This window comes from Methylobacterium fujisawaense, assembly GCF_039619325.1.
Lineage (GTDB): Bacteria > Pseudomonadota > Alphaproteobacteria > Rhizobiales > Beijerinckiaceae > Methylobacterium > Methylobacterium fujisawaense.
This window is the reverse complement of the sequence record NZ_CP155000.1, coordinates 1,536,597-1,650,728: the sequence shown is the minus strand read 5'-3', so window position 1 is coordinate 1,650,728 and position 114,132 is coordinate 1,536,597. Positions and strand designations below refer to the sequence as shown.

Here is a 114,132-nt window from a genome sequence, read left to right as displayed (position 1 = left end):
CGAAAGCTTCGCGCGCTTCGCCAACACGGATTTCCGCGCCCGCCACGCGACCATCGATGCCGAACTCTTCATGCATCTCGTCATCGCGACGAGCACCGTGACGACGCTGTACATGGGTGTGACCGGCGTCATCGGGAACACCCTGACGATCGGCTCGCTCTACGCCTTCTTCGCCCTGCGCGGCGACTTCTTCGAACGGGTGAACCGGCTGACGGTCAACCTGATGCATCTCTCGGTGATGCGGGTTCATTTCCAGCGGCTGGACGATCTCGTCGGCCAGGAGGCGGAGCCGGGCGCGGACGATGTCTGCATCCACCGGAAAGTGCGCCGGACGGTGGCGCTCGAAGGCGTCCGCGTGCAATTCGGCCGGGCGGATGCCCCGCTTTTACGCGACGTCGACCTGACGATCGACGTCGGGGCTGGCGAGAGCATCGCGATCGTGGGTGCCTCCGGCTCGGGCAAATCGTCCCTGCTCAAGATCCTGGCGAGCCTCCACGAGCCGGCGGCGGGCCGTCTCAGTGTGGACGGAGCCGCGCTGCAGCAATTCGGGCGGCGGGAATTCCGGGCCAATCTCGGCGTCGTCTTCGCCGACGATGGCGTGTTCGCCGGGACCGTGGCCGACAATCTCGCCTTGTTCGACCCGTCCGTCACGCGGGCGCAGATGGAGCGGGCCCTCGATCAGGTCGGCCTGCGCGAGGCGGTCGAAGCTTTGCCCCAAGATTTCGCCACCCTGATCGCGGAGGAGAGCGGCCTGCTGTCGACCGGCCAGCGGCGGCGTCTGCTCATCGCCCGGGCCCTGTGCCGGCAGCCGCGCCTCCTGCTCCTCGACGAGGTGACCGCCAACCTCGACCCGGACACCGAGCGGTCGCTGATCGACAGTCTGCGGCGTGTGGAGGCCGCAAAGGTCTATGTCACCCACAGCCGGCAGGTCCTCGCCGGTGTCGATCGGGTGCTGCGGATCCGCGATGGGCGCCTCGTCACGGAGCGTCAGCTGGATCGATCCGCGACAGACGCAGCACCGGTTCCGGAGCCGGCTTGAGCTCCGTGTGGCTTCCCCGCAGCGGGGGGACGCCGGATCGGACCAGCGGCGATTCCGCAACCCGAGACGCGGCCCGCGGCAGCACCCGCGCCCGTTTGCCGACGGCGCCCGGATGGTCGACGTCGAGCAAGCCGGCGGCGGCTGCGAGCGCGAGCGACAGGGCGTCCCGCTCCGCCGCGACGGCCGCCGCGCCGGCCTCCGCGTCACCCAGCTCGGCCCGGAGATTCAGCGCGTCGAAGATCGTCCGAAAGCCGGCGACACGCTCGATCTCCATGCCCTTGACGGACTGACGCAGGGCAACCACCCGGGCGTAAAGCCGCGCCGCCTGCTCGGCGACGGTTTTGTGCCGGAGGAAGTCGACGCGCGCCGTGCTGAGCGTCGTGCGCTCGATATCCTGGACCTCATAGCCCCGCTGGCGCGCCGCCGCGGAAGCCTCCGCGACGCGCGGGAATGCGCCGGGCTCGTAGAGGGGGATCCGGGCGAGCAGGCGCGTCGTAGTGTCGGTGATCCGATCCAGGGCTGCGCTGTAGCCGAATTGAGAGATCCGCGAGACCTGCAGATTCACGCTCGGCAGCAGATCGGCAGTCACGGCGTCGGCCCGCGCCGCATCCGATTGAACGCCGAGACGCGCCGCGATCAGCCCTGGATTGTTGGTGCGGACGAGCGCCTCGTAGGCTTCCGGCGTGCGGGGCAGCGTGCCGGGCAGGCGCGGCGGGGCAACCCGCTCTGGATCCATCCCGGTGAGACGGACCACGGTCGCCCGGGACGCCGCGAGATCCGAGCGCGCCCGCTCGCGCTCAGCCTCCGCCGCCTGGAGCCGGGATCGGGCCAGCGCGGCATCGGTGCGCGTCGCGTCCCCGACCGCGAGCTGGCGCTCCGTGGCGTCGAGGATCCGGCCGATCGCTGCGCATTGGGCATCCCTGAATTCCAGGATCTGCGTGTCCCGCATGACCGATAGGACGGCGATCGATGCGTCGAGGAGCACCTGCTGACGCTTCCCCGCGACGAGGGCGCGTCCGGCATCCGTCTGTGCATCGACGGCACGGAGCGTGTTCAGTCGTCGAAACCCGTCGAAAAGCGGCAGGTCGGCCACGAGTCCGAGTTGGTAGGGCGCGGCGCGCGGCGTCACGTCGAGGCCCACGACCGTCGGAGCGATCTCGGGGCTGTAGCGGATCCGGCTGCTCAGCGGCGCGTCGGCCAGCACTGCGACGCTCGGCATGAAGGCGTCCTTCGCGCCCCGGAGCCGCGCCTCGGCACCCTCCTGCCGTGCAGTCTCCGCTCGGAGGGTAAAGCTTTCCACGAGCGCGGCCGCGGCTGAATCGAGCTTTTCACCACCGACAGCCGGTCGCGTCACAGGGATGACGAGAAGTCCGATCGTCATCGCAGCAGCCGCGACTCGGGATCTCCGAGCCGGCATCTACGTCCCCATCGCTTACGACACATTCGAAGCCACTGCGCATCGCGGAGTCGCCTGGGCCAGATCCGTTCGCGTCGCCTGCCCGCCACCAATGTTGTGGCAAAGAAAATATTAACTACAACTTAAAGGTGAGAAAATTGCAGAGGTTCAGGCTGGGGTTCCCCCTCGGATTTCCGGCGGCAGCGTACACGGCGAGCGAGCGGACGTCGAAGCGGCCGATGCCTGACATTTCCAATCCGGACCGACGCGCAGGCCCCGGAAGCGGTTACAACCTGTGTTTGGGTGCCATGCCCCGGCATGATGAAGCTTCCACCCGAAGCGCGGAGGGTTGCCCGTCCAATCGTGTCCCCCGGCAGGAAGCCGCCCCGAACGTACTGGTCGAGCTCGAATGGCCGGCTAACACGCATATCCAGGCGCATGCCACCGCTATCGCCGCCGGGGAGGTCGATGCATTCCTCGGCCGCGACCTTCTGGTCGATCGTCCCGGAGCGACGACCTTTGCCTTGAGCGTCGTGCCGGAGGGGAGCGGCCGCCTCGTCGCCAGAGGCCTGTGCCGCCGGACAAGGTGAGGGCAGAGACCCCGGTGCTGTCTGCCGGCAGCGGCGCCGCCGCGCATTGGCGAGATCACGTCGATCGGACTCTGGCCGCGGAGGCAGGCGAGTCACCCCGTGAGCTTCTGATCCTGATCCGGATCTTCGAGGCCCTGCGCAGGCGCGGACAACGCATCAGACGGATCTCCCGACACGGATCGATGACCGGCAGCAGGCAGCGCGTCAGGCTCCGCACGACCAGCGCGACGAGAAAAAACGTCAGGTGCCGGCGAGCATCCGGAAGCACCTTCATCACTTCGAGGGCCAAAATCTCGACGACTGGGCCCGCCACGCGGCTGGCTCCGGCGACGTGACACGGGCCTCGCGATCGACCGCCGGAAGGGAAAAAGATCCGTCCTATGACGGAGCGGGTGTCTGATAATGGACCTAAGGTACTATGTTGCCCTTTGCCACCGTGGCCCGATGCAAGATGCCTTGATCCGCAAGCTTGAGAGCTTCGAGGACCTCGCCGACGGCGATCGAGCTGCGCTGAGAGCCCTCGTTCCCCGCGTGCGCCAAGTGCCCGCACGTACGGACCTCATCGAGGAAGGCCATGTTCCCGAGCGGATCCATCTCATCCTCGACGGCTATGCCTGCCGTTACAAGGTCTTGCCGGACGGTCAGCGCCAGATCATGGCCTACCTGGTGCCGGGCGACTTCTGTGACCTGAACGTCTTCATCCTCGATCAGATGGACCATGCCATCGGCACGATCTCCCCTTGCCAAGTGGTCGAGATCTCCCGGAACGCCATCGAGGAAGTTACGGCACACTACCCTCAGGTGACCCGCGCGTTATGGTGGTGTGCCCTCGTGGACGAGGCGATCCTGCGCGAGTGGCTGGTCAACATCGGCAGCCGGCAGGCCCATCAGCGGATCGCACATCTGTTCTGCGAGCTGTTGTTGCGCTTGGAGGCCGTCGGGCGCGTCAGCGACAACAGTTACGCGTTCCCGTTCACACAGACCGACATCGCGGACACGATGGGCTTGTCGGACGTGCACGTGAGCCGCACGCTGAGGGAGTTGCGTCGACTCCAATTCATCACGCTGAAGCGCCGGGTCCTGACGATCTTGGACGTTGAGCAACTCAAGGCGTATTGCGGATTCAACCCAAATTATCTGCACCTCAGAAACAAGCGGTGGAGCGCCCGCCGGCAGGTGCCGTGGCTGAGCAGCGGCCACGGAGCGTAGCGGTTGCGGGCCGGGAGGGCGTCCGAACTCCTGGGCGCTCCAGCGGATCTCCGCCGACACCGGGCTCTGATCACGAAGGCATGCCGGCAGTCGCGAGAGGGCTTCGGGTGATCGTATCACGCATCTTGTCGCGCTGAAGGACCCGGCGAATGAAATAGGCTTTTCATCGCTTAATTCGGGCTCTGAGCCGACATACGCGCGCCAGCACCCTATACTGTCGAAGGCACGGCGCCTTTGATACGCGAATTTATACGTGGAATACGCATAGGGTTTGCAGCCTCAGAGCGTAACACCATCGCGAGGCGCTAGATGGACCTTCATCTACATTGACAGGAGCAGGATCGTCGAATCGACGATACTGGGTTGCGTCGGCGCAGAGATCGGCACCGCTCGACACGCCGGTTTCGCCGGGATCTGGCGAATCTGACAACCGAGTCCAAAAGCTGATTTACGGCTCTACGTCGAAGACTTGCGTAGAATCGGAACGCCGGCGCGGTTCATCCATGTTTCGCGGATGTCGCCAAAGGGCGTCCTGATCCGTCGTATCGCCCATGCTGCACATGGCGGCGCGGCGTAGGAGGATGGCGCTGCCGTCCGTGCATCACGGCTTTCGACGTTTCGGTCGCAGGTTTGGCGCCGGAGCACCCCGACACGCCGAAACGAAGGGCGACCAGGGCCATAGCTCGGCAGCTCCGGAGGGTACCCACCCCGTAGCGCCCCAAAAACGCGGCTCGGGTTCTGGTCCGACACCGTGCGCAGCGACATCGCGCGCAGGTACGGTGTGACCGGCGTCAAACGAAACGGCGTCGTCGCTCGATACGCCGTGAGACGCCGGATCGAACAAAATCATTCATTTGATAGATTTGTAAAAATTCTGAGACTAAAACAACAAGCGTAAATCACTCAATCTGGATCCCGAAGTTTTTAAATAGAACTTCGGAACATCTCGCCAGGCGCGGTCATTGAACAGGAGTACCCCGCTCGATTTTGGCATCTCGATGGCGGCCCAGCCGGCAGCCGAGGTGAGAAAGTTCTGTCGCGTAATCACGCCGTGACCTGATCGAGCTGACTGTCGGCACGATCAGCGGGGACATCCAGCCGGGAGCCGCGGCCCCGATCGAGGCGCGGTGCGCCGGGACGGAGACGACGCAGAGACAGGCTCACCGTCCTGCACGAGGCGGCAGGCATCGCAGCGCGTCGAACGCCTGCCCCCATCGGCGGCGCTCCGGTGCCGGAACCCTGAAACGCGCCGCGAACCGGAGACGTTCATGTCCCTCCTTGCCTGGATCATCCTCGGCCTGATCGCCGGCTTCATCGGCAGCAAGATCGTCAACAACACCGGCCAGGGTGTGCTCGTCGATATCTTGCTCGGCGTCATCGGTGCCGTGGTCGGCGGATTCCTGTTCGAGCAGTTCGGGCAACCCGGCGTTTCGGGCCTCAACCTCTACAGCCTGCTCGTCGCGGTCGTCGGGGCCGTGGTCGTGCTGTGGCTCTACCACGCCCTCGTGCGACGCGGCCGGATCGTCTGATCCGCTTCAGCCGCCCGTTCCCTCGCAAATCACAGATCCCGGAGAAACCACAATGGCTACCGTCACCGATACCACCCTCGCGGCGACCGGCCGCGCCATCCCGGACCGGCCCGTGCTCGACCGTGGCCCGCCTCAGGGCAGCGCCGTCACACCGTCCGAGGACATCCGCACGATGATGCTGCACTCGGTCTCGTGGGGGGCGGTCCTCGCCGGCGCCACGGTCGGGCTGATCGCCCAGGTCGTCCTGAACATGCTCGGCCTCGGCATCGGCCTGTCGACGGTGGATCCCCTCGGCGACGGCACCCCGGCGGCGAGCGCGATCGGCATCGGTGCGGGCCTCTGGTTCGTCGTCTCCGGCGTCCTCGCCGCGGTGGCGGGTGGCGCTCTGGCCGGCCGGCTTTCGGGCAAGCCGTCGGCCGCAACCGCCGGGTATCACGGCCTCCTCGCCTGGGCGGTCTCAACCCTCGTCGTGCTGTACATGCTCTCGTCGGCGGCGAGCGGCCTCGTCGGCGGCGCCCTCGGGACGGCTTCGACGGCCATCGGCGGGATGAGCAAAGCCGCGGGCGGATCCGTCTCGACCCTGGCGCAGGCGGCCGCCCCGTCGCTGACGAGGGTCACCGATCCGTTCTCGGAGATCGAAGCCGGCGTCCGCAGCAACACCGGCTCCGATCCGGCCGCGCTGAAGGACGCTGCGGTGACCGCGATGCGCGCCGCCGTCTCGGGTGACGGCGCCCAGCAGGCCGCCGCCCAGGAGAAGGCGGCCGTCGCCCTCGCCAAGGCACAGAACATCCCGGTCGAGCAGGCCCGGACCCAGGTCGGCCAATACACCCAGCAGTTCAAGGAAACCCTCGCTTCGGTCAAGGAGCAATCGAAGCAGATCGCCGACGCCGCGGCCCGCCGGGTGTCCCAGGGGGCGCTGTTCGGAGCCCTTGCCCTGATCTTCGGAGCGCTGGCCGCCTTCTTCGCCGGCCGCAGCGCGGCCGTCGATCGGACAGACGCCCGAGCGGCAGGTCAGCCGCTGACGCCGCGCCGCGCATGAGCACCGACGGTCGAGGCCAACCGCGCCTCGAACGGCCTTTCACGTCCCGGACCCAAGCCGAACCGGTAACGGCCCTGGGCGTCCCAGGTCAGACCTCTCCGGCACCGCCCGGCGGCGTGACCGAGCTCCATCTCGCCATCCTGCTCGCGACGGCCTCATGCAAGCCGCTCGGCGCGCGGACCGAGACGCCATCGACCCGTCCGCCACGGCACTCCAGCTGCGGATCCAACGCCCGCCAACCTTCCAAGGAGTCCACCATGAAGACCGTCTCCACACTGACCGGCGCAATCGCCGCACTGCTCCTCTCAGCCGGCCTCGCCGCGGCTGCCCCATGCTCGACCGGGACCACCACGAACAGCACGAGTCACCAAGCCGGCGATGCCTCGTCGAACGTCGATGGCGGCTCGACCGCGAATGTGACACCGGGCGCCAAGGCAGAATCCCCCGGCACGGTCGGCGCGATGAACAACGTGGGCTCGCAAGCGAAGCCCTCCACGAACCAGGCCAAGGCGCCGGAGGGCAAGGTGATCAAGCCCGGCGACGACGATTGCTGAGGACGGGACCACGGCACCCCGTTTTCGCCCGGGCGACGCAAGCGGAGGAGCGCGCGTCGCCCAGGTTCGCGAATTCCTGGGCTCAGCATATCCAGGGCCCCTGCGAGACCCTCGCCACCCCCAGCGCAGACACTGGGCGCGGGGAGGGGGGCCGGCTCTGGCCTCGCCGTCCGCACCCTCGTAGCGGTTTTGGGGGATACCGATGCCGCTGCACCGACGTGGCGCTGGCCAATCTCGACACCGGACCTGCTGGTCCCCGTCGACAAGCGGCCGGCTCGGATCGTGGCCGGCGCGACTGCCGTCATCCTGTCCGCGGAATCGCCAAGGCTAGGCGGCGGTGAGCGTCACCGGTTCAGATGATGGCGCACCCAGCGCGTGGCGTGGTCGAGGGTGGGGAAGGCGTCCACCCGCACGCCCTGGAGCGGTCCGAACCCCGCCTCCAGGAACCAATAGCCCGGATGCGCATGCTCGGGTGCATCGAGGCGCACCAGCACGCCAACCAGCAGGCCGTTGGCGATTATCAGCATGCCGTCGCGGTCAAGGCTGCCAGTGTCCACCGCGACCGGCTGAAGCTTTAGCACGAGCAGCGTCTCGACGTTGCCCCGCCTGGCCATTCCTATCCTCCTTCGGCGCGGCCGGGCCAGCTCAGGTCACGCCGCTCGCCCCAGCGCGTGTTGCGCAGGTGCAGGTAGTTTGGCGTGAAGTCGCAGAAGGCCTTGAGCCGCTCGACGTCGAGGATGGTCAGCACCCGCTGCTTGAGATGGATCAGGCCGAGGGCGCGCAGATCGCCCAATGTCCGGTTCACGTGCACGTCGGACAGGCCCATCGTCTCGGCAATCTCGGTCTGCGTGAGCGGGAACGCGTAGCTGTTGTCGGTGACCCGTCCCACCGCCTCCAGGCGCATCAGAAGTTCGCAGAAGAGGTGCGCGATGCGCGGAGCCGGAAGGCGCCCGCCGATATTGACGAGCCACTCGCGCAGGACGGCGCCGTCGACCAGCGAGCACCACCAGAAGGCGCGCGCGATGCTCGCGTGGTGCGTCGCGGTCTCATCGATCGCCTGGCGCGGGATGTCCACGACCTGGCACGTCGAGATCGTGCCGATGGCATGGTCCATCTCGTCGAGGATGAAGACGTTCAGGTCGCAGAAGTCGCCGGGCACGAGCAGCGCCATGATCTGGCGCTGGCCGTCCGGCAGGACCTTGTAGCGGCACGCGAAGCCGTCGAGGATAAGGAGGACGTTCTCGGGCTTGTCGCCCTCCTGAATCAGATCCTGGCGAGCCCCGACCTGCCGGACCTTGATCACCAAACCGTTCAGGGCCCAACGGGCCTGATCGGAGAGGGGCTCGAAACTCTCGAGCTTGCGTGTCAACGCATGCTGCATCGGACCGCCCTCCCAAGTGAGCGGACGGCGCGACCGTCGGGGCGCGGCCCATGGGAGGAACGCGTTGCCTGGTCTGAGTGATCCCCGGCGAAGATCAGACGTTCGACCCCGGACCTTTGCGCCCAAAGCGGCGAGCACCGGCCAGATCGAAAAGAAGCCCCGCGGCCCGGAGGGGGCTGCAGGGCCTGAGTGGGTTCGGGTCGGAAGAAGCCGTGCGGGCGATGAGGAAGCAAGGAACGCTCGCGGTGTTCGCTGCACTCACGTCACCGGGCAACAGCCAGATGCTTGTGCCAGGAATCGTGGAGACCCATTCGGTCAAAAAGCAGGATTGCGCGAGATTTTCCGATCTCAGCGCACTCTATTGGTGGTTTGATCCAAAAATAACAGCTCTTGGGATCGCGTTAGCGATGATCCGGCTGACGCCGATGACCGGGATCGGACCTTGCGTCCTCAACCCCACAAGGCGCTGAAGGTGCGTTCGAAATCCCCGATCAAGGTCCGGTTGCAGAAGCGGTGCAGGACGCGGCCGTCCGTCGTTCCCTCGCGCATCTCGATCGACTCGGTGTTCTGGTCGTAGGCGAAGGTCAGATGGCGGCCACCGAGGGTGGTCAACAGGATGGCTTTAGCGCCCCCCGCGTCCTGCATCATCTCGGTCGATCCCGGCGCGGCGCGCCACATGATCCCGCCGAGCAGCGCCAGGGTGACCGCCTTCATCTGCAGGTCCTCGGCTTCGGATTGCGCGATGACGCGCACCGCGTAGCGCCGCACAGCGTCGAGGTCAGTCGTCTCGGACCGGACCGGGGCGAATAGGGCCATCGGCTTATTCCCGTCTCGTCGTGATCTCGGTTGCACCGGTCGCGGTGGCGGAATAGCCGCCCCACCCCTCTGTCGACACGGGCGACGTGCCGCCCCAGCCCTCGGCCCCCCACGTCGCGAGGCGCTGCGTCGTGTCGACCGAGCCAAGGTCCTTCAGGATGCCCATGACGCGGTCACGCTGAGCGTCCGCGACCACGAGGTTCAGCATCGCCGCGCCCAACCTCAGCTGCGCGCAGCAGGCGTCCAGCGCCTCAGGAGGCACGCCACACGTCTCGAGCCGATCCCGGAGGGCCTGGCCCCCGCCGGTATCCGGCGCGTCCGCCTCGGCATGGTCGGCATCCGGATCGGGAGGATCGACCACGAGCCGGATCGCCTGCTCGGGGATGCCGGCCGCGACCAGCGTGGCTGTCGCGGCCTGTGCCTTTCTCCGGCTCTCATAGAGCGCGAAAATTCCCAGCCTCGCAGTCGCACCTTCCCGCGAGGGGAGGGGCTCCTCCGGCTGAGCGGCCGAATGGCCCTCGGACGCGATCTCCGTCCGCGCCGCGGCGATGAACGCGGCCTGCTGGTCCACGCTCAGCGCGAAACCGGCGCTCATCGTGGATCCCGCCATAGGGTCAGGATCCGACCACATCCGGTCGCCCGGCCCGTTGTCGAGGAAGTTCTGCTGCGCGCGTTCGAGCACCGCAGCCTCGACCGGATCGTCGTTCGCCTTCTCAGCCGCGGTCATGGATTGACGCTGCGCAGGGCAGGCTGCGGATACGCCGGATTCCCGCCCGGCACGCCCGTGCTGTTGGCCGATGACGGAGTGTCGGCTTTGCCGGATTCGGAGCCGGTGATCTGCTTGCGCGAGGCCGCTTGGCTTTGGCTGGCATAGTCCGGCGGTGCGGTCGCCCCCTGCCAGATCATCAGCCCCGCCAGGGACGTCAGCATCAGGCCGACACTGACGATCAGGACGTAGAGGGCGGGCCGACCGCGCTTGCCCTGGCGGCTGTCCTGTCCGGAAATATTGTCTGACACACGTGAACCTCGCTGGCTCGAATCTGTCGAGCCTGGGCGAACAACGTGCGATGTATGACCGAAGTTCTAGCCGTGTGACGTTTTGAGCCTGTTATTTCAAGTATTTACTGCATAAGATGTCAAATGATCATTATCGGGTATTCATTTGACCTCATACTGCGGAGAGGCCTCCGTCGTGATGGCCGGAACCTGAGGAACGAACCATGTCGCTCATGATGTCCGTCGCCCTGGCCGTGGCAGCCGCCGGGGGCGCCCTATCCCTGGTGACGGATTCCGGCGCTTCGGTCTCCGAGCAGGTCGCGGGTTCGAATCTCGCCTTCTTCGGAGGCATCAGCGCTGTGGCGCTTGGCGGATCGGCCGCGTTGGTCTCGATGGTGACCGGTTGACGCTCGCGCCGATGCCGCGCGCCGCGCCCCCGGTCTGCGTGACCGGCTTCGGTCGCCCGACACGCACAAGAGGGCCGCCCGCCCGTGTCTCGGGGAGCAGGCGCGGCGGTGCGGCCGCCGCGCCCGATGTCAGCCGTGCGGCTTGAACACGACCTTCGTGCAGTTGTCGGTCTTGTCCCGGAACGCTTTGTAGAGCGCCGGACCTTCCTCCAGATTGGTGGAACGGTGGCTGATGATGAAGGACGGATCGATATCCCCGTTCTGGATGTGCTCCAGCAGGGGCTTCATGTAGCGGACCATGTGGGTCTGACCCGTCTTGAGGGTGAGACCCTTGTTCATCAGGACGCCGAGCGCCACCGGTCCGACGGGACCGGCGAAGACACCCGGCATCGAGACGTTGCCGCCGGGACGGCACGCCAGGATCGCCTGATTGAGCGCGAAGGGCCGCTCCAGGCTCACCGTATGCTCCATTATGGCGGAGGACACTTTCTGGAGGGTCGTGTCCGCCCCGTGGGATTCCATCCCGACGGCCTCGATCACGGAATCGGGCCCCAGGCCGTGGGTCATCTCCATCAGCGTGTCCTGCACGTTCTGCTGGCCGAGGTCGATGGTCTCGGCACCGGCCTCACGGGCCAGCGCCAGCCGCTCGGGCACGCTGTCGATGGCGATGACGCGCTTGGCGCCGAGCAGGTAGCAGCACTTCACCGCGAGCACGCCGACCGGGCCGCAGCCCCAGATCGCGACCGTGTCCTCCGGGCCGATGTCGCAGTGTTCCGCGGCTTGGTAGGCCGTCGGGAAGATGTCGCTGAGGAACAGGACCTGCTCGTCGCTGAGGCCGTCCGGGACGACGATGGGGCCGACATCCGCGTAGGGCACGCGGAGATACTCGGCCTGGCCGCCCGCGAAGCCGCCGGTGATGTGCGAGAAGCCGAACAGGCCGGCGAGCGGATAGCCGTAGGTCTGCGCCTGGAGCTTGCCGTTCGGGTTTGTGCGCTCGCAGCAGCTCCAGTTGCCCCATTTGCACTGCCGGCACTCGCCGCAGCAGATCGTGAACGGCACGACGATGCGGTCGCCGACCTTCAGCTTCCGGTTGTCACGCCCGACCTCGATGACCTCGCCCATCGTCTCGTGGCCGAGAATGTCGCCGCATTCCATGGTCGGCATGAACCCGCCCATGAGGTGCAGATCCGAGCCGCAGATGGCGCAGGCGGTCACCTTGATGATGACGTCCCGCCCCTCCTCGATCTTCGGGTCGGGCACGGTCTCGCAGGTGATCGTGCCGCGGCTCTGCCAGGTGAGTGCCTTCATCGCAAATATCTCCATCGCCAAACAGCGGCGTTCTGAAATCAACCGCCATTTCACGTCGAATGATCCGGATAATTCCGCGTCTCATTCCGGCAAATTACGTTGCCGATTATTTATCCATAGGATCGGGATCGATCGCTGAACTCCGGTGTTGGCATATTGCAGCGCATCATCCCCCCGTGATCCGGCGCCATCACAACGGTCGCGCCGAGAATTTGCGCGCCGCGCGCCTTCCACTCGGAACAGACTCGCCCCGCGACACGGGCCGCGCCGCTTCCGATCGATCCCGCTGATCGTGGCGCACGTTCTCTCACCCATAAGGCTCACAGCATGACGCGACGCACCGACTCCCGCACATGGCTCGTTCCGGCGCTGCTTGGATCGGCCGCGGCCCTGGGCGCGTCCGCGCTCTACGCGGCGACGATGACACGCCGGGCGGAACGGGAGACGCCACCCGTCGGCTCGTTCCTGACCGTCGACGGTGTCCGCCTCCACTACCTGGAGCGCGGACAGGGCGAGCCGCTGGTGCTCATCCACGGCAACGGCACCCTGATCCAGGACTTCCTCGTCAGCGGCATCGTGGACGATCTCGCCACGCGCCACCGGGTCATCGTGTTCGATCGCCCCGGCTACGGCTACAGCGACCGGCCGCGCGGTTTCTGGACGCCCCGCGCCCACGCCACGCTCTTCCAGAAGGCGCTCCAACAGCTCGGCGTCACGCAGGCCGTCGTCCTCGGCCATTCCTGGGGCACGTTGGTCGCGGTCGCTCTCGCGCTTCAGGCACCGCGCCTCGTGCGCGGCCTCGTGCTGGCCTCGGGCTACTACTATCCGACGCTGCGCGCCGACGTGATCCTGGCGTCGCCGGTGGCGATCCCCGGCATCGGCGACCTGCTGCGCCACACGGTCTCGCCGCTCGCAGGACGCCTCATGATGCCGGCCATGATCAAGGGGCTGTTCGCCCCGGCCGCCATCCCCGAGCGCTTCGCGCGCAGCTTTCCGACGGCCATGATGCTGCGCCCGCTGCAATTGCGCGCCTCGGCGGAGGATGCCGCGATGATGACGCCCGTCACAGTCGAGCTGCAGGCGCATTACGGGGATCTGGACCTGCCCGTCGTGATCATCACCGGTGGGGACGACCAGATCGCCGATGTCGGCCGCCAGTCGCGGCGACTCCACCACGACGTGCCCGGCAGCGAGCTCGTGATCGTGCCCGGCATGGGCCACATGATCCATCATCTCGCACCCGAGCGTGTCGTCGCGGCCGTAGAGCGCGCGTCGGAGCGGATCCGTCCGGCGGCCTGAGGGAGCACGCAGCCATGCGGATCGAAACCTGCTTCCTGTTCGACCTCGACGGCACGCTCGTCGACAGCGTCTACCAGCACGTCCTCGCCTGGAATCAGGCGCTCGACGCGGAGGGGATCTCCCTCTCGGTCTGGCGCATCCACCGGAAGATCGGCATGAGCGGCGGCCTGTTCACGAACCAGCTCCTGCGGGAGACGGGGCGGGAGATCAGCGACGGGCATGTCGCCAAGCTGGGCCGGCTGCATGCGGAAGCCTACGGACGGCTCTCGGGGCAGATCCGGCCGCTCCCCGGGGCGAAGGCACTGCTCGATACCCTGACGGCGGCCGGGATCCCCTGGGCGATCGCCACGAGCGGCCGGATGGAGACGGCCCGGGTCAATCTCGACGCGCTGGGCGTCGATCCGGACCGGGTCCCGGTCGTGACGCGCGACATGGTCAAATACGCCAAGCCCGACCCGGACCTGTTCCTGGCGGCCGCCGACCGCCTGGGCAAGCCGATCGAGACGGCGGTGATCGTCGGCGATTCGATCTGGGACATGCTAGCCGCACGCCGCTGCCGGGGTCTCGGCGTCGGCCTGCTCTCGGGCGGCTACGGCACCGAGGAGCTTGAGCGGTCCGGGGCCGTACGCGTCTACGAGGATCCGGCCGATCTGCTGGACCATCTGGACGAGGTCGGCGGACGTCGCTGATCCGGGGCAGACATCTGGGTGGCAACCGGCTCCGGCGCCCCGGCGCGGGGGAATCAGGGGACGCGTTTTTGCGCCGTCCTCGCGTTGCGGACGAGACCGAGCACCCCCAGGACGCCGGCGCCCAGGCAGACCGCCAGGATCAGCGAGGGCCGGATGCCGCTGCGGACGGAGGCGCGCTCCAGAGCGACTTCGAGGCTGCCGGCGAGATTGGCCGCCAGCGGCACCGCCCTGGCGTCAAAGAACAGCTTCGCTTCCGAAGGCCCCTCGGACTTCTTGAGCATGTAATCCCTCGCGATGGTCAAACGAGCCTCCGTTAAAGAACACTATTTTCCGCGAACAATTTGATGCGACGACGTGTTGAAATGTAAACGCGTCCCGAGCGCCGGTGTTTCCCAAAGTTTTTCAGGCCAGGAGTTCTACCCTTGGACAAGCCCGTATTCAGGCCCTACCGCCTTCCCTCCGGCGGATGGGGCTCGGCGCGCTCGGTCGGCAACATCCTCCGGCAGGAAGGCGTGCTGGCGAGCGGGCCGATCGCGCTGACCCGCCACAACAAGGTCGACGGCTACCAGTGCAACAGCTGCGCCTGGGTGAAGCCCGCGAACCCGCTGCCGTTCGAGTTCTGCGAGAACGGCGTGAAGGCCATGGCCTGGGAACTCACCGCCCACCGCTGCACGCCCGACTTCTTCGCCAAGCACACGGTCACCGAGCTGCTGGACTGGGATGAGTACGAGCTCGAGCAGACCGGCCGCCTCACCCATCCGCTGCGCTACGATGCGGCGACCGACAGGTACGTGCCGGTCTCCTGGGGCCACGCCATCGAGGAGATCGCCCGCGAACTCCTGGCCGTGGAGGACCGGAAGACCGGCACCGTCTTCTACAGCTCGGGCCGCCTCTCGAACGAGGGCAGTTACCTCTACCAGCTCTTCGCCCGGCTCTACGGCAACAACAACCTACCGGACTCGTCCAACATGTGCCACGAGACGACCTCGGTGGCGCTGCCGGTCAGCATCGGCCAGGGCATCGGCACCGTCTCGCTGGACGATTTCGCCAAGTCCGACTGCATCCTGTTCTTCGGCCAGAACCCGGGGAGCAACTCGCCCCGCATGCTCCACCCGCTGCAGGAGGCCAGCCAGCGCGGCGTGCCGATCATCACCTACAACCCGCTGCGCGAGCGCGGGCTGGAGCGGTTCCTGAACCCGCAATCGCCCGCCGAGATGCTGAGCCGCACGGAGACCCGGATCAGCTCGCAGTACCATCAGGTCAAGGCGGGTGGCGACCTCGCGGCTTTGGCGGGAATCTGCAAGTCCGTGCTGGACGCGCACGACGCTTCGCTGGCGGCCGGCGGCCCGGCGATACTCGACGAGGCCTTCATCCGGGAGCACACCCACGGCTTTGAGACCTTCGCCGACTGGTTGCGCGGCCAGGACTGGGACGCGCTGGAGCGCCGCTCCGGACTGCACCGGGCCGACATGGAGGCGACCGCGAAGGTTTACGGCGCGGCGAAGGCGACCGTCGCGGTCTACGGGATGGGCCTGACCCAGCACCAGGCCGGGGTCGAGACCGTGCAGATGCTGGTCAACCTGCTGCTGATGCGCGGCAATATCGGCCGCAGCGGCTCTGGCATCTGCCCGGTGCGCGGCCATTCCAACGTGCAGGGCCAGCGCACGGTGGGCATCACCGAGAAGCCCGAGCTGTTCCCCCTGAACCGGCTCGGCGCGCAGTTCGGCTTCGAGCCGCCGCGGGAGGCCGGCTACAACACCGTGGAGGCCTGCGAGGCGATCCTCAGGGACGAGGTTCGGGCCTTCTTCATGCTGGGCGGCAACTTCGTCCGCGCCATTCCCGACCACGGCCAGATGGAGCCGGCCTGGCGGCGGCTGCGGCTGACCGTGAACGTGATCACCAAGCTCAACCGCAGCGCACTGCTGCCGGGCGCGGTCAGCTACATCCTGCCGGTGATCGGCCGCCTGGAGATCGACGAGACCACGAAGGGCCAGCAGGTTCTGTCCATGGAGGACACCTCGGCCTGCGTGCACGGCAACCGCGGCCTGCGGCGCCCGGCCTCGCCGCACCTGATCAGCGAGATCCGGCTGATCTGCGAACTGGCGCAGCGGGTGCTCGAGCCCAACCCGCGGGTCCGCTGGGAGGATTACCGGACCGACTACGCGGAGATCCGGAAGGAGATCGGCGAGACGCTGCCGGAGTCCTTCTGGGACTACGAGCGGCGCATGTGGGAGCCGGGCGGCTTCCAGCGCGACCTGCCGGCCAAGCGCCGGGACTGGCACACGGAGACGGGCCGGGCCAATTTCGTCACGCCGACCGGCCTCGACGAGGATGCCGACATGCCCGAGGTCGGGCACGATTCCCTGCGTCTGATGACCTTGCGCAGCAACGACCAGTTCAACACCACGGTCTACGGCTACGACGACCGCTTCCGGGGCATCAAGAACACCCGGAAAGTGGTGCTGATGAACCGCTCGGATATCGATCGCCTGGGCCTGAAGGTCGGCCAGGCGGTGACGCTGCGGACCGTGGCGGACGACGGCGTCGACCGGGCGCTCTCGGGCCTGCTGGTGGTGGCCTACGACATCCCGATCGGCTGCATCGGCGGCTATTACCCGGAATGCAACGTCCTGATGCCGATCTGGCACTATGCCATCGGCAGCAAAACGCCGGCCGCCAAGGGCATCCCCGTCACGATCAGGTCCGACGGCGACCGGGTGATCGCCCCCCTGCTGGAATACGCCGAAGGCTGAACGGACGCCGGGCCGGGTCTGAGCGCCGCTCCGGCGCAAGCCTCGAGGCCGGCGGCTCCGGTCATGACCCGCCTCCGGTCCGATTTTCTCGGTCAGCCGGTCAGAGGCCAGCCGTGCGGGTCGTCGCCGAGCGGCAGCCGCGTCGACCGGCAGAAACTGCGCGGTACCGATGATCAATCAACTCGCGAATCTGTCTTATGACAGAACACGAAACTGACATTGGTTTAGTCTCGCGAATATCATCAGCCGATTTGGTACAGGCTCTGGTGACTGGGAGAGCCGCGCGCTTCCGCCTGCAATGCCATGGTGGAACGATATGAGATCAGCGCCCGACCAGCATGCCCTGGGCATGCTCATCCGCAAGCTGGAGAGCATCGCCACCCTTTCCGACACCGAACGTCAGGCCATCCAGGGCCTGCCGGTGCGGATCCACCATCTCAACGCCCGGCAAGACATCGTACGCGATGGCGACCAGCCCACGCATTGCTGCCTCGTCCTCGAAGGATGGGCCTGCCGGTACAAGCTCTTCCGTCAGGGCAAGCGGCAGATCATGTCGTTCCACATTCCGGGCGACATCCCGGATCTGCAGAGCCTGCACGTCCGCACGATGGATCACAGCCTCGCCACTCTGACCAAGGCCATCGTTGCCTTCATCCCCCACGAGAACCTGCGGGAACTGACGGCGCGCCACCCCGGACTCGCGGCGGTCTTCTGGCGCGACACGCTGATCGATTCGGGCATCTTCCGCGAATGGCTCGTCAGCATGGGCCGCCGCTCGGCCTTCGAGCACGTCGCGCATCTGTTCTGCGAGCTGTACCTGAAGTTGCAGGCGGTGGGCCTGGCAGGCAATTTCCGCTGCCCGCTCCCGATGACCCAGACCGATCTCGCCGACGCACTCGGACTGACACCCGTGCACATCAACCGTGTGTTGAAGGAGATGCGCGGTCAGACCCTGATCACGCTCCGCAGCAACGCACTGGTGATCGAGGCATGGGACGAGCTTCTGCGGGTCTCCGAGTTCGACTCCACATACCTGCAGCTTGAGAATCGGGCGGTCGGATGAGGCCCCGTCCGCGCCGGTGCGGGCCGCCGCGAGGAGCCACGATCTTGAGGCCGGCACCCCGTCGCTGACGGTCTTCGCTCGCATGGTCCCGCACGCAGTTCAGGAGACCGCGCGGACCGCGCCGGAACTTCGGACGGCGACTCCGGGACCGGTGGATAGGTCCGCCCGGCCTGAATTCGCCGACCGTGGTGGCACCGCATCTCGGATCGCGCAGCCGTCGGCGCGCGTGGCCTGTCGCGACCAAGCCCGGATCCTTCAGGGGAGCCATTCCGTACCGCCGGCGCAAGACATACAAGGTCTGGTTCAGGATGGTCGTGCCGCGTTGATCCGATGGACCGCGCCAGCGAACTCAGTGTCCCATCCAGATGGCGGCACTCAGCACGATCCCGATAGCACCGATGAACCCGCTGAACCCCAGCACGATCCAGGCGTCCAGGCTGGGCGACCGTGCGGCGCGCCTGACCTTCGCGGACGCCGCCTCGGTCTCCCGCGCCAGCGCGATACGCTCATGCGAAGGTGCGGAGCCAGCCGCCTCGTCATCGGTCCCGAGCGACGACAGGCCCGGGTCGTAGACGGCGATCTTGTCCCCCGTGGCGCCGCTGTCGATATCGGCTTTCAGCATCGCCGTGGTCGGCCGGTCGGAGGCGCCCGGCTCCGACACGCGCAGGTTGCCGGGCGGCGGCGGGGTCTCGGATCGAAACAGCATGACACTCGCCTTTCGGACAACGGCTCTGTTTGCTTCATGGGCCACGCCCATGCGTGAGCTCCCATGACTTCACCGTATGCTGGTGCACGGAACTGAAGCTTTGACCGCGGCAGGCCAGGGCTGCTCCCGATCGTGTTGCTTGCAGGAACTGCCCCAGATCTTGATCTGACGTGCTCACTGGGGCTGGACCAGCGGTCCCCTTCGGCGGCAAACCGTCTAGCCGCCGCTGCCGCTGGATCCGCCGCTGCTGTTGGGCGCACCAACCTCGGGTCGGCTGGCGTTGCCGCCCGCGGCCGAACTGCTGCTGAACGCGTCTACGCCGGTCCCACCTGGAGATTCCGTGAAGTCGTCCGCGCCACCCGTGTTGTTGGGCTGATTTAAGATGATGGATCCCGTCGCCGCAGGCTCGCGATAAGACGATCCTTGCGCCAGAGCCGGTCCTGCCGCGGTCAAGGCCGCGATCGCGAGGAGCAGTCGCTTCATGGGAGATCCTATCGATTCAGGAACCGCCGGCAGCGGCCGCCCCCAGCCGAACGGCGGGCGGACAGATCCGGTCGAGGCGGCAGGGTAGACGAGTCCGCGGACTCCTTTGCCGGAGACTGCAGCGGGCCGACCGTGCGAATTCCCGCCCTTGATGAAGCTCTCCCATGCCGCAAGGTTCCGCGCCGCGGAGGCTTTTGATGCGGAGTGCTTTCGTTTTTCGATAAGTTCCCGCTCTGTATTGCCGGGTTCTATCAAAAGACAGATCAAAAAGACGATCCAATCCAATCTATGCTGAAGCATCGACCTAGGGCCGTGAATCATGTTGCATTGCCCAACCCCAGGAGGCCGCGACGTGACAACCATTCCTCAACTTGATCAGAACGAATTGAGCATCCTACAGCGCCTGATGACAGACTTGGTGACAAAACAACTCGGTCACGCGACCGCAGGCCATGTGGATATGATTGCTCGGTTGCAGCACCTGGAACAGGCCGCGTGGACAACGGGCGCCGATCGCCAGACCCTCCAGGTGATCACCTCCGGCCGACGACTGCTCGGAGACGCGGGCGACCTCACGCCGGATGCGCTGAAGGGTCGACCGGTGTGGAAGCGCCCGGCAGATCGTTCATACGCTCTCCGGCACGCCTGAACCGTCTGGGATCCGGTGGTCGGAAGCCCGCAGTATCGATCATTGCCTGTCCGCGCTTCGCCATCCGAGCGGCGCCGCCCCAGGGCGGGAGCGCGCGCGGGGGCGTTCAGACGCCGCAACGGGAGATCGGCAACGGACTGCGACAGTGAGCGTGAAAGCTGCCCGTTCCTCGCAGAGGTAGAGTCGGGCGACACGTCCGGCTGGTCGGCAAGACCTTCGTCACGAAGGGCGCGTGACCCGCTCTCTCACCTGACCAAAGCCGGCCCCCGGTGGGGTAGATGGCCCCGCAGCCGTGCGGCTGGGGGCCTGTCGTGCCGTGGTCCCGTCAGAGGCCGCGCAGGTCGTTACGGGCAGGAATGGCGCTGACCATCGTTGCCCAGATACGTGCCGCTTCGACGGTCGTACGACCGGAAACGCTGAACGCAGTAGCTGACCGCGTCGCCGGCAGGCGCCACCTCCGTCTCGATGGCACCGTAACCCTGCCCGTATCCGGCTGGGGCGTAGCCACCCCCGTAACCGCCGTAACCGGCAGGCGCGTAGTCCCCGCCATAATATCCGTCGTCGAATCCGCCGTAACCATAGCCCAATCCAGCTCCAGCTAGGCCGAGACCGACGCCCAGCCCCAGGCCGCCATAGCCATAGCCGCGTCGGCCGTAGCCCCGCCCGCCGAACCCTCGGTTGCCAGCGAAGCCTGTTCCGCGGATCCCACCGCCCCCGAAGCCCCCGCGTCCACCGAAGCCGCCACCCGCGAGAGCGCCGCCACCGAAGCGATTGCCGCCGAGCCCACCTCCGAAGCCGCGACCTGCTACGCCACCCCGGAAGCCGCCACCGCCGAACCCGCCCCCGTGGAACCCACCGCGTCCGAAGCCGCCGCCGTGGAATCCGCCCCCACCGAAGCCGCCGCGCGCATCGGCGCTCGCCGGAAGTATCACCAGCGTCCCGAGGACGACGGCGGCCGTCAGGAATGTCTGCTTCATCGTGCCCTGCCAATCGAAGATAAATATTTCTTCCGATCCGACAACGCGCCGGCGGGCAAATAGGTCATGCTACATTATGTCCATATTCAGGTAAGCAATATTAATACGGCAAGCCGAAACCATCTTTCGCACGTGGCCGGGCTCTCGCCGCACGGCGGATCCGTCTGCAGCGAATGTCATGTGACGGGCGCGTCGTCCGAATGCCTCAGGTCGCCCGCCCTGTCTCCACGACCTCGTCCGACGCGCGCACCAGAGGACGTTCCATCTGTCGAGGCTTGCGAGCCGAGGCCGGGAGGCGGGTGATGGCTATGCCCCCCCGGGGCGAAGCCGACCCTGAAACGGTGGGACTCAGAAGCAACCGGTTAATTACGATGCTGCTACTGACAAGCGTACTATCAAATGATGGAACGACGATAGTTCAAATCCGTCACACTGCGCAACAAGCAAGCTCATCGAACGTGCACTTGACCATGATTTGGACAATCTTCGATCTTTTCCTCAGATCTTCCGATAATAACGTGGTTTAAAGGTCAGATTTTTGGCTGCTTACACCCTCAGACGCAGGCCTGTCCCGCGTTTCATGCCGCAAGGCAACAAGACGACGAGGCGAGGATTGTCTCGATGCTACCCTCGCATCGATCGGTGAGGGACGGCATCGGATTATGCGCTCGCCGAGCGGATCCCGGATGCTGCCGCCCTTGGAAAGTCCGTTCGCCGATGCGCCTCGTCCTGGCCAACCTCACCATCCTGACCGCCAATGCGCCGTTGCCGGCGCTGGCATCGTCCTGTGCCGAGCGGATCGGTACCATCGAACGGCGTTTCGATCGCGCCGGTGCCGTCCAAGTGATCGGCCTGCAAGCAGGATTCACCCTTCGGACCGGATCAGCCGGGGGCATACAGGCTACCCGCCGCGATGCCCCGAACGATCCCGCCAAGGTCTCGACGGCCGAGGGCGTCGGGCACGCCAGCAGCCTCATCGTCCGTGACGCCGACGCGGATCGGCGCGGTGACAGGCGGTCCCGCGAGAACACCAGACGCGCCGTGAAGGGCGTGCTCGGTGCGCTGTCGTAGCCCGACCCGATTGCCGCAGGTTCAGCCACCCACGAGAGCCCCCAATGAGTCAGTCCCTTGGGACAGCCCTGACACGCCCGTCGGGGCTGGCCATCGACCGGCCGCGCGCGCTGGCGCGCCGGTTCGGCAACGCCGCCGGAAGCCGGGCCTACGACCTGTTCGTTCCGTCAGGATATGCAGGGACACCGCTTCCGCTGGTGGTGATGCTGCACGGTTGTTCGCAGACGTCGCGCGACTTCGCCATCGGTACGGGAATGGACGCTTTGGCGGAGGCGCAGGGCTTCCTCGTCGCCTATCCCGACCAGCCGCGGTCGGCCAACCTCGCCAAGAGCTGGAACTGGTTCCGGGATGAGGACCAGAGACGTGGCCGGGGCGAGCCGTCGATCATCGCCGGTCTGACGCGCGCGATCATGGCCGAGTTCTCCGTCGACCCGTCGCGGGTCTACGTCGCCGGCCTGTCCTCGGGCGGTGCGGCCGCCTCGGTGATGGCGATGATGTACCCGGACCTCTACGCGGCGGTCGGCATCCATTCTGGATTGGCGTGCGGTTCGGCCGGCTCGATGTCGGCCGCCATCGCCACGATGCGGCGCGGTGCCTTGCTCCGGCCGGTACAGGCCGAGCATCCCGTGCCGACCATCGTTTTCCACGGAGACAGGGACACGACCGTCTCGCCGGTCAACGGCGATCAGGCCCTCGCCCAGGCGCAGCCCGACGGACGACTGACCGTTACCACCGTCGCGGGACGCTCAAGGGGCGGGATGGCATATACGCGGAGGGTCCTGACCGAACCGGACAGCCAGTGGTCTTCGGAGCACTGGGTCCTGCACGGCGCCGGCCATGCCTGGGCCGGCGGCCACCCGGCCGGCTCGCACACCGATCCGACCGGTCCGGATGCCAGTGGCGAGATGCTGCGCTTCTTCCTGTCGCACGCGAAGCACCGTCGAGCGCACCGCCACTGACGCTCTTGGCGGATGCGCCAGACCCGGCGGGTTCTTGAGGAGCGCGCCTGAGCCGACCTTCCTGTCCAGGTTTTCGACTGATGGGCCGGCTCGAGCCGGAGGCGAGGGCGGGCAAGGGGCGGCTTCGGGCGAGCTGGCACAAACCGTCGCTTCGCGCGGAGCGGACCGGGCGGACCGACCGTTGCAGACGGTGCGGGACGAGGAACGAGCCGGGCTCCAATGCGGTTCATCGTTGAATGGAAACCTATGTCCTCGTCGTCGCCGGGTTCGGTGTCCTGGTGCTTCTGACGGCATGGCTGCCGATGGTGCTCCGGGCCCTTCCTCTGTCCCTGCCGATCTGCTGCGTCGGGATCGGGGCCGCTCTGTCCGCCATCCCGGCTGTAGCCGCCATCACACCCCATCCGAGCCTGCATCTGAAGCTGATCGAGCATGCGACCGAGGCCGTCGTCGTCATCTCGTTGATGGGCGCGGGCCTCAAGATCGACCGGCTCATCGGCTGGAAGCGCTGGGCTGTGACGTGGCGCCTGCTCGGCATCGCCATGCCGCTGACCATCCTCGCCCTGACGGCTTTGGCATCGACCCTGCTGGGACTCGGGCTTGCCGCCGCGCTTCTGCTGGGTTCATCCCTGGCACCCACCGATCCGGTCCTCGCGTCCGACGTTCAGGTCGGTCACCCGGCCGAGGATCACGAGGACGAGCCGCGGTTCGCCCTGACTTCCGAGGCCGGGCTCAACGACGGCCTCGCCTTCCCCTTCGTGAACCTCGCCATCGCGCTCGCCGCAGGCGGCGGCTTGGCCGGCCTGTCTTGGTCGCACTGGTTCGCGGTGGACGTCCTCTGGAAGATCGCCGTGGGTGCCGTGCTGGGCGCGATCATCGGCAGGGCGCTCGGCTGGCTGACCTTTCACCTCCCGAACCTGTCGAAGCTGTCCCGAACCGGTGACGGCTTCGTGGCCCTGGGCGTGACCTGCCTCGCCTACGGCATCGTCGAGGCCGCAGACGGCTACGGCTTCATCGGCGTGTTCGCCGCGGCCCTGGCCCTTCGCTCCTCGAGCCGGGGCCATGGTTATCATCGCAAGATGCACGACTACGCCGAAGAACTCGAACGCCTCCTGATGATGGTGCTCCTCGTCGGCTTCGGCGCCGTGCTCGTCGGCGGCGGCTTACTCGAGGCCCTCACCTGGCAAGCCGCTCTGTTTGCCCTGATCGCCCTTCTGGTCGTCCGTCCTCTGAGCGGATGGATCGGCATGCTGGGCAGCGACCGAGCCCTTGAGGAGCGCGCAGTCGTGAGCTTCTTCGGCATCCGGGGGCTCGGGACCGTCTACTATCTCGCCTTTGCCTGCGGACAGGCCACGTTCGAGCACGCGGACCTTCTGTGGGCCACAGCCGGCGTGACGGTTCTGATCTCGATCCTGATGCATGGCGTCACCGTCACGCCGACGCTGCGTTTGGTGGACCGAAGGATGGGACGGGAGACGGACAGTTCACAGCTCGGCTTGGTGTTCACGGCACCCCCACCCTGAAGCGGCCTCGGAACGACGCCGTTTCCCGAGCCCTCCAGTCATGAACCGCGCCGGGTTTTCCGGAGGCTCCAACGCATGGGAGATTGGAGCCAGCACGCCGGATATCCCGCCCGTTTTCCGAGGTTCGCGAGCGGGCAGTCCGGCCGGTCCGTGAGCATGAGGGCGAGCACGGCTCGCAATGGGCCGCATCCGGTCGATCGACGCATCGACGGCCCATGCCCATGCGGCGCGGCCGGCCGATCCGGAGCAACTGCCGGCCCGAGCCGAGCGGGACGCGCTGTGGCGCGCGGCACGATGGCCGGGCCGATGTAGGGGAGGGGCATGACCGGCGTCGTCCGACGGCGCAGGATCCGCACCACCGGTCCCGATCCGGCGGCGACCTCGCTGCCTCTCCGCCCACGAGTCGCAGCGATCCTTGGGCGCTGTCCGTAACGCCTCTCTCGACCGGATCGACTGGTTCTACCACCGGCGGCGGCTCGAACCGAATGATCTCCGGGAAACACGGCGTGGTTCAGAAGGGACGGAGATATGAGCAATTGGCCCGTCGGCTACAGCGCCGAGACGCCGCGAACCCAACGCGACAGCATTCCGCCCACGCCCGGCATTCGATCAGAGCACGCAGACGCGCCGACGCGGTTCCGGACCGGCCACAGCAGGCGAACTCCTTGCATCCTGTGATCCGAGGCTTGCTGTTGCACGACCGGAGCGCCGGGCCGTGTCGGTCACCGGATCGGCACGATCATGCGGAAATGGAGACCGGCATCGTCGATGGTCCGCTGGAACTGACCGGCCAAGCTGCGTTCGATGGTCTGCGTGAGGAGCCGCGATCCAAAGCCGGTGCCGTCGGCCTTGGCGGGGCCTGACGGCGCCGCGCCTTCGGTCCAATCGAGGGTCAGGGCGTGATCGACGACACGTCCGACCAGGTTCAGGGTGCCTCCGTTGGCGAGCGCGCCATACTTGGCCGAATTGGTGGCGAGTTCGTGGAAGATCATCGCGTAGGTAGAAGACTCATTCAGGTCCATGCGATGACACAGGAAACGAGCGCGACGGCGGCGAGGTAGTTGCAGGCCAAGCGGTCGTAGCGGGTCGCGACGCGCCGCCAGTTCTTGAGATGGCCGAACAGGCGCTCGATGCGATTGCGCCGCCGGTAGGCGATCCGGCTGTGCTTGTAGGGCACCGTCCGGGTGGCCGTGGACGGGATGGTGGCGATCACCCGGTGGCTTTTCAGCCAATCCCTCAGGCTCTGCGCATCGTAGGCCTTGTCGGCGATCAGGCGCTTGGGCGGCACCACGGCCTGCACCAGAGGCAGGGCCATGCTGATGTCGGCCACGTTGCCGGGCGTCAGGGCGAACGCAACCGGTCGGCCACGACCATCGGCCAAGCAATGGATTTTGCTCGTGAAGCCGCCGCGCGAGCGCCCGATGGCCTGGCTCCAGGCCCCCCTTTTCCGCCCGATGCCGAGCGGTGTGCCTTCACGTGCGTGGCATCGAGCATCAACTCGTCGGGGACAGGGCCTGCGGCAGCGATCTTGGCAAACAAGCGCTGCCAGACACCGCGCTGCGACCACCTGTTGTAGCGGTTGTAGATCGTCGTGTGGGGCCCGTAGGCGGAGGGCGTATCCTGCCAGCGGCAGCCGACCTTCAGGACGTGCAGGATGCCGCTGATCACCCGCCGGTCGTCGACCCGAGGCTTGCCGGGTTGGCCGTGCGGCAGGTGCGGCTTGATCCGCGCCCAGGCTTCATCCGAGAGCCAGAACAACCGTGCCATCGCGATCCTCTTGCGCTGGAAACCTCAAACTCAGGAAGAAAACGCAAGCGAGCGCAGATGGTTGTATGGGTTCCCTACCTAGTCGTCGACCCTGTCGGGGGCCGCCACGGCGGCGTCCTCGATATCGACCGCGATGTTGGCGCCCTGCAGGTACGGCGACAGGATACGCGCGGCGAGGTCACGCAGCCGCACGTCGCCCTGCTCGAGCCCGTGCGACCGCGTCGCCAGGGTGGTCGCCTCGTGTAGGACGTGGAACCGCCGCGACAAATCCTCGGCGAAGCTGGCGGTGGACTCGGCCTCCCGGGCGACGATGTTGGTCAGCGCGCGGGCGACGGTGAACATGTTCGATACCCGGTGCGCCAGTTCCAGGGTCATCAGCCGCTCGGCCTCCTCGGCACGCTTGCGGTCGGTGATGTCGAGGAAGATGGCCTGGATCCACGCGCCGACCCGGCCCTCGTCCCCGCCGATGCCGCGGGCAGAGATCCAGCGGACGTCCGGGTCTTCCCCGATGCGGAAGTCGAAGCTGTAGGCCTTCGGGCTGGTCGCGCTCGCGAACCAGTCGAGTATCATCTTGGGTCTGTCCTCGGCATTCACCTTGGCGAACAACGCGTCGATGCTCACCACCGGCTCCGTGGTGCCCCAGAAGGCCATGCAGAGGCCGTCGAGCCGGGCGAGGCGCGCCTCCGGGGCCCAAGCCCACATCCCGACGCCGCCCCGGTGGATGGCCGCGGTGAAGATGGCGAGCGTCCATTCGTCGCCGATCAGATCCTTGCCCTCGACCATGCTGCTTCCCAAACTGCACCTGAAGTCCTTGGCATGCGCATCGCTACCGTGACGGTACGAAACGCTGCCCCGCAGGCTTTGCTCCGGAACCGAACACGCCCGTCGAACCGGAGTCACAGGCCGCCCTTCCTGGGATCCACCAGCCGTCCGTCCGCGACACGCGTCGTGAAACCACGGGCGTCGAAATAAGCCAGCACCGGCATGGTCATGTTCCGACTGATCCCCGTCGCCTCGCGGAAGCGGCCGACCGTCAAGAGCGCCTGCGGATGGTCCGCTGCCACCGCGCATGCTCGCGCCGCCAACTCGGCAAGGACGCCCGGCAGCACGTAGTAATGCCCGGATATGCGCCGCAGCCATCCGAGCCGGCCGAACCTGTCGAGATGCGGCCGCAGGGTTTCCGGCTCCCGACCCACCTGTTCCGCGAGGTCCGCGAGTCGCGGTTGATCGAGACCGGCCGCCTCCAGGCGGATCCTGACCGCCTCGTAGAGTGCGGCCTCCGGCGGGGCGAGGCGGACTTCGTGGCCGGGCAGGTGGTAGAGATGCTCCCGCCGAAGAATACGGGCGTCCATGAGCAGCCGATCGAGGGCAACCCGCAGAGCGGGACGCTCCGGCAGCGCCACAGGCGCGCCGATCTCCTCGGCCGACAGGCCGGGATTGTCCGGCTCCGACCGGTGTGCGGCGTCGAGACGTGCGACCACGGTTTCGCCGAGTGCTGCGATCCGCGCGCCGTCGTATCCCCGCAATCCGGCCGGCCCCGCTATCGCGACGACGCCGTGCGCGCACGTCAAGGCTTCCAGGGCGGGCCTCTGGATATTCCGCACGCGGGCGAAATGGTTCAGGTCGACTCCTGCCTCGCTCACGTCGAGGAGGCCGGTGAGCGCCGCAGCATGATCCGGCGTGTCCAGCGCCGCGACCACCGCGCGTCGCCCCGGCGCCCAGGCTCCCCGGCGGGGTCCCTCGATGTCGATGACCCGGCCGCCGCCGAGCGTGCGGGCGGCGGACGCGTCGCGTAGCACAAAGCGGTCCCCGTGCAGCGCGCCGAGGCTGCCGTCGAGGGCGATCCGTGCGTGCGCCGCCGCGCCGGGCTCGACCGCGATTCCGGGTGACAGGAGCACCCGTCCGGTCACGGACGCCGCCCCGAGATGGATGTGGACGGGCGTGCGGTGACGCAGCGGACGCGCCTCGCCCGGAAGAACGCGCAGCGCCACGTCGAGATGGCTGGCGGGGCCGTGGAGTTGCGGCGCCAGGATCCAGTCACCCCGGTGGATACCCGCGCGGGACAGGCGGGGACCGGACAGGTTGATGGCGCAGCGCTGACCGGCCTCCGCGACATCACACGGTTCGTTGCCGGCGCGCAGGCCCCGCACCCGCACCTCGAACCCGCTCGGGGATACGACGAGATGATCGCCGACCCGGACGGCGCCGGCATGGATCGCCCCCGTGACGACGAGGCCGGCGCCGACGACGGTGAAACAGCGGTCGACCGCGAGCCGGAACTCTGTACCGGCGGCTCCAGGGGACGGGCTGGCTGCAGCCTCTTCCAGGTACCGGGCGAGGTCGGCGATGCCGGTCCCGCGCAGCGCCGAGCAGGCGATCATGGGCGCTTGGACGGGCGCTTGCAGCGGCGCGTTGCCGGGTGCGTGCGCGAGGCCGGTGCCGGAGAGCGCGACGCGGACCTGCGCCTCGACTTCGGACAGGCGACGGTCGTCGACCCGATCGCTCTTGGTGATGGCGACGACCGCCTGGCGCAGGCCGAGCAAGTCGAGGATCGCGATGTGCTCGCGGGTCTGGGGCATCACGCCGTCGTCGGCTGCGACGACGATCAACGCGAAGTCGACGCCCGTGGCGCCGGCCACCATCGTACGCACCAGCCGCTCGTGACCAGGCACGTCCACGAAGCCGACGGTTCGGGTCCCAAGACGCGTGTAGGCGAAGCCCAGATCGACGGTTATGCCGCGGGCCTTCTCCTCCGGCAGACGGTCGGCGTCGATCCCGGTGAGCGCCTTCACCAGAGCCGTCTTGCCGTGGTCGATATGGCCGGCGGTGACGACGATCACGCTGTGCTCGCTCCGGATCAGAACACTTTCCTGGGGTGGCGGCGCAGGAAGCCCCGCGCCGCCTGCCGCTTCAACCCTTGATCCGGGTCTCCGCAAGCTCCGACATGCAGGTGTCGTAGGGCGTGAACGCCACGCGGTCCGACACGGCGAACAGCGTGTAGGGCGCGTACAGGAACAGGGCCTTGGCCTGGTCCTGCAGGTAGCGCTCGACCGCCCGCACCACCTCCTCCTGCTGCGGCTCGTGCGGCGTGTGCAGGAGCTTGTCGTAGAGGGCGTCGAAGTCCGGATCCTCCGGACCCTGGCGCAGGGTCGCGTCCTTCCCGAAGAACTCGCGGTGGACGCAGGCCACCGGATATTGCGGCGTCCAGTCGAAGTACCATTCGAGCTTGACGTCGAACTCCTCCGGCGGCTCCTCCTTGGCACTGACGAACCGGCAGCCGAGCCCGATCTTCGCGAGGCACTGCCCGATCGCCGCGACCACGCCCTCCCAGGCCGGCGAGGCGACGAACACGAGCTCCCGCCCGCCGATCCCCGCAGCCTCGAGGGCGCGCTTGGCGGCCTCGGGATCGTGCGGGAACGGCTTCATCTCCGGATCCGCCCCGTAACGACCGGGCTGGATGAATGCCGGGATGACCGTGCCGTAGCCGTGCGCGCCCTGGTGGAGCACGAACTCGCGGTCGATGGCGAGGTTCAGGGCCCGGCGGGCCTCCGGGTTGCGCCAGGGTGAGTCCGGACGATTCTCGTTGAAAACGCCCGTCAGGATCGTCTTCGCCTTCTTCGTCTGGATCTTTCCATGCTCGCTCGCCGGGAAGGCGTGCGCCTCGTCCGGTGTCAGATCGAAGACCACGTCGACCCGGCCGTCACCGGCCGCTACCGACTTGATGCCCTCCGCCTTGCCGATCACGTTGTCGTAGACGATCCGGACCGTCGGCTTGCGGTCGGGATTCCAGTAGGTCTCGTTGGGCTCCATGACCACGCGGTCGGAGCGCGAGTCGATCAGCGAGACGCCTTCGGTGAGCACGAACGGGCCAGTCCCCCACGGACCAGGCGCGTCGATCACTCACCAATGGCCTTCGGCCGATCCCGTCTTCGGGTCGACGAAACCCCATTCGTCCCAGAATCGTGTCGAGGGCAGATGCATGCCTCGCAGCTTCATCAGCGCTGCGGAGTCGCCGCCGGGGAAGCGCATCCGCACGGTCCGGTCGTCCACAACCTCGCAGGTGACGTCCCGGGCGAAATTCAGGAAGGCGCCCGGCGGGTGCGGATTGGTCCATTCCTGGACCTTGTCGAAGCCGAGCTTGAACATGCCGGCGTTGAAGCGCTCGCCATCCTGATAGACGGCCTGCCGCATGGTGAGTTCGAGCGTCTCGCTGTCGAGCCAGCGCCAGGCCTCCGCGAGGCTCGGCTGGCCGATGCCGTCGTGATCGACGCGGTTGGCCTCCTCCATGGTGTTCCACGTGATGGAAAGCCAGTTGACCGGCGACGGATCGACCACCGTCACCGTGTTGTGGGGTCCAAAGGGCTGTCCGCCGACCGGATCCCCCGTCGCATGTGCGTCCATGTCTCCTCCTTGTTTCCATGCTCCGCATCACGTGCGGGCACCGTCCGGAACGGTTCGAGCCGGATCAGGGGAAAGATAGCGCGCTACCGCATTGCCCTCAATCGATCCGCTTATACCAAGCGGCTGGATCACCGCTCTGTAGAGGAGGGGCGAATGTCTTACGCTGGTTTCCCGCTACGCGCGCTCGGCCATTTCTGGCGGCCGCGATGTAACAGCGCCTCATAAGATCACGGCGGCTTTCCGAAAAGCCGATATGCGACGTCAGGGGGGCGCACGCGTTTACGACGACTCTCTTACGGAGCGGATCAGCGGCTCTGGGCGAGCTACAACCACCGGCCGAACTCGGGAAAGTATCTCCGTCGGCTCGAGCCGCGTGGATCCGCTTCAGAGGGATCGATCGAGGCGGACGCTCCGCTACTAATCTTCGCGTCTCTCCACATTAGCCGCTTCTCAAGAAGCTGAAATGGATCTCAGCGTCGAATGCTGTTTTTCGGCGTACAAATCTGGCTCTGACGCACTTTCGCTGATCACCGGGGCGGGAGGCCATCAAGAAGAGGTATGCTTCGGTGCATCCTGCCGTGATCGTATGTCCCGCTCTGAACGCGATTGCGCTTCGTGATCTGTTCCTTCGTCCAGCCGGCCGACCAGAGCGGCCCGAGCCGCGGATTGGTCCCCACCGTTGCCACGTGCCGAGGCGACGAGACGCGTCTGGGCCAGCATGTGCCATCCTTCGAGCCTGTCGGGCCTCACCGCGTGCGCCATCGTCCGGAACCGCCGATCACCCGATAGTGCCTCGATCAGCACCGGCACACCAACTTCTACGGCAGCCACGGTCCGCGTCGCCGCTGGGTCAATTGATCCTGATCCGTCGTCAGCACTCTCGCGAAGGAACATACTGACGGCACGGATCGAAGCCGCTGGATGTTCACCTGTCCCGTCCGCCGGCGCCGCATCGCCCATCCTCCGACCACGCGGAGTGATCCTCGGAAGCCCTGCGCCCTTCATAAGCATTCGATGGCGTCGCACCCGCTTGCGTCCCAATGGGCTCGAGCAAGCTCCGGCGGACACAATAGGCATTCGTGTGCTCGCCGTATCGCGCCGGATCGAAACGATCGACACTGTATTCGGTGAGGCCGATCACAGAACGCCTGCTCGAAATCTGCGCACATGTGCAGAACATGAGGAGCAAAGCCGATGCTTGAGGTTGTCCGAATCATATCTCTCGGTGTCCGGCAGATCGCCGGCATCTTCCTGATCCTGATAGCCGGCTGGACCTGGATCTGCGTGCTCGACCAACCGGCGCTCGCTGAGACGCCGGGCTACATGGCCGGCGCACTGGCCTGTCCTCCGCGTGTCGAGGGGCCGGACTGTAACCGCGAGACGGCGCTCGACGTGATCGTTCAGCCCGTCGCGCTGATCACCGAATGCCCGATGGTCGGCACCGTTCTGGCCACGCATCTGAGTTTGCCACCGGGCAGCACGCACAAGACCTTCTGCGAGCGACGGAGGAGCAGATTATGAGCCAGCAGACCATTACTCTCCTCGACCCCGTCTCCGGTGAGGTGAAGACCATCGTCATCGGACGGTGAGACCATGCCGGAGCTCGACGTCGACGAGCATCCTCCGCGGGCGCGGATGCCCGAGGCACCGGGGCCCACAGCCCCGGACTTCATGCCAGAAGCTCACCGGGTCCCTGGTGGGCTGACGAACGACGGACCGCGCTGCCGGGCCCGGGTCAGGTGCCGGTCCGATCCTCCGACATGCCCACAAGCTCGAAGGCTGCAACCTCGCGCAGGAAGCCCTTGAGTGGAAGATTGCCGAGCGGGCGCGCTTGAACGACCGTCTGGACAGCGCTGAAGACCGACCGGCTCACCACGATCTGTCCCGCCTGAGCCACGTCGCAGAGTCGGGATGCCAGGTTGGTGACGCTTCCGACGGCCCCGTACTCGAATCGCCCCTCGAAACCTATTTGTCCGAGGGTCGCGTAGCCTCGTGCGAGCCCCAGACCGAAACCGATCGAATGGCCGCGCGCATCCCACTGCCGCGACAAGCTCCCGACGCGTTCGCGGAGAGCGAAAGCCATGCGCACGGCGCGCTCGGTATGGTCCGGGCACGGATAGGGATCGTTGAAGTAAGTCATGATGCCGTCGCCGGCGAAGTGCTCCAGAGTCCCTTCATAGTGGAAGACGGCTTGGCCGACGGTCGCGTGATACTCGCGAAGAACGGCGACCACCTCTTCCGGCGCGGCCGTATCCGTAAACGCCGTGAAGCCGCGCAGGTCGCAGAACACCACCGTGATCTCGCGCCTGTGCGGCTCCAAGAGGGAGTGGTCGTCGCGGTCGGCGGCGACGAGATCGGCGATCTGGGGCGAGAGGAACCGCCGCAATCGGCCGATCCGCTGTAGCTCGGCGGCCTTGACGGCGACCTGGCTCTCGAGATCACGGTTTGACTCGGCGAGTGCTGCCTTCTGGTCCGCGAGTTCGCGCGCTTGCGCCCGCACGGTGTCGGTCAGCGCCTTGAGCCGCAGCATCGAGCGCACCCGCGCCATCAGCGCAGCATGCTCGTAGGGTTTCGTCAGATATTCATCCGCCCCGGCATCGAGCCCCTCGACGACGTCGCGCGTCTCCACCCGCGCGGTGAGCAGCACGACGGGGACGTAGCGCAGCACCTCATCCGTCTTGAGGCGACGCAGAACGTCCAACCCGCTGAGACGTGGCATCATCACGTCGAGAAGGATCAAATCCGGCGGCTTGGCAGCCGCCCGCGCCAGGGCGGTCTCGCCGTCCGGTGCGAGCCCAACCTCGTAGCCCTGAGCCTCCAGGCGGACACGCAGGATCTCCAGGTTCTCGGGACTGTCGTCGACAACGAGGATATGCGCCGGCACGGCCTCCGCTCCGCCTCAAACGTCGACGAGCATCTGGCGAACGAGGCTCAGGATCTTGCGTGGGCTGAACGGCTTGGCGACGTAGCCGTCGCAGCCCGCGGCGAGGGCCCGGTCTTCGTCGCCCGAGAGCGCGTAGGAGGTCACGGCAACGACCGGTATGTGCCGCGTTGCGGGATCCGCCTTCAGGCGTCGCGCGGCTTCGTATCCATCCATCACCGGAAGCTGGATATCCATCAGGATGAGGTCGGGCAGCTCGGCCTGTGCCACTTCGACCCCTCGCCGCCCATCCGGAGCCTCGACGATGCCATAGCCCGCGGCCGAGAGAAGGTCGCGCAGGATGCGACGATTGTCCTCCGTGTCCTCGACGATCAGTATTCGCTTCATGAAGCCTTCCTTCTCTCGACCGATGTCCGGATCGGAAGGGTCACTTGGAACACGGCACCCTGACCCAGCTCCGACCGCACCTCGATCCGGCCGCCGTGGAGGAAAACGAGCTGGCGGGTGATCGACAGGCCCAGTCCCGTGCCACCCTGCTGGCGCGTGCTCGAGCTGTCGACCTGCTGGAATTCGTCGAAGATTCGTGCCTGATCCGCGGGTGCGATTCCGGGACCGGTATCGGACACCGTTATGACGAAGGTGTCGTCGACGACGCGGGCAGCCACCTCCACGGAGCCGGTCTGCGTGAACTTGATGGCGTTGCCCACGAGATTCATGAGCACTTGTGTGAGCCGCCGCTCATCGCCCTGTCCGATCGGCAGTGTCTGCGGGACGTCGACCGTCAGGGCGAGGCCCTTGGCCTGGGCTAGCGAGGAGGCCGCCACCGTGACGGATTCGATCAACGCGCCCAGCGCGTAATCCTGGACATCGAGCGTGAGCAGGCCGGCCTCGATCTTCGTGAAGTCGAGAACGTCGTTGATCAGGCTCAGCAGGTGGCGGCCGTTGATCTGGATCCGCTCCAGCGCCTGGCTGGCCTTCTCGCTGAGCGGACCGTACAGCCCGTCGGCCAGAAGCTCCGAATAGCCCAGCACGGCATTCAGCGGCGTGCGAAGCTCGTGGCTCATGTTGGCGAAGAACTGCGTCTTATGGAGATCGGCGGCGGCGAGCTGTCTGCCTTTCTCGTCGACCTCTTGGAAGAGACGCGCGTTGCGGATCGCGAGGGCAGCCTGATGCGCGAAGGTGTGCAGGACATGCTCGGAACTGCCCAGAGGCGCGGCGGCGTCTCTTGAAAGCAGGAGGAGGAAGCCGAGTCGGCCGTCGCTGTCGCCGAGAATGATGAGCGTGGCGGCCTGAAACCCCTCCGCGACGCCCGTGAGAAGCCCGCTGATCGTGGTCAGGTCGTGGACCGGGATCACTTCAGCCGCGGCGTCACCGGCTCTCGCAAGGGCGTTGGCCGGTAGTATGTCGCTGACCGCGCTGGGCGGAAGACCATAGTCGCCCGCGCGGCGGAACGTCTCGCCCGGCGCCTCGACCAAGTAGACGGCGCTTGCGTCCGAACCCGCAAGGATCGCTGCTCGCGCGGCGATCGCCCGCACGACGTCATCGACCTGTAGTGAGGCGACGATGGCGCGCCCGGTTTCCTCGAGGGCCCGAAGCTCGCTGACCGAGCGGGCGAGATCCCGAGTCTGCCTCTGAATCTCGCTCTCAAGCCGCGCATACGATGTCGAGAGTGCGTCGGCCATGGTGTTGAAGCGCGTTGCCAGGGCCTCGAACTCGTCGCCTGTGCGGACGGCGATGCGATGCTCGAACCGGTTGGCCGCGAAGTGCTCGGCCCCGGCGTGCAGCGCGCGGATCGGCACCAGCATGCGGCGGGCCAACAGGAGACTGGCGCAGATCGCCACGACAAGGCCGAACGCGAGAAGCCAGACGAGACGGATGAGCAGGTCGCGAACCGGGGCGAGCGCCTCGCTCAAAGGCTGCGCGACGATGAGCGAGGCGGGCAGCGCGGCGAGCGAATATTGCGTGGCCACCACCGGCTGTCCCGCGGCATCGGAGGCGTAGGTCACCGAACCGGGTGTCGGCAAGGTCAGGCGATCACCCGTTGCGTGCGGGCTCCTGTCGGAGCGGGCGATGCTGATCCCGTCCGGGGTTACGAGGTCGGCGTAGCTTCCGACGCCAGCGGTCGAGAACGGGAGGCTCCCGGTCAGGGCGGTCAGCTTGACGCGCGCGAGTGTGGCGCCCGTCCCCGCGCCCGGATGCGGCAGGAGGAGGTTCGCGTAAATCTCGCCCCCGACGACTTGGAGATTCTGAAATCCCTTGTGCGGCGGGACCGGCCCCAGATCAGACGATACCAGGGGATCGGTGCTGTCCAGCCGGCGGGCTCGGACACGCTCGCGGCCTTCGCCATCGAAGAAGGCGAGCGTCAGGACGATCGGCGTCTGGTCGAGGAGCGCAGCGTAGTCCTCGCGGTGCTGGGCGAGGCTCTGGGCGCTCGCCCGGGTCACCCAGCCCACCTGCCGCTCGATCTCCGCCAGCGTGTCCTCGACGGCCGCGGTCGCGCTGGCCGCGAAGGTGGCTTGGCTGCGCGCGACGCGCTCGACCGTTTCCCGATACAAAAACCACGTCTCGACGGCCGCGTTGATTGTCAGGACCAGGGCGACGAGACTCACGAGCGTCAGGACGTATTTGCGGAACAGGCTGCCTCGCCAAGTCAAGCTCGGCGCCGACGAGAGTGCGCCCTCCGTCCGCATCGGCAGACTCCACAATGCCCGGCCGGTAGGGACGGCTCGTCCCCACAATAGGTGGCGCAAATCGCCTTTGAATGCTCTATAAACAGCATGGTCGAACAGGGAACATTGGGCAACTGAAATCAAGCCGTTGCACGATCACCTGCGTTCGCGTGAGAACCTGATGCTCTCATGTTCTCGAGGTGAGGTGATGTCGAAAGTCTCCGGTTTCGGTTCGCTTCTGCGCGTCAATCCGCTGTTCGCGGACCTCGGTCCCGAGGTGATCGACTGTCTTGCCGAGATGGCGACGACGCGCATGATGCGGGCCGGCGAATTGCTCTTCCAAGTCGGCGACCCCGGCGACACGCTCTACGGCATCCGGCGCGGGGAAATCCGAATCGAGACTGGGACCGAGGCCGGGCGACGCATCGTTCTGAACAGCCTGGGGGCCGGCGACCTGTTCGGTGAGATCGCGCTCCTCGACGGCCACGAGCGCACGGCCGATGCGGTGGCTGCCGTGGCGAGCGAGGTCTTCGTCCTGCGGCGTTCCGATCTTCTCGCCTACCTGAAGCGCGAGCCCGACGTGGCCATCCGGTTGATCGGCCTGCTCTGCAGCCGGATCCGGTACATCGCCGGTCAGATGAACGAACTGGCGACGCTGTCTCTGGGAGCCCGGCTCGCCCGCCGGCTGACGGTGCTGGCCGAGGATTTCGGCAACGAGATCCAGATCTCGCAGGAGCAGCTCGGCGCGTTCGTGGGCGGCACGCGCGAGAGCGTGAACCGCCAATTGCAGGTCTGGCGCCGCGCCGGCTACATCGATCTGCGCCGGGGCTGCGTCGTTCTCCTCGATGAAGAGGCGCTCACCCGCATGGCGCAGGAGCCGTCCTGCGCGTGATCCGACGACGGACCGGGCCGGACCCGGAGGGGCGAGCCGCTCGCTGCCGGTCACGGCAGAGCGCGCACCACCCGGAACCCGTTGGCATAGTAACGGACGTCGGCATCGTACCGGAAGCGCGCCGAGGGCTTCACGTAGCTGGCAGAACTGTCGAAGGAACCGCCCCGAAGCACCCGTTGGCCGCACGCCCCGGTGAGCCAGGCCGTTCCGTCTTGCGGGGCGCCACGGTAGGAATCGTTCCAGCAATCCTCGACCCACTCGGCAGCGTTGCCCGCCATGTCGAACAGGCCGAAACCGTTGGGCGCGAAGCTCGCGACGCTCGACAGTTCCCGGCTGGCCGTCCGGCTGCAATCGCGGCAATTGGCCTTGCTGTCGCCGACCTGGGGTCCCCAGGCGAAGGCGGTGCTGGTCCCGCCATGCGCGGCGTATTCCCACTCCGCCTCGCTCGGCAGGCGGTAGGTTCGCCGCGTCAGCGCGCTGAGCCAGGCGACATATTCCTGCGCGTCGAACCAGCTCACATTCGTGATCGGTTGCGTGCCGGCCTGGTCGTCCGCGGTATTTGGCCGGTACTTACAGGCCCCTGCCTCGACGCAGCTGCGCCACTCGTTGATGGTCGTCTCCCGACGTGCGATCGCGAACGGGCGCGGGATCGTCACCCGGTGGATGGGCCGGTCGAACGGCTGCGCGCCGGCGCCCATGTCGAAAGTCCCCGCCCGCAGGATGACGAGTTCGGGGCAGGTGTCACAGTCTCGCAGGTTCTGTCCCGCCGTCTGAAGGCCCTCCTGCATCGGCGCCTGAGACCGCGGCGGGGCCGGAGCGGCCGGCGGGCTCGGAACCGGCAAGGCCGCCGCGGTCTGCGGGAGGACCGCCGGGGGCGGTGCAGGGGATGGCGCCGGCAGCGGGACCGGATCGGGCGGCGGACGACGCGCGACCCGAGGCGGCTCGGCCCTGCTGATGCGGTCCGGCACAGGCGCCGGCGCGGCGTTGGCCGCCGCGACGGCGAAACGAAACTCATCGATTAAGGACGAGGAGATCCATGGAACGCGATCCCCCTTCGAGGCGCGCGACACCCCGATCCGGGTGTGCGTGAACGCCTCTTCCGCGGTGAGGTTCGGGGCACGCAGTTCCTTCCCGAGTTCACTCACGAACAGGCTGATGTCACCGTCCTCCTCGCGCACCAACTTCCCGGGCGGAGCCGAGAATAGGATCAAGCTCCCTTCCGGAGCGTCGACCGGCGCCAAGCCCGCGGACGAAGCGCGGAAGCGGCGCTCGAAGGGGTTCTGCCGAGCCGCATCGACCACCGCGATCTTCACGCGCACGCCGCGCCGGTTCAACTCGCTCAGGATCGCATCGAGGCTGATGCCGTCACGACGGACCTCCGTCTCGGACCAGATCTGCGCGTTGACGGGGATCAGGTAGCTCTGGCGCTCGACCTGGATGCCATATCCGCCGAAATAGACGAAGGCGGCCGCACCGGCATTCAGCTTGGCGTAGAATGCGTCCAGGGTCGCCTGCACGTCCTCCCGCCTCAGGTTCTCGCGCAGGTCGACGTCGAAATCGCTTCGCCGCAACTCTTCCGCGAGAAGGCGGCCGTCCTTCACGATCGTCGGCAACGAGCCCTGAGCGTCGGGGTAGCGGCTGTTGGCGATGAGCAGAGCGAACCGCCGCCCGGCCCCGATCGGATTCTGGGCCTGTCCAGGCCCTGCCGTCAGAAGCATTCCGCTCAGCGCGAAAAATGCCAGAAAGATCAGCACGCCGTATCCGCCGATGCGGCCGCGTAACCCCGCCCGAGGCGTCAGATCCGGCGGGCTTCGAACATAGATCCGTCCTGGCATGAACGATGACCTGCGCGCGATGAGCGGACGAGCGAGAACTGCAGTGTATGTAGAAATGGCCGAAGCGCAATGATCGCTCGACCAAATGTCGGCTCATTCCTGGGATTATGTCGCATCAATCAAGATATAGATAGGTTTCAATTGCCATTCCAGCGCCGGCGTAGTATGGATCGGGCGCCGTACCGCTCGAATTGAAGAGACGTCGCATTCCGTCGAAATGCGAATTGTGATTAGCGCGCTGCGCAGGAGGCATCGTGATTGATGCGGCGAAACCCATTGTGGGCGGCCTGCCTCGCGCGGCTCTCGTTCTGCTGCTGACCGCATCCGCCGCAGCGGCGCAGGAGCGCAAGAGTGGTCCGACGCCGTCGCCGCCGGGGGCAGCGGTCTACTTCGTGGATGTCAAGAACGGCGGCACCCTGACGCCCAAGGCGACGATCCATTTCGGCCTGCGGAAGATGGGTGTGGCACCGGCGGGCATGGACCGCCCGAACTCTGGACACCACCATCTCCTGATCGACACGCCGATGCCGGCTGCGGACAGGCCGATCCCGAACGACTTCAATCACGTGCATTTCGGCGCCGGGCAGACCGAGGCTGAGATTGAACTGACGCCAGGCGAGCACACGCTCCAACTGCTGCTCGCCGATAAGGATCACATCCCGCACAATCCCCCGGTGGCGTCAGAGGTCATCAAGGTCCGGGTCGTGTCCCCGACCGCCGAGCCCGTCGCCGCGGGAGGGGGAGGGGGAGGGGCCGTCCAGCAGCGCCCGTCACCGCCGGGAGCGCGGGTGTACTTCGTTCAGCCGCGCAATGGCGACGTTGTCGGACGAAAGACCCTGATCCGCTTCGGGCTGACCGGGATGGGTGTGGCACCGGCGGGTTTCGATAAGGCCAATACCGGTCACCACCATCTGCTGATCGACACCACTCTACGCGCGCTCGATGAGCGGATCCCGAATGATTTCGAGCACCTGCATTTCGGGCTGGGACAGACGGAGGCGCTGGTCACGCTGCCCCTCGGCACACACAGCCTACAGCTGGTTCTCGCCGACGCGGACCACGTGCCGCACAAGCCACCCGTCATGTCCAACGTGATTCGGGTGACCGTGACGCGGACCGGACGCAAGGCGCGGCCGCGGCGCCACCACAATCGATGAATGATCACATACTGAACCACTTGGTCCCGTACGGTCGACGACCGCTCTCGCGAACGGCGTGACGAAGAAGGGCGGCGGGACGGCAACGCGTCAACGGATGGCGCAGCCGGCCGAATGGTTGGCCGCGGCTTTCGTGAAGGTTGCTCCATGCTTGTTCAGGCCATCGAGAACGGCGCGCTGTGCGAGGAGAAGATCCAAGTCGCGCCAGATCTGGCATTTGACGCGTAGTTCGGTCGAGCGTCGCATAACATCCTCCCGTCGGTTCGTTGTCTGATGGCGAGTATCGCCGCGCGTGTGGCGACCGGCTGTGACGAAGGTCACGCAGACGCGGATCCGGTGGGAGGAGGCGCCGCGAACAGAGCGGCAGGCTCACGGACCGCTCCCCGAACCGGCGGGAAGTGAATTCCCTCAGCAAAGATTGTGCGCCCGCCAGACGAAGACGCGCCCCGCCAAGAGAACTTGGCGGGGCGCGCTGTCATGGGCCTATGGCCGTAAGGTTCGGCCGATCAACGGGTTCAGTGGAACATGCCCATATCGGGAACGTGAGCATCGACGTGTCCACCCACGTCCTGGTGAACCGGCATCTGCGCGTGGCCATGATCCGCAGGTCCGCTTCCCCCGGAGAGGTGGTCATTGCCGCCCCCGCCGTGGATGGTGTCGTTGCCCTTTCCGCCGAAGACCGTGTCGTCACCCTTTCCGCCGTAGAGGTGGTCGTTACCCGACCCACCGTGGATGGTGTCGTTGCCCTTGCCGCCGGAGACGGCGTCGTCACCCTTTCCGCCGTAGAGGTGGTCGTTGCCCGACCCGCCGGAGATGGTGTCGTTGCCCTTGCCGCCGGAGACGGTGTCGTCACCCTTTCCGCCGTAGAGGTGGTCGTTACCCGACCCGCCGGAGACCGTGTCGTCGCCCTTTCCGCCGTAGAGGTGGTCGTTGCCCGACCCGCCGGAGATGGTGTCGTTGCCCTTGCCGCCGGAGACGGTGTCGTCGCCCTTTCCGCCGTAGAGGTGGTCGTTGCCCGACCCGCCGGAAATGGTGTCGTTGCCCTTGCCGCCGGAGACGGTGTCGTCGCCCTTTCCGCCGTAGAGGTGATCGTTGCCCGACCCGCCGGAGATGGTGTCGTTACCCTTGCCGCCGGAGACGGTGTCGTCACCCTTTCCGCCGTAGAGGTGGTCGTTACCCGACCCGCCGGAGACCGTGTCGTCGCCCTTTCCGCCGTAGAGGTGGTCGTTGCCCGACCCGCCGGAGATGGTGTCGTTGCCCTTGCCGCCGGAGACGGTGTCGTCGCCCTTTCCGCCGTAGAGGTGGTCGTTGCCCGACCCACCGGAGATGGTGTCGTTGCCCTTGCCGCCGGAGACCGTGTCGTCACCCTTTCCGCCGTAGAGGTGGTCGTTGCCGGCCCCGCCGTGGATGGTGTCGTTGCCCTTGCCGCCGGAGACGGTGTCGTCACCCTTTCCGCCGTAGAGGTGGTCGTTGCCCGACCCGCCGGAGATGGTGTCGTTGCCCTTGCCGCCGGAGACGGTGTCGTCGCCCTTTCCGCCGTAGAGGTGGTCGTTGCCCGACCCGCCGGAGATGGTGTCGTTGCCCTTGCCGCCGGAGACGGTGTCGTCACCCTTTCCGCCGTAGAGGTGGTCGTTGCCCGACCCGCCGGAGATGGTGTCGTTGCCTTTGCCGCCGGAGACGGTGTCGTCGCCCTTTCCGCCGTAGAGGTGGTCGTTGCCCGACCCGCCGGAGATGGTGTCGTTGCCCTTGCCGCCGGAGACGGTGTCGTCGCCCTTTCCGCCGTAGAGGTGATCGTTGCCCGACCCGCCGGAGATGGTGTCGTTGCCCTTGCCACCGTAGACGGTGTCGTTGCCGCCGCCGCCGTAGATGGTGTCATTGCCGCCGCCACCATAGATAGTGTCGTTGCCGCCGCCACCGTAAATGGTGTCGTCGCCAGGGGTTCCGAAGATCTTAGCCATGTCCGTTGCTCCGTTTGAAGGTGGACGGTGCCTTGCCGCCCTGAGGCTTATCTGTGAAACGCAGAAGTTATCCTGCGATCCATGAGACTCGATCTGGGATGCCCCGTCGAAGTCGCCCTTCTTTTACGATGCTGCCGGGACGGATACCGTGATGAAGATCACGCTGAACTCTTCAGTGACGGATCGGGCGTTATTTCTAGCCGACATGCGTGTTGCTGAAACGGGCCGTAGTCTCATGCCGCCGGCACCGTTCGGGTGCATCGCCCTCAGCGCCCATCGGGCAAGCTCTTGCCGTAAGTCTGTTCCACGGACCGCCACTTCACGCCCAAAGCGCCGCTCGGTCCCCGCGACGAAAGCGCTGCCTTCGACAGCACCTACGCATCGCCTCGGACTACGATATACGGCACAACACGATTTTGTATTTTTGTAATTTCATAACAAGTCTTGGCAATACAGCATCATGCCGGTTCGCGGCGGGGGCTTGAACAAACGTCACTTTTCCACTCTCCGTTGAATTTTACATACATGGAAGTGGATCGCACGCGGTCGGACGTCCGAAAGAGCCAGCGCCCGCTCGCTGGCAGGTCGAAGTCCCGTTCGCTTCGGAAGCGCGCCCGACGTCTCGCACGCGCGTCAAACGCCCGTCGACGCTCTCACGACAGTGCCGAGAAGGCATCGGTCACGCCCGTGATTTTCCTCGCATATGCCGTTCGGCAGATGCGGCGATCTCTTCGCCGACCGCTGTGCTGGCGGCCGGAATCAATCGACTTGACCATCTTGTGCGGGGCGAGACGGCACGGCAGCGGGCTGGGCAATGGCGTCAGACCCGCAGTCCCGGTCGTCTATCCGTCCTGCGGCCTCGCCGGGGCTCGCCGCTTCCGGTTCACGCCAGGTCCGGACCTGAACTCGGCATCGGCGCGGAGGCGGACCGGCATCTCGCAGCACGGCGTCGCCTGATGTTGCAGCGTGCGACTACTAGCCCATTGCAGATTGCCGCCGCGACGGCCATCCCGAGCATGCCTTCGCCAACAAGGCGCGGGCGGCACGGATAACCGAACCGCCCGCTCGCAGAACTTTCTACGGTGTCGAAGTCGGCTCCCCGCGTCTCCACCGGAAGCCGGACGATGTCAGGCACTCTCCTTCACGATGTGCATCGGCGGATGGTGCGCCGCCGCGCGACCAGGACCGGCATCGGTCCGAACGGTCTTCACCTCGCCGTCTGACGGACCCCGGATCTTGCGGAGCACTTCGTCCTTGGTCCCGAAAGCCGTGAGTTGGCCGCCCTCGATCGTCAGCATCAGGTCGACGGCCGTCAAGGCACTCATCCGGTGGGCCACGATGATGACGATGCCGCCGCGGGCCCGAACGCTGAGAATCGATTGGGTCAAGGCAGCGTCTCCCTCGCCGTCGAGGTTGGCGTTCGGCTCATCGAGGACGAGGAGGAAAGGAGAGCCGAAGAGGGCGCGGGCGAGGCCGATGCGCTGGCGCTGGCCGCCCGACAGGCCCGTGCCACCGTCACCCAACACCGTATCGTAGCCCTCTGGCAGGCTCTCGATCAGCGGGTGGACACCCGCCTGCCGCGCGGCCTCTTCGATTTCGGCACGGTCCGCCTGGGGCGCGAAGCGGGCGATGTTCTCTGCCACCGTGCCGGCGAACAGCGAGACCTCTTGCGGAAGGTATCCGACGTGGCGTCCGAAATCCGCGGCCTGCCATTGCGAGATCGGCACGGTGTCGAGCCAGACCGTTCCTCTGGCCAGGGGCAGGATGCCGACCAGCGCTCGCACGAGGGTCGACTTGCCCGACCCACTCGGGCCGGTGACGGCGAGCGCTTGCCCGGCCTTCAGGCTGAACTGCACCTCCTTGACCGTCAGGCGCGTGCTGCCGGGAGGGGCCACGCTCACGCCCTCTACCTTGAGCACGTGCATCGGTGCCGGCAGGGTGGAGGTGTTCCGCGTGGCCGACGCCTTGGTCACCGTTTCGGCGAGCCGGCTCCAGCTCTGCTGCGCGGCGATGACACCTTTCCAGTTCGCAATCGTCGCATCGAGCGGCGCCAGGGCGCGGCCGAGCAGGATCGATGAGGCGATGATGATGCCGGGCGAACTCTCGCCGCGGATCACCAGATAGGCGCCGAGCGCCAGGACGCCCGACTGCAGCGCCATCCGGGCTGCTTTCGAGACGGCGCTCGAGGCGCCCGCGACGTCGCTCATGCGCTGCTGCGCCAGGAGGTACTGGGCGTGGGCATCGTGCCACCGGGCCGCGAAGTGGCCCTGCATGCCCATCGCGATCAGGACGTCGGCGTTGCGGCAACTGGCGTCTGTCACGCTGCTCCGGCGCTGGCCGTGCTCGGTCGCGACTTTCGACGGTCCGCGCGTGAGGCGGTCCGCGACGAGAGTGATCACGACGAGGAGGAGCGCGCCCGAGACGGTAGTGAAGCCGATCAGGGGATGAAACAGGAAGCAGATGATGAAGTAGAGCGGCATCCAGGGCAGGTCGCAGAGTGCCGTCGGTGCCGAGCCTCCGAGGAAGCCGCGCACCTGATCGAGATCCCGCAGCGGCATCTGGCCGTTGGCGGGCGCTCCGCTCTCCACAGGACCACGCACCAGCGCCGCGAAGACGTGCGGACTCAGGCATTCATCGAGGACGGCGCCGATCCGGCTCAGGATGCGGCCCCTGAGCGCCTCAAGGGCACTCTGGAAGGCGTAGAGCATCAGAGCCAGGAGAACGAGACCCACGAGGGACGGCACCGACCGGCTCGGGAGAACACGGTCGGAGATCAGCAACATGAAGAACGAGGCTGTCAGGTACAGGATGTTGAGGAGGCCGCTGGTGACGATGAGGCTGGCCAGGGCCGAGCGGCAGCTCGACAGTGCCGCACCGAGTTCGAGGGAAGCGGGTTTCATCGCACATCGTCCCTCTTCTGGATGGTCTGGCCGAACGAGCCCGGCATGGCGCCGGTTCGTGGAGTTCGCGTGCGCGCAACCGGCCCGGATGCCTGAAACTGCGATCGACCGGGCCGAAAATCCGTGAGCAGGCTCACACAGGGCGGGTTCGGGGCGGGGCGGGCCGATCTGCGGTGTCGACCGGTCAGCCTCGTCCAGGCACTCTCAGGCGGCCATCGGGCACTTGGCGGCCGAACGCGACGCCTTCCGGTCCGTGCGCGGAACGAGCAACTGCTCGGGGCGCCGCCGCTTGGCCCTCTCGAACAGCGCGTAGGTGCGGTTCACGTAATTCGTGACGCCGCTGAGGTCGTCAATGTAGCGCTGCACCGGCGGCGTGATCTCCGCCTCCACAAGGCGCGTCGGCTTCGAGGGATCAAGGGTGTCGAAGCGGACGTAGAACCAGGGCTGGCCGCGGCGCAGGATCAGGTTCTTCGACGTATCGTGCCACTCGAACGCCCACATCAGGGGGCGCGGCCAGATGTGGACTGGGAAGCGGCCGCTGATCAGCGTCCCTGGAAGCGGCTCGGCTTGGTAGTCGAGGAATGGCGGCAGCTGGTTGATGTAGGCGACTTCGTCCGAGAGGAAGAGATAGGGCGTGATGATCTGAAGGATCGGTCGCTTCGGATGGCGCCATTCGGCCGGGTTCACGACGCTCACCATCTGACCGATCTGCTGGGGGCGGATCGTGCTGCGCGCGCCGTCCACGTTTTCCAGGACCGGCGAACGGCCCTCTTCCAGGCTGATGCGTAGATGGAGGTCGACGGGGCATCGGATCACGATGTGACGGGCGTCGAAATCGATTGCTGCGGGGCAGCCCTGGACCGACTTGGCCGATGCGGCCCGGCCGAGGTCCCGCCGGAACGGCTCCGGGTCGTCCCAGATCATGGCTGCCTTGGTATCGGCGATGGTCCAACCCACTTCGGTGACCCGCTTGGACGACTGCGCCCGGAGTCTCCTCTTCAAGAATTCGAACATGACCGGTCTCCTCGGGTAGGCTTCGGCGATTGCATCGCGGCGGCGGTCTCGCGCCTGCTGCCTGTCGTTGGATTGATATGAACCGGCACTCCCGCGGCGAACTGTGATCGGGATCACGCCCGCTTCGCTGCTTTCCGGCGGTCAATAGGTTTCGGCCCTGCCGGGCCGTGCCGACCCGCGACGCCGACCCGGCGGACGGCAATGGCAGACCCCTTGCGCGATCCGATCGGCATGGCGCAGCGGCCGTCGCTCCGTACGGGAGATCCGGTCCTTGCTGGCCTGGGCGACCTGCGCGCGGAACCGGGCCGACCGTCACCGCCGGTCGCATTTCCCGACGCCCGTCCGACGCACCCGACTCGGTGATCTGGCTCACAGTCGCCGGACCGGGCGGGTGGAACATTCAGGGCCTGAACAGCAGCAGGTGACCTGCACCTGAGGCCGCCGGATCCCCTTGGGGGCCGCGCACCGCCACCGCACAGGGAATCCGAACGATGGAAATCGAAACCCTCGAACGTCCCGCGTCCCTGAAGGTCTGGCACGCCGGAGCGGCCCGCTTCCTCTCACGGCATCCCGTGCAGTTCGCCAGCCTGCGCGAAGCGATCGCTGCGGCGGCCGCCGTCCTGGCCCATCCCGACCGGCAACCCTGGATCGTCACCGCGGACGGTGACCTGCTGCCGCCGAATTGGATCAGCGGTAGCCTCAAGCGGGCCGTTCCGGCTGGCGCCGGCAGCCGCGAAGCCCGCTATTCCTCGCAGGGCGAGGTCGCCGCACGTTTCGGCGTCTCGCCCGGGAAGGGCAGGGCGATCCCCCTCGGATCCGCCTGAGACCATCACGTCGAACTTCCTTGAAAGTGAGCCGATCATGCGAGCGTCGCGCGTCTTCGCCTGCCTCCTCGTGACGATCCTCGGGTCGATGCGAGCAAGTGCCGATCTTCTTCGATTGCAGCTTCCGCTCGCCTGCGAACCGGGCCGAACCTGCTTCGTCCAGTACTACGTTGATCGCGACCCCGGTCCCGCGGCCCGCGATTTCACCGGCGGTTCGCAGACCTACGATCGGCATGACGGCACGGACTTCCGCCTTCCTTCCTCCGTCGCCGCAGCGGGTCCGCTCGGAGCCGTGCGGGCGGCAGCCGCCGGCACCGTGCTCCGCATCCGCAACGACGCGCCCGACGTCTCGGTTCGCGAGACCGGATTGGCGAAGGTCGCGGGCGTCGAATGCGGAAACGGTCTCGTCATCGCGCATGCGGATTCGTACGACACCCAGTATTGCCATCTGGCCCAGGGTAGCGTGACGGTGCGGCCCAACGAGGTCGTGACGGCCGGTCAGGTCATCGGTCATGTCGGCCTCTCTGGCGCAACGGAGTTTTCGCATCTCCATTTCACCGTTCGCCGGGCCGGTCGCCCCGTCGATCCCTTCGCGATCGAGGGTTCAGCCCAGATCGGCCGCGACGCGAGCCTCTGGGATGAATCGCTCGGGGCGAGCCTTCGCTACCGCTCCGGAACGGTCCTCAATTCCGGCTTCTCGGACGGTCCCGTGACGATGGAGGCCGTCGAGGCCGACGCCGCCAGTCCCCTCGGTGCACGCGGGGAGAGCCTCGTCGCTTGGGTCCGGGCGATCAGCCTCGAGGTCGGCGACGTGCAGCGACTTGTCGTCCGGGCTCCGGACGGACAGATTCTCGCTGAGAACCGCTTGTCGCCGCTCGCCAATCCACGCGCGCAATCTCTGGTCTTCACCGGGAAGCGACGTCCGGCCGAGGGCTTTCGCGCGGGGACCTACGAGGCGACCTACGAGGTCGTGCGCGCCGGCCGGGTCGTTATCGTGCACCGCTTCGTCGCGACCCTCCCGTAGCGCGCCGCCGGGATCGGACCCGGCTCCCCTCTGTGACCTGTCTCACGGACCCGCGGCACGTGCGCACGACAACATCTCCTCCGGTCGAGACCGCTCCAACCCGCCGTCCCGGTCCTCCGCGCACCCGCCCGTTGCGTCGGGCTGTCATCACCGCTTCACACCCCAGGGGGACAGGATGCCCACCGCCATTCCGATGCGCGTCGTAGCAGAGCACGCGTCACCGCCTCTCGGTCACGCGTCCCGGGCGGCGATCCGACGGCAGGTCCGCGTCACCGCCCTGTTGGTCATGACGCTCGTCGGCGGCGTCGGCGGGTGGGCAAGCTTCACGCAGATCGGCGGTGCGGTCATCGCGTCCGGAAGGCTCGTGGTCGAGAGCGACGTGAAGAAGGTTCAGCATCCGATCGGCGGGATCGTCGGCGAGCTGCGCGTGCACGAAGGCGACCACGTCAGGTCCGGCGACATCCTGGTGCGGCTCGACGAGACGCAGTCACGGGCAATCCTCGACACCGTTCTCCGCGCGATGGATGCGCTCGCGGCCAAGCGGACGCGCGAGGAGGCGGAGCGCGACGGCGACATCGCCCTTAATTTCCCGTCCGATCTCCAGGCCCGGGCCTCCTCGGACGACGCGGTCGCGCGCCTCATCGACAGCGAGACCCGCTTGTTCCTCGCGCGCGGAAAGGCGCGACAGGGTCGCAAGGCTCAGCTGCGCGAACGCATCGCCCAGCTCAGCCAGGAGATTGCCGGGATCAACGATCAGATGACCGCGAAGACGCGGGAAGTCTCCGCGGTGGACCAAGAGCTGAAGGGAATCCGCGAGCTCTGGCAGAAGAACTTGGTCCAGCTTCCCCGCCTCACCTCCTTGGAACGCGAAGCTGCGCGACTGGAGGGGGATCGCGGCCGTTTCGCCGCTTCGATCGCGCAGACCAAGGGCAAGATCAACGAGGTCGAGCTGCAGATTATGCAGGTCGATGAGGACATGCGGAACGAGGTGAGCAGGGATCTGACCGAGATCCGGAGCAAGTGGGCGGAATACGAGGAGAAGCGGACAGCCGCCCTCGATCAGCTCCGGCGCACCGATCTTCGGGCGCCGCAGGATGGCGTCGTTCACCAGATGACCGTGCACACGGTGGGCGGGCTCGTGACCCCCAACGAACCCGCGATGCTGATCGTCCCCGAGTCCGACGAGCTCGCGGTCGAGGTCCGGGTGGAGCCCAAAGATATCGATCACGTGCAGATCGACCAGCTCGCGACCCTGCGCTTCTCGGCGCTCAATCAGCGCACGACGCCCGAGATCAGCGGGCTCGTGGATCGCGTCGCGGCCGACGTGACGCAGGATCCGAAGACAGGCCTGAGCTTCTACAAGGCGCGTATCCGGGTCTCCGATACCGAGCGCGCGCGTCTGGGCGAGATCCGGCTCGTGCCCGGCATGCCGGTCGACGCCTTTCTCAAGACCGGTGACCGCACGGTGCTGTCATATCTGACGAAGCCGCTGATGGATCAGATCAGCAAAGCTTGGCGAGACCGATGAGCGTCCGCCGCCCGATGGCTCGAGACGGTTCTGGGCGCCAAGGAACGAAGGCTCCGGTCCGCCGGGGGTGAGAGGTCCGGCAGCCCGCGCGTGCTGGCGCGAGCGCCCAGACCGCCCGTGGGAGGACCGGCCGGCGAACGCATGCCGGGCTTCGCGCTTCGGCCCGGCTGCCCGTCCAGATGATCGCGGATTCCTTTGCCGACCGCGTTGGAGCACCGCTTCCAATGCTGGACGGGGCATCGCAGACGTCGCCGTCGCGGCAGGACGGCGAAGCCTCGGGACGAACGGCTCAGGACCACGGATCGGTCGTCAAGCGTGGAGCGGCGCCGCGTCCTCGTTCTGGGAGCGACCGGCACGATCAATCGCACGATCGTGCGGGCGCTGGCGTCACGCGGCCGGCGCTGAGTGACGGCCATCTCCAGCGCGTCGAGCCCCAACTCCGAGCGCAGGTGGTTGGCCATTGCCCAGCCAACGATCCGCCGGCTGAAGGCATCCAGCACCACGGCGCGGTAGAGGAAGCCGGCCGCGGTCGGTACGTAGGCGATGTCGGCCACCCGCAGCGGGTTCGGCGCCTCGGCCAGGAAATTGCGGTCGACAGGGTCTGGGGCGGGACGCGCCTTCTGATCGCGCCGGGTCGTGTCGGGACCGCCGCGCCGATGGCTGGCGCCGACGAGGCTGGCCTCGCGCATCGGCCGAGCGATGCGCTTCCAAGAATGCCGCTCGCCCTGCTCGCGCAGGTCGGCGTGGATATGCAGCGCGCCCTAGGTTGGCGCGCGCCGAGATGGACGGTGCGGATACGCTTCAGCAGTGCGGCGACGGCAATCGCCCGCGCCGATGGCTTTCGCCCGACCCAGGCGTCGTACCCGCCCTTCGACACGCCGAGGACGCGGGCCATGGCGGCGACCGGGAAATCGGCCTGGTTCGCGCTCATGAACCGGAAGACCCCCACGGCAGAACTCCGGTCTCCCGCGCAAACCAGACCGTCGCGCGCGAGAGCAAGAGGATGTCGCGCTCCAACGTCAGCTGTCGGTTCCCACGCCGCAGCCGCACGAAGGCGTCGTTGATCTACGAGCGGATCGTCAACCTGCGTGCCGTCCAGATCCTGCTCGGCCATATCAAGATCGAGAGCGAGGTCAGGTACCTCGATGTCGACGTCGAGGATGCTCTGACCCTAGCCGAAGGTACTGAGATTTGAGCGTTCGGCCCCTCGGCTTCGGCATCGAGGGGCTCCAAACCAGCCGGACGCATGTGCAACCAGACCGGACACTCCAATCGTCCAAATTACAGCCCCGAAGCAGACGGCACGATGGGTGGAGGTCACGGTGCCGGACAGCGCCTCATTGCGCGGGCGCCCGATCCCGATTGATCGCCCTCAGGGCACGGGGATGCCGCGCCGCCCGGGTGCGACCGGCCGGGCGGGATCGACCTGCCGTCGGCCGGCTGCCCGAAATCCGAATGCCCGCCCGATCAGGACGTAGAAGAGCGGCGTGACGAAGACCGCCAGCACGGTCGCCGTGACCATGCCGCCGAGCACGCCCGTCCCGATAGCCCGCTGGCTGTTCATGCTGGCCCCGGTCGCGACGGCGAGCGGCACGACGCCGAGAATGAAGGCAAACGAGGTCATCACGATGGGGCGGAAGCGCAGCTGGCACGCCTCCAGCGCCGCCTCCTTCACCGATACGCCTTTCGCCACGAGATCCTTGGCCACCTCGATGATGAGGATCGCGTTCTTCGCGGTCAGGCCGATCACCGTGATCAGGCCGACCTTGAAGTAGACGTCGTTCGGCATGTCGCGCATGAGCATCGCGAAGACCGCACCGACCACGCCGGTCGGTACCACGAGCAGCACGGCGAGGGGGATCGACCAGCTCTCGTAGAGCGCAGCGAGGCAGAGGAAGACGCAGACCAGGGCCAGCGCGAGCAGGTAGATGGCCTGGGACCCCGATAGCTTCTCCTGTAGCGACTGCCCGGTCCAGGCGAAGTCGAACCCCGGCGGGAGTTGCCCGGCGAGGCGTTCCATCTCGGCCATCGCGTCGCCACTGGCGTAGCCCGGCGCGGCACTGCCGGAGATCTTGATGCTCGGGTAGCCGTTGAAGCCCACGACCTGCGACGGTCCCATCGTCCACTCCACCCGGGCGAAGGATTGCAGCGGCACCATCTGCCCCTTGGCGTTGCGGACGTTCAGGTCGAGCAGGTCCTCCGCCTTCATGCGCCGGGACGCCTCGGCCTGGACGATGACCCGCTGCATCCGCGCCTGGTTCGGGAAGTCGTTGACGTAGGCCGAGCCGAGGCTCGTCGAGAGCGCGTCGTTGATGTCGGCGAAGGTCACGCCGAGCGCATTCGCCTTCTGCCGGTCGAGGATAAGCTCGATCTGCGGTGCGGTCGGCAGGCCCTCGACATAGACGCCCTGCAGGATCGGGCTCCGGCTCGCCGCCTTCAGCAACTGGTCGCGCGCGGCCGCCAGCGCCGCATGGCCCTGCTGGCCCTTGTCCTGGAGGCGGAAGGCGAAGCCGCTGGAATTGCCCAGCGAGTCGATGGCCGGCGGCGACAGCGACATGGCGATGGCATCGGGCAGGCCGCCGAGGGCGGCGTTGGCGCGGGCCGTGATGGCGTCGGCGCCGTCGTCCGACCCGCGCTCGCCCCAGGGCTTCAGTCCGACGAAGTTGAGGGCCGCGTTCTGTCCCTGGCCCGAGAAGCCGAATCCGAGAAGCAGCGTCTGGCTGTCGATGCCGGGCTCTTTGGCGAAGTGCTCCTCGATCCGCTTGGCCACGTCGAGGGTGCGGCCGGTGGCCGATTCCGGCGGCGTCTGCGCGTCGACGATGACGTAGCCCTGGTCCTCGATGGGCAGGAAGCTTCCCGGCATGCGCAGGTAGCCCCAACCGAGGGCGGCGACGAGGAGGGCGTAGACGAGCAGCGCCCGCACGGGCCGGCGCAGCACGCTAGCCACACCCGACCGATAGGCTTCCGTGCCGGAGCGGAAGCGGCGGTCGAACCAGCCGAAGAAGCCGCGCTTGTCGTGGCCGTGACCCTTCTCGACGGGCTTCAGCAGCGTGGCGCAGAGGGCGGGTGTCAGGGACAGGGCCAGGAAGGCCGAGAAGGCGATGGAGGTCGCCATGCTCACGGCGAACTGCCGGTAGATGACCCCGACCGAGCCCGGGAAGAAGGCGAGCGGCACGAAGACGGCGATCAGAACCGCGGTGATGCCGACGATGGCGCCGGTGATCTGGCCCATGGCTTTCCGGGTCGCCTCCCGCGGCGGCAGTCCCTCCTCGGCCATGATGCGCTCGACGTTCTCGACCACGACGATGGCGTCGTCGACGAGGATGCCGATGGCCAGCACCATGCCGAACATGGTCAGCACGTTGATCGAGAAACCGGCGACGAGCAGCACGCCGCAGGTGCCGAGCAACGCCACCGGCACGACGATGGTCGGGATGAGCGTGTAGCGGACGTTCTGCAGGAACAGGAACATCACGGCGAAGACGAGCGCCATCGCCTCGGCGAGCGTCACCAGCACCTTCCTGATCGACGCCTCGACAAACGGCGTGGTGTCGTAGGGCACCGTCACCCGCACGTTGGCCGGCAGGGTCCGCTGCAGCTGGGCGAGCTTCGCCCGCACGCCGTTGGCGGCGGCGAGCGCGTTGGCGCCCGGGGCGAGCTGGATGCCGATGCCGGCGGCGGGTCGCCCGTCGAGGCGGGTCTGCATCGCGTAGGACTGGCCGCCGAGTTCGACCTCGGCCACTTCGCGCAGGCGCACGAGCGAGCCGTCGGGGTTGGCGCGCAGCACGATCTCCCCGAACTCGGCGGGCGTGGTGAGTTGCCCCTTCACCAGCACGTTGGCGGCGATGCGCTGGTCCGGCGTCGCCGGCTGCGCGCCAACGATGCCGGAGGCGACCTGCGCGTTCTGCGCGCCGACGGCGGCCGTCACGTCACTTGGCGTCATCCCGAACCCGACGAGCTTGACCGGGTCGATCCAGATCCGCAGCGCCTTCTCGGAGGAGAACAGGGTCGCGCGGCCGACGCCCGGCACCCGCCGCAACTCGCCGAGCAGGCGGCGGGTGGCGATGTCGCCGAGGTCGGTCTCGCTGAGGGAGCCGTCCTTGGAGGAGACGGTGACGAACTGGAGGAAGCTGGTGCTGGCCTCCTCGACGGTGACGCCCTGCTGGGTCACCGCCCGGGGCAGGCGCGCCTCGATACGCTTGATCCGGTTCTGCACCGCCACGGTGGCCTTCGACGGGTCCGAGCCCGGCGCGAAGGAGGCCGTGATCTGCGCCATGCCGGAGGTGTCGCTGGTGCTCTCGAAATACATCAGCCCCGGGATGCCGTTGAGCTCCTCCTCGATGATGCGGGTGACGCCGTCGTAGAGCCGCTCGGGCGGGGCGCCCGGGTAGGTCGCGGTCACCTGGATCGTGACCGGGGCCACGTCCGGGTATTGCGAGACCGGCAGGGCGGCGATGGAGATCGCGCCCACCAGCATGATGAAGATGGAGATCGCCCAGGCGAAGATCGGGCGCGCGATGAAGAAGCGGCTCATGTCGGTTCGATCCCGGCGACGTCAGGGCTTGGTGGCGGCGGCCGTCCGGGCGGCCTGCCAAGGCATGGGGTTCACCGCCATGCCGGGCTGCAGCCTCTGAAAGCCCTCGACCACGACGGTGTCCCCGGCCCTGAGGCCCTCCTCGACGATCCAGCCGGAGTCCGTCAGCGCCCCCGCCCTGACGGGGCGCAGGGCGGCCGTCCTGTCCTCACCGACGACGTAGACCTGCGCGACGCCGGCGCTGCTGTGCTGGATGGCCTGGGCCGGGACGATGACCGCGCCCGGCAATTCCCCCTGCGCGACGCGGACGCGGACGTAGGTGCCCGGCAGCAGGGCGACCTTCGGGTTGGGGAAGCTCGCTCGCAGCGAGACCCGCCCGGTGCCGGGGTCGACGCTCACATCCGTGAACAGCAGTCGCCCGGCGTCGGGGTGGAGCGAGCCGTCCGGCAGGACCAGGCGTACCTTCGTCTCCCCCTGTCCCGGACCGAGGCCGGCGAGCCGCCCGGCGTCGGCGGCGGAAGCGTTGAAGTCGGCGAAGATCGGGTCGACCTGCTGGATCAGCGCGAGCTTCGTCGCTTCGCCCTGGCCCACGAGGGCGCCCTCCGTGACCATGGCCCGGCCGATGCGGCCGGCGATGGGCGCGCGGACGGTCGCGTAGTCGAGGTCGATCCGGGCCCGGGCGAGTTGCGCCTTCGCGCTCGCGACGTCGGCCTCGGCCTGCCGCAGGGCGGCAGTGGTGATGTCGTGCTGGGCGGTGCTGGCCGCCTGGCGCTCCAGCAGCGTCTCGGTGCGCTCCGATTGCCGCAGTGCCTGCACTCGCGTGGCCTCGGCCCGGTCGAGGGCGGCGGACTTGGCATCGACCTCGGCCCGGTACACGGCGGGGTCGATGCGGAACAGGACGTCGCCCTTCCTGACGAGGCTGCCTTCCTCGAAGGCGCGCTCCTGGATGATGCCGGCAACCTGAGCCCTGACCTCGGCGACCCGCGTCGAGGCCAGGCGCCCCGGCAGGTCGAGGGTGCGCGGCACCGTCGCCGCCTCGGCCGTAATGGTTGAGACATCGGGGGGTGGACCCGCGATTCCGGAACCGCCTGCCGCCTGGCCGTCCGCCGCAGGCTTGCAGCCTTGCAGGATGAGGGCGACCAAGAGGGCGAGGGCCGGCATCCGCCGCATGTGTGTGCTCGGAGACATGAAATCCGTCCGTGGGTCGAGTCCGTCAGGCCGCCTTGCGCACGAGGCGCGCGTAGGCGCCGTCGCGGGCGAGCAGGGCTTCGTGCGTCCCGCACTCGACCACCGTCCCCCGGTCGAGCACGACGATCTGGTCGGCGCGGCGCACGGTCGAGAGGCGGTGGGCGATGGTGATGGTCGTACGGGGCTTGGCCGGGCGGGCGAGGGCCTCGACCATCGCCCGTTCCGTCGCCGTGTCGAGGGCGCTCGTCGCCTCGTCGAGCAGCAGCACGCGCGGGTCGCGCAGGATCGTCCGGGCCAGCGAGAGGCGCTGTCTCTCGCCGCCCGAGAAGCGGTGCCCCCGCTCGCCCACGGCGGTGTCGTACCCGTCGGGGAGCGCCGCGATCAGGTCGTGCAGTTGGGCGATGCGCGCCGCCTCGACCATCTCGGCCACCGTCGCCTCGGGCCGGGCGAACAGCAGGTTCTCCGCGACGCTGGCATGGAGGAGGAACGGGTCCTGCGTCACCACACCGAGGATGTCGGAGAGCAAACGCGCGCTCAGGTCGCGCACGTCGACGCCGTCGTAGAGCACGGCGCCCGCGTCGACGTCGTAGAGGCGTGCCAGGAGATGGCCGAGGGTCGACTTGCCCGAGCCGGTCGCGCCGACGATGGCGGTGTGCGAGCCGGCGGGGATGTCCACCGTGACGCCGCGGAGCGTGGCGGGTCCCGACCGGTCGTAGGAAAATGTCACGCCGTCGAGGCGCACGTGGCCGGTGACCTGCGCGGGTTCGAGGATGACGGGATCGGGCCGCTCGGTGATCCCGGCCGGCTTGTCGAGGTACTCGAAGATGCGCGCGAACAGCGCCCGCGTCTTCCGGACCTCGACGCCCGTGCGCAGCACCTCCTCCAGCGGGAACAGCATCTGCTCCTGCAGCGCGATCATGGCGACGAGCGTGCCGACCGTCATGGCCGTCCCGGCGTTCATCATCCAGCCGCCGAGGAACAGGGTCAGGGCCGGCAGGGCCTGCAGCACGAGATCGATGACCGACCACTGCCACTGGCCCGCGGTGTGCGAGCGGACCTCCAGGGTCGCCACCTCGCGCGAGGCCCGCGCGAAACGCTGCGCCAGGTGCGGCGAGCGCCCCATCGTGCGGGCGAGGACGATGCCCGAGACCGACAGGGACTCCTGCACCGCCGCGGTCATCTCGGCGATCCGCTCCTGCTGCGCGTAGGTGGTCTCCTCGCGCATCCGACCGACGCGGTTGCTGATCCAGGTCGCCAACGGCAGAACCAGGAACGAGAACAGGGCAAGCCGCCACTCCAGCAAGAGCATGGCGGCCGCGGTCATCGCGACCGCGCTGGCGTTGCGCGTCGCTTCGCCCGCGGTGTGCGTGACCAGCGCCTGGAGGGCGCCGATGTCGCTCGCGATGCGCGCCTGGATGTCCCCGCCCCGGGTCGCCGTGAAGAAGCCGAGCGGCAGCGACTGCAGGTGGGCGTACACGCGGACCCGGAGGTCGTGCATCAGCGCCTGCCCGACCTTCGCGGTGACGAGGGCCTGGAGCACGCCGATGCCCGCTGCCAGCGCGGCGAGGCCGACGAGGCTCCCCGCGAGCAGCCCGAGCAGGCGCACGTCGCCCCGCGGCAGCGCGACGTCGATGATCTCCCGGAGCAGGAACGGGGCGGCGAGCCCCGTCGCCGTCGCGAGCGCGATCAGCCCGAGGACGAGCGCGATCCGGCCCGCGTAGGGGCGGAACAGGCCGAGGACGCGCCCAGCGGAAACGTGCCGGGCGGCCAGGTCGCCGTATCCCGTCAGGTCATCCGGCCCGTCCGTCCCGTGGACGGGAGCGAATCCGTGCATCGAGGTCGATCCCATCGCTCAGCCCCTGTCCCCGCCCGAGGCTGGCTCCGGTTCGGTCAGGGTCATCGCGATGAGCCGTGCGCGGAGCGCGCTGAGTTCCGGCACCGGGTCGGTCGGCTTCTCGCGCACGAGGTAGGCAATCCATGCGCCGTCGGCGGCGAGCCGGACGAACTCCAGGTCGGCGTCCCCGTCGGTATCCCGGTGGCGGTGCAGGCGCTCCGCGAACCAGTCCGACACCATCCGGCGCAAGGTGGGCTCGGCGAGAATCGAGATGTGTAGGGCAGCCCACTGGCCGCCCTCGGTGATCATCGGGTCGTGCAGGGTGATGTCGACGTAAGCCCGCGTGTACCGCCCGTACGGACGAGGATCCTTCGCCATGGCGGCGTCGATATCTGCGTCAAGCTGCGCGATGAGGTCGGCGACGACGCCCTCGACCAGCGCCTGCTTGCTTGGGAAGTGGTGGAACAGCGCCCCTTTGGTCACGCCGGCGGCGTGGCTGACCGCCTGCACCGTGACGGCGGCCAAGCCCTGTTCCAGCGCGAGCTTGGCGGCGCAATCGAGCAGTGTCCGCCGGACGAGCTCTGGCTGCTTCTTGCGGTTGTAGGCGGTCGCCATGGCTCTTCCCGGCAGCGAACGAGATTCGGCGCAGCCAGAACATACATACCGACCGGTATCTTTCAAGCTCGGGAATCCGGCTGGCGTGTGCGAGCGACGGGCGAGCAGGCTCGTGGCGTTCGGCCATCGTCAGCCGGCGCCCAGTTATCCAACGGGCGTGTCCGATGGGGGGTCTTCGACGATGCGCTTTCGGGCGGAGATGGACAGAAGCGGACGGTGTATCTTCTCCCGCTTCCGACTCGTGTCAGGCGCAGATCAGGCTCATTGAAACGAACGGAGCGCTCTCGCTTTGAACGCACGACGCCGAGGTCCAAATGCTCTACGAACTCGCTACCCTTTCGTGTCCGTTGCTTGCAGTCGGTCGAGCATCCGAAGGCGTTTATGACTGGGTGAATGATGCCGAGGCCAAGGGTCAGCTGCTTGGCTGCTGGCGGACCGAGATAGGAACACTCGGCCGCCTGATCGTGCTGCGTGGGTTCGAGGCACCGGAGGACATGACAGCCGAGCGCCGCCGCGCGCTCCTGAATCCTAACCCCTTCAATGCGGGGAGCGTGGTGACGGCGCTGGACATGGACAGCTACGCGCCGTTTCCCTTTCTACCGCCGATCCGGACCGGGGATCGTGGCGGGGTGTACGAGTTTCGAACCTACCGCCTGAAGCCCGGTGGGTTGCCGCCAACGCTCGCGGGCTGGGAAGCGGCTATCGTACCAGCACGCGAGTATACCGAGCATCTCGTCACAAACATGTACGCCCTCGATGGAGCGCCGCGGATCACACATGTCTGGAGCTTTAAAAGCTTGAAGGAGCGAGCCGAGTTACGCTCGCACGCCTATGGAGCGGGTGTCTGGCCGCCGAAGGGAGGCCCCGAGCAGATTGCCGAAGCGACATCGACTATTGCGCTTCCACAGGGACCGTCTCCCCTGGCCTGAATGGCCCGCCATTACCGCTCTCAGACGACCCTGAGCTGTAACTCGCATATGACAGCTTTCGGGTTACGTTGACGATCTTCCGTATGCTCAGCATGGGTCGGTAGGAACCCGTCCGCTTTAGCGACGGCCCTTCACAGAAACGGACCATCTACTTTCGGCTATTTCCCGCCGCGCTGGCGGGCGCTCCTGAACGACTGAATTGGGTGGTTAGGGGATCGTCTGCCTTTGCGCCGCACCGTCTGGAAGCGGATGTGCTGTTTTTCCAGCATAGCCGGGTCCATTCTGCTGGATGCAGATCTCTCAGGGCTGCCTGCCGGTGACGCATCTTTTAATGAAGGTCGCGCTCAGGGCAGCGAGCATGCCTTGCAATTCCAGGACGCGGATACGCTGAGCTCACGCGCCCCTCCACGGGATCTGCTTTTCTTCAACATCACCCGGAAGATGAACGCGCTCGATTAGCTCATTGGACGTGTTATTGAGCGAAGACCCGTACATGGACATGGCGATGATCAAATCGATCATCGCTTCACGTATTGATCTTAACGATCTTGCTCGTCACCGTTGGCGTTCATAAATATGCGGCGATCATTGATCACATATATTGATGCTCGCGCCCAGGACATCACAGCTCAAATCGATTGGTCCATCGATCCGCTTCCAAAATGAACCAATTGAAATCCCGACAATCGGCATACCCAATGTTATGGCGATATCATTTGGTGTGCGTGATGTCTGACGCCGGGATCGCGACGCGGGACAAGACCAACGGCGGCGTCGGACTGGGCGGGAAGGTGGTCTCCCAGCCTCCACCCAGCGCTTTGGACAGGGCCACGAAGTCCGTGGAGATGGCGGCCGTCGCCTGGACCAGGTTGGTCTCGGCCTGGAGCACGGTCTGCGAGGCCTGCAGGACCGTGGTGAAGATCTCGACGCCTTGCGTGTAGCGTGCCCGCGACAGTGCGAGCGCCTGCCGCGCATCGGCCACCTGCCGGGCGAGCCGGGCCCGCCGCGCTTCGTCGCCCTTGAGCGACGCGAGCGCGTTGACGACGTCGTGCCAGCCCTGAAGGACGGCCTTCTGATAGGCGATCGCCGCCTCCTGCTGCCGAGCCCGCTGGAGCACGAGGTTCGCTTTCAACCGCCCGCCTTCGAACAGCGGGATGGAAATCGACGGACCTACATTCATGTATTGCAGGGACGAACCTCGGAAGATCTTGCCCGGATCGACCGCATTCACAGTCGGGCTCGCGTTCAGCGTCACGGTCGGGAAGAACTGTGCTTCGGCGACCCCGATCTCGGCGACGGCGGAATGCAGGTTCGCCTCCGCCTGCCGGATGTCGGGGCGGCGCAGGACCAGGCTCGACGGCAATCCCACCGGCACGCGCGGCGGCACCGGCGGGATCGACTGACCGGTGACCAGCTCCTGCGATAGGGCGAGCGGTGGCTCGCCCAGCAGCAGCGAGATCGCGTTGATCTGCTGGATCTCCTGCTGCTGGAGCGGGGGCAGCTGCGCCTTGATCGCCTCGACCTGCTGGGCCGCGTTAGCCGTGTCGAGGCCGGTGACAAGGCCTTTCTGCTGCCGGATCCGCACCACGTCGAGGATCTGCTCGTTGACCCGGATGTTGGCCAGATCGATCCGGATCTGCTCCTGGGTGCCGCGAAGCTGCACGTAGTCGCGCGCCAATTCGGCCTGACTGGAGACCAGCGCATTGCGCCGCTGCTCCGCCGATGCGTCCGCCTGTGCCTGGGCGGATTCGACGGAGCGACGGACCTTGCCCCAAAGGTCGAGCTCCCAGGACGCGTCGAAACCCAGCGTGTAACTCTCGAACCCGTTCGTCAGCGGCGCGGTCAAGCTGCTGCTCGATGCGGTGGAGCCGCTGCTCCCGGAGAGGCCGCCGAGAGAGTTCGACAGCAGCCCGATCGTGCCGTTCTTGCTGTATTGCTGGCGATAGGCGCTGCCCTGTCCGGTGAGCGTCGGAAGCCCGGCCGCGGCCGCGGTGCCGAGTTGCGCCCGGCTCTCGAACAGACGTGCCGTAGCGGTCTGCACGTCGAGGTTCTGCGACGCGACGCGATCCTCCAGCTGCGCCAGGATCGGATCGCGGAAGGCGAGCCACCACGCCACCACCGGCTCCGCCGTGCTGGTCCGTGCAAGAAGCGGGAGCGGCGTCCGGGCCGGCAGGCCGGTGTCCAGATAGTCGCTCGACTCCGTGATCGTCGGGGCGGGGGGAATGAAGTCCGGTCCGAGCGTGCACGCAGCCACGCTACTGGCCAGGCCGAGGCCGGAGATCGCAACGGTCGCATAGGAGCGCAGTGCGTGTCGGGGCTGGGGTGTCATGTCAGTGTCCGCCTCCGCTGCCTTGAGCGGTCTTGGCCGAGATGAGGAAGCAGAGAGGCACAACCAGCAGGGTGACGACGGCGACGTACTGGAAGACATTTCCGTAAGCCAGCACCTGCGCCTGTTTCATGTAGGTCTGATAGGTGTGTGTGTAGGGCGGTGACAAAACCATCCACTGGAGCGTCGGCGTCGTGCTGATGCGGGCGGCGTAAAAGCCGGCCAGTGGAGAAGCTTCTCTTTCGAGAGGAGCCGGGGATGTTCGCCGTGGAAGTTTACGCGGCCGTTCGGCAGTTCGTGTTTATCGAGGGCAACTCTCGGCGTGAGGCGGCTCGAGTGTTCGGGCTGAGCCGAGAGACGATCGCCAAGATGTGCCGGTTCTCTCTGCCGCCGGGCTATACGCGCTCGAAGCCGGTCGCGAAGCCGAAGCTTGGGCCTCTTCTGCCGGTGATCACGGCCATCCTGGAGGCGGACCGGACTGCGCCGGTCAAGCAGCGGCACACGGCCAAGCGGATCTTCGAGCGTCTACGCGACGAGCACGGCTATGCCGGCGGCTACACGGTGGTGAAGGACCACGTGCGGATCTGCCGGTCGCAGGGGCGGGAGACCTTCGTGCCGCTGGTCCACCCGCCCGGCCATGCCCAGGTCGACTTCGGCGAGGCGGTGGCCACGATCGGCGGCGTGCGTCGCAAGATCCATTTCTTCTGCATGGACCTGCCGCACTCCGACGCCTGCTTCGTGAAGGCGTATCCGCGGGAGACCACCGAGGCGTTCCTCGACGGGCACGTCGCCGCCTTCGCCTTCTTCACGGGCGTGCCGCTGTCGATCCTGTACGACAACACGAAGATCGCGGTGGCCAAGATCTGCGGTGACGGGCAGCGCGAGCGCACGCGCGCCTTCACCGAGTTGGTGAGCCATTACCTGTTCCGGGATCGCTTCGGCCGTCCGGGCAGGGGCAACGACAAGGGCAAAGTCGAAGGGCTGGTCAAGTTCGCCCGGTCCAACTTCATGACCCCGGCTCCGGAGGCAGCTTCGTTCGAGGCGCTGAACGCTGATCTGGAGCGACGCTGCCGAGTCCGGCAGGATGAGTGTGCCGGTCGGTATGCCGAGCTCATCGGTACGCGGCTCGTGGCCGACCGTGCGGTCCTGCGCGCCCTGCCGGCGGTCCCGCTGGAGCCGTGCGAGAAGCGGGCTGGTCGTGTCTCCTCGACCGCGCTGGTGCGCTATCACGGCAACGACTACTCGGTGCCCACCGCCTACGGCTTCCGGAACGTGCTGGTGAAGGGCTTCGTCGACGAGGTCGTGATCCTGTGCGGCGGGATCGAGATCGCCCGGCACGAACGCAGCTACGGCACCGGCGTGTTCGTGTCCGAGCCGCTGCACTACCTCGCGCTGATCGAGACCAAGCCGAACGCCCTCGACCAAGCGGCGGCCCTCCAGGACTGGGATTTGCCCGAGGCGTTCCAGCACCTGCGCCATCTCCTGGAGGCGCGCATGGGTAACCGGGGCAAGCGCGAGTTCATCCAGGTGCTGCGCCTGATGGAGGCGATGCCCAAGGACGTGGTGGCCGCAGCCGTCACGGAGGCGATCCGGCTCGGGGCAATCGGCTTCGACGCGGTCAAGCTGATTGCGCTGGCCCGACTCGAGCACCGACCGCCCCGGCTCGACCTGGCAGCCTATCCGCACCTTCCCAGAACCACGGTGCGGACCACCGTGGCTGCCGACTATGCCGTGCTGGTGCCGGAGGTGGCCGCATGAGCCCGGCGCGCGACGAGACCACGCCGGGCGTCCTGCTGGCTCACCACCTCAAGCAGCTCAAGCTACCCACGGTGCTGCGCGAGTACGACAAGGTTGCCCGCGAGTGCGCCCAGGGCGGCCTGGACCACTCGCGCTACCTGTTGCGGCTGGTTGAACTGGAGCTGATCGACCGTGAGCGGCGCATGGTCGAGCGCCGCATCCGGGCGGCGCGCTTCCCGGCGGTGAAGAGCCTCGACACGTTCGACTTCGCCGCGATCCCGAGCCTGAACAAGATGCTCGTGCTGGAGCTGGCCCGCTGTGGCTACATCCTCGGCCGGGAGAACGTCATCGCACTTGGCAACTCGGGCACCGGCAAGACCCACATCGCCTTGGCTCTCGGCTTGGCGGCTTGCCAGAAGGGCTTCTCGGTCACGTTCACCACCGCGGCCTCGCTGGTCAACCAACTCCTGGAGGCGCGCGACGAGCGTCGTCTGCTCCGGCTTCAGCGTGAGCTGGCCGCGGTCAAGCTCCTGATCGTCGATGAACTCGGCTATGTGCCGCTGTCGTCGACGGGAGCGGAGTTGCTGTTTGAGGTCTTCTCGCAGCGCTACGAGCGCGGCTCGACCGTGGTGACCTCGAACCTCCCGTTTGAGGACTGGACGTCAGTTCTGGGCTCGGAGCGGCTGACCGGCGCGCTGCTCGACCGGCTGACCCACCACGTCAGCATCCTGAGCCTGAACGGCGACAGCTACCGCCTCAAAACTTCCCGCAGCCGGCGCGGCCGGGCCGAAGGGGCGGAGCAAAACCAGGCCACCGCCGATCCTCACGCCCCCGAGACAGGCGAGATCCCGCCGGCCTGACCCTTACGATCGGCGACGAATGAAGAAGGGGCCCGATCGGGCCCCTTCTTCATTCAGGCTGCACGTTGCCAGTGGCCTGATTTTGCTCCGCCACGGCGGCCTGGAATTGGTCCGCCCTTTACACATGGCCGAGGAGATCATCGTTGCCCTCTCCCGAAGCAGCGGCCTGTTCGTGATCGCTAGCAATTCTTCCTTCACCTACCGAGGTGGCAGCATCGATATTCGCCAAGTCGGGCAGGAACTCGGCGTCGGCTACGTGCTCGCGGGCAGCGTGCGCCGGAGCGCTACGCGGTTGCGCATCACCGGCCAGCTCGTCGACGCTGCCTCCGGAGCCTACATCTGGTCTGATCGCTTCGACGGGGATCCGGAGGACGTGTTCGACCTGCAGGACCGAGTGGCGGAGTGCGTCGCCGCGGTCATCGAGCCGACCCTCCAGCGCGCCGAGCTCGGCCGCCTGCAGCGGGAACGCCCGGTGCAGCTCGACGCCTACGACCTTACCTTGCGGGCCTACGCCGATTTGGCCGCGTTCACCGCGGAGAGCCTGTTAGCGGCGCTGGATCATTTCGAACAAGCTCTGGTCGTGGACCCAGACTACGCGCAAGCCCTGGCCGCGGCCGCCTACACGCGCGCGCAATGCCACTTCCAAGGGTGGATGCATCAAACGGACACCGACCGCAGGGCCGCCGTCAGCGCGGCGTGGCGCGCCGTCGAGATCGCGCCCGAAGACGCTCAAGTGCTCTGGATGGCGGCGTTCGCCATCTGGAACATGGCTGGAGTCGACCGCGAGCGCGCACGCATTCTCTTTCGCCGCTCGCTGCTCATCAACCCCAACTCGGCGATGGCCCTGACCCTGGCAGGCTGGATCGAGACTATGTGCGGCAACCGGGACGAGGGCCGTGCGATGGCACTGCGCGCGCAAAAGCTCAACCCGCGGGACCCGCGCGGTTGGCTCATGTCCGGCGTTCTTGCCCTCGCCTCGGTCATCGACGAGGATTATGCGGAAGCTGCCCGCTTGGCTGAGCAGGCGCTGGCCCAGAACGGCCGCTTTGCGGTGGCCTTACGTGTCCTAGCGGTTGCTCTCGTAAAGCTCGGTCAGACCGAGCAGGCGCGCATCGCTGTCAGCACGCTGCTTCGTGTCGAGCCGGACCTGACAGTAAGCGCGTTCTTCGCCCGTATCCCAGTTCCACTCGCCAGCATGGCAAGGACTTATGCCGAGTCATTGCAGATCGCCGGCTTGCCGGAGTGAACAATACGCGAGCGATCGCCGACGAACGGCTTCTTGCGGGCGCGGGTGATTCCGTCACAATGACGTCCTGCTCCCTTCCATCTGCCCTCTTGGAAGCCTCGTGAGGACGTGTCCGCATCAGAGAGATTGACCTTCGTTCCTGTGTGTCCGGCATGGGCGCCAAGCCGAACGGCCAGTTCTGCGCGTGATCGCGATGGGGCGTGACGTAGTCTGGCCGAAAGCCGTCGGTTTGCTTCGAAAAAGCCCCCGAAAAGCGGACAGATTCCTCTCGACCCTACCTGGTCTTTTGGGCTTCCCGGCGTGATGGCTTCGCGCGGACGCAGAGCTCAAGATAATTCAGAGCTAAAGCTGAGCGAAAGCCGCTAGTGATTCCTGATGAAGGCGAACACGCAGATAATCTGTCCTAAAAAATTCGTCTCGATTGGATCATCTGCTTTGCGGCACACGGCGATCATGGAATGGATCGACTCGAACCACGTTCGATCAGCCGCCCTCGGAGGGAGATCGTCTCGTCCGGCAACGTCCTGTCTCGCATCCGGGCTTGCAACAGGTCGAGCGCTCGGCTGATCATCGGCCCGATGGGCTGTTCGACCGTCGTCAGATTGTAGATCGGCCGGGCCGATTGTGGCAGGCCGTCGAACCCGACGACCGCGATGTCCCGGCCGACGGCGATGCCGGCCAAGCGTAGGGCATCGAGGACGCCGTAGGCCATGATGTCGCTCACGGCGTAAACCGAGTCGGGGCGCTCTGCCGTCGTCAAAGCCGCGATTTGCTGGCCCGCCGCGAAACCGCCCTCGTAGCAGGATTGGCCGTCGAGGCGGAGCACCGGCGGATGGCCGGCGGCCTGCATGAAGCTCGTGAACCCGGCGTCGCGCTCGCGGGCGGTCGAGGAAGGGGTCGAGGTGCGGACCAGAGCTGTTCGGCGCCGCCCGCGACGGAGGAGCAACTCACCGAGTTGCACGGAGCCGAATTCGTTGTCGCACACCACCGCACAGGTATCCGCCTGCGCGACGCGGTTGACCATGACGACCGGCACGGCGTTCGCCGCGCAGACCGCTCCGACATGGGACGGCAGATCCACCGAACTGATGAGGCACCCATCGACCTGATACTGGAGCAGGGCGTCCGCCATACTGTTCTCCAGGGGGCCGGGGCCCGCGTGGATGACGAGCAGGCGCATTCCGCGCTCGCCAATCTGGCGCACCGCCTCGTAGAGCAGCTGAGTATAGAAGGGATTCGTGATCGGGCCGACGACGACCCCGATCAACCCACTCTGTCCCGAGGCCAGGGCCCTCGCCGAGGCGTAGGGCGTATAGCCGAGTTCCGACGCCACCCGCGCGATGCGCGCACGGGTCTCGGGCGAGATCCGCTTATCGCCCTTCAACGCGCGGGAAATGGTCGAGGGGGCGACCCCTGCCGCCTCCGCGACGGTCACGATCGTCGCTCTCCGCTCGCTCATCCCTGCCTCGTGTTTGTTGCCAATTTATGCGCAAAAATTTGCGCATAGTTGCGCACCGCAACAACGAAATATCCGGCTCTTGGCGCCCGATACGTGCCCCGTTGCGTTGACGACCCCCGCCGATCGAAATAATTCTGACGATCAGTTGAGCAAACGTTTGCGCAAAGTCGAGCCGCACCGGTCCTCAGTCCGGTGGGGCGGCGATATCGCAACGAACAGGGAGGTCGCGGGGTGAGCGACACGCGCCAGATCAAGATGGTGGGGTTCATGCAGGCGCAGAACTGCTCCATTGCCCCGGGGTCCTGGCGGCACCCGGGCGGTGCCACGGATTTTACGACCCCGGAGTACTTCCAGCGCCTCGCCCGCGTCATGGAGGAGGGCAAGTTCCACCTCACCTTCTTCGACGACCGGCTTGCTATGCCGGATATCTATGCCGACGACTACCGCGACGCGGTCGCCAACGGCGTTCGGGCCGTGAAGATGGACCCGTTCTGCATCCTCACCATGATGGCGGCCGTGACCAGCCGCCTCGGTGTCGGCGTCACGTACTCCACGACCTATTACGAGCCGTTCCACGTCGCGCGCCTGTTCGGCACCCTGGATCTCATGAGCAAGGGGCGGGCCGCCTGGAACGTCGTGACGTCGCTCAACAACTCCGAGGCCGCGAATTTCGGGCGCACGGAGCACCTGCCCCACGACCTTCGCTACGACCGGGCGGACGAGTTCATGGAGGTCGTCATGGGCCTCTGGGACAGCTGGGAGGACGGGGCGATCGTCCTCGACAAGCAGACCGGACAGTTTGCCGATCCCGCCAAGGTTCATGCCCTGAACCACAAGGGACAGTACTTCGCGGCCAAGGGCCCGCTGCCGGTGCCCCGCTCGCCTCAGGGCCACCCGGTGCTGATCCAGGCCGGTCAGAGCGGCCGCGGCCGGTCTTTCGCGAGCCGCTGGGGCGAGCTGATCTTCGTCGTCTATCCGAACCTCGAAGCCGGCCGGAAGCAGTACCGGGAGCTCAAGAGCGCGGTCGCAGCGGCGGGGCGGGATCCGAACAGCGTGAGCGTGTGCCCGGCCTGCTACGTCGTCGTCAGCGACAGCCAGGCCGCCGCCGAGGAGCGCCGCGAATACATCCGCGCCCTCGCCAAGCCCGTCGATGCCGTCGTGCTGCTCTCCGAGGCGCTCAACTTCGATTTCGACTCGAAGGACCCGGATTCGGAATTCACCGACGAGGAGCTGACGCGCCTGTCCTGGAGCGGCTTCCGTGACCGGGTCGTCGCCCTCAGCGGGAAGCAGAATCCCACCGTCCGCGACTTCGTCCACTTCTCCGGACGCGGCACGATCGGCGAGTTCCCGATCTTCTGCGGCACGGCCAAATCCATCGCCGACCAGATGGAGGAATGGTTTCAGGGCGAAGCCTGCGACGGCTTCGTGCTCGCGGCGACCCACGCGCCCGGCGCTTTCGAAGACTTCACCCGCTACGTCGTGCCGGAACTGCAGCGGCGTGGCCTCTACCACAAGGATTACGCCGGCACGACGCTGCGGGAGAATCTCGGTCTTCCGCGTCCCCAGGCCGGGGACTGGCGCAAGGTTGGGAGTTCGTCATGAGTGCATGGCTCAAGCCGAAGCGGGTCGACGACGCGGCACATGTCGACCCGGACGAGTTCCGCCGCTGCATGCGGGAGGTTCCGGGTGCCGTCGCGATCATCACCTGCGGCGAACCTGGCGCGCGGACCGGCCTGACGGCGACGGCGGTCTGCTCCCTCACCGATGCGCCGCCGACGTTGCTCGTCTGCGTGAACGGAACGGCCAGCGCCCATCCGGTGATCTGCCGGACGGCGCGGTTCGCGGTCAACATCCTGGCCGAGGTGGACTTGGCGGTCGCGGGCCTCTTCGCGGGCCGGACCGGGCTCAAGGGCGAGGACCGCTTCGACCAATTGACCTGCACGCAGGCGCCGGACGGGTCGCCGATCATCGAGGATGCCCTGGCGAGCTTCGATTGTGCGCTGGAGGCGGAGCATCGCTACGGCACCCACTCGGTGTTCATCGGCCGCGTCCTGTCGGCGGCGACCAACCCGCGGCGCAACCCCCTTCTCTACCTCGACGGCCGGTTCGGCACCTTCGCCGAGACCGCCGCCAACGCCTCGTCCCGGTGACGACGCCCCACAGCAGGAGCAGCTCGTGAACGAATTTCGGATGCTCTCCACCAGCGGGATCCTCGGCTACGGTTTCGCCGAGGAATCGCTGAAGATCGGCATGACGTGGGAGCCGCACGTCATCGGCTGCGATGGCGGCAGCACCGATCCCGGACCGTACTATCTCGGCTCCGGCAAATCCTTCACCTCGCGGCTCTCCGTGAAGCGCGACCTGCGCCTGATGCTGATGGCCGCGGTCGCGGCGCGCATCCCCTGCATCATCGGCACGTCGGGCGGCGCGGGCGGCGAGCCCCACCTGCAGGATACGGCCGCCCTCGTGCGGGAGATCGCCCGCGAGGAGGGCCTCTCGTTCAAGATGGCCCTCATCCATTCCGAGCAGCCCAAGGATTGGCTGTGCGACCGCATCGCCGAGGAGAAGACCCGGCCGCTCGGCAAGATGAAGCCCCTGGATCAGGCGACCGTCGACCGCGCCGAGCGCATCGTCGGCATGATGGGGCCTGAGCCCTTCGCCCGCGCCCTCGACGAGGGGGCCCAGGTCATCCTCGCAGGCCGCTCCAGCGATCCGGCTCAGTGGGCCGCCCCGGCCATGCGCGCCGGCATCCCGCCCGCGCCCGCCTGGTACGCCGGCAAGATGCTGGAATGCGGCGCGGAGCCGACCATCCCGAAGGAGCCGGACAACATCTTCCTCCGGGTCCGCGACGATCACATCGTCTGCGAGCCGCCGAACCCGATCCGCCGCTCGACGCCGCTCGCCGTGGCGAATTTCGCCCTGCACGAGAACGCGAGCCCGGTCCATCACACCGAGCCGGGCGGGCTCCTCGATACCAGCGCCTGCACTTTCGAGGCGATCAGCGACCGTGCCGTCAGGGTCGGCGGCATGACCTGGACACCCGCCCCGACCTACACGGTGAAGCTCGAAGGCGTGGAGCGCGTCGGCTACCGGGCGATCACGATCTGCGGCACGCGGGACCCGGTGCTGATCGGTCAGATTGACAGCTACCTCGAAACCCACCGCAGGACGGTGGCGACGAAGGCCGCCTCGTTCGGCGTCCCGCCCTCGGACTACACGATGGTGGTGCGGACCTACGGCAAGGACGGTGTGATGGCTGCCTGGGAACCCCAGAAGGCGATCACCTCGCACGAACTCGGCTTCGTCGTCGAGATCGTCGGCCGGACCCAGGACATCGCCAACGCCGTCGTCGCGATGGCCCGCACCTCGATGCTGCATGCCGACTTCGCGGGCCGCCTCTGCAAGGAGGGCAACATGGCCTTCCCGTTCAGCCCGTCGGACATCGAACTCGGGGCGATGTACCGCTTCAGCATCTTCCACGTGGTCGCGCCGAAGGACCCGTACGAGATGTTCCCGATCGAATACGAGACGGTAAGAGGGTAATCATGCCGCGCATCCGTGACATCGCACAGATCTGCAAGAGCAAGAACGCCGGCCCGTTCCTCGTGACGATCGACGTCTTGTTCGAGGACCATGACGTCTACAGACAGGTGAAGGCGACTGGCGTGCTCAACGCAGCCCTGTTCGCCAAGCTCTATGGCGTCGCGGAAGAGGACGTGCTGTTCACGCCCTACGACACGGCTGCCGCCTTCAAGGCGACCCTCCCGCGCCTCGTGCCGGCCGGCGACATCGGCGACACGGATGTCTACGGCGCCCAGCAGCACGCGCCATTGCTCGACGTCGAGATTCCGATCGACCGGCCATCGCCCGCCTGAACCATCCGATCGTCACTGCCGACAAGAGCAAGGACAGACAGGGAGGGACACGGCCATGCAAAGGAAGAGCATGGACACGCGCAAGGTCGCGTTGGCCAGCTTCGTCGGTTCGACCCTCGAATGGTACGACTTCTTCATCTTCGGGACGGCCGCCGCTCTCATCTTCAACAAGCTCTTCTTTCCGGCCGCGGACGCTACGACCGGCATGATCGCCTCGTTCGCGACCTTCGCGGTGGGGTTCGTGGCGCGGCCGATCGGCGGCATCGTCTTCGGGCATTACGGCGACCGGATCGGCCGCAAAGCCATGCTGGTGCTGAGCCTCGGCATGATGGGCGCGGTGACCTTCCTGATCGGCTTGCTGCCGACCTACGAGACGGTCGGGCTCTGGGCGCCGGTCCTGCTCACCGCCCTTCGCTTCTTCCAGGGCTTCGCCGTCGGCGGGGAGTGGGGTGGCGCCACGCTCATGGTTGTGGAGCACGCGCGGCCGGAGCGGCGGGGATTCTACGGAAGCTGGCCGCAAATGGGGATTCCTGCGGCCCTTCTGCTGTCCTCCGGCGTCATGGCGGTTGTGACCGCATCGACGAACCCGGACCAATTCGCCGACTGGGGCTGGCGCGTGCCGTTCCTGCTAAGTGGCCTGCTCCTCGTCGTCGGCATCGTCATTCGCCGCCGTCTGGCCGAGTCGCCGAGCTTCCAGCGGCTCAAGCAGTCAGGGCGGCGGGAAGCCCTGCCGATCGGCGCGATCATCGGGCATCGCAAGCGCCTGACGGCCCTGGTGATCGGCTCCCAGGCCGCTGAAAACACCTCCTTTCACGTCTTCGCCGTCTGGGCCCTCGCCTACATGACGACCGCCATCGGGGTGCCCCGGCCCGTGGTGCTGAACGCCCTCATGATCGCCGCCACGGCCTGCCTCGTGGCGCAGCCGTTCTTCGGTGCGCTGTCCGATCGCATCGGCCGCAAGCGCGTCTTCGCCGGCGGGATGGTCTTCACCGGGCTGTTCATCGTGCCGTTCTTCCTGCTGATCGGGACCGGCAGCGCGACTCTCATTACTTTGGCGCTCGTCGGCGGCCTCGTCTTCGGGCAAGCGACCACGCAGGCGGTCCAGCCGAGCCTGTTCGCCGAGCAGTACGAGGCTCCGATCCGCTACAGCGGCGTGTCCGTCGCCTACCAGTTTGCCACGTTGATCTGGAGCGGTCCGACGCCGGTCCTCGCGGCGGCGCTCTGGGCCTGGTCGGGGAGCTGGTGGCCGCTCGCCGGCTACATCGCCGCCGCGTCCGTGGTGTCGGTGCTGTGCATTCGGCCGCTGCGCGAGGCTGCAGGTCACGAACTCGGTGCCGTCGCGTCCGGGACGGGAGAGCCCGACGGCCTCGTCCTGCGGGAGGCGGTGGCATGACGTTCCGGGTCGGGCGCGCGACCGTCACGCCGATCGTCGAGATGGTCGATTCGAGCTTCGATGTGCTGCGCTTCTTCCCCCTTGCGACCGAAGCGGACATCGCGGCCCACGAACACTGGATGGCCCCCCACCATTTCGATCCGGCAAGCCGGCGCATCCTGCTCTCGATGCATTCCTGGCTCGTGGAGACTGAGGGCAAGCGGATCCTGATCGACGGTTGCGTCGGCAACGGCAAGGTTCGGGACGCCCGGCCCGACTGGTGCAACCTGTCGACCGCATTCCTGGACCGCCTCGCGGAGGCCGGGGCCACCCCGGATGACATCGACTACGTTCTGTGCACGCATCTCCATGCCGACCATGTCGGCTGGAATACGCGGCTCATCGACGGGCGCTGGGTGCCGACCTTTCCGAACGCAACCTACGTGTTCGGTCGGACGGAGCACGCGTTCTGGCAGGCCGAACACGAGAAAGGCGCGCGCGGCCCGCATCTCCAGGCTTACCGCGACAGCGTGCTGCCTATCCTCGAGGCGGGGCGCGCCCTCGTCGTCGATGAGGATCACGTCCTCGAAGGCGTTCTCCACCTCGCGCCGGCGCCCGGCCACACGCCGGGGCACGTGGCGGTCTGGCTCCGCTGCGGACCGGAGGCCGGGGCGTTCACGGGCGACATCATTCATCACCCCGTCCAGGTGTTCCATCCCGAATGGAGCTGCATGGGCTGCATCGACCCGGCCACGGCCGCGCTGACGCGCCGCCGGCTTCTGGCGCAGTTGGCGGAAGCGGAAGGCGTCCTCTTCCCAGGGCACTTCATGGCACCCCACGCGGCGCGCATCGCGACGCGTGGCGATGGCTTCGCCTTCCGGTTTCTCTGCGAGGAGGCCGAAGCCGACGGCTGAAGCTTCAGCCCGGACGACCTGGAGACACCACAACGACCCCGGGCCGATGCGGCTCGGCGGCGAGGGAGGACGCAACCATGACGAGATCGTCCATCGGGCATCGCCTGGATAGTTTGCCCCGAAGCAGGTTCCACACGCGCATGCTGTTCCTCGTCGGAGCAGGCATGTTCTTCGACGGGTTCGACATCTACCTCGCCGCCGGGGTCCTCGGAGCCCTGGTCCGCGAGGGACTCTCGGACGTCGACCGGAACGCGTGGTTCATCTCGGCGACGTTCGCGGGCATGACCGTCGGCGCCTGGCTCGCGGGCATCCTGGGGGACCGCTATGGACGGCGTTTCACCTACCAGTTCAACCTCGCGATCTTCGGGATCGCCTCGATGGCGGCGGCCTTCGCTCCCGACATCCTGTGGCTGACGGGCTTCCGCTTCGTCATGGGGCTCGGGCTCGGGGCGGAAATCGTCGTGGGCTACGGCACCCTGTCCGAGTTCATGCCGCCCGCGATCCGCGGCCGGTTCGCGGCGCTGCTCGCGGTCTTCACCAACTCGGCCCTGTTCGCGGCGACCTTCGGCGGCTTTCTGATCATCCCCTATCTCGGCTGGCGCTGGATGTTCGCCATAGCCGGGATCGGCGCCGGGATCGTCTGGCTGCTCCGGAAGAACATGCCGGAATCGCCCCGGTGGCTTGAATCGAAGGGCCGCCACGCCGAGGCCGAGGCCATCACCCGCCGCATCGAGGAACAGGTCTACGGATCGCAGGTTGCGCCCGTGCCGGCCGTCCACACCCCGATCGCCGCCCCGAGCGTTCCGCTCTCCGCCTTGTTCCAGGGCCAACTCCTGAGCCGAACGGTGACGGGTATCGTCATCAACATCGTCAACAACCTCATCACCCACGGCTTCATCACCTGGATGCCGACCTTCTTCCTGGCTCAGGGGATGACCGTCACGAAGTCTCTCGGCTTCACGGCCGTCATGACGCTCGGGGCACCGCTCGGCGCCTTCATCGGCTGCCTGCTGGCCGAGAGCCTCGGGCGCAAAAGGGGAATTGTCCTGTTCTCCTTCGTGGCCCTCGCGATCGGCTTGGCCTACCCGCAGGCAGATCACCCCGCGCTGGTCATGGGGCTCGGATTCTGCCTCGTGGCCTGCGTCTTCATCCTCGGCGCGCTCAGCATCGCCGCCTACGTGCCCGAGCTCTTTCCGACGGAGATCCGCCTGCGGGGCGTGGGTCTGTGCAGCACAGCCGGGCGCCTCGCCAACATCGGCATCCCATTCCTGATCGCCTTTCTGTACATGCAGGGTGGAATCACGGCCGTCTTGGGCCTGATCTCTGCCGGGCTCTTTGTGCAGGGCGTCGTCGTGTTCGTGCTCGGGGTCGAGACGAAGGGCATGGCCCTGGAGGCCGTCAGCACCGAGCCCAGCGACATCATCATCCACTCTCGCGTGCGACAATCGGCTTGACGGCAGTTCCACACGGGCCAGACGTCCACCCGGCTGAGTGGACGTCTGCTTTCGGCTCATGAATTTTGGACGCTACGCATCTGCAATGGGTGGAATCCTGCCGGTCCGCTTCCGCTCAAATTTGAGGCGGAAGCGGACGTTCGCGAGTTCAGCCGATTAGTCGCGTGAAGCGACGATGGGGGCGGATCAAGCGGCGCGCACTGTTGCGAGGAACCGGGCGACCTCGGCACCGAGATGCTCGGATTGCCGCGACAGCTCCGAGGCCGCCGATAGGACCTGCCCGGCCGCAGCCCCCGTCTCCTCCGATGCCTGCGCCACGCCGGCGATGTTGCCCGTCACCTCGCTCGTCCCCGCCGAGGCCTGCGCAACGTTGCGCACGATCTCCTGGGTCGCCGCGCCCTGCTCCTCGACAGCCGCCGCGATCGAAGTGGCGACGCCACTGATCTCGCGGATCCGGTCGGTGATGCCAGCGATCGACGTGACCGCCAGCCCGGTCGAGGCCTGAATCTGCGCGATTTGGCCGGAGATCTCGTGCGTCGCCTTGGCGGTCTGCTCGGCCAGCGCCTTCACCTCGGAGGCGACCACCGCGAAGCCCTTGCCGGCAGCACCGGCGCGGGCCGCCTCGATGGTTGCGTTCAGCGCCAGAAGATTGGTCTGGCCGGCGATGTTGGAGATCAGCCCGACCACGTCGCCGATCCGCGACACGGCATCGCTCAGCTCCCGGACGAGGGCGCCGGTCTGATCGGCGTCGGAGACGGCCCGCTGCGCCAGATGCGCCGAGCCGTCCACCTGCCGGCCGATCTCCTGGACCGATGAGCCGAGCTCCTCGGCGGCGGCCGCGACCGTGTTGACGTTGGTCGACGCCTCCTCGGCGGCGGCTGCCACGGTGGTAGACTGCGCGGCGGTCTCCTGTGCGGTGGCGGTCATCTGCTGGGCGGTGGCCTGGAGCTCGGTGGCCGAGGACGAGACCAGGCCGACGATGCCGCCGACCGCGCGCTCGAAGCCGTCGGCGAGTTCGACCATGGTGCGCTTGCGCTCGGCAGCGGCGGCCTCGTCGGCGCGGCGCTTTATTTCTGCCTCCTCGGCGGCCTTGCGGGCGACCATGTCCTTGATGCCCTGGACCGCTTTGCCAACCGCGCCAATCTCGTCGCCACGCCGAGCCTCGGCGATCGAAGCGTCGATCTCGCCGCTTGCCATGCGCCGCAGCACACTGACGAGGCTGCCGAGCGGGCGGGTCACGGCGAACACGATGATCAGACCGGCCAGCACCATCGCCGCGACCAAGCCGCCCACCGCGAGGGCAATCAGCAGGTACGTCGCGTCACTCGCCTGCTGGGTGGCCTGCGTCTTGGCGATGGCAAGCTCGTCGGCCTGCGCCTTTGCCCTGTCGGCCATCCACTCATTCAGCTTCAGTCGAGCGGGAATTCCAACGTCGCGACCGAGCGCGAAAGCTTCCTCCGTCTGCTGCCGAGCGCCCAGGTCGTACACACGATCCAGGATCGAGAAGAATGCTTCCATCGACCGCTGAGCATCAGTATTGCTCGTGCGACGGTCAGGCGTATCGGCCAGCGAGATGAGCTTTTCGGCGGCGGCTCGCGCCTCGGTCATAGCGACTTGCTGCCGAGCTCGGAAATTTGCCTTTCTCTCGGCGTTCCGCTCCAGTAGACCATTACGGTCCATGACAACGGCTTCAGTAATCCCGCCGCGCATATGCATGAGAGCGTCGATCCGACCAGCATTCACATCGGCGATAATTGCTGTTTGGGCGGCCATATCGCGCATCGTTGACCGCGCGTAAGCGACTAATCCAGCGCTTATGGCCATAATCAAGCAAAATGGCAGGGCGACTTTATGGACTAATCTTGAGTTCTGGAGAAAGTTCATCGACCGGTCCGGGAGATCATTGAGCGAAAAATCAGGTCAAGCCATCAATGATCCGCAATTTCTAACGAAGACATAAGCCGTGAATGTGCGTTCAAATATTTGCGTAATATCCTATAATACAACCAAAAGTCGTATTTTTGTGGCTTTTTTGGATCACGGCGATTTGTTCAACGGCATGCTCAACTCGGCCATCGCCGTTAACAGCGGCGGCTCCATCTGGAGCAAAGCCACACAGCTTCGCGACGAGGTGCCGCCACGCTGCGCCGGACGACGCGGATGGGACTCTTGCAGCCCCTGCTGGCGTCGCAGCCTGATCTGAGCCTCGATCACGGCGTCGAGGCTGCCTCCGGATCAGCCTGGTTTCACCGTCGCGGCGTTGCCTGAAACATGGAACGGCACGGCGAGATGGCCGATCTCGATGTCATAGACGACAAACTCGTGCCGGACCTCGTAGCCCTAAACTCCACCGTCTCTATGAAGTAAGCCCCTGCCTCTCAAGCTCTCCACCAATGTACCAAGAGGAATCAACTCTGGTGTTCGGAAGGCTTGGGCGACGGGCGGCTTCAGGCAAGCAAGGCGACTGGCGGTTCGGCCCTGACACCCAGCCCAAAAGTGCTGGCAAATATGTCCGGCGGCATTGGCCTGCCGAACAGGTAGCCCTGACCCTCCTGGCAGCCCTTCGCACGCAAGGCAGCGTACTCTGCTTCGGTCTCGATCCCCTCCGCGATCACTGCCAGCTTGAAGCCGTGGCCCAGCTGCAGGATCGCCCGAACGATCGTCACATCCTGGTGCGACGTCAATTTGCCGCTGATGAATGAGCGGTCGATCTTCAATCGAGTCAGCGGGAAGCGCTTCAGTAGGCTGAGGGAAGCATAGCCGGTGCCGTAATCATCGAAGGCAATGCCGACGCCAGCCTCGCGGAGGCTGCGCAGTGCGACGACCAACTGGGTATCGTGGCGCAAAACGATATTCTCCGTGATCTCCAATTCGAGGCCATCGGCTGGCAGACCGCTTTCGGCCAGAACGGTCTCCACGGTCTCGGCGAGGTCCCCGCGCTGCACCTGAGCGCCGCACAGGTTCACGCCGATCCGGAAGCGCGACGCGCCGGCTGCGCGCCACGCTAAGGCCTGTCGGCAGGCGGCGCGCAGTACCCAATCGCCGACCTCAGCGGCGTAGCGGCTCCTGTCCAATACGTCGAGAAACGCTGCGGGTGCGAGGAGTCCGCGCTCGGGATGCTGCCAGCGGATCAGCGCTTCGGCGCCGGTCAGTGTGCCATCCCGCATGCGCACCTGCGGCTGGTAGAACAACACGAACTCTTCATTCTCAAAGGCCCGGCCGAGTTCGTCGCGGAGGACGTGGGTGCGCTGAGCCTGTTCCCTGAGCAGTGGAGTAAAGACCCGGTAGCAATGCCGCCCCTCGCTCTTGGCCTTGTACAGGGCCAGATCTGCACAGGAGAGGAGGTTGTCGGCGTTTTCGCCATGTGCCGGCGCCAACGCGATACCGACACTCGTGCTGAGTCGGAGTGTCTGCCCCTCGTGGTCGAACGGCTTCGCGACCGCCGTGATAATCGCTTCGGCGAGCGTGGCCGCACACAGGGGATCACCGATATCGGGCATGATGACCACGAACTCGTCGCCACCCAGCCGCGAGACCGTATCGATGGAGCGCACGCAGGCCAGCAGTCGCGCAGCCATCGCCCTGAGAGCGGCGTCCCCTACGGCGTGCCCGTGGCTGTCGTTGATCTCCTTAAAGCCGTCGAGGTCGAACATCAGCACGGAGACGGCCCTCGCGGCTCCGACGATCTCGGTCAGCCGCTCGCGAAGCACGGCACGGTTAGGCAATTCGGTAAGGGGATCCAGATGGGCGAGGCGGAAGAGGCGCTCCTCGTTGGCGCGCCGCTCGCGGATGTCGCGGATCCTCGCACCGAACGCGGGTTGTCCTTGGTCCTCCCAGCGCGACAGCGACAGCTCGATCGGGAATTCTGTCCCACCTCTGTGCCGCGCGGGCAACTCGACGGTCTTGCCAAGGAGGCGTGGTTCACCGCCGGCCGCGATCCGATGCAAACCGCCGTCATGCCCCCTGCGCATGCGTTCGGGCACGACCAGATCGATCGATTGCCCGATCGCTTCGGCAGCGCTGTAGCCGAACAGCCTTTCCGCAGCATCGTTCCAGAACGTGATATGGCCTGCGGCGTCCGCGCAGACGATACCGTCGGGCGAGGTTGAGGCGATTTGGACGAAGCGCGCTCGGCTCGCCTGTTCGGCAACCTCCACCCGACGTAGTTCCATCAGGTCGAGGACCAAGTCAGCCAGAATTCGAAGGATCGCTCGGTCCGCGTCGGAGAAGCTGTTGCGTGGCCGCGTATCGACGAGACAGAGCGTACCGACGGCGTGATCTGACGGAGCGTGAAGCGGGGTCCCTGCGTAGAAGCGAATGTATGGCGGTCCGGTAACAAGCGGATTTTCGTTGAAGCGCGGGTCGAGAGTGGCGTCGAGGATGATGACGGCGTCGCGCTGCGCAATTGTATGGGAGCAGAACGCGACCTCTCGGCTTGTCTCACACAGATCAAGGCCGATCTTCGCGTGGAAAACTTGATGATTACGGTGCACAAGCGAGACAAAGGCGGTGGGGACGTCGAATAGGCGCGCAGCCAAATTGACGATCCGGGTGAAGGCAGGCGCAGGCGCCGTGTTTGCGAGATCATACTCGGCGAGTGCTGCGAGGCGGGCGTCCTCCGCGATGAGACTAGAGCCGTGCCCGGCGGTGTTGCGACAGGACGGTGGCTGGAGCGTTGACGGGTGAAGGAGCCAGCGATGCCTTCACCGTTGTCTGTCGATCTGCGCGAGCGCGTCGTGGCGGCCGTGACAGAGGGCGCTTCCTTCCATCAGGCGGCGGCGCGGTTCGGGGTGAGCGTGTCGAGCGCCAGCCGCTGGTCGCAACGGTTTGCGCAGCAGGGTCACGTCGCCCCCAAACCGACGCACGGCGACGACCGCCTGCCGGCGATCGAGGCGCATGCGGATCTGATCCTCTCCCTCGACGAGGCCCGGCCCGAACGCTTCCTGCGCGAGTTGCGCGACGCCCTGGCCGAGCAGGGCGTGCAGACCAGCACGAGCGGGCTGTCACGCTTCTTCGCTCGCCATGGGATCACCCGTAAAAAGGGGCGCTGTACGCCACTGAGCAGGAGCGGGCTGACGTGAAGGCGGCGCGTGAGGCGTGGTTCGCGGCTCAGCCTGACCTCGACCCCGACAAGCTCGTCTTCCTCGACGAGACGGCGGCCGCCACCAACATGGCCCGCCGCTACGGTCGCGCCCCGTGCGGCAAGCGCTGCCGGCTCCTCGTGCCCCAGGGCCATTACAAAACGACCACTATCACCGCCGCTCTGCGCACCACCGGCCTGTGCGCCTTCGACCTCGCGGATGGCGCTACCAATGGCCAGCGCTTTCGCGACTACGTCGCCAACCGCCTCGTCCCGGTGCTGCGGCCCGGCGACGTCGTGATCCTCGACAACCTGCAAGCTCACAAGGTCAGCGGCATCCGCGAGCGGGTCGAGGCGGCCGGCGCCCGGCTGCTTTCAAGCGACAACCGGAACTGACCCCTTCGCGTCACGAGGATCTGACCCCCATGCCGGTTTCCTCGCCTAGACGGGCGTGGGGTTGGGGACGATAGCGGCCCTCTGTAGAAGTCCGCTGCGACGCTTCTCGCGCAGGCGGTAGCTGTCACCGCGGATGGTGACGACGTGGCTATGGTGCAGCAGCCGGTCGAGGATGGCGGTGGCCACCACCGCGTCCCCGAACACGCTGCCCCACTCGCCCACCGCCCGGTTCGAGGTCACCAGCATCGCGCCGCGCTCGTAGCGGCGACTGACGAGCTGGAAGAACAGGTGCGCGGCATCCGGCTCGAACGGCAGGTAGCCGAGCTCATCGATGATCAGCAGCTTCGGCTTGGCATAGTGCGTCAGCCGCTCCTCCAGCCGCCCCTCGGCGTGCGCCTTGGCCAACTGCGCCACGAGCGTCGTGGCTGGGGTGAACAACACGCCGTAGCCGGCCACGATCGCCGCACGCCCGATCGCCACCGCCAGATGCGTCTTGCCCACCCCGGGTGGTCCGAGGAGCAGCACCGCCTCACCGTTGGCGATGAAGCGGCCGGTGGCGATCTCGCGGATCTGCGCCTTGTCCAACGAGGGCTGTGCGCCGAAGTCGAAGCCGGTCAGGTCGCGCACGAACGGGAAGCGGGCCAGCCCGAAGGCCATGTCGATGCGCCGCTGATCGCGCCGGGCGATCTCCCGCTCGCAGAACAGCGTCAGCGCCTCGCGGATCGTCAGTTCGCCCCGGCCGGCCTCGTCGATCAGGCTGTCGAGTTGGTCACGCATGGCCGTCAGCTTCAGGCGGTCGAGCAGTACGGTGAGGTGATCGTGTTCCTCGCTCATCAGAAGCCTCCCCCGGCGACAGCCTCGTACTCGGCGAGCGGACGCAGCAGTTCCGGCGTCGCCACGAGAGGAGGCGGGTCGCGCCGATGAGCCGGTCGCTCACGGCTACCCACGAGCCCGGCCAGATGAGCGTCGTCGACCGCACGGCCGTGACGTCCCTTCAGTTCGGCATGCGCGGCGACCTCCCGTCCGCCGTGGTGGACGCGCACCACCGCTCCGCTCACGGTGACCCGCACCCGCTCACCGATCAGCCGCCAGGGTACCGAGTAAGCGTTGCCGTCGACCGCAACCGCGCAGTCCGCTCCGACCCGGCGCACGAGATCGCGCGCGGCGGAAAACGGCGGCACGCCCGCGAGCGGCCGTAGCGCCCGAGCCTCGTCGCGGGCGAACCGCTCGCCCGGCGCCTCGCCGGTCGTGCCGTGCACGCGCCGGTCGGCGACGTCCCGCGTCCAGGCATCGAGATGCGCCTCCAGGGCTGCGAAGCTCGCGAAGCGGCGGCCGGCCACGGCATTGTTCTTGACGTAGCCGACGCCGCGCTCGTCCTTGCCCTTCGTGCGCGCCCGGTACGGGGCGCAGGCCCGCACCCGGAAGCCCCAGTGGCGGGAGAAGGCGTGCAGGCGCGGGTGCAGGACGACCTCGCGGCTCACAGGGTCGTGGTGCAAGACCAGGGCGCGAGCGTTGTCGAGCAACACCTCGTGTGGCACGCCGCCGAAAGCCCGGAAAGCGCTCTCCAGCCCGGCGAACCAGTCCTCCTGCCGTTCGTGGCCGAAGGCACGCACGTGCAGGCGGCGCGAGTAGCCGAGCGTCGCTACGAACAGGGAGACCCGAGTCGGCACGCCGCCGATCTCGACGCGCCGTTCGCCAAAGTCGATTTGCATCTGCTCGCCCGGCCGCGTCTCGAACCGCACGCTCGCCCGCGCGGCGATCACCAGATCCCGCCGCAACGGCGCGACCGCCCGCTCCACCGTGCGCAGGCTGACGTGGATGCCCTTCTCGGTCGCCAGATCCTGGCGCACGACGTCGGCGTTGCCCGCATGCTGCCGGAAGCGTTCGACCAGCCAGTCCGCCAAGCCGTCGAGCTGCTTCGAGCGCGAGGGCGTCGCGCAGGGGCGCCAATCCCCCCGTCGCAGCCACTGCTTCACCGTGTTCTTCGAACAGCCAAGCTCGGCTGCGATCCGCTTCGCGCCCCAGCCGAGCGCCTGCAGCCGCATCATCGCCGACACGTCGTCCGGCGTCTTCATCTCGGCCCTCCACGGATCGTCCATCCGCGTCAGAGCCTGAGCCTCGTTCCTGATCATCTCGACCTCCTCGCTCATCGAGGGGGTCAGATCCTCATGGCGTCAGGGGGTCAGTTTGCCGTGTCGCCTGACAGCTGCTCTACCTTCCGCCCTATAGCCCCGAGTTCAACCCGATCGAACAGATCTTCGCCAAGCTGAAAGCCCTGCTGCGGAGCGCAGCCGCCCGCACCGTGCCAGACCTCTGGAACGCCATCCGGCACGCTTTCACCCGCTTCACCCCAGACGAGTGCCGCAACAGCCTCGCCGCCGCCGGCTACGACAACGACTTGGCCGTCGCTACGTAAGCGGGAACGGCTCTAGCCGCAGTTATGCCCGCGCGCGGCGCGATGGCCGTGTGGGTCGGCCACGCCGTCACAGCCGCTGTCGCGCTACTGTTCTTCCTCTACGGCGCGAAGCTGTCCAAGGAGGCAGTGGTCGAAGGAATATCGCACTGGCGACTCCAGTCGCTCGTCTTTGCCAGCACTTACGTCCTGTTCCCGCTGATCGGACTGGCGACAGCGCGGGCGTCGCGATTGTTTCTGCCGGGGGAACTGAGTGCCGGCCTACTGTTCCTTTGCTTGCTGCCCTCCACAGTCCAGGCCTCGATCGCCTTCACGGCGATCGCGCGCGGCAACGTTTCAGCGGCCCTCTGCAGCGCCTCAATGTCCAATCTGCTGGGCGTAGTGCTCACCCCGGCACTGGTTGCCCTGACACTCGGCGGCCATGGGGCAGGGATCGACCCGCACGCTCTCGGTAGCATCGCCCTCCAATTGCTGCTGCCCTTCGCCCTCGGACAGGCGCTGCGCCCCTGGCTCAGGCCCGCGCTTGAACGCCGCCGCGCTGTCACGGCGCTTGTCGACCGCGGCTCGATCCTACTCATCGTCTACGCGGCCTTTGGTGAGGGCATGGTCGCGGGGATCTGGGGGCGGGTCGGGCTACACGACCTACTCATCGTGCTGAGCTTTGATGGTGTGATGCTGGCTGCCATGCTCGCCGCCACAACGGCGGCCTGCCGCCTGCTCGGCCTCGACCGCGCCGACGAGATAGCAGTCGTGTTCTGCGGCTCGAAGAAGAGCATGGCCGGCGGGATCCCGATGGCCAACATTTTGTTCCCCGGCCCCGGGGTGGCGCTCGTCGTGCTGCCGCTCATGCTGTTCCACCAAGCGCAGCTCTTCGCCTGCGCGGCGCTTGCCCGCCGCTACGCTGCCTGCCGGGCGGATCAGGACATAGCCCGCGAGCTCCACGCACGGCTCGCCCGCCAGCCAGCGAGTTTGCCTGCGGGCCCCGTTAGACGCCCCGAGCTGAACCGAAGCTGTCGATAACCAACGGATGTCTGCTTGCGGTTAGCGCCAACGACCGTTCGTATGGCTGTGTTGGGTCGCCAGCGGTCCGTCCGCGATGGGTGGATTGCTGCTGTTCCGGTTTTGGGAGCAGGTTCGAAGTAAGCGGACGCTTGGGTGTTGGCTGGAATTGGCCGAAAGCGGTATGACCGCTTCGGAGAAGGCTGGCCGGAAAAACGGTCGGCCTTCTACCGACCCAACCCTGTCGTAGTGTGTTGCCAACGACACCGCTGGCAGCAGCCGTTCGAAGGCGCTGACTAGGATCAGCTTCGCGTGCTCATTCCAGTTTGATGACTGCCGCTATCTCATCGACAGCCGTCGATGATGGCTTAGGGCGATCACTTCCTCAGCGCGAGGACGACACCTCCGAGCGTCAGCGCCATTGACACCATTTCGCGCGCGCCCAAGGGCTCCCCGAGCAGCAGGGCTGCCGAGAGGATGCCGATCAAGGGAACCAGCAACATGCACGTGGACGCCGCCACGGGCGACAGCCGACGCAGGGCCGCGAACCATGACAAGTAGCAGGCCGCCATCGGGATCAGGGTCATGTAAGCGAACCCTACAGCGCTCGCAGCGCTGAGCGACGTCACCGCCGGCTGTTCGAGGACGAGGCTGAGGCCCACCATCGGCAGGCAGCCGAGCCCGACCTGCCAAGCGGTCAGCGCGAACGGGGGCATAGCCAAGGCGGCTCTGTTGAGAACGGCGCCCAACGCGAACAGCATCGCGGCGGCAAGCGCGAAGCCGATGCCGGGAAGTTTCTCGACGCTGAGCGCCCCTCCGCCGGCGCCGAGCAGAACGCCGATGCCGGAGAGACCGAGCGCGAGCGCAACGAAGCCCCGCACCGTCGGGCGACTGCCGATGAGCGCCCAGGCGAACAAGGTGGCCCAGATCGGCATCGAGTAGACCAGCAGGGCCGCCTCGCCGACGGTGATCCAGCGCAGGCACAGGGCCGAGAAGCCCATCCATGCGAAGACGTTGGTGAACGCGGCCATCCCCAACCGGGCCCAAGCCCCACGAGGCACGGTGAGATGCTCGCCGCGCACGAGCGCTAGAGTGGCGAGCAACATCGCCGCCATCACTCCCGCCAAGCCTCGCCCGAACAGCGGGGGCCAGCTTTGCAGGACGACCTTCATCGCCAGCCATCCCAGCCCCCAACCGAGCGCGGTGACGAGCAGGGCCGCAACGCCCACCGCGCGGTCTGATTCAGCGGATGACATGGCTTGCTGACGTAGAGGTCGGCACATGAAACGCACCCGAAGAGCGTCTATGAAGCTCCTTGCATTTAATAATCAACCGGTCTATTTCTAAATCATGCAGATTGATGCTGCCTCTGTTGTCACGGCACGCAAGCGGGGTCGGCCGCCCAGGCCCGACCCGGCTTACGGCACGTCGCGTGCGGCTCTGATCCGGGTAGGCGTCGCGCTGCTATCGGAGAAGGGATACTCGGCAACCGGTCTTGAAGAGGTTCTGCGCAACGCCGGTGTGCCGAAGGGTTCGTTCTACCACTACTTCGCGAGCAAGGATGTTTTCGGCGCCGAACTGATCGAGGCGTACGCAGCCTACTTCGCGCGCAAGCTCGACCGCTGGTTGCTTGATGAGAGTACGGCTCCAATCCAGCGCATCCGGAACTTCGTCGCCGACGCACGTGCCGGCATGGCTCGATACGAGTTTCGCCGGGGCTGCGTCGTCGGCAATCTCGGCCAGGAGATGAGCGCCTTGCCGGAGCCGTTCCGCGACCGCCTGCACGGCGTGCTCCTCGACTGGCAGGCGCGGACGGAACGCTGCCTGCGCGACGCCCAGGCCGTCGGCGAGATCGCCGCGGACGCCGACTGCAAAGCGCTGGCCGCCTTCTTCTGGATCGGCTGGGAAGGCGCGGTCCTGCGTGCAAAGCTTGAGCGAAGCCCTGAGCCCCTCGACCTCTTCGCCGCCCTGTTCCTGGCGTACCTGGCGCGCTGAGCCCCACCCGCGGAGTGCACCCGATGTTCAAGGCAACCCTGATCGAGAAGGACGAGGCGGGCCACCGCGCCGGCCTGCGTGAGATCGACGAGGCGCAGTTGCCGGAGGGCGATGTCACCGTGGACGTCGCCTACTCGACGCTGAACTACAAGGACGGACTCGCGATCACCGGCAAGGGCCCGGTCGTGCGCAAGTTCCCGATGGTGCCGGGCATCGACATCGCCGGCACCGTCCGCGAGTCCCGGCATCCCGACTACAAGGCCGGCGACCGCGTGGTGCTCAACGGCTGGGGCGTCGGCGAGACCCACTGGGGCGGGCTGGCGCAGGTCGCGCGCCTCAAAGGTGGATGGCTCGTGCCGTTGCCCGAGGCGTTCACGCCGCGCCAGGCGATGGCCATCGGCACCGCCGGTTACACCGCAATGCTGTGCGTGATGGCGCTCGAACGCCACGGCGTCAGCCCCGACAAGGGCGAGGTCGTGGTCACCGGCGCGGCCGGCGGCGTCGGCAGCACGGCAGTCGCCCTCCTATCCCGCCTCGGCTACACGGTCGTGGCAGTTAGCGGGCGTCCCGCGGAAGCTGACTACCTGCGCGGCCTCGGCGCGGCCGAGGTGCTCGACCGGGCCTCGTTCTCGGAGCCGGGCAAGCCGCTCGCCCGGGAGCGCTGGGCCGGAGCCGTCGACGTGGTCGGCAGCCATACCCTCGCGAATGTCTGCGCCGCCACGAAGTACCGCGGCGTGGTCACGGCCTGCGGTCTGGCGCAGGGCATGGACCTGCCGGCGAGCGTGGCCCCCTTCATCCTGCGCGGCGTCAGCCTGATCGGCATCGACAGCGTGATGTGCCCGCGGCCCGAGCGGCTTGAGGCTTGGGGTCGGCTGGTCCGCGACCTTGACCCGGCCAAGCTCGAAGCGATCACGGACGAGATCGGCCTGACGGATGTCGTGGCCACCGCGGAGCGCCTGATGGCGGGCAGGGTGCGCGGACGCGTCGTCGTCGACGTCAGCCGCTAGGCGTTCTCGCCCACGCAGGTCAGATCAGGTGAAGATCAAACCGAGAGAGCACAAGGAAGTCCTGGGTACGATGACTTAGAGACAAACGCGGCGCCGCCGCCGGACTGACAAAAACAATAGCAGTCCGCTCACGACAACGGAGGAACGACCATGAAGGTTACACTTGCGCTGGCGACGCTGTTCGGCGGCATGTCGGCCGCGCACGCCGATCCCCTTCCGACCTTTCGCATCGGCGTGCTGAACGATCAGTCCGGCCTCTACGCCGACATCGCGGGGCCCGGTTCCGTCGAGGCCGCACGCTTGGCCGTCGAAGACTTCAAGCCGGAAGCAAAGGGTTTCCGGGTCGAGGTTCTCTCGGCCGACCACCAGAACAAGGCCGACGTCGGCGCGGCCATCGCGCGGCGTTGGTTCGACGTCGACCACGTCGACGCCATCGTCGACGTACCGACCTCGTCGGTCGCGCTCGCCGTGTCGAACATCGCGAGCGAGAAGGACAAGGCCTTCCTCATCGCAAGCGCCGGCTCCTCCGACCTGACCGGCAAGAACTGCACCCGCACGAATGTTCACTGGACCTACGACACCTGGGCGCTCGGCAACAGCACGGCGCGGGCGGTGATCAAGCAGGGCGGGAGGTCCTGGTACTTCCTCACGACGGATTACGCCTTCGGCCACGCCCTTGAACGCGATGCAACCGAAGCCGTGACCAAGGCCGGCGGCAAGTCCCTCGGGCACGTCCTCGCCCCGTTCCAGAGCACCGACTACTCCTCCTACCTGCTCCAGGCCCAGGGCAGCGGAGCGCAGGTCGTCGCGCTTGCCAATTCCGGCGGCGACACGATTAACGCCATCAAGCAGGCCTCGGAGTTCGGCCTCACCGACGGCGGCCAGAAGCTCGTCGCGCTCCTCGCTTTCATCTCGGACATCCACTCGGTCGGCCTGAAGGTCGCCCACGGCCTGACCCTGACCGAGGCGTTCTACTGGGACCTCAACGACGGCACGAGGGCCTGGGCGAAGCGGTTCGCGGCGCGCAACGGCGGGCGCTATCCGACGATGAACCAAGCCGGCACCTACGCGTCGATGCTCCACTGGATGAAGGCCATCGCCGCCATCGACAAGGACAAGGCGCATCACGGCACCGAGGTCGTCACGCAGATGAAGGCGATGCCGACGGAGGACCCGCTGTTCGGCCACGGCTCGATCCGCGCGGACGGGCGCACCATCCACGACCTCTACCTGTTCCAGGTCAAGGACCAGTCGGAGTCGAAGGGGCCTTACGACTACTACAAGCTCCTCGACACCATCCCCGGTGACCAGGCGTTCCGGCCCATGGCCGATGGAGGCTGCCCCATCGCGGCCCAAACGGCCGCGAAGTGAGGCGCGGTGGCCATGGCGTCCCTTGACGTAGTCCACACCGCGACGACCACCGCAAAGCGGGCAGCGATTGTGCTGCTTCTCCTGAGCGAGGTGGCGGCCATGGCCACGTGGTTCGCGACAACCGCCTCTATCGGCGCGATCCGCACCCACTGGTCGCTGAGCCCGTTCCAAGAGGCCCTGCTCACCAACAGCGTGCAGGCCGGGTTCGTGGCCGGCACCCTGGTCAGCGCGCTGCTTGGGTTGGCCGATAGGTTCGACCTGCGCCGGCTGTTCTGCGGTTGCGCCGCGACGGCGGGCGTCGCCAACCTCCTGATGCTGGCCTTCGAGCCGACCTCGCCGATGGTGCCGCTGCTGCGCTTCGTGACGGGAGCCTGCATGGCCGGCGTCTACCCGGTCGGCATGAAGATCGCCGCCACCTGGGCGGTGGGCGACCTGGGGTTGCTGATCGGCCTGCTGGTGGGCGCGCTCACCCTCGGCTCGGCGCTGCCGCACCTCGTCGCGGCGTTCGGCCAACTCGACTGGCACCTGCCGGTGCTCGGTGCGGCGCTGGGCGCACTCCTGGCGGCGGTCCTGATCCGCTTCGTGCAGCTCGGGCCGATCCGGTCGGAGGCCCCGCCCCTGCGCCTGGAGAACGCCCTTGAAGCGTGGCGCAACCGCGGCGTGCGCTTGGCCAATCTCGGCTATCTCGGCCACATGTGGGAGCTCTACGCGATGTGGGCCTGGATCGGCGCCTTCATGGCGGCGAGTTTCCGGGAGCGCTACGGCAACGCCCCCCCGTTCCCGCCGGAACTCGCGGCATTCGCGGTCGTCGCCGCGGGGGCGTTCGGTGCCATGCTGGGTGGCTGGGCGGCGGACAGGTTCGGACGCACCCTGGTCACCGGCGCATCGATGCTCGCCAGCGGCTGTTGCGCCATCGCGGTCGGCTTCCTGTTCGGCGGCCCCGCCTGGGCCGTGCTGTCGGTGGGCCTGCTTTGGGGCGTGGCCGTGATCGCGGATTCGGCGCAGTTCTCCGCGGCCGTGAGCGAGCTCAGCGACCGCCGGCTGATCGGCACGATGCTGACCGTGCAGACCTGCGTCGGCTTCCTGCTGACGCTCGTCAGCATCCAGCTCATCGCCTTCGCAGGCACCTTCCTCGGATGGCGGTTCGCCTTCGCGCTGCTCGCCATCGGGCCGTTCCTGGGGCTCGTCTCGATGCTGCGGCTGCGACGCCTTCCCGAGGCCGCACGGCTGGCCAGGGGCCGTAAGTGACAGCCAGGAGGAAGCCGATCGTGGCCTTCACGACGATCACCTACGAGACGCTCGCGCCTGTCGCGCGGATCACCCTAAACCGCCCGGAGCGGACCAACGCGATCAGCGCGACCATGCTCGACGAACTGGCGCAGGCGATGGATGCTGCCGAGGCCGACGCAGCGGTGCGGGCCGTGATTGTGCGCGGGGCCGGCACGGCGTTCTCGTCGGGCTTCGACCTAAAGGACCAGATGGCGCTCCGCCCCGAAGGCGTGAGCCAGTGGCGCCCGATCCTGCGCAAGGATTTCGACGTGCCCATGCGCTTCTGGCACTGCCCGAAGCCGACCATTGCCGCGGTGCGCGGCCCCTGCCTCGCCGGTGCCTGCGAGCTGGCGCTGGCCTGCGACCTGACCGTGGCGGCCGAGGACGCCTTCTTCGGCGAACCGGAGTTGAAGTTCGGGGCCGGCATCGTCGTGATGATCCTGCCCTGGATCGTCGGTCCGAAGATTGCCAAGGAGATCATCCTCACCGGCGAGGACCGCATCCCGGCGCGGCGGGCCTACGAGATCGGCATGGTCAACCGCGTGGTGCCGGCCGCCGACCTCGACGCCAATGCGCTGCACCTTGCCCGGCACATCGCGGCAATCGACCCGAATCTCGTCAAGGAGACGAAGCGGGCGATCAACCGCTCCATCGAGGCGCGCGGCATGCTGGAGGCCCTGGAGACGGCCCTCGACATCGATTTACTGATCGAGGGCGAGGGCTCGCCGGACAAGCGGGCTTTCATGGACATCGCCCGATCCCAGGGCCTCAAGGCCGCGCTGGCATGGCGCGACAGCCGCTTTCCGGGAGCCGGGTCATGAGCGGGGCACTCGCAACGATCTTGCGCGAGGGACTTGCCCGTCCCGGCAACCGGGTGGACGAGGTCTCCGGTCCCGGGATGTCGGGACACGAACTCGACGCGCACGCCGGTCTGGTCGCGGGCCTGCTGCGCGAGGCGGGCGTACGCCCGCACGAGCCCGTGCACGTGGCCATCGGCAACCGAGCCCTGGATCTCGGAACGCTGCTCGGCGTCTGGCGTGCGGGGGCCGTCGCGGTGCCTGTGCATCGAAGTGCCGCCCCGCTCACCCGAGAGGCGGTCGAGCGGGCGACGCGCGCCCGGTTCCGGATCGACGGGCTCGGCCTGGACAGGATGGCGGAGACGCCGTCGCCGGATCGGCCCCTCTTGGACGGGGCGGCCCTCGTGGTCTTCACCTCGGGCAGCACCGGCGCTCCGAAAGGCGTGGTTCTCGGGCACGAAGCCCTGGCGCGTAAGCTCGCGGTCCTCGACCGGCTTCTGGGCTTCCGTCCGGACGACGTGGTCGTGGTCCCGCTCCAGCTGACCTTCATCTTCGGGATCTGGGCGAGCCTCCTGGCGATCCGCTCCGGGGCGACCCTCGTCCTCGTCCAGAAGTTCACCCACGCGACGCTCGCGGGCCAGCTCGCCGCAAGAGCGACCGTGCTGGCCGCGGTACCGACCATGCTGCGGGCCTTGCTCGCCGATGGCGCTCCGCCGGGTCCCCGGCTCCGCGCGGTGCTTACCGGCGGCGAGGCGCTCAGCCCGTCCCTGGCCCAAGCGGTCCGCGGTGGCTGGCCGGAGGCCGAGCTCGTCGACCTCTACGGCTCGACCGAGACCGGCTCGTGTGATTTCTGCCATCGATCCGGGGAAGCCGGCACCGCGGGTTCCATTGGCGTCCCGACCGAGGGCGTGACGTATCGCATCGTCCGGAACGATGGCACACCGGCATCCGCGGGCGAGGTGGGCGAGCTGCAGATCCGCACCCAGTGCGGCATGCTGGGCTACCTCGACAACGCCGAGCTAACCCAAGCCTCATTTGAGGCGACCCACTTCAGGACGGGTGATCTGGCGCGCCTGCACCCGGACGGTCAGGTCGAGCTCGTCGGGCGCTCGAAGGAGATCATCTCGCGCGGCGGCAACAAGATCTCGCCGCTGGAGATCGAGAACGCCCTCTGCGCGCATCCCGACGTCGCTGCAACCCTGTGCGCCGGCGTCCCCGACGAACGTCTCGGCGAGGCGATCCACGCCGTCGTCGTGCTGAAGCCTGGGCTCGCGCTGACGGTGGACGAGCTCAAATGCTGGGCGGGCGCCAACCTCGAACGCTACAAGGTGCCAGACGTGATCGTCTTCAGCGACATGCTGCCCTCGGGCGCGACCGGCAAGGCGAGCCGTGCGATGGTCAGTACGCTCACGCTGGCGTGCACCGACACTTCGACAGCCACCATGAACCGCCCGCCGCCAGGCCCCTGAGCATCACATGCTCTATCCCATTCATGCCTGAGCGAAAAACGGAGGAAACGATGCCGGTCAAGCATGCTCTCTCGCCTCCGTCCGAGGACGAGACCTGTCCCTGTCGCGACGGCATGTTCGCAACCTGACCTGACCGGTATTTTGGACCGATCCAATTGAGAGGCTACTGCATGGTCGCTGTCATGGGTAGCCGGAAGGCCAGATCTGGGTAGCTGACGGGCGCAGGTGGCCGATAGCCCAGCGACGAATGCGGTCGGACGCGGTTGTAGGTGGTTTGCCATAGACCAATCACGATCTGTGCCTCCTTCAACGAGTAGAAGATCTCCTGGCGTAGGCACTCGTCACGAAGCTTGCCGTTGAAGCTCTCACAGTACCCGTTCTCCCACGGGGAACCTGGCGCGATGTACTGGATCTGCGAGCCAGCTTTGGCGACCCATTTGCGCAGCGCCTTCGAGATCATCTCAGGGCCGTTATCGCAGCGGATGTGCTCCGGGATGCCATGCAGGCACATCGCCTCGGCCAGCGCCTCGATCACGCCGAGGCTGTTGATGCGTCGCGCCACCTTCAGCGCCAGGCAGGCCCGGCTGTGCTCGTCGAGGAGCGTCAGGATGCGCAAGCTGCGGCCGTCGTGGGTCCGCGCCTGCACGAAGTCGAAGCTCCAGACGTGGTTGCGGTGGAGCGGCCGTAGTCGCACACATGAGCCGTCGTTCAGCCAGAGGCGGCTGCGGGGTTTATGTCGGCTGGGGACCTTCAGCCCCTCGCGACGCCAGAAGCGCTGAACCCGGTCCTTGCCCACCTGCCAGCCGCCTGTCTGCAGCAGTGCGGTGACGCGGCGATAGCCATAGCGCCCGTAATCGGAGGCCAGGGCAACGATGGCCCGGGTCAGCGCATCCTCGTCGGCCGGCACGGTCGGCACGTAGCGCTGCGTGCCGCGGTGTTGGCCGACGATCCGGCAGGCGTGACGTTCCGAGAGGCCGTACTTCTCCCGGATCCCGTCCACCGCCTGCCGGCGTCGCTCGGGGGCTACAAGTTTCCCGAGGCGACGTCCGCCAGCACCTGCTTCTCCAAAGAAAGGTCGGCGACGAGCCGGCGCAACCGAGCGTTCTCACGCTCCAGGTCCTTCATTTTCTTGGCTTGATCGACTTGGAGGCCGCCGTACTCCTTGCGCCAGCGGTAGTAACTCTGCTCGGAGATCTCCGCCTCCCTGCATGCAAGGGCTAAACTCTTACCCTGGGCTGTCTGCACCTCGATCTGGCGCAGCTTCAGCACCACCTGCTCCGCGTTCGTCTTCTGACCTCGCCGCATGTCCGACTCCTTCGGTCCTCGCTGATCCTCTCAATCAGCTCGGTCCAAAGCCAGCCGGTCAGGTCACTGGTCGCTCATCTCCGCCGCCGTGCCGGCCGGGCCCGCCCGGGACACCCTCAAGACCCGCTATCTCGTCCGAGGCGAGCCGCCGAGCCCGATCGATCCACCTGCCGGCTGCCGCTTCGCCGGGCGCTGCCCCTTCGCGATAGAGCGCTGCCGGGCCGAGGACCCCGCTCTGCTGCCTGTCGGCGGGGGCCATGCAGTCGCCTGTCACCGGGTCGGCGAACTGCCTCCGCCGGACTTCGAGGCGGTTCAGGCCGCTTGAGAGCCTGACTACGACGGGCTCGGTCCCCGCCCCGCGAGCGGGACGAAGGGACTTTGCTTCGTCGGGCGGGCTGTGAGGCCGAGCCTCCTCACGCCGCCTCGTCGCGGTGGTGATACCAACGGTAGAGCATCCGCTGGCCGATCCGCCGGAAGGGGGCGAAGGGGTGGCCGGGCAGAGCGCCCTCGTAGATCGGCAGGCCGGCGGGCCTGCGCCCGGCGACCAACCCCGCGAGGCGCCGCCCGGCCTGGGCCGAGAAAGACACCCCGTTTCCGCCGTAGCCGAGGCTGTAGAACAGCGGCTCGCCGGGCTCCGGCTGCACGATCCGGGGCATCATGTCGTGGCTGACATCGACCCAGCCCCACCAAGAGTAATCGACACGGATTCCCTCAAGCATCGGAAACTTCGCGTGCAGCCCGTCGACGAGCAATTGCAGATGACGGGGATGGGTCGCGTCCGCGCCGGTGATGGCGCTGCGGCTGCCGATCTGGACCCGGTCGTCCGGCAGGCGGCGATAGTAGAAGCGTAACGTGCGGGTGTCGGTGACGAAGGTGGTGGTGCGGAACGTCGCCGCTACCTCCTCCGGCGTCAGCGGCCGGGTGACGAGGGAGTTCGACAGGATCGGCATGATCCGGCTGCGCAGGCGTGGATGCAGCCCCTGGCTGGTGTAGCCGCCGGTCGCGATGGCCACCGCCCGCGCCCGCACCGTCCCGTGGGGCGTGCGCACCCGGAACCCCGGCCCGTCGCGGTCGATCCCCAGCACCGGGCTCGACGGGTGGACCGTCGCACCGGCCGCGCGGGCGGCCTGGAGATAGCCAAAGGCATATTTCGCCGGGTGAATGCCGATGCCGAGCGGTTCGTGCAGGGCGCCGACCGCCCCGACCTCGTCGAGCCAGTTGCCCTTCAGCTCGTCGGCTCCCATCATGCGCGTGGAATAGCCGAACACGTCATTGGCCACCGCCGATTCCATCGCGAGCTTCTCGAAGGTGCGCGGGCGGTGAGCTACATAGAGATGGCCGCCGGGCTGCGGGTCGGGGTCGAACTCGCGCACGAGATCCGTGAAGTAGTCGAAGCCCTCCATGATCTCGGCATGGAGCTTGAGGGCGGTCTCTCGCCCGTAACGGGCGATCCACTGCGAGCGGCTGAGACGTCCTGAGGCGGTCTGCCCCTGGCCCCCATTGCGGGTGCTGCAGCCCCAGGCCACACGGTTAGCTTCCAGCACCGTGGCCTTGATCCCGTGGTCTCGGGCGAGGCTGAGCGCGCAGGACAGGCCGGTGAAGCCGGAGCCGACGATCACCACGTCGGCGTCCTTATCGCCGGTCACCGGGCCGTCGTCCTCCGGCGGGATACCAGCGGTCGCGACCCAGTAGGTCGGGGCGTAATTCCGGTCGGTTCCGGGGGTGGCGTGGGTCAGGGGATCGTAGGTCGGATCGTAGGGCGCGCCGGTCGGGCGCAGCTGCGGATCGGCGATCAGCGTCACGGCCGCTCTCCCCTCAGGCCGCCTGGACCGGACGGTCCTTCCGGAAGGCGCTTTTGCGGGCAATCAGGCCGTCCTCGAAGGTGAACAGGTCGACACCCTCGGCCTCGATCCGCCCGCCATCCGCCCGCGTAGCCGTGAACAGCCATTCCGAGGTTGCGCGGTCACCCACAACCGTGTGGCGGGTGACCGCCCAGGCGACGTCGGGCATGTCCCTCCAGACTCCGACGAAGGCGGCCCGCACGGCCTCCTGGCCGGTGAGCCGGCGTCCGTGAGCCTCGGGCCCGGCCGCGGTGTCGAACACGACGCCGGAGGTGAAGCAGGCCATTACGCCCTCCGCATCGTGACGGTTGAAGGCCGCAAACAGGCGCTCCAGAAGGGCCATGCGGCCCACTTCCGTTGTGGCTTCGCTCATCGGTCGGGTCTCCCGCAGGCATCGTCCCGGCGGGTCTAGGCCGCCGGCATCGCCGTCCGTGAGATCCAGAGGGAGGCCAACGAGACGTCCAGTTCCCAGTGCCGCTCAGACCTGTTCCGGGATCTCCCGCGATGCAGCCGTCGCGGCGGGCCGGAGAAGCTCCGACAGCCGAGCGAGCCCCGGCTCGATCCGGTCGGTGCGGATCGAGGTGAAACCGAGCCGGAAGCAGGCCCGCCCTGCCTGAGGATCGGCGAAGAAGATATCGCCTGGCTCCATGAGGACGCCGCGCTCCCGGGCCCGCTCGGTGAGGTCCCGGGCGTCGAGGCCCGGCGGACCCTCGATCCAGAAGCTTGTGGCTCCGGGATCGCGGCGCCAGTGGCAGCCGGGCAGCAGACGCGGCAGGAGGCCGGCGATGCAGGCGGCGCGCTCCTCCAGGGCAGCGGCGGTGCGGCGCAGGTGCGAGCGGTAATGCCCCAGGGCGATGAACATCGCGGTGGCGCGCTGGTTGTTGGAGGGCGGATGGCGCAGCATCAGGCGCCGCAGCACCCGCAATTCCGCGATGACCGCGCAAGGGGCGACGACGTAGCCGATGCGCAAGCCGGGCGCGAGCACCTTCGAGAAGCTCCCGACGTAGATCACCCGCCCGTCCGAATCGAGGCTCTTGAGAGAGGGGATCTCCCCCTCCACCGCGAGGTCGGCCTCGTAGTCGTCCTCGACGATGAGAACCTCGTGGCGCCGGGCCGCGTCGAGCAATGCGTGGCGGCGCTCCAACGGCATCACGGCCGTGGTCGGGCAATGATGCCCGACGGTCACGAAGGCGATGGCGCACCCGGCGAAGGCCGCATCCGGCACCACCCCATGCCGGTCGATGGTGAGCGCGGCCAGATCGGACGTCGCAAGGCCAAGCATGTTTCGGGTGTCGGGATAGCAGGGATCCTCAATCCCGGCGGGGGTGTCGCGTCCGACGAGGAGGTGCGTCAGGAGGGAGAGCGCCTGCTGCGACCCGATGGTGATCATTACCTCGTCGGCGCCCGCGAAGATGCCCCGGCGCGGCAGCACCTGCAGCCGGAGTTGCTCCACGAGGTCGGCATCGTCCTCGTCGATGAGGTCGCCGGCCCAGCCGTTGATCTCCGCGACGCTGGAGGCGGCCCGGACGCTCTCGCGCCAGTCGTTGGCCGGGAACAGAGAGGGGTCGAACTGGCCGAAGACGAACGGATAAGGGTAGTCTAGCCAGTCTCGGGGCTTCGTGATCTGCGGCAGGAGCGAAGGGCGGATCGCGAGGCGCCCCGACCAGTCGAGGGAGGTCCCTGGCGACGGCCGGCCCTCTTCACGGGTCTCGGTTCCGGGGGCGAGGAAGATGCCGCTGCGCTCGTGGGAGACGAGGAAGCCCTCGTCGATCAATTGCTGGTAGGCGGCCACGACGGTGTTGCGCGCCACGCCGAGCAGGGCCGCCAGTTGCCGCGAGGACGGAAGCCGCGCTTCAGGCGTCAGGACCCGCCGCTCGATCGCGTCCACGATCGCCCGCCGGATCTGCAGGTGTAGGGCCAGACCGGCGCGATCGAGGGCGCCGAACAGTTGCGTCCATGCGACGGCGTGATCCGTGGCAGCCATGCGATGCCGGTCCCCGCGATCCCCCGAACCCAGGCAAGGCACGGACAGTGCCATATGCCTAGCCAGTCCGATCTCCGGCCGCGGCCAGGGTGGCGAGGGCGCAGGAGGCAATCCGCGCCTGGACCGAGTCGGAACGGCTCGTGAGGATGATCGGCACCCGGGCTCCCAGAACCAATCCCGCGCAGGCGGCCTCGCCGAGATAGACCAGCGACTTGTAGAGACTGTTGCCGGCATCGAGGTTCGGCACAACCAGGATGTCGGGCTCGCCCGCGACGAGGGAGACGATGCCTTTCGTGGTCGCCGAGGTCAGTGAGACGGCGTTGTCGAAGCCTAGCGGACCATCGAGGACGGCGCCGGTGATTTGGCCGCGGTCGGCCATCTTGCACAGGGCGGCGGCGTCGATCGTCGAGGGCAGTGCAGGGTTCACGGTCTCGACGGCGGCGAGGATCGCGATCTTCGGCATCGGGTTGCCGAGCCTGTGAGCGAGGTCGATCGCGTTGCGGACGATGTCGGCTTTCTCCATCAGTCCGGGGGCGATGTTCACCACTGCGTCGGTCAGCATCAGCGGTTTGTGGTAGGCGGGACAGTCGAACCAGAAGACGTGGCTGGTGCGGCGGCCCATCCGCAGGGGGCTATCCCGGCCGACCACCGCGCCGAGCAACTCGTCGGTGTGGAGCGATCCCTTCATCAGCGCTGCGACCTCGCCGGCTCCCGCCAAGGCCACGCCCCGCCGGGCGGCGGCCAAGGGATCGGCGGCCTCCACGATCTCCCGCTCTCCGAGGGCGAGACCCGCCTCCTCCGCCAGTCGGCAGATCACGGCGGAAGGGCCGATCAGCACCGGATCAATGAAGCCGAGATCGGCGGCTTGGAATGTCGCCGCCATCGCCGAGGCTTCGCAGGGATAGACCACTCCGACCTTGATGGCCCCTGAGGCCCGGGCCCGCTGCGCGAGGTCGTCGAGCCTCGGATAGGAAGGCGCCACGCGCTGCATGTTCATGGGGTTCTCCTGGGCTGTCAGGTGAGTGTCGCGGCCAGAGCCGAGGCAGCGGCGCGAAGCACGGGCAGTCGCTCGGGGGCGTTTTCGCGCCACAGGCGGACCACCGGGGCCTGGAGGGCCAGGGCGGCGACGCAGTCGCGCCCGTCCCTGTCGAGGATCGGCACCGCGACGCAGAAGAGCCCGGTCAGGAACTCCTCGTCGTCGAGGGCATAGCCCTGCCGCTTGATCTGCTGCAGTTCGGCCTCCAGCGCCCCCGGCTCGGTGAGGGTGTTGGCGGTGAAGTGGTCGAGCGGCAGGGTCGCGAGCAAGCGCTCGCGCCGGCTGCGCGGCATGAGAGCGAGGAAGAGCTTGCCGCTCGCCGAGCAATGCGCCGGCACCCGGGAGCCCTTCTGGAAGGCGACCCGCAGGGGCGCCGCCGCCTCGACGCGGTCGAGATACATGACCTCTCCGCCCTGAAGCACTGTGAGATTGCAGGATTCTCCGAGGTCCCGGACGACGCCCTGCAGGATCTGGTGCCGGCGGATCGAGCCGGGATTGTTTGAGAGGATGGCGAAGGCGAGCGAGGTGGAGCGCGCCGCGAGTTCGTAGCGCCGTCCGTCCGGTAGCCGTCGCAGCAGTTCCGCCCCCTCGAGCATGGTCAGCCAGCGGTGAAGCGTCGGCTTCGGAAGGTTGGCGACCTCCGTCAGTTCCGCGAGCGTCGGGGCGTGATCCATGGCGGCGATCGCCTCCAGCAGACCGAAGGCTTTGAGGGCGGGTGAGGACTCAGCGGCTTCGTCCATCTCAATTCGACCTTTATTCCAAAAAACAGAACGTTGAAAGCAAAAAAACGAGATTTCTGTTGCGGCGACTCGAATGTGCGTCCATGAATGGCCTGCAAGCGCTCCCCGGGTCGAGACGGCGGGTGGGGCGCTGCGACACCGGGTGGGGACACTAAGTCGAGAGGCTGGATCACGTCCCCCAGGCGAGGGTCGTAGGAAGGCCCGGTACGGGCCGGTGCGGGGAAACGCCAGGGAAAACGCCAGGAGAGCGCGCCATGAGGATGTCCACGGAAGAAGCCTTCGTGAAGGTGCTGCAGATGCACGGCATTGAGCACGCCTTCGGCATCATTGGTTCGGCCATGATGCCGGTCTCGGACCTCTTCCCGAAAGCCGGCATCACGTTCTGGGACTGTGCCCACGAGACGAATGCGGGCCTGATCTGCGACGGCTACACCCGCTCGACCGGCAAGATGGCGATGGCCATCGCCCAAAACGGCCCCGGCGTCACCGGCTTCGTCACCGCGATGAAGACCGCCTACTGGAACCACACGCCGATGCTGCTGGTCTCGCCGCAGGCGGCCAACAAGACGATCGGCCAGGGCGGGTTCCAGGAAGTGGAACAGCTCAACCTGTTCAAGGACATGGTCTGCTATCAAGAAGAGGTACGCGATCCGTCCCGCGTGGCGGAGGTGCTGAACCGGGTCATCGAGAAGGCGTGGCGCGGCTGCGCGCCCGCGCAGATCAATGTCCCCCGAGATTACTGGACCCACGTCATCGATATCGAGTTGCCGCAGATCGTGCGCCTGGAGCGCCCGGCGGGCGGGCGTCAGGCCATCGCCGACGCGGCGGAGATTCTCTCGGGCGCCAAGTTCCCGGTGATCCTGGCGGGCGCGGGCGTGGTGATCGGCGACGCAGTGCGCGAGACGGCGGCGCTGGCCGAGCGGCTCGATGCCCCGGTCTGCTCCGGCTACCAGCACAACGATTCGTTCCCCGGGAGCCATCCGCTGGCGGTCGGCCCGCTCGGCTATAACGGCTCGAAGGCAGCGATGGAGCTGATCGCCAAGGCCGACGTAGTGCTGGCACTCGGCACTCGCCTCAACCCATTCTCGACCCTGCCGGGCTACGGCATCGACTATTGGCCGAAGCAGGCCAAGATCATCCAGGTCGACATCAATCCAGATCGCATCGGCCTCACGAAGCCGATCACGGTCGGCATTTGCGGCGACGCGCGGCAGGTCGCCCGGCAGCTTCTGGAGCAGGTGACCTCAGAGGCCGGAAATGCAGGCCGCGAGCAGCGCAAGGCGCTGATCCATCATACCAAGTCGGCCTGGGCGCAGGCCCTGACATCCCTCGATCACGAGGACGATGATCCGGGCACGACGTGGAATCGGGAGGCGCAGGCCCGCGACAGCGATCGGATGTCGCCTCGCCAAGCGTGGCGGGCGATCCAGGCCGGGATGCCGCGCGACGCGATCATGTCGACCGATATCGGCAACAACTGCGCCATCGGCAACGCCTATCCAAGCTTCGAGCGCAGCCGGAAATACCTCGCACCGGGCATGTTCGGCCCATGCGGCTACGCTTTCCCGTCCATCGTCGGCGCCAAGATCGGCCAGCCGGACACCCCCGTCTTCGGCTTCGCGGGGGACGGGGCCTTCGGCATCTCGATGAACGAGATGACCTCCATCGGCCGAGACGAGTGGCCGCCGATCACCATGGTGATCTTCCGCAACTATCAGTGGGGCGCGGAGAAGCGGAACACTGTGCTCTGGTACGACAACAACTTCGTTGGCACGGAACTCGACCCCAAGCTCAGTTACGCCAAGATCGCCGAGGGCTGCGGCTTCAAGGGGGTCCGGGTCGACAACACCCGCGACCTGACCCAGGCGATTCAGCAGGCTGGCGAAGACCAGGGACGTGGCATCACAACCTTCATCGAGGTGATCCTGAACCAGGAACTCGGCGAGCCCTTCCGGCGTGATGCGATGAAGAAGCCGGTTCCGATCGCCGGCATCGAGAAGTCGGATATGCGCCCGCAGCGCCCGCCGGTCTGATAGTCGACATCGAACTTTCACGTCACTGCAAGCAATGCGAAGCAATTCAGGGCAGCGACCCGCCCCCTGGATTGCTTCACTGCGTTCGCAATGACGGCTGGGATGTCACCTACGCAGCGAGTCAGTTCCCCGGAAATAGCAGGGCTTCGTTCTGCTCGTTCCGGCCGACCTCAAGCATGTGCCATTTGAGGCCCGCCACAACGCGCTCGACGTCGAAGCCCGTGCCGGCGGGGAGCATGGGACGGGGGGCGGCATGGGTGTTCGCCACCATCATTATCGCGTAGAGCGCAGCGAGGATCGGTAGGATGTCGCGTGCGCGTTCGAGATGGTTCATGGCAGCCGGAGCGATCGTCAATTCACGGAAGTGAATTAGCACCTAGTCTGCTGCACCGCAAAAACAATCGCGTCGCACCGCCGCATTGCCGGGTTGCTTGGCAGGCGGGGTTGAAGCGCTCAGCCGCCGATGTTGCCGAGTTCTGACAGGATATACTGCGCTAAATGATCGACGGCGCAGGAGACCTCGCCCGCCTTGCGCTGCATCACGATCCTGAGGGCCGGCAGCTCCGGCAACCCGCTCGCGGCAGTAAGCTGCCGTATCGCCCCGTCCACTGCGCATTGCGGGAAGATCGAGACCGCCAGCCCTGCATGGACCGCCGCCTGAAGCCCGGCGATGCTGTCGCTCACCGCCGTGATCGTCCAGCTTCGGTCGGTTTGGCCCAGGGCGTCGAGGGCGCATTGGCGGTAAAGGCTTCCCGCCGGCAGCAGCGCCAAGGGAAGGGGTGAGCGCGAATCGAGGTCGAAGTCCCGCGCTGCCACCCAGACCAGGGGCTCCTCCCGCACGATGACGCCGCCCTCCTGATCCGGCTGTTTGGTCATCAGCGCGAGATCGATCTCCTCCCGGATGAGGGCGGCGCGCAATTGGTGGCTGCGCGAGCAGCGCAACTCGATCTCTACCTGTGGGTAGACCCGGGCGAAGCCCGCGAGCACCGAGGGCAGCAGGAAGGCGGCGTAGAGGTCCGGCACGCCGAGCCGCACCCGGCCGGCAATGTCGGGGCCTCCGAATCGGTCGCGGATCTCGTCGTTCAGGCTCAGGAGCTTGCGGGCATAGGCGAGGAGCACCTCTCCGTCGCGGGTCAGGGCCCCGTGCCGCCGCTCGCCGTCGAATAGGGGGCGGCCCAGCGCCCGCTCCAGCCGGTGCATCTGGTGCGTGATCGCCGGCTGGGTCCGCCCGACCTGCTTTCCAGCCAGCGTGATGCTCCCGGTATCGTGAACCGCCACGAACGTTCTGAGCAGCGGAATCTCAAGATCCGGAATCATATCGATCAATTTTCTGAATGATTGGGATGAAGAGAATATATTTCTCCTGCGATCACGCAATGGTTAGCGTGCCCTCATCGGATTGTGAGGGACCAAAAATTCGGGCTTCAGACCCGATGCCCCCCGCGCCGGTCACGGTGGAAGCGCAAAAAGGACGCCGGGTTCTCGTGGCCCGCACGCCGTCGCATGCGGTCGAATCGAGGAAGCCCGAGCGCCCCCTTTCAGGAGGGCGGAATGCTACGGCTCGTACGCTTTAAGGCGACGGACAAAGTCCTATTCGTCATCTGCCTGATGTACCTGATCACCTACATCGATCGGGTGAACATCGGCACGGCCGCCCCGGCCATGCAAAAGGAACTGGGGCTCACCAATGTCGAGCTGGGCCTCGCCTTCTCGGCCTTCGCCTATCCCTACGCCTTCTTCCAGATCGCAGGCGGTTGGCTCGGCGACCGGCTGGGACCGCGCAAGACGCTCCTGATCTGCGGCGCGATCTGGTCCGCCGCCACGATCATGATCGGCTTCGTGGAGGGAGCGATGTCCCTCGTCGCGGCCCGCTTCCTCCTCGGCATCGGCGAGGGCTCGGCTTTCCCTACGGCCACCAGGGCGCTCGCCAACTGGATGGCCGCCGACCGGCGGGGCTTCGCGCAGGGCATCACCCATGCCGCCGCCCGGCTGGGCAATGCCCTGACGCCGCCGCTCATTGCCTTCTTGATCGTCGCGCTCTCCTGGCGTGACAGCTTCATCATCATCGGTGTGATCAGCTTCGCCTGGGTCGGCCTGTGGTGGTTCTACTTCCGCGACGATCCCCGGGACCACAAGGGCGTCACCGAGGAAGAGATCGCCGTTCTGCCGCCGGTGAAGATCGCGGGCGCGCGCCGGGCGGTGCCGTGGGGGCCGCTCTTGCGCCGGATGCTCCCGGTGACGCTGACCGACTTCTGCTATGGCTGGACCCTCTGGCTGTTCCTGAACTGGATCCCCTCCTACTTCCTCCACCAGCATCATCTCGACATCAAGAAATCCGCGATCTTCGCCTCGGGCGTGTTCTTCGCAGGCGTCGTCGGGGACACGGTGGGCGGCATCGTCAGCGACAAGATCCTGAGGCGTACGGGCGACGTCTCCAAGGCTCGCGTCAGCGTCATCGTTGTCGGCTTCCTCGGGGCCTTCGTCTTCATGCTGCCGGTGCTGTTCACCACCGACCTGCTCACCATCACCCTGTGCCTGTCCGGTGCGTTCTTCTTTGCCGAACTGATCGTTGCGCCGATCTGGGCGGTGCCGATGGACATTGCCCCGCAATATTCAGGCACGGCCTCAGGCTTTATGAACTTCGGCTTCGGCCTCGCCGGCATGATCTCCCCCGTCGCGTTCGGGCTGATCATCGACATGACCGGCCGCTGGGACCTGCCGTTCATGGCCTCGCTGGGCCTGCTGCTCCTAGGCGCCGGCCTCGCCCTGCGGATGCGGCCCAACGAGCCCTTCGTGGACGCTCCCCGGGACGAGCCCATCCTCACCAGTCCCGTCTCGGTCAGGCCCACAGCCTGACCGGCCCCGGCTCCGCGCCGTCCCACACCGACCCGAAACACCCTCCACACCAAGGAGCGCGCCATGTCGCCTGCCGCTGTCATGCCCCTCGCCATGCCGGATGATCCGGCCGCCCAGGATCCCGTCGCCGCCGTGATGGGACGGGCGCGGGCCGCCCAACGCCTCTTCGCAGAAGTCGATCAGGCTCGCGCCGACGCCGCCGTGCGGGCCATCGCCTGGTCCCTGTACAAACCGGAGAACGCGAAAGAGGTCGCGGAACTCGCGGTTGCCGATACCGGCCTCGGCAACGTCGCCGACAAGATCGTGAAGAAGCAGCGCAAGACCTTCGGGACCCTGCGCGATCTCCTGCGGGCCAAGTCGGTCGGCATCATTGAGCACGACGAGGCCCGCGGCCTCGTGAAATACGCCAAGCCCATGGGGGTAATTGGGGCAGTAACGCCCTCGACCAATCCCGGCGCCACGCCGGTCAACAAAGCGATGATGGCGATCAAGGGCCGCAATGCCATCGTCATCGCCCCCTCGCCGCTCGGCTACCGCACCACCGCCCGCGTGGTGGAGTTAATGCGCGGCGAACTGGAGGCGATCGACCTGCCCGCCGACCTCGTGCAGATCATCCCGTCGCCCGTCACGAAGGACTCGACCGAAGCCCTGATGCGCGCCTGCGACCTCGTCGTGGTCACGGGCTCGCAGGACAATGTGCGCAGGGCCTATTCCAGCGGGACGCCGGCCATCGGCGTCGGCGCGGGCAACGTACCGGTAATGATCGACGAGACCGCCGACCTCGACGCCGCCGCCGAGAAGATCCGCGACTCGAAGATCTTCGACAACTCGACCTCCTGCTCGTCCGAGAACGCGGTGGTCATCGTGGACGCGGTCTACGACCAAGCGATCGCCGCCTTGGAACGGGCCGGTGCCTATCTGTGCATGCCCCAGGAGAAGCAGCGCATCGCCGAGCGGCTGTGGGTGCGCGGCAAGCTCAACCGCGATTTGATCGCGAAGGACGCCGACGTGCTGGCGCGCGCCTTCGACCTGCCGCCGGCGGCAAGCGGAAAGAAGTACTTCCTCGTAGAGGAGGAAGGGATCGGGCGCGGCGCCCCGTTCTCCGGCGAAAAGCTTGCCCTCGTGCTCACCGTCTACCGGGCGAAGGACTTTGCCGACGCCAAGAGGACCGTCGAGAGGATTCTCGACCACCAGGGTAAGGGCCATTCCTGCGGCATCCACACCACCGACATGGCCCGAGCCCAGGAGCTCGCCGAAGACCTCGACGTGGTGCGCGTGCTGGTGAACTTCGCCCACACCTTCGGCAATGGCGGCGGATTCAATTCCGGCCTCGGCTTCACCTTAAGCATGGGCTGCGGCTCCTGGCAGAAGAACAGCATCTCCGAGAACCTGAGCTACCGCCACTTTCTCAACATCACTCACCTCGTCACGCCGATCCCCGAGGACAAACCGAGCGAAGACGAGTTGTTCGGTCCCCACTGGGACGCCATCGGTCATCGGGAGGATGCGCGATGAACTTTCTGGAGCATGTCGCCAAGGCTCGGGTGCTGGCCCCAGCCGGCATTCCCGTCCCGAAAGCCATCCACTGCGTGACCGCGGAGGATGCGGCCGTCGCCGTGGCGGAACTAGGACCCTGCATGGTCAAGGCGCAGGTCCCGACCGGCAAGCGCGGCAAGGCCGGCGGCATCCGCGCCGCCATGACGCCCGACGAGGCCCGGGAGGTCGCGGATGCCATCCTCGGGATGACCATCGACGGGCACCGGGTCGAGTCAGTGCTGCTTGAAGAGCGCGCGGCCATCGCCCGCGAGTTCTACGCCGCGATTCTCACCGACACCGAAAGCCGAACGCCCCTCCTGCTGTTCTCAACCGAGGGCGGCATGGACATCGAGGAGGTCGCTGCCACGCGGCCCGAGGCGTTGCGCCGCCACCGGGTCGATCTCGACCACGGCTTCGGTGAGGCGGAGGCCCGCGCTCTCCTCGACGGGCTCGACCTCGGCCCGGCGCGTGAGCGGATCGAAGCGATCCTTCCCGCCCTCTACCGGGCCGGCGGCAGCGTCGATGCGGAACTGATCGAGATTAACCCGCTGGCCCTTCTGGAGGACGGACGGGTCGTCGCCCTCGACTGCAAGCTTACCCTCGACGATGCGGCGGCGTTCCGGAATTCGGATCTCGCCCGAGATGCCTCCCCCGAGCCGATGACCGCCCTCGAACGGGAGGGTACGGCCCAGGGGCTGAAGTTCATTCAGCTCGACGGCAATGTCGGCGTTCTCGCGAATGGCGCCGGGCTCACCATGACGACGATGGACGTTATCGGCCATTGCGGCGGGCGCCCGGCGAACTTCCTGGAGATCGGCGGTGAGGCCTACACCAAGTCGGAGGCGGCGCTGAAGCTGGTGCTGGCCAATCCCGGCGTGAAGAGCCTCGTCGTCAACTTCTGCGGCGCCTTCGCCCGCACCGATGTGATGGCCGAGGGCGTCGTGACTGCGTGGAAGCGCCTCAACCCGGAGGTGCCGGTCTTCTTCTCGATCCACGGCACCGGCGAGGACGAGGCGGTGCGCCTCGTGCGCGAAGGGCTCGGGGTCGAGCCCTACGACCTGATGGAGGACGCGGTGCAGGCCGCGGTGGAGGCAGCCCGATGACCATCTATCGCCAGAACGCACGCGTCCTTGTTCAGGGGCTCACCGGCAAGCAGGGAAGCTTCTGGACCGAGAAGATGCTCGGTTGCGGCACGCAGGTTGTGGCCGGCGTCAACCCGAAGCGGGCGGGAGAGGAACACCTCGGCCTGCCGGTCTACGCCACGGCGCGAGAGACCATGGCCGGTACGCCCTACGACTGGGCGGTGATGTTCATTCCCCCTGCCGCCGCGAAGGCCGCCGCCGTCGACGCCATCGAGGCAGGCACGAAGACCCTCGTGGTGCTGACTGAGCACATCCCCATGCGGGACGTGCTCGCCATCCACCATGCGGCGCGCGCCCACGGTACGCGGATCGTCGGTCCGAACACCGCCGGGGTGGTGACGCCGGGTGAGGGCTTCGTCGGGATCATGCCGGGACACAACCCGAACATCTTCCAGCCGGGGGAGATCGGCGTGATCTCTCGCAGCGGCAGCCTGGGCACCTTGGTCTGCCTGAACCTGACACGGTCAGGCTACGGCCAGTCGGCCTTCCTCGGCATCGGCGGCGACCCGATGATCGGCACCACGACCCGCGACGCGCTTGTGGCGCTGGATCGGGACGAGCGCACCCGTGCCGTCGTCCTCGTCGGCGAGATCGGCGGGGCGATGGAGGAGGCGGCGGCCGAATACGCCGCTGGGATGAGCAAGCCGGTGGTCTCGTTCATCGCCGGCCGGGCCTCGCCGCCGGGCAAGAAGATGGGCCATGCCGGCGCCATCGTCTCCGGGGATCGCGGCAGCTACGCGGGCAAGCGCGCGGCCCTGGAAGCGGCGGGCGTGGCCGTCGCAGACACGCCGGGAGAGTTGCCGGAACTGCTCCGCTATGCCCTCGGACACCCGGTGCCGGAAGCAGCCGGATTGGCATTGCACACGGTGATATGAGCGCAACGCTCCCTCCCCCCCAGAGGGGGAGGGATATGCCGGGGTCTATCTGAACCCCTCGAGAAACGCCGCGAGGTTGCGCGGCAGCGCGGGGCAGAGGTAGCCCCCCTCCTGCACGATGGCCGTGGGCAGCCCCGCCCCCGCGACGAGTCCGGCGGCTTCACCGAAGCCCCGGGTCGTCACCTCGAGCGCCCCAATCGGATCCTCCTCCGAGGCGTCCAGTCCAAGCGCCACGACGAGGGCCGCCGGTCCGAATGCGGCGATGGCGGAAAGCCCCTCGCGAATCGCCTCAAGCCACACTGAATCCTCCGACCCCTGCGGCAGGGGCAAGTTGCGATTGAAACCCTCTCCCGGTCCGGCGCCAGTCTCGTCGGCATAGCCCGCGAAGTAGGGGAAGTAATCGATCGGGTCGGCATGGACCGAGACGGTGAATACGTCCGCCCGCTCGTAGAAGATGCCCTGTGTGCCGTTGCCATGGTGGACGTCGATATCGAGGATCGCGACCCGGCCGCCGCTCGTGGCACGTAACCGTTCGGCGGCGATGGCACTGTTGTTCAAATAGCAGAACCCTCCGGCCGAATCGGCATAGGCGTGGTGCCCCGGCGGCCGGCACAGAGCGTAGGCGGGGGCTCCCGTCAGGGCGGCGTCGGCGGCCGCGATGGCGACCTGCGCCGAGCCGTAGATCGCATCCCAGGTCCCCGCCCGGATTGGTGTCGACGTATCGGCGGTGTAGAGGCCGATCAGCCCGAGCAAGCCCTCCGGTCGGCGGTGCATATGCGGGCGGGCGAAGTGCCCCGTCAGGATCTCGTCCGTGGAGCCCGGCAACTCCCCTCGGCGCGCCCAAACGTCCCGTAAGAAGGCGACGTAGCCCGAATCGTGGGTGGCGAGGATCGGATCGAGTCCGAAATCCCCCGCCTCGCTCACCCTGTGCCCGCCGGACTGCACCACCTCCAGCAGGACTGCGTAGCGCTCAGCCTGCTCGGGATGGTCGACGATCGCGCCGCGCCGAAAGTAGCGATCCGGATCGTGCCGAAGGCTGTCGCCACGGTGGAACACCTGCATCGCACCACTCCCTGCCCATCGGCGTCGGCCCCGTATCGAGGGGCCAAACCTGTCTCGTGAAATCACCGGCAGCCATATTGACACACCGGCAAACCTCTCATCAAATAGAACATAACGTACCGTTTTTCGAGACAAACCCTCGAAACGGAGAAGATCTTGAGGAAACACCCTTCATCCGCGGATGCGCCCGAGCGCATCGCTTGCGATTACGTCGTGGTCGGCGGCGGGACCGCCGGTTGCGTCCTGGCCAACCGCTTGTCAGCGGATGGGCGCCACCGGGTCGTGCTGCTCGAAGCAGGCCCCCGGGACAGCTCCCCCTGGATCCACCTTCCCATCGGCTACGGGAAGACGATGGTTCACAAGACCCTGAACTGGGGCTTCTCGACCGAGCCGGAGCCGGCCATGAACGACCGGGCGATCTACTGGCCCCGCGGCCGGACGCTCGGCGGCTCGAGTTCGATCAACGGGTTAATCTTCGTCCGTGGGCAGTCGGACGATTACGACCACTGGGCCGAACTCGGGAATCACGGCTGGTCCTGGCGGGATGTGCTGCCTTACTTCATCCGCAGCGAGCACAATACCCGGGGTGCGAACGCCGCCCACGGGGGCGACGGCCCGCTCTGGTGCTCCGATATCCGCCACAAGCACGAACTGATCGAGCGGATCATCAAGGGCGCGGGGGAACTCGGCGTCCGCCGCACCGACGATTTTAACGGCGGCGACCAGGAGGGGGTGGGCTACTACCAGCTCTTCACGCGCAACGGCCTCCGGTGCAGCACGGCGGTCGCCTATCTGCGCTCGGCCGAGAAGCTCCCGAACCTGCGGGTTGAGACGGACGCCCACGCGACGGGGGTGATCCTCGACGGCACCCGCGCCACCGGCGTCCGGGCCCGGATCGGGGGCCGTGAGGTCGAGATCGCGGCGGCGCGAGAAGTGATCCTCGCCGCAGGCGCTCTCCAAAGCCCGCAACTCCTGCTTCTGTCGGGGATCGGCCCCGCCGATGCGCTCAGCCTGCACGGCATCCCGGTGCGGCACGAACTGACCGGCGTCGGTGAGAATCTTCAGGATCACCTGCAGATCCGCCTGATGTACCGCCTCTCCAAGCCGATCACCACGAACGACGATCTGCGCACCCTGTTCGGCAAGGCGCGGATCGGCCTACGCTGGCTCCTGACCCGAAGCGGCCCCCTCGCGGTCGGCATCAACCAGGGCGGGCTGTTCACCCGGGTGATGCCGGGGCCGGGCACGCCCGACGTGCAGTTCCACTTCGCCACCCTCTCGGCGGACATGGCCGGCGGGCAGCCGCATCCCTGGTCCGGCTGCACCTTCTCCGTCTGCCAGCTGCGGCCGGAATCCCGGGGCACCGTCACCCTGCGCAGCGCCGACCCGTTCGCGGCGCCGGTGATGCGGGCCAACTACCTCGCCACCGAGACCGACCGGCGCTGCACCGTCGAGGGCATGAAGTTCGCCCGGCGACTCGCCGCGACGCAGGCCCTGCGCCCGCTGATCCTCTCCGAGGAGAAACCTGGTCCCGGGGTTACGGACGATGCCGGTCTCCTCGCCTTCGCCCGCGCGTCGGGAGCAACGATCTTCCACCCGTCGGGCACCTGCAAGATGGGCACCGATCCGGCAGCGGTGGTCGACCCGGCGCTACGGGTCCACGGCCTGAGCGGGCTGCGCGTGGTCGATTGCTCGATCATGCCGACGCTGGTCTCCGGTAACACCAGCGCCCCGGTGGTGATGATCGCGGAGAAGGCCTCCGACCTGATCCTGGCCGAGGCCCGGGAGGCCGCGCAGGCCCGTACGACGACCCCGCGCGGGGTACCGCTGGCCGAGCCGGCGCATTCCTGAGGACGGACGACGAGAATCACGAGAGACGCCCGGTGAAGGCGTCCGTGATGCGAGGACAACGCCAGACTATCAGAGGGAGGGACGGATGTCGTATCGGGAGCAGGGATCCGCACAGCCCGGTGGAGGCAAGATCGGTCAGGTCGTCATGGCCTCGCTGATCGGGGCGACGATCGAGTGGTATGACTTCTTCCTCTACGGGGTCGTCGCCGGCATCGTCTTCAACAAGCTCTACTTCCCCGTCAGCGACCCCCTCGTCTCGACCCTGCTCGCCTACGCGACCTTCGCCGTCGGCTTCATCGCGCGGCCCCTCGGCGGCGTGATCTTCGGGCATTTCGGCGACAAGGTCGGCCGTAAGAGCATGCTCGTCATCACCCTGATGCTGATGGGCGTGGCGACCTTCCTCATCGGCATCGTGCCGACCTATGCGCAGATCGGCGTCGCCGCGCCGATCCTCCTTCTCCTCCTGCGTGTGCTGCAGGGGATAGGGCTCGGCGGTGAGTGGGGTGGCGCGGTGCTGATGGCCTTCGAGTACGCGCCGAAGGAGAAGCGCGGCTTCTATGCCAGCATCCCGCAGATCGGCCTGTCGCTGGGTCTGTGCCTCGCCTCCGGTGTGGTCGCTCTCCTGTCCTACGGTCTGACCGAAGAGCAGTTCCTGGCCTACGGCTGGCGGATCGCCTTCCTGCTCAGCGTCGTCCTCGTCGCGGTCGGCGCCTACATCCGGCTCAACGTGATGGAGACGCCTGAATTCGCCAAGGTCAAGCAGGCGAACCGCGAGGCGGACATTCCCTTCGTGTCGATGATGAAGGGCTACCCGGCGGAGATTGTCGCCGGCATGGGCGCTCGCATGGTCGACGGCGTGGTGTTCAACATCTTCGCCGTCTTCGCCATCGGCTACCTGACGCAGACCCTGAAGGTGCCGCGCACCGAGGCGCTGCTCGGCGTCACCGCCGCCGCGATCGTGATGTGCGCGACGATCCCGTTCTTTGGCTGGCTGTCCGACCGGCTCGGACGGTCTAAGGTCTTTGCCTGGGGCGCCGTGGTCTCGGGCTTCGCCGCCTTCCCGGCCTTCTGGGTGTTCGTCACCCATCCCGAGGACATCCGGGCGATCTGGTTGGCGATCATCATCCCGTTCGGGATCTTCTACGCCGCGATTTACGGGCCGGAGGCAGCCTTGTTCTCGGAATTGTTCTCGGCGCGGGTGCGCTACACGGGCATCTCGTTCGTGTATCAATTCTCCGGGATCTTCGCGAGCGGCCTGACGCCGATCATCGCCACGGCCCTGCTGCAGTATTCAGGCCCCGCCAATCCGTGGCTCGTCTGCGGTTACTGCGCCCTGTCGGGCGTCGTGAGTGCCGTGTCGGCGATGTGGATTGCCCGGATTCACCGTCGTCGCCTTCTGGAGGAGACGCCCCGGCATCCCTCGGGGGGCAGCGTCCGTCCCCAGGTAGCCTGAGAATACGCCTGGCGGTCGGGTCTCCCGGCCGCCGAACCACGACAGCGGTTCGAGGAGGTCCTGATGAACCAAGCTCCCACTCGGCGCGGCATCCTGGCAGGCGGTGGACTCGCGCTCGCCGCCTCTGGCCTCGGCCTTCGTCCGGCCTCCGCTGAAGAAATGGTGCAGCTTCCGTTCGGCAACGGCGAGCGGCCCCTGGTGGCCTATCCCGGCAAGCGCCCGCTCTTGCAGATGACGGCCCGGCCACCGCAGTTGGAGACACCCTTTGCGGTCTTCGATCGCGGTGCGATCACCCCGAACGACGCCTTCTTCGTGCGCTACCACCTCGCGGACATCCCGACCCGGATCGACCCGGCGGCCTTCCGGGTGGAGATCGGCGGGCAGGTCGAACGCCCGCTCTCCCTGTCGCTCGCAGACCTGAAGGCGATGCCCGGCACCGAGGTCGTGGCAGTCAACCAATGCTCGGGTAATTCACGCGGCTTCTTCAATCCCCGGGTCGCCGGCGGGCAACTCGCAAATGGCGCGATGGGCTGCGCCCGCTTCACCGGCGTGCCCCTGAGGGCGGTGCTCGACAAGGCGGGTGTGAAAGCCGGGGCCGTGCAGGTCGCCTTCGAGGGGCTCGACGGGCCAGTGCTCCCCGAGACGCCGGACTTTGCCAAGGCGCTCACCCTCGATCACGCCCGTGATGGGGAGGTGATGCTGGCCTGGGGCATGAACGGGCAGGACCTGCCCTGGCTCAACGGCTTCCCCCTGCGCCTCGTCGTTCCTGGCTATTATGGGACCTATTGGGTCAATCACCTCAACGCGATCACCGTCCTCGACAAGCCCTTCGAAGGCTTCTGGATGAAGACCGCCTACCGCATCCCGGACAACGAGTGCGGCTGCACCGAGCCCGGCAAGGCGCCGGACAAGACCGTCCCCATCGGCCGCTTCACCATCCGCTCTTTTCTCACCAATCTGACCGAGGGGGCGCAGGTAAAGGCCGGGCCGGTGGGCCTACGCGGCATCGCCTTCGACGGTGGCTCGGGGATCCGTCAGGTCGAGGTCTCAGCCGACGACGGTAAGACCTGGCGGCCCGCCAAGTTGGGCGAGGATCTTGGCCGCTACGCCTTCCGGACCTGGACGACGGAACTCGATCTGACGCCGGGCGAGCACGCCCTGCGCGTCCGGGCCACGGGCAACGACGGCGGCACGCAACCGATGGGGCCGCGCTGGAACCCCGCCGGCTATCTGCGCAACGTGGTCGAGACCATCCGCGTGCGGGCGGCGTGAAGGAGGCGGGAATGCACAAGGTCTACACCCTGTCGGCGCTCCTTGCCGTCGTCCTCGCCCCCGCGGCCCAGGCCTCGCCGGACACCTACGCCCTGCCGGAGCCGACCGCCCAGTTCAAGCCGGCGCCGGATGCGGGCCACGCGGTGGGCTTCCAGGCCGCGCAGGAGAATTGCGTGACCTGCCACTCGGCCGACTACGTCGCCATGCAGCCACCGGGCAAGGGCGCGGCCTTCTGGGACGCGGAAGTGACCAAGATGGTCAAGGTCTACCACGCGCCGATCGAACCGGCGCAGGCCAAAGTCATCGCGGCCTATCTCGGGGCGGCCTACTGACGAGCCGCGGGGAGACAACGATGACAGCCAGGATTGCCGGCCACCTGGGGGCTTCGTCCGGAGAAGCGGCGGTGGCCAAACCGGCCCCCTTCGTCTGGGCCGGGTCGGTGGGCAGCCTGCTGCCGGGGCTGCTCCTGTGCCTCGCCATCACCGTCGTAGCCCAGTCCCTCCAATGGGGCGAAGAGCACCTCACCGGCCACCCCTACGTCGAGGCTCTGGTGCTGGCCATCCTCCTTGGAACGGCCCTGCGCACCGCCTGGGTGCCCGGCACCCGCTTCCGCGCCGGCATCGCCTTCTCCGCCAAGCAGGTTCTGGAAGTCGCCGTCACCCTGCTCGGCGCCTCCGTTAGCCTCGGCGCCATCCTCGCCTCCGGCCCGGCCCTCCTCGCCGGCATCGTTGGCGCCGTCGCCCTGACCATCCTGGCGAGCTGCACCATCTGCCGAGCGCTCGGCTTGCCCGTGCGCATGGCCCTGCTCATCGCCTGCGGCAACGCCATCTGCGGCAACTCCGCCATCGCGGCCGTCGCCCCGGTCATCGGCGCCGAGAGCCGGGACGTGGCCGCAGCCATCGCCTTCACTGCTGTGCTTGGCGTGCTGATGGTGCTCGGCCTGCCGCTCTTCGTGCCTCTCCTGAGCTACACCGACACCCAGTACGGCGTTCTCGCAGGCTTGACCGTCTACGCCGTACCGCAGGTACTTGCCGCCACCCTGCCGGTGAGCGCGCTGGCGACGCAGGTCGGCACGCTGGTGAAGCTGGTACGGGTGCTGATGCTCGGGCCCGTCGTGCTGGCGCTCTCGCTGATCGCCCCGCGGCTGCCGGCGGAGGGGGCGAGCGGCAAGGCGGGCTTACGCAAGCTCGGCTTCTTTAAGATGGTGCCGTGGTTCATCCTGGGCTTCCTGGTGCTCGCCGCCCTGCGCTCCCTGGGCCTCGTGCCGGATGCTTGGGCGGCGCCGTTGTCGCGCTTGGCGGGCTTCCTAACGATCGTGTCGATGGCGGCCTTGGGACTTGGCGTCGACGTGCGGGTGCTGGCGCAGGTCGGTGGACGAGTGACCCTGGCGGTGACCGCCTCGCTCCTCGTCCTCCTCGCCGTCGCCGTCCTGCTGATCCGGAGCCTGGGGCTCGTATAATCGACTATGGCTGAGTGCACCGAGCACGCTCAACCTGCATTGCGATGTCCGCTTTCGGTGCTCTGACGAACGTCGTCGAACGGCAGAGATGGGCGCGAAGCAGTCAATCGAGGGTCAAGCTCGGGCGGCTGCTTGGCGCCCAATACGGCCGTCCAGTAAACTCCGGCACCTTCTCCAAAGCGGACCATCAAGAAATTCCGCCTTTAGCTCTATGGGATACTCAGCTACCCTTCACGCTGCCACTTCCATTATCCTCAATACGGACCTCACCTTCCCGCCGGTCTCACCCCCAGCCACGTCGGCAGCGAGTTTGACGTCTTCGTACCAAGGGACGTCATTGTAGCTCGGTGCCGTTTCCGGAAATTGCACGCCGGTCAGGAGCTGGCCGGGGCTTCACAACTCGTCCTTAAGCTTGACTTAAGTTGCAGCGTCCAATGGCGACGTCTCCGTCCAGCGTTAGAGGGAGACGATTTCGATGCCACAAATCCGATTTCTCAGCCTTGCTTTGGGATGCTATTTGCTTGTGATTCAAGCCTTCCCGAGCCACGCGATCGAGACCCCCGTAGACCGATTTCCCCCTTGGCAGGCTGGGGCCAACAACCCTGCCTCTGACAAGGGGCTGGAGTTCACGGTCAAGGAGGCCGACAACCTCGCCGACTTCCACGGCGATCTGACCAACGCGCGCCTCGTGCTCTATGTGGGCGGCAACTACTTCTTCGCCATGGCGCCGCTGGTGGCGGCCTTCGAGGCGAAACACCCTGAGCTCAAAGGCCGGATCTACTACGAGACGATTCCTCCCGGTCTGCTCGTCCGACAGATGAAGGCCGGCGGGCGCATCACCGTCGGTAACATGACTTGGACGGCCAAGCCCGATGCGTACTTCTCGGGTCTCATGGCGGTGAACCGGCTCATTGAGGCAGGCGATCTTCTCGGCCCCCCGACGATCTACGCGACCAACCAGCTTGCGATCATGGTGCCCAAAGGCAACCCGGCGGGCATCAAGAGCTTGGCTGACCTTGCGCGACCGGGACTGACCCTCGCCATGCCCAACCCGGAATTCGAAGGCGTCGCCCGCCAGATCAAGGCCTCCCTGGCCAAGGCGGGGGGCGATGGCTTGGTAAAGGCCGTCTATGAAACGAAGGTCGCCGACGGGACGACGCTTCTGACGCGAATGCACCATCGCCAGACGCCGGTCTGGCTGATGCAGGGACGCGCACAGGCCGGGGTCACATGGCGTTCGGAGACGTTGTTCCAAGAGCAGGTTG

The 114,132-nt window shown here is 67.1% G+C and carries 98 protein-coding genes and 5 pseudogenes (2 of these 103 running past the window's edge); 56 read left to right on the top strand and 47 right to left on the bottom strand.

Annotated elements, in window-relative coordinates; all coding sequences use genetic code 11:
* Positions 1-1,039: the final stretch of a peptidase domain-containing ABC transporter gene (locus ABC766_RS07970; protein ID WP_345821743.1), read on the top strand. 1,070 nt of this gene lie to the left of the window's left edge; 1,039 of the gene's 2,109 nt are visible here — the last part of the coding sequence; its start codon lies off the left edge, out of view; the stop codon is at positions 1,037-1,039.
* Here ABC766_RS07970 and ABC766_RS07965 read toward each other — a convergent pair.
* Positions 978-2,420 carry a TolC family protein gene (locus tag ABC766_RS07965; protein WP_345821741.1) on the bottom strand — a complete coding sequence of 481 codons (1,443 nt, stop codon included), beginning with the start codon at positions 2,418-2,420 and terminating at the stop codon, positions 978-980. The genes ABC766_RS07970 and ABC766_RS07965 overlap by 62 nt on opposite strands.
* Positions 2,421-2,674: 254 nt before the next feature.
* On the opposite strand from ABC766_RS07965, the gene ABC766_RS07960 reads away from it, so the two are divergent.
* The 5 genes from ABC766_RS07960 to ABC766_RS07940 all read left to right on the top strand — a co-directional run bounded on the left by ABC766_RS07960 (position 2,675) and on the right by ABC766_RS07940 (position 7,356).
* The gene (locus tag ABC766_RS07960) at positions 2,675-3,025 is read left to right on the top strand and encodes a hypothetical protein (RefSeq protein ID WP_345821738.1); all 351 of its coding nucleotides are present in this window, start codon (positions 2,675-2,677) and stop codon (positions 3,023-3,025) included.
* Positions 3,026-3,481: 456 nt separating this feature from the next.
* On the top strand, positions 3,482-4,234 hold the full coding sequence (locus tag ABC766_RS07955; RefSeq protein ID WP_345821736.1) for a Crp/Fnr family transcriptional regulator: 753 nt from the start codon (positions 3,482-3,484) through the stop codon (positions 4,232-4,234).
* 1,268 nt (positions 4,235-5,502) lie between these two features.
* Positions 5,503-5,763, top strand: a complete 261-nt coding sequence (locus ABC766_RS07950; protein ID WP_043351821.1) for a GlsB/YeaQ/YmgE family stress response membrane protein — start codon at positions 5,503-5,505, stop codon at positions 5,761-5,763.
* A 52-nt stretch (positions 5,764-5,815) separates the two neighbouring features.
* On the top strand, positions 5,816-6,802 hold the full coding sequence (locus tag ABC766_RS07945; protein ID WP_345821733.1) for a PhnA-like protein: 987 nt from the start codon (positions 5,816-5,818) through the stop codon (positions 6,800-6,802).
* Between the two features lie 257 nt (positions 6,803-7,059).
* Entirely contained in the window at positions 7,060-7,356 is a 297-nt protein-coding gene (locus ABC766_RS07940; protein WP_342142404.1) for a hypothetical protein, read from the top strand.
* A gap of 344 nt (positions 7,357-7,700) precedes the next feature.
* Here the strand turns inward: ABC766_RS07940 and ABC766_RS07935 are convergent, their stop codons facing one another.
* The 5 genes from ABC766_RS07935 to ABC766_RS07915 form a co-directional block, all read right to left on the bottom strand.
* Positions 7,701-7,970 carry a hypothetical protein gene (locus ABC766_RS07935; protein WP_287090380.1) on the bottom strand — a complete coding sequence of 90 codons (270 nt, stop codon included), beginning with the start codon at positions 7,968-7,970 and terminating at the stop codon, positions 7,701-7,703.
* Between the two features lie 2 nt (positions 7,971-7,972).
* Complete coding sequence (locus tag ABC766_RS07930) at positions 7,973-8,737, bottom strand: Crp/Fnr family transcriptional regulator (RefSeq protein ID WP_279897359.1); 765 nt, start codon at positions 8,735-8,737, stop codon at positions 7,973-7,975.
* 450 nt (positions 8,738-9,187) lie between these two features.
* Positions 9,188-9,553, bottom strand: a complete 366-nt coding sequence (locus ABC766_RS07925) for a hypothetical protein (protein ID WP_345821729.1) — start codon at positions 9,551-9,553, stop codon at positions 9,188-9,190.
* A 4-nt stretch (positions 9,554-9,557) separates the two neighbouring features.
* Entirely contained in the window at positions 9,558-10,280 is a 723-nt protein-coding gene (locus ABC766_RS07920) for a hypothetical protein (protein ID WP_345821727.1), read from the bottom strand.
* Entirely contained in the window at positions 10,277-10,570 is a 294-nt protein-coding gene (locus ABC766_RS07915) for a hypothetical protein (protein WP_043351807.1), read from the bottom strand. Before ABC766_RS07915 ends, ABC766_RS07920 begins: the two co-directional genes overlap by 4 nt.
* 203 nt (positions 10,571-10,773) lie before the next feature.
* Between ABC766_RS07915 and ABC766_RS07910 the strand changes: the two genes are divergently transcribed.
* Positions 10,774-10,956: a hypothetical protein gene (locus ABC766_RS07910; RefSeq protein ID WP_345821725.1), complete on the top strand. Its 183-nt coding sequence runs from the start codon at positions 10,774-10,776 to the stop codon at positions 10,954-10,956.
* 129 nt (positions 10,957-11,085) lie between these two features.
* Here ABC766_RS07910 and ABC766_RS07905 read toward each other — a convergent pair whose 3' ends face one another.
* Positions 11,086-12,264 carry a zinc-dependent alcohol dehydrogenase gene (locus ABC766_RS07905; protein ID WP_075381667.1) on the bottom strand — a complete coding sequence of 393 codons (1,179 nt, stop codon included), beginning with the start codon at positions 12,262-12,264 and terminating at the stop codon, positions 11,086-11,088.
* Between the two features lie 327 nt (positions 12,265-12,591).
* Between ABC766_RS07905 and ABC766_RS07900 the strand changes: the two genes are divergently transcribed.
* Both ABC766_RS07900 and ABC766_RS07895 read left to right on the top strand, forming a co-directional pair.
* Positions 12,592-13,563: an alpha/beta hydrolase gene (locus ABC766_RS07900; protein WP_345821721.1), complete on the top strand. Its 972-nt coding sequence runs from the start codon at positions 12,592-12,594 to the stop codon at positions 13,561-13,563.
* A 14-nt stretch (positions 13,564-13,577) separates the two neighbouring features.
* Entirely contained in the window at positions 13,578-14,252 is a 675-nt protein-coding gene (locus ABC766_RS07895) for an HAD family hydrolase (protein ID WP_345821719.1), read from the top strand.
* 53 nt (positions 14,253-14,305) lie between these two features.
* Here ABC766_RS07895 and ABC766_RS07890 read toward each other — a convergent pair whose 3' ends face one another.
* Positions 14,306-14,533, bottom strand: coding sequence for a hypothetical protein (locus tag ABC766_RS07890; RefSeq protein WP_345821717.1), 228 nt, complete (start codon positions 14,531-14,533; stop codon positions 14,306-14,308).
* Between the two features lie 141 nt (positions 14,534-14,674).
* Between ABC766_RS07890 and ABC766_RS07885 the strand changes: the two genes are divergently transcribed.
* Both ABC766_RS07885 and ABC766_RS07880 read left to right on the top strand, forming a co-directional pair.
* Positions 14,675-17,005, top strand: a complete 2,331-nt coding sequence (locus ABC766_RS07885) for an FdhF/YdeP family oxidoreductase (protein ID WP_345821715.1) — start codon at positions 14,675-14,677, stop codon at positions 17,003-17,005.
* A gap of 316 nt (positions 17,006-17,321) precedes the next feature.
* On the top strand, positions 17,322-18,068 hold the full coding sequence (locus ABC766_RS07880; RefSeq protein WP_345821714.1) for a Crp/Fnr family transcriptional regulator: 747 nt from the start codon (positions 17,322-17,324) through the stop codon (positions 18,066-18,068).
* 349 nt (positions 18,069-18,417) lie between these two features.
* On the opposite strand, the gene ABC766_RS07875 is transcribed toward ABC766_RS07880, so the two are convergent.
* Together ABC766_RS07875 and ABC766_RS07870 are read right to left on the bottom strand one after the other, a co-directional pair.
* Positions 18,418-18,825 (bottom strand): hypothetical protein, encoded by a 408-nt coding sequence (locus ABC766_RS07875; protein WP_427902297.1) that lies wholly within the window; start codon positions 18,823-18,825, stop codon positions 18,418-18,420.
* A gap of 165 nt (positions 18,826-18,990) precedes the next feature.
* Entirely contained in the window at positions 18,991-19,257 is a 267-nt protein-coding gene (locus tag ABC766_RS07870) for a hypothetical protein (protein WP_345821713.1), read from the bottom strand.
* Positions 19,258-19,609: 352 nt separating this feature from the next.
* Between ABC766_RS07870 and ABC766_RS07865 the strand changes: the two genes are divergently transcribed.
* The gene (locus ABC766_RS07865) at positions 19,610-19,906 is read left to right on the top strand and encodes a hypothetical protein (protein WP_345821710.1); all 297 of its coding nucleotides are present in this window, start codon (positions 19,610-19,612) and stop codon (positions 19,904-19,906) included.
* Positions 19,907-20,250: 344 nt separating this feature from the next.
* Here the strand turns inward: ABC766_RS07865 and ABC766_RS07860 are convergent, their stop codons facing one another.
* On the bottom strand, positions 20,251-20,883 hold the full coding sequence (locus tag ABC766_RS07860) for a BA14K family protein (protein WP_345821709.1): 633 nt from the start codon (positions 20,881-20,883) through the stop codon (positions 20,251-20,253).
* A gap of 717 nt (positions 20,884-21,600) precedes the next feature.
* Between ABC766_RS07860 and ABC766_RS07855 the strand changes: the two genes are divergently transcribed.
* The 4 genes and pseudogenes from ABC766_RS07855 to ABC766_RS07840 all read left to right on the top strand — a co-directional run.
* Positions 21,601-21,954, top strand: coding sequence for a hypothetical protein (locus tag ABC766_RS07855; RefSeq protein ID WP_345821708.1), 354 nt, complete (start codon positions 21,601-21,603; stop codon positions 21,952-21,954).
* A gap of 44 nt (positions 21,955-21,998) precedes the next feature.
* Positions 21,999-22,913, top strand: a complete 915-nt coding sequence (locus ABC766_RS07850) for an extracellular catalytic domain type 1 short-chain-length polyhydroxyalkanoate depolymerase (protein ID WP_345821707.1) — start codon at positions 21,999-22,001, stop codon at positions 22,911-22,913.
* A 236-nt stretch (positions 22,914-23,149) separates the two neighbouring features.
* Positions 23,150-24,433: a cation:proton antiporter gene (locus ABC766_RS07845; protein WP_345821705.1), complete on the top strand. Its 1,284-nt coding sequence runs from the start codon at positions 23,150-23,152 to the stop codon at positions 24,431-24,433.
* A 101-nt stretch (positions 24,434-24,534) separates the two neighbouring features.
* A pseudogene (locus ABC766_RS07840) lies at positions 24,535-24,862 on the top strand (hypothetical protein); the annotation flags it as partial.
* A gap of 293 nt (positions 24,863-25,155) precedes the next feature.
* Here the strand turns inward: ABC766_RS07840 and ABC766_RS07835 are convergent.
* From ABC766_RS07835 to ABC766_RS07810, 6 genes and pseudogenes are all read right to left on the bottom strand, one after another.
* Positions 25,156-25,455 carry a hypothetical protein gene (locus ABC766_RS07835; protein WP_345821704.1) on the bottom strand — a complete coding sequence of 100 codons (300 nt, stop codon included), beginning with the start codon at positions 25,453-25,455 and terminating at the stop codon, positions 25,156-25,158.
* Positions 25,446-26,200: pseudogene (locus ABC766_RS07830) on the bottom strand (IS5 family transposase). The gene ABC766_RS07835 and the pseudogene ABC766_RS07830 overlap by 10 nt, the downstream one beginning before the upstream one ends.
* 78 nt (positions 26,201-26,278) lie before the next feature.
* Positions 26,279-26,983, bottom strand: coding sequence for an HWE histidine kinase domain-containing protein (locus ABC766_RS07825; protein WP_345821703.1), 705 nt, complete (start codon positions 26,981-26,983; stop codon positions 26,279-26,281).
* Positions 26,984-27,096: 113 nt separating this feature from the next.
* Entirely contained in the window at positions 27,097-29,040 is a 1,944-nt protein-coding gene (gene selB, locus ABC766_RS07820) for a selenocysteine-specific translation elongation factor (protein ID WP_345821702.1), read from the bottom strand.
* A 70-nt stretch (positions 29,041-29,110) separates the two neighbouring features.
* Positions 29,111-30,100: an ABC transporter substrate-binding protein gene (locus ABC766_RS07815; RefSeq protein WP_345821701.1), complete on the bottom strand. Its 990-nt coding sequence runs from the start codon at positions 30,098-30,100 to the stop codon at positions 29,111-29,113.
* Positions 30,101-30,601, bottom strand: coding sequence for an ABC transporter substrate-binding protein (locus ABC766_RS07810; RefSeq protein ID WP_345821700.1), 501 nt, complete (start codon positions 30,599-30,601; stop codon positions 30,101-30,103).
* A 1,194-nt stretch (positions 30,602-31,795) separates the two neighbouring features.
* On the opposite strand from ABC766_RS07810, the gene ABC766_RS07805 reads away from it, so the two are divergent.
* Positions 31,796-32,122, top strand: a complete 327-nt coding sequence (locus ABC766_RS07805; RefSeq protein ID WP_345821699.1) for a hypothetical protein — start codon at positions 31,796-31,798, stop codon at positions 32,120-32,122.
* 214 nt (positions 32,123-32,336) lie between these two features.
* Here ABC766_RS07805 and ABC766_RS07800 read toward each other — a convergent pair whose 3' ends face one another.
* Genes ABC766_RS07800 through ABC766_RS07790 form a run of 3 tightly spaced genes read right to left on the bottom strand, consistent with a single transcriptional unit; the run spans position 32,337 to position 36,172 of the window.
* Positions 32,337-33,485, bottom strand: coding sequence for an adenylate/guanylate cyclase domain-containing protein (locus tag ABC766_RS07800; protein ID WP_342142424.1), 1,149 nt, complete (start codon positions 33,483-33,485; stop codon positions 32,337-32,339).
* Positions 33,486-33,500: 15 nt separating this feature from the next.
* The gene (locus ABC766_RS07795; protein WP_345821698.1) at positions 33,501-33,869 is read right to left on the bottom strand and encodes a response regulator; all 369 of its coding nucleotides are present in this window, start codon (positions 33,867-33,869) and stop codon (positions 33,501-33,503) included.
* Positions 33,866-36,172 carry a HAMP domain-containing sensor histidine kinase gene (locus tag ABC766_RS07790; protein WP_345821696.1) on the bottom strand — a complete coding sequence of 769 codons (2,307 nt, stop codon included), beginning with the start codon at positions 36,170-36,172 and terminating at the stop codon, positions 33,866-33,868. The genes ABC766_RS07795 and ABC766_RS07790 overlap by 4 nt, the downstream gene beginning before the upstream one ends.
* Before the next feature lie 187 nt (positions 36,173-36,359).
* Here ABC766_RS07790 and ABC766_RS07785 point away from each other — a divergent pair, with 187 nt between their 5' ends.
* Positions 36,360-37,043 (top strand): Crp/Fnr family transcriptional regulator, encoded by a 684-nt coding sequence (locus ABC766_RS07785; protein WP_342142427.1) that lies wholly within the window; start codon positions 36,360-36,362, stop codon positions 37,041-37,043.
* A 50-nt stretch (positions 37,044-37,093) separates the two neighbouring features.
* On the opposite strand, the gene ABC766_RS07780 is transcribed toward ABC766_RS07785, so the two are convergent.
* Entirely contained in the window at positions 37,094-38,797 is a 1,704-nt protein-coding gene (locus tag ABC766_RS07780) for an SUMF1/EgtB/PvdO family nonheme iron enzyme (RefSeq protein ID WP_345821695.1), read from the bottom strand.
* Between the two features lie 335 nt (positions 38,798-39,132).
* Here ABC766_RS07780 and ABC766_RS07775 point away from each other — a divergent pair, with 335 nt between their 5' ends.
* Positions 39,133-40,035, top strand: coding sequence for a DUF4399 domain-containing protein (locus ABC766_RS07775; protein ID WP_345821694.1), 903 nt, complete (start codon positions 39,133-39,135; stop codon positions 40,033-40,035).
* 90 nt (positions 40,036-40,125) lie between these two features.
* On the opposite strand, the gene ABC766_RS07770 is transcribed toward ABC766_RS07775, so the two are convergent.
* From ABC766_RS07770 to ABC766_RS07755, 4 genes are all read right to left on the bottom strand, one after another.
* Positions 40,126-40,356 carry a hypothetical protein gene (locus tag ABC766_RS07770; RefSeq protein WP_345821693.1) on the bottom strand — a complete coding sequence of 77 codons (231 nt, stop codon included), beginning with the start codon at positions 40,354-40,356 and terminating at the stop codon, positions 40,126-40,128.
* A 194-nt stretch (positions 40,357-40,550) separates the two neighbouring features.
* Entirely contained in the window at positions 40,551-41,993 is a 1,443-nt protein-coding gene (locus ABC766_RS07765) for a calcium-binding protein (RefSeq protein WP_345821691.1), read from the bottom strand.
* A 1,127-nt stretch (positions 41,994-43,120) separates the two neighbouring features.
* On the bottom strand, positions 43,121-44,893 hold the full coding sequence (locus tag ABC766_RS07760) for a type I secretion system permease/ATPase (RefSeq protein ID WP_345821690.1): 1,773 nt from the start codon (positions 44,891-44,893) through the stop codon (positions 43,121-43,123).
* Positions 44,894-45,097: 204 nt separating this feature from the next.
* Positions 45,098-45,907 (bottom strand): hypothetical protein, encoded by an 810-nt coding sequence (locus ABC766_RS07755; RefSeq protein ID WP_345821689.1) that lies wholly within the window; start codon positions 45,905-45,907, stop codon positions 45,098-45,100.
* Positions 45,908-46,398: 491 nt separating this feature from the next.
* Here ABC766_RS07755 and ABC766_RS07750 point away from each other — a divergent pair, with 491 nt between their 5' ends.
* The 3 genes from ABC766_RS07750 to ABC766_RS07740 all read left to right on the top strand — a co-directional run bounded on the left by ABC766_RS07750 (position 46,399) and on the right by ABC766_RS07740 (position 49,283).
* Positions 46,399-46,731, top strand: a complete 333-nt coding sequence (locus ABC766_RS07750; protein ID WP_345821688.1) for a hypothetical protein — start codon at positions 46,399-46,401, stop codon at positions 46,729-46,731.
* A 37-nt stretch (positions 46,732-46,768) separates the two neighbouring features.
* On the top strand, positions 46,769-47,755 hold the full coding sequence (locus ABC766_RS07745; protein ID WP_345821687.1) for a M23 family metallopeptidase: 987 nt from the start codon (positions 46,769-46,771) through the stop codon (positions 47,753-47,755).
* Between the two features lie 175 nt (positions 47,756-47,930).
* Positions 47,931-49,283 (top strand): HlyD family type I secretion periplasmic adaptor subunit, encoded by a 1,353-nt coding sequence (locus ABC766_RS07740; RefSeq protein WP_342143971.1) that lies wholly within the window; start codon positions 47,931-47,933, stop codon positions 49,281-49,283.
* Here the strand turns inward: ABC766_RS07740 and ABC766_RS07735 are convergent.
* Entirely contained in the window at positions 49,253-49,972 is a 720-nt protein-coding gene (locus ABC766_RS07735) for a DDE-type integrase/transposase/recombinase (RefSeq protein ID WP_345821686.1), read from the bottom strand. The genes ABC766_RS07740 and ABC766_RS07735 overlap by 31 nt on opposite strands.
* A gap of 356 nt (positions 49,973-50,328) precedes the next feature.
* Here ABC766_RS07735 and ABC766_RS07730 point away from each other — a divergent pair.
* A pseudogene (locus tag ABC766_RS07730) lies at positions 50,329-50,478 on the top strand (integrase); the annotation flags it as partial.
* 177 nt (positions 50,479-50,655) lie between these two features.
* Here the strand turns inward: ABC766_RS07730 and ABC766_RS07725 are convergent.
* The 4 genes from ABC766_RS07725 to ABC766_RS07710 are packed head-to-tail and all read right to left on the bottom strand — an operon-like array spanning position 50,656 to position 57,454.
* Positions 50,656-53,817: an efflux RND transporter permease subunit gene (locus ABC766_RS07725; protein WP_345821685.1), complete on the bottom strand. Its 3,162-nt coding sequence runs from the start codon at positions 53,815-53,817 to the stop codon at positions 50,656-50,658.
* 21 nt (positions 53,818-53,838) lie between these two features.
* Positions 53,839-55,005 carry an efflux RND transporter periplasmic adaptor subunit gene (locus tag ABC766_RS07720; protein ID WP_345821684.1) on the bottom strand — a complete coding sequence of 389 codons (1,167 nt, stop codon included), beginning with the start codon at positions 55,003-55,005 and terminating at the stop codon, positions 53,839-53,841.
* Positions 55,006-55,030: 25 nt separating this feature from the next.
* Positions 55,031-56,839: an ABC transporter ATP-binding protein gene (locus tag ABC766_RS07715; protein ID WP_345821682.1), complete on the bottom strand. Its 1,809-nt coding sequence runs from the start codon at positions 56,837-56,839 to the stop codon at positions 55,031-55,033.
* Positions 56,840-56,857: 18 nt separating this feature from the next.
* Positions 56,858-57,454 (bottom strand): TetR/AcrR family transcriptional regulator, encoded by a 597-nt coding sequence (locus ABC766_RS07710; protein WP_345821681.1) that lies wholly within the window; start codon positions 57,452-57,454, stop codon positions 56,858-56,860.
* A 314-nt stretch (positions 57,455-57,768) separates the two neighbouring features.
* Between ABC766_RS07710 and ABC766_RS07705 the strand changes: the two genes are divergently transcribed.
* Complete coding sequence (locus ABC766_RS07705; RefSeq protein ID WP_345821680.1) at positions 57,769-58,383, top strand: NIPSNAP family protein; 615 nt, start codon at positions 57,769-57,771, stop codon at positions 58,381-58,383.
* 225 nt (positions 58,384-58,608) lie between these two features.
* The gene (locus ABC766_RS07700) at positions 58,609-58,842 is read left to right on the top strand and encodes a hypothetical protein (protein WP_345821679.1); all 234 of its coding nucleotides are present in this window, start codon (positions 58,609-58,611) and stop codon (positions 58,840-58,842) included.
* Between the two features lie 253 nt (positions 58,843-59,095).
* Here the strand turns inward: ABC766_RS07700 and ABC766_RS07695 are convergent, their stop codons facing one another.
* Both ABC766_RS07695 and ABC766_RS07690 read right to left on the bottom strand, forming a co-directional pair.
* A complete protein-coding gene (locus ABC766_RS07695; RefSeq protein ID WP_345821678.1) occupies positions 59,096-60,712 on the bottom strand; it encodes an efflux transporter outer membrane subunit in 1,617 nt (538 codons plus the stop codon).
* Position 60,713: 1 nt separating this feature from the next.
* The gene (locus tag ABC766_RS07690) at positions 60,714-60,842 is read right to left on the bottom strand and encodes a hypothetical protein (protein ID WP_345821677.1); all 129 of its coding nucleotides are present in this window, start codon (positions 60,840-60,842) and stop codon (positions 60,714-60,716) included.
* Positions 60,843-60,967: 125 nt separating this feature from the next.
* On the opposite strand from ABC766_RS07690, the gene istA (ABC766_RS07685) reads away from it, so the two are divergent.
* The 3 genes from istA (ABC766_RS07685) to ABC766_RS07675 are packed head-to-tail and all read left to right on the top strand — an operon-like array spanning position 60,968 to position 64,552.
* A complete protein-coding gene (gene istA / locus ABC766_RS07685) occupies positions 60,968-62,467 on the top strand; it encodes an IS21 family transposase (protein WP_345819731.1) in 1,500 nt (499 codons plus the stop codon).
* On the top strand, positions 62,464-63,306 hold the full coding sequence (gene istB / locus ABC766_RS07680; protein WP_345819730.1) for an IS21-like element helper ATPase IstB: 843 nt from the start codon (positions 62,464-62,466) through the stop codon (positions 63,304-63,306). The genes istA (ABC766_RS07685) and istB (ABC766_RS07680) overlap by 4 nt, the downstream gene beginning before the upstream one ends.
* A gap of 19 nt (positions 63,307-63,325) precedes the next feature.
* Complete coding sequence (locus ABC766_RS07675) at positions 63,326-64,552, top strand: tetratricopeptide repeat protein (protein WP_345821676.1); 1,227 nt, start codon at positions 63,326-63,328, stop codon at positions 64,550-64,552.
* 451 nt (positions 64,553-65,003) lie between these two features.
* Here ABC766_RS07675 and ABC766_RS07670 read toward each other — a convergent pair whose 3' ends face one another.
* Complete coding sequence (locus ABC766_RS07670; RefSeq protein ID WP_345821675.1) at positions 65,004-65,987, bottom strand: LacI family DNA-binding transcriptional regulator; 984 nt, start codon at positions 65,985-65,987, stop codon at positions 65,004-65,006.
* A gap of 255 nt (positions 65,988-66,242) precedes the next feature.
* On the opposite strand from ABC766_RS07670, the gene ABC766_RS07665 reads away from it, so the two are divergent.
* From ABC766_RS07665 to ABC766_RS07635, 7 genes are all read left to right on the top strand, one after another.
* Positions 66,243-67,613 (top strand): LLM class flavin-dependent oxidoreductase, encoded by a 1,371-nt coding sequence (locus tag ABC766_RS07665; RefSeq protein WP_426314798.1) that lies wholly within the window; start codon positions 66,243-66,245, stop codon positions 67,611-67,613.
* A complete protein-coding gene (locus ABC766_RS07660) occupies positions 67,610-68,161 on the top strand; it encodes a flavin reductase family protein (RefSeq protein ID WP_345821674.1) in 552 nt (183 codons plus the stop codon). Before ABC766_RS07665 ends, ABC766_RS07660 begins: the two co-directional genes overlap by 4 nt.
* Positions 68,162-68,186: 25 nt before the next feature.
* Positions 68,187-69,554 (top strand): acyclic terpene utilization AtuA family protein, encoded by a 1,368-nt coding sequence (locus ABC766_RS07655; RefSeq protein WP_345821673.1) that lies wholly within the window; start codon positions 68,187-68,189, stop codon positions 69,552-69,554.
* A gap of 2 nt (positions 69,555-69,556) precedes the next feature.
* The gene (locus tag ABC766_RS07650) at positions 69,557-69,886 is read left to right on the top strand and encodes a DUF4387 domain-containing protein (RefSeq protein WP_043755507.1); all 330 of its coding nucleotides are present in this window, start codon (positions 69,557-69,559) and stop codon (positions 69,884-69,886) included.
* A 70-nt stretch (positions 69,887-69,956) separates the two neighbouring features.
* Complete coding sequence (locus ABC766_RS07645) at positions 69,957-71,279, top strand: MFS transporter (RefSeq protein WP_345821672.1); 1,323 nt, start codon at positions 69,957-69,959, stop codon at positions 71,277-71,279.
* Positions 71,276-72,172: an MBL fold metallo-hydrolase gene (locus ABC766_RS07640; RefSeq protein ID WP_345821671.1), complete on the top strand. Its 897-nt coding sequence runs from the start codon at positions 71,276-71,278 to the stop codon at positions 72,170-72,172. Before ABC766_RS07645 ends, ABC766_RS07640 begins: the two co-directional genes overlap by 4 nt.
* 140 nt (positions 72,173-72,312) lie before the next feature.
* Complete coding sequence (locus ABC766_RS07635; RefSeq protein WP_244447735.1) at positions 72,313-73,626, top strand: MFS transporter; 1,314 nt, start codon at positions 72,313-72,315, stop codon at positions 73,624-73,626.
* Between the two features lie 186 nt (positions 73,627-73,812).
* Here the strand turns inward: ABC766_RS07635 and ABC766_RS07630 are convergent, their stop codons facing one another.
* Positions 73,813-75,510 (bottom strand): HAMP domain-containing methyl-accepting chemotaxis protein, encoded by a 1,698-nt coding sequence (locus tag ABC766_RS07630; protein WP_345821670.1) that lies wholly within the window; start codon positions 75,508-75,510, stop codon positions 73,813-73,815.
* 563 nt (positions 75,511-76,073) lie between these two features.
* Entirely contained in the window at positions 76,074-78,173 is a 2,100-nt protein-coding gene (locus ABC766_RS07625; protein ID WP_345822696.1) for a putative bifunctional diguanylate cyclase/phosphodiesterase, read from the bottom strand.
* Positions 78,174-78,323: 150 nt separating this feature from the next.
* Between ABC766_RS07625 and ABC766_RS07620 the strand changes: the two are divergent.
* Positions 78,324-79,081 (top strand): annotated as a pseudogene (locus ABC766_RS07620) (IS630 family transposase); the annotation flags it as partial.
* Positions 79,082-79,147: 66 nt separating this feature from the next.
* Here ABC766_RS07620 and istB (ABC766_RS07615) read toward each other — a convergent pair.
* Together istB (ABC766_RS07615) and istA (ABC766_RS07610) are read right to left on the bottom strand one after the other, a co-directional pair.
* Entirely contained in the window at positions 79,148-79,936 is a 789-nt protein-coding gene (gene istB / locus ABC766_RS07615; protein WP_127991182.1) for an IS21-like element helper ATPase IstB, read from the bottom strand.
* Positions 79,936-81,234 (bottom strand): IS21 family transposase, encoded by a 1,299-nt coding sequence (gene istA / locus ABC766_RS07610; protein WP_427902312.1) that lies wholly within the window; start codon positions 81,232-81,234, stop codon positions 79,936-79,938. The genes istB (ABC766_RS07615) and istA (ABC766_RS07610) overlap by 1 nt, the downstream gene beginning before the upstream one ends.
* Before the next feature lie 71 nt (positions 81,235-81,305).
* On the opposite strand from istA (ABC766_RS07610), the pseudogene ABC766_RS07605 reads away from it, so the two are divergent.
* Both ABC766_RS07605 and ABC766_RS07600 read left to right on the top strand, forming a co-directional pair.
* A pseudogene (locus ABC766_RS07605) lies at positions 81,306-81,518 on the top strand (transposase); the annotation flags it as partial.
* 42 nt (positions 81,519-81,560) lie between these two features.
* A complete protein-coding gene (locus tag ABC766_RS07600; RefSeq protein ID WP_345821669.1) occupies positions 81,561-82,535 on the top strand; it encodes a bile acid:sodium symporter family protein in 975 nt (324 codons plus the stop codon).
* 356 nt (positions 82,536-82,891) lie between these two features.
* On the opposite strand, the gene ABC766_RS07595 is transcribed toward ABC766_RS07600, so the two are convergent.
* Positions 82,892-83,770: a DMT family transporter gene (locus tag ABC766_RS07595; RefSeq protein ID WP_345821668.1), complete on the bottom strand. Its 879-nt coding sequence runs from the start codon at positions 83,768-83,770 to the stop codon at positions 82,892-82,894.
* 94 nt (positions 83,771-83,864) lie between these two features.
* Between ABC766_RS07595 and ABC766_RS07590 the strand changes: the two genes are divergently transcribed.
* The 6 genes from ABC766_RS07590 to ABC766_RS07565 all read left to right on the top strand — a co-directional run bounded on the left by ABC766_RS07590 (position 83,865) and on the right by ABC766_RS07565 (position 90,422).
* A complete protein-coding gene (locus tag ABC766_RS07590; RefSeq protein WP_345821667.1) occupies positions 83,865-84,509 on the top strand; it encodes a TetR/AcrR family transcriptional regulator in 645 nt (214 codons plus the stop codon).
* Between the two features lie 23 nt (positions 84,510-84,532).
* Positions 84,533-85,516, top strand: coding sequence for an MDR family oxidoreductase (locus ABC766_RS07585; RefSeq protein WP_345821666.1), 984 nt, complete (start codon positions 84,533-84,535; stop codon positions 85,514-85,516).
* Between the two features lie 150 nt (positions 85,517-85,666).
* Positions 85,667-86,887, top strand: a complete 1,221-nt coding sequence (locus ABC766_RS07580; RefSeq protein WP_345821665.1) for an ABC transporter substrate-binding protein — start codon at positions 85,667-85,669, stop codon at positions 86,885-86,887.
* A 69-nt stretch (positions 86,888-86,956) separates the two neighbouring features.
* Positions 86,957-88,135 (top strand): MFS transporter, encoded by a 1,179-nt coding sequence (locus ABC766_RS07575; RefSeq protein WP_345821664.1) that lies wholly within the window; start codon positions 86,957-86,959, stop codon positions 88,133-88,135.
* Positions 88,136-88,155: 20 nt separating this feature from the next.
* Positions 88,156-88,977, top strand: coding sequence for an enoyl-CoA hydratase-related protein (locus tag ABC766_RS07570; RefSeq protein WP_345821663.1), 822 nt, complete (start codon positions 88,156-88,158; stop codon positions 88,975-88,977).
* Positions 88,974-90,422: a fatty acid--CoA ligase family protein gene (locus ABC766_RS07565; protein ID WP_345821662.1), complete on the top strand. Its 1,449-nt coding sequence runs from the start codon at positions 88,974-88,976 to the stop codon at positions 90,420-90,422. The genes ABC766_RS07570 and ABC766_RS07565 overlap by 4 nt, the downstream gene beginning before the upstream one ends.
* A gap of 163 nt (positions 90,423-90,585) precedes the next feature.
* On the opposite strand, the gene ABC766_RS07560 is transcribed toward ABC766_RS07565, so the two are convergent.
* Positions 90,586-91,727, bottom strand: a protein-coding gene (locus ABC766_RS07560; protein ID WP_345821661.1) for an IS3 family transposase whose coding sequence is annotated in 2 segments (ribosomal slippage) — positions 90,586-91,460 and positions 91,460-91,727 — 1,143 coding nt in all. Because the reading frame shifts where the segments join, the coding sequence is not laid out codon by codon here.
* Positions 91,728-91,803: 76 nt separating this feature from the next.
* Between ABC766_RS07560 and ABC766_RS07555 the strand changes: the two genes are divergently transcribed.
* Positions 91,804-92,052 carry an oligopeptide/dipeptide ABC transporter ATP-binding protein gene (locus ABC766_RS07555; protein ID WP_427902320.1) on the top strand — a complete coding sequence of 83 codons (249 nt, stop codon included), beginning with the start codon at positions 91,804-91,806 and terminating at the stop codon, positions 92,050-92,052.
* 88 nt (positions 92,053-92,140) lie between these two features.
* Here the strand turns inward: ABC766_RS07555 and ABC766_RS07550 are convergent, their stop codons facing one another.
* The 5 genes from ABC766_RS07550 to ABC766_RS07530 form a co-directional block, all read right to left on the bottom strand.
* On the bottom strand, positions 92,141-93,520 hold the full coding sequence (locus tag ABC766_RS07550) for an NAD(P)/FAD-dependent oxidoreductase (RefSeq protein ID WP_427902319.1): 1,380 nt from the start codon (positions 93,518-93,520) through the stop codon (positions 92,141-92,143).
* Between the two features lie 22 nt (positions 93,521-93,542).
* Positions 93,543-93,941 carry a nuclear transport factor 2 family protein gene (locus ABC766_RS07545; protein ID WP_345821658.1) on the bottom strand — a complete coding sequence of 133 codons (399 nt, stop codon included), beginning with the start codon at positions 93,939-93,941 and terminating at the stop codon, positions 93,543-93,545.
* Positions 93,942-94,046: 105 nt separating this feature from the next.
* Positions 94,047-95,552, bottom strand: coding sequence for a PLP-dependent aminotransferase family protein (locus ABC766_RS07540; protein WP_345821657.1), 1,506 nt, complete (start codon positions 95,550-95,552; stop codon positions 94,047-94,049).
* Positions 95,553-95,610: 58 nt separating this feature from the next.
* Positions 95,611-96,549, bottom strand: a complete 939-nt coding sequence (locus ABC766_RS07535) for a bifunctional enoyl-CoA hydratase/phosphate acetyltransferase (RefSeq protein ID WP_345821656.1) — start codon at positions 96,547-96,549, stop codon at positions 95,611-95,613.
* 17 nt (positions 96,550-96,566) lie between these two features.
* The gene (locus tag ABC766_RS07530) at positions 96,567-97,328 is read right to left on the bottom strand and encodes an IclR family transcriptional regulator (RefSeq protein ID WP_345821655.1); all 762 of its coding nucleotides are present in this window, start codon (positions 97,326-97,328) and stop codon (positions 96,567-96,569) included.
* A 254-nt stretch (positions 97,329-97,582) separates the two neighbouring features.
* Here ABC766_RS07530 and xsc point away from each other — a divergent pair, with 254 nt between their 5' ends.
* The gene (gene xsc / locus ABC766_RS07525) at positions 97,583-99,361 is read left to right on the top strand and encodes a sulfoacetaldehyde acetyltransferase (RefSeq protein WP_345821654.1); all 1,779 of its coding nucleotides are present in this window, start codon (positions 97,583-97,585) and stop codon (positions 99,359-99,361) included.
* Between the two features lie 121 nt (positions 99,362-99,482).
* Here xsc and ABC766_RS07520 read toward each other — a convergent pair whose 3' ends face one another.
* Both ABC766_RS07520 and ABC766_RS07515 read right to left on the bottom strand, forming a co-directional pair.
* The gene (locus tag ABC766_RS07520; protein ID WP_345821653.1) at positions 99,483-99,695 is read right to left on the bottom strand and encodes a hypothetical protein; all 213 of its coding nucleotides are present in this window, start codon (positions 99,693-99,695) and stop codon (positions 99,483-99,485) included.
* Between the two features lie 119 nt (positions 99,696-99,814).
* A complete protein-coding gene (locus ABC766_RS07515) occupies positions 99,815-100,639 on the bottom strand; it encodes a LysR substrate-binding domain-containing protein (RefSeq protein WP_345821652.1) in 825 nt (274 codons plus the stop codon).
* A gap of 273 nt (positions 100,640-100,912) precedes the next feature.
* On the opposite strand from ABC766_RS07515, the gene ABC766_RS07510 reads away from it, so the two are divergent.
* The 4 genes from ABC766_RS07510 (at position 100,913) to ABC766_RS07495 (ending at position 105,770) form a co-directional block, all read left to right on the top strand.
* On the top strand, positions 100,913-102,217 hold the full coding sequence (locus tag ABC766_RS07510) for an MFS transporter (protein WP_345821651.1): 1,305 nt from the start codon (positions 100,913-100,915) through the stop codon (positions 102,215-102,217).
* An 81-nt stretch (positions 102,218-102,298) separates the two neighbouring features.
* The gene (gene sauS / locus ABC766_RS07505) at positions 102,299-103,732 is read left to right on the top strand and encodes an acylating sulfoacetaldehyde dehydrogenase (protein ID WP_345822694.1); all 1,434 of its coding nucleotides are present in this window, start codon (positions 102,299-102,301) and stop codon (positions 103,730-103,732) included.
* A complete protein-coding gene (locus ABC766_RS07500; protein ID WP_345821650.1) occupies positions 103,729-104,856 on the top strand; it encodes a succinate--CoA ligase subunit beta in 1,128 nt (375 codons plus the stop codon). The genes sauS and ABC766_RS07500 overlap by 4 nt, the downstream gene beginning before the upstream one ends.
* On the top strand, positions 104,853-105,770 hold the full coding sequence (locus tag ABC766_RS07495) for a succinate--CoA ligase subunit alpha (protein WP_345821649.1): 918 nt from the start codon (positions 104,853-104,855) through the stop codon (positions 105,768-105,770). The genes ABC766_RS07500 and ABC766_RS07495 overlap by 4 nt, the downstream gene beginning before the upstream one ends.
* A 45-nt stretch (positions 105,771-105,815) precedes the next feature.
* Here ABC766_RS07495 and ABC766_RS07490 read toward each other — a convergent pair whose 3' ends face one another.
* Positions 105,816-106,832, bottom strand: coding sequence for a histone deacetylase family protein (locus ABC766_RS07490; protein ID WP_345821648.1), 1,017 nt, complete (start codon positions 106,830-106,832; stop codon positions 105,816-105,818).
* A 156-nt stretch (positions 106,833-106,988) separates the two neighbouring features.
* On the opposite strand from ABC766_RS07490, the gene ABC766_RS07485 reads away from it, so the two are divergent.
* The 6 genes from ABC766_RS07485 to ABC766_RS07460 form a co-directional block, all read left to right on the top strand.
* Complete coding sequence (locus tag ABC766_RS07485) at positions 106,989-108,683, top strand: GMC family oxidoreductase (RefSeq protein WP_345821647.1); 1,695 nt, start codon at positions 106,989-106,991, stop codon at positions 108,681-108,683.
* Positions 108,684-108,768: 85 nt separating this feature from the next.
* Positions 108,769-110,136 carry an MFS transporter gene (locus ABC766_RS07480; RefSeq protein ID WP_345821646.1) on the top strand — a complete coding sequence of 456 codons (1,368 nt, stop codon included), beginning with the start codon at positions 108,769-108,771 and terminating at the stop codon, positions 110,134-110,136.
* A gap of 63 nt (positions 110,137-110,199) precedes the next feature.
* Positions 110,200-111,408, top strand: a complete 1,209-nt coding sequence (locus ABC766_RS07475; protein ID WP_345821645.1) for a molybdopterin-dependent oxidoreductase — start codon at positions 110,200-110,202, stop codon at positions 111,406-111,408.
* Between the two features lie 11 nt (positions 111,409-111,419).
* Positions 111,420-111,740, top strand: coding sequence for a cytochrome c (locus ABC766_RS07470; RefSeq protein WP_345821644.1), 321 nt, complete (start codon positions 111,420-111,422; stop codon positions 111,738-111,740).
* A 20-nt stretch (positions 111,741-111,760) separates the two neighbouring features.
* Positions 111,761-112,867, top strand: a complete 1,107-nt coding sequence (locus ABC766_RS07465; protein ID WP_345821642.1) for a YeiH family protein — start codon at positions 111,761-111,763, stop codon at positions 112,865-112,867.
* A gap of 475 nt (positions 112,868-113,342) precedes the next feature.
* On the top strand, positions 113,343-114,132 hold the 5' portion of the coding sequence (locus tag ABC766_RS07460) for a substrate-binding domain-containing protein (RefSeq protein ID WP_345821641.1). 179 nt of this gene lie beyond the right edge of the window; only the first 790 of its 969 coding nucleotides appear in the window; its start codon is at positions 113,343-113,345; the stop codon falls past the right edge of the window.

Bases quoted from the DNA above. Each gene is read 5' to 3' on its own strand.
- ABC766_RS07470 (WP_345821644.1), top strand. From the start codon at position 111,420: ATGCACAAGGTCTACACCCTGTCGGCGCTCCTTGCCGTCGTCCTCGCC.
- ABC766_RS07500 (WP_345821650.1), top strand. From the start codon at position 103,729: ATGAACTTTCTGGAGCATGTCGCCAAGGCTCGGGTGCTGGCCCCAGCC.
- ABC766_RS07590 (WP_345821667.1), top strand. From the start codon at position 83,865: ATGCAGATTGATGCTGCCTCTGTTGTCACGGCACGCAAGCGGGGTCGG.
- ABC766_RS07805 (WP_345821699.1), top strand. From the start codon at position 31,796: ATGCTTGAGGTTGTCCGAATCATATCTCTCGGTGTCCGGCAGATCGCC.
- ABC766_RS07530 (WP_345821655.1), bottom strand. From the start codon at position 97,328: ATGGACGAAGCCGCTGAGTCCTCACCCGCCCTCAAAGCCTTCGGTCTG.
- ABC766_RS07965 (WP_345821741.1), bottom strand. From the start codon at position 2,420: ATGACGATCGGACTTCTCGTCATCCCTGTGACGCGACCGGCTGTCGGT.
- ABC766_RS07640 (WP_345821671.1), top strand. From the start codon at position 71,276: ATGACGTTCCGGGTCGGGCGCGCGACCGTCACGCCGATCGTCGAGATG.
- ABC766_RS07725 (WP_345821685.1), bottom strand. From the start codon at position 53,817: ATGAGCCGCTTCTTCATCGCGCGCCCGATCTTCGCCTGGGCGATCTCC.
- istA (WP_345819731.1), top strand. From the start codon at position 60,968: ATGTTCGCCGTGGAAGTTTACGCGGCCGTTCGGCAGTTCGTGTTTATC.
- ABC766_RS07910 (WP_345821725.1), top strand. From the start codon at position 10,774: ATGTCGCTCATGATGTCCGTCGCCCTGGCCGTGGCAGCCGCCGGGGGC.
- ABC766_RS07745 (WP_345821687.1), top strand. From the start codon at position 46,769: ATGCGAGCGTCGCGCGTCTTCGCCTGCCTCCTCGTGACGATCCTCGGG.
- ABC766_RS07720 (WP_345821684.1), bottom strand. From the start codon at position 55,005: ATGTCTCCGAGCACACACATGCGGCGGATGCCGGCCCTCGCCCTCTTG.
- ABC766_RS07785 (WP_342142427.1), top strand. From the start codon at position 36,360: ATGTCGAAAGTCTCCGGTTTCGGTTCGCTTCTGCGCGTCAATCCGCTG.
- ABC766_RS07695 (WP_345821678.1), bottom strand. From the start codon at position 60,712: ATGACACCCCAGCCCCGACACGCACTGCGCTCCTATGCGACCGTTGCG.
- ABC766_RS07630 (WP_345821670.1), bottom strand. From the start codon at position 75,510: ATGAACTTTCTCCAGAACTCAAGATTAGTCCATAAAGTCGCCCTGCCA.
- ABC766_RS07870 (WP_345821713.1), bottom strand. From the start codon at position 19,257: ATGAAGCGACTGCTCCTCGCGATCGCGGCCTTGACCGCGGCAGGACCG.
- ABC766_RS07520 (WP_345821653.1), bottom strand. From the start codon at position 99,695: ATGAACCATCTCGAACGCGCACGCGACATCCTACCGATCCTCGCTGCG.
- ABC766_RS07480 (WP_345821646.1), top strand. From the start codon at position 108,769: ATGTCGTATCGGGAGCAGGGATCCGCACAGCCCGGTGGAGGCAAGATC.
- ABC766_RS07715 (WP_345821682.1), bottom strand. From the start codon at position 56,839: ATGCACGGATTCGCTCCCGTCCACGGGACGGACGGGCCGGATGACCTG.
- ABC766_RS07905 (WP_075381667.1), bottom strand. From the start codon at position 12,264: ATGAAGGCACTCACCTGGCAGAGCCGCGGCACGATCACCTGCGAGACC.
- ABC766_RS07540 (WP_345821657.1), bottom strand. From the start codon at position 95,552: ATGGCTGCCACGGATCACGCCGTCGCATGGACGCAACTGTTCGGCGCC.
- ABC766_RS07920 (WP_345821727.1), bottom strand. From the start codon at position 10,280: ATGACCGCGGCTGAGAAGGCGAACGACGATCCGGTCGAGGCTGCGGTG.
- ABC766_RS07760 (WP_345821690.1), bottom strand. From the start codon at position 44,893: ATGAAACCCGCTTCCCTCGAACTCGGTGCGGCACTGTCGAGCTGCCGC.
- ABC766_RS07755 (WP_345821689.1), bottom strand. From the start codon at position 45,907: ATGTTCGAATTCTTGAAGAGGAGACTCCGGGCGCAGTCGTCCAAGCGG.
- ABC766_RS07850 (WP_345821707.1), top strand. From the start codon at position 21,999: ATGAGTCAGTCCCTTGGGACAGCCCTGACACGCCCGTCGGGGCTGGCC.
- ABC766_RS07660 (WP_345821674.1), top strand. From the start codon at position 67,610: ATGAGTGCATGGCTCAAGCCGAAGCGGGTCGACGACGCGGCACATGTC.
- ABC766_RS07710 (WP_345821681.1), bottom strand. From the start codon at position 57,454: ATGGCGACCGCCTACAACCGCAAGAAGCAGCCAGAGCTCGTCCGGCGG.
- ABC766_RS07765 (WP_345821691.1), bottom strand. From the start codon at position 41,993: ATGGCTAAGATCTTCGGAACCCCTGGCGACGACACCATTTACGGTGGC.
- ABC766_RS07465 (WP_345821642.1), top strand. From the start codon at position 111,761: ATGACAGCCAGGATTGCCGGCCACCTGGGGGCTTCGTCCGGAGAAGCG.
- ABC766_RS07740 (WP_342143971.1), top strand. From the start codon at position 47,931: ATGCCCACCGCCATTCCGATGCGCGTCGTAGCAGAGCACGCGTCACCG.
- ABC766_RS07545 (WP_345821658.1), bottom strand. From the start codon at position 93,941: ATGAGCGAAGCCACAACGGAAGTGGGCCGCATGGCCCTTCTGGAGCGC.
- ABC766_RS07495 (WP_345821649.1), top strand. From the start codon at position 104,853: ATGACCATCTATCGCCAGAACGCACGCGTCCTTGTTCAGGGGCTCACC.
- sauS (WP_345822694.1), top strand. From the start codon at position 102,299: ATGCCCCTCGCCATGCCGGATGATCCGGCCGCCCAGGATCCCGTCGCC.
- ABC766_RS07855 (WP_345821708.1), top strand. From the start codon at position 21,601: ATGCGCCTCGTCCTGGCCAACCTCACCATCCTGACCGCCAATGCGCCG.
- ABC766_RS07880 (WP_345821714.1), top strand. From the start codon at position 17,322: ATGAGATCAGCGCCCGACCAGCATGCCCTGGGCATGCTCATCCGCAAG.
- istA (WP_427902312.1), bottom strand. From the start codon at position 81,234: ATGATCAGGAACGAGGCTCAGGCTCTGACGCGGATGGACGATCCGTGG.
- ABC766_RS07795 (WP_345821698.1), bottom strand. From the start codon at position 33,869: ATGAAGCGAATACTGATCGTCGAGGACACGGAGGACAATCGTCGCATC.
- ABC766_RS07690 (WP_345821677.1), bottom strand. From the start codon at position 60,842: ATGAAACAGGCGCAGGTGCTGGCTTACGGAAATGTCTTCCAGTACGTC.
- ABC766_RS07510 (WP_345821651.1), top strand. From the start codon at position 100,913: ATGCTACGGCTCGTACGCTTTAAGGCGACGGACAAAGTCCTATTCGTC.
- ABC766_RS07940 (WP_342142404.1), top strand. From the start codon at position 7,060: ATGAAGACCGTCTCCACACTGACCGGCGCAATCGCCGCACTGCTCCTC.
- ABC766_RS07675 (WP_345821676.1), top strand. From the start codon at position 63,326: ATGAAGAAGGGGCCCGATCGGGCCCCTTCTTCATTCAGGCTGCACGTT.
- ABC766_RS07890 (WP_345821717.1), bottom strand. From the start codon at position 14,533: ATGCTCAAGAAGTCCGAGGGGCCTTCGGAAGCGAAGCTGTTCTTTGAC.
- ABC766_RS07930 (WP_279897359.1), bottom strand. From the start codon at position 8,737: ATGCAGCATGCGTTGACACGCAAGCTCGAGAGTTTCGAGCCCCTCTCC.
- ABC766_RS07580 (WP_345821665.1), top strand. From the start codon at position 85,667: ATGAAGGTTACACTTGCGCTGGCGACGCTGTTCGGCGGCATGTCGGCC.
- ABC766_RS07585 (WP_345821666.1), top strand. From the start codon at position 84,533: ATGTTCAAGGCAACCCTGATCGAGAAGGACGAGGCGGGCCACCGCGCC.
- istB (WP_345819730.1), top strand. From the start codon at position 62,464: ATGAGCCCGGCGCGCGACGAGACCACGCCGGGCGTCCTGCTGGCTCAC.
- ABC766_RS07475 (WP_345821645.1), top strand. From the start codon at position 110,200: ATGAACCAAGCTCCCACTCGGCGCGGCATCCTGGCAGGCGGTGGACTC.
- ABC766_RS07875 (WP_427902297.1), bottom strand. From the start codon at position 18,825: ATGGGCGTGGCCCATGAAGCAAACAGAGCCGTTGTCCGAAAGGCGAGT.
- ABC766_RS07845 (WP_345821705.1), top strand. From the start codon at position 23,150: ATGGAAACCTATGTCCTCGTCGTCGCCGGGTTCGGTGTCCTGGTGCTT.
- ABC766_RS07535 (WP_345821656.1), bottom strand. From the start codon at position 96,549: ATGAACATGCAGCGCGTGGCGCCTTCCTATCCGAGGCTCGACGACCTC.
- ABC766_RS07650 (WP_043755507.1), top strand. From the start codon at position 69,557: ATGCCGCGCATCCGTGACATCGCACAGATCTGCAAGAGCAAGAACGCC.
- ABC766_RS07490 (WP_345821648.1), bottom strand. From the start codon at position 106,832: ATGCAGGTGTTCCACCGTGGCGACAGCCTTCGGCACGATCCGGATCGC.
- istB (WP_127991182.1), bottom strand. From the start codon at position 79,936: ATGAGCGAGGAACACGATCACCTCACCGTACTGCTCGACCGCCTGAAG.
- ABC766_RS07935 (WP_287090380.1), bottom strand. From the start codon at position 7,970: ATGGCCAGGCGGGGCAACGTCGAGACGCTGCTCGTGCTAAAGCTTCAG.
- ABC766_RS07790 (WP_345821696.1), bottom strand. From the start codon at position 36,172: ATGCGGACGGAGGGCGCACTCTCGTCGGCGCCGAGCTTGACTTGGCGA.
- ABC766_RS07825 (WP_345821703.1), bottom strand. From the start codon at position 26,983: ATGGTCGAGGGCAAGGATCTGATCGGCGACGAATGGACGCTCGCCATC.
- ABC766_RS07565 (WP_345821662.1), top strand. From the start codon at position 88,974: ATGAGCGGGGCACTCGCAACGATCTTGCGCGAGGGACTTGCCCGTCCC.
- ABC766_RS07645 (WP_345821672.1), top strand. From the start codon at position 69,957: ATGGACACGCGCAAGGTCGCGTTGGCCAGCTTCGTCGGTTCGACCCTC.
- ABC766_RS07950 (WP_043351821.1), top strand. From the start codon at position 5,503: ATGTCCCTCCTTGCCTGGATCATCCTCGGCCTGATCGCCGGCTTCATC.
- ABC766_RS07945 (WP_345821733.1), top strand. From the start codon at position 5,816: ATGGCTACCGTCACCGATACCACCCTCGCGGCGACCGGCCGCGCCATC.
- ABC766_RS07925 (WP_345821729.1), bottom strand. From the start codon at position 9,553: ATGGCCCTATTCGCCCCGGTCCGGTCCGAGACGACTGACCTCGACGCT.
- ABC766_RS07860 (WP_345821709.1), bottom strand. From the start codon at position 20,883: ATGAAGCAGACATTCCTGACGGCCGCCGTCGTCCTCGGGACGCTGGTG.
- ABC766_RS07900 (WP_345821721.1), top strand. From the start codon at position 12,592: ATGACGCGACGCACCGACTCCCGCACATGGCTCGTTCCGGCGCTGCTT.
- ABC766_RS07600 (WP_345821669.1), top strand. From the start codon at position 81,561: ATGGCCGTGTGGGTCGGCCACGCCGTCACAGCCGCTGTCGCGCTACTG.
- xsc (WP_345821654.1), top strand. From the start codon at position 97,583: ATGAGGATGTCCACGGAAGAAGCCTTCGTGAAGGTGCTGCAGATGCAC.
- ABC766_RS07960 (WP_345821738.1), top strand. From the start codon at position 2,675: ATGCCTGACATTTCCAATCCGGACCGACGCGCAGGCCCCGGAAGCGGT.
- ABC766_RS07705 (WP_345821680.1), top strand. From the start codon at position 57,769: ATGCTCTACGAACTCGCTACCCTTTCGTGTCCGTTGCTTGCAGTCGGT.
- ABC766_RS07835 (WP_345821704.1), bottom strand. From the start codon at position 25,455: ATGGACCTGAATGAGTCTTCTACCTACGCGATGATCTTCCACGAACTC.
- ABC766_RS07750 (WP_345821688.1), top strand. From the start codon at position 46,399: ATGGAAATCGAAACCCTCGAACGTCCCGCGTCCCTGAAGGTCTGGCAC.
- ABC766_RS07635 (WP_244447735.1), top strand. From the start codon at position 72,313: ATGCTGTTCCTCGTCGGAGCAGGCATGTTCTTCGACGGGTTCGACATC.
- ABC766_RS07895 (WP_345821719.1), top strand. From the start codon at position 13,578: ATGCGGATCGAAACCTGCTTCCTGTTCGACCTCGACGGCACGCTCGTC.
- ABC766_RS07735 (WP_345821686.1), bottom strand. From the start codon at position 49,972: ATGCGCGAGGCCAGCCTCGTCGGCGCCAGCCATCGGCGCGGCGGTCCC.
- ABC766_RS07810 (WP_345821700.1), bottom strand. From the start codon at position 30,601: ATGGACGCACATGCGACGGGGGATCCGGTCGGCGGACAGCCCTTTGGA.
- ABC766_RS07595 (WP_345821668.1), bottom strand. From the start codon at position 83,770: ATGTCATCCGCTGAATCAGACCGCGCGGTGGGCGTTGCGGCCCTGCTC.